This window comes from Methylosinus sp. PW1 (assembly GCF_000745215.1).
Classification (GTDB): Bacteria; Pseudomonadota; Alphaproteobacteria; order Rhizobiales; family Beijerinckiaceae; genus Methylosinus.
In genome coordinates this window covers 225,374-340,716 of record NZ_JQNK01000002.1, presented here as the reverse complement: position 1 = coordinate 340,716, position 115,343 = coordinate 225,374, and the positions used below count along the sequence as shown (strand labels likewise).

98 protein-coding genes, 3 tRNA genes and 2 pseudogenes (2 of these 103 running past the window's edge) are annotated in these 115,343 nt (G+C 64.1%); 59 read left to right on the top strand and 44 right to left on the bottom strand.

Annotated features, from left to right (window positions below; translation table 11 throughout):
- Positions 1-22, top strand: partial view of a YdcH family protein gene (locus K369_RS02060; protein WP_051948764.1) — the end only. The gene continues 197 nt to the left of window position 1, outside the view; the window shows 22 of its 219 coding nt (coding positions 198-219); the start codon falls outside the window, past its left edge; the stop codon is at positions 20-22.
- A 440-nt stretch (positions 23-462) separates the two neighbouring features.
- Complete coding sequence (locus tag K369_RS02055; protein WP_036286892.1) at positions 463-1,608, top strand: PepSY domain-containing protein; 1,146 nt, start codon at positions 463-465, stop codon at positions 1,606-1,608.
- A 1-nt stretch (position 1,609) separates the two neighbouring features.
- Here the strand turns inward: K369_RS02055 and K369_RS02050 are convergent, their stop codons facing one another.
- Together K369_RS02050 and K369_RS02045 are read right to left on the bottom strand one after the other, a co-directional pair.
- Positions 1,610-2,179, bottom strand: a complete 570-nt coding sequence (locus tag K369_RS02050; RefSeq protein ID WP_036286890.1) for a hypothetical protein — start codon at positions 2,177-2,179, stop codon at positions 1,610-1,612.
- 30 nt (positions 2,180-2,209) lie between these two features.
- Entirely contained in the window at positions 2,210-2,707 is a 498-nt protein-coding gene (locus K369_RS02045) for a copper resistance CopC family protein (protein WP_036286888.1), read from the bottom strand.
- Positions 2,708-2,931: 224 nt separating this feature from the next.
- Between K369_RS02045 and K369_RS02040 the strand changes: the two genes are divergently transcribed.
- The 3 genes from K369_RS02040 (at position 2,932) to K369_RS25955 (ending at position 6,331) form a co-directional block, all read left to right on the top strand.
- Positions 2,932-4,071 carry a HupE/UreJ family protein gene (locus K369_RS02040; RefSeq protein WP_245278057.1) on the top strand — a complete coding sequence of 380 codons (1,140 nt, stop codon included), beginning with the start codon at positions 2,932-2,934 and terminating at the stop codon, positions 4,069-4,071.
- A 165-nt stretch (positions 4,072-4,236) separates the two neighbouring features.
- Positions 4,237-5,541, top strand: coding sequence for a glycosyltransferase family 2 protein (locus K369_RS02035; protein WP_051948762.1), 1,305 nt, complete (start codon positions 4,237-4,239; stop codon positions 5,539-5,541).
- Positions 5,542-5,971: 430 nt separating this feature from the next.
- Positions 5,972-6,331, top strand: a complete 360-nt coding sequence (locus K369_RS25955) for a hypothetical protein (protein ID WP_156967638.1) — start codon at positions 5,972-5,974, stop codon at positions 6,329-6,331.
- A 46-nt stretch (positions 6,332-6,377) separates the two neighbouring features.
- Here K369_RS25955 and K369_RS02025 read toward each other — a convergent pair whose 3' ends face one another.
- On the bottom strand, positions 6,378-6,659 hold the full coding sequence (locus K369_RS02025; RefSeq protein WP_036286884.1) for a hypothetical protein: 282 nt from the start codon (positions 6,657-6,659) through the stop codon (positions 6,378-6,380).
- A 305-nt stretch (positions 6,660-6,964) separates the two neighbouring features.
- Entirely contained in the window at positions 6,965-7,927 is a 963-nt protein-coding gene (locus tag K369_RS02020) for an IS5 family transposase (protein ID WP_051948759.1), read from the bottom strand.
- Positions 7,928-8,628: 701 nt separating this feature from the next.
- Between K369_RS02020 and K369_RS02015 the strand changes: the two genes are divergently transcribed.
- From K369_RS02015 to K369_RS01985, 6 genes are all read left to right on the top strand, one after another.
- Positions 8,629-8,886, top strand: coding sequence for a hypothetical protein (locus K369_RS02015; protein ID WP_036286883.1), 258 nt, complete (start codon positions 8,629-8,631; stop codon positions 8,884-8,886).
- Positions 8,887-9,072: 186 nt separating this feature from the next.
- Positions 9,073-12,360, top strand: a complete 3,288-nt coding sequence (locus K369_RS02010) for a CheR family methyltransferase (RefSeq protein WP_051948757.1) — start codon at positions 9,073-9,075, stop codon at positions 12,358-12,360.
- A gap of 75 nt (positions 12,361-12,435) precedes the next feature.
- Positions 12,436-13,062 (top strand): TMEM175 family protein, encoded by a 627-nt coding sequence (locus K369_RS02005; RefSeq protein WP_198032997.1) that lies wholly within the window; start codon positions 12,436-12,438, stop codon positions 13,060-13,062.
- A 1,489-nt stretch (positions 13,063-14,551) separates the two neighbouring features.
- Complete coding sequence (locus tag K369_RS01995) at positions 14,552-16,438, top strand: DUF3363 domain-containing protein (RefSeq protein WP_245278055.1); 1,887 nt, start codon at positions 14,552-14,554, stop codon at positions 16,436-16,438.
- A 114-nt stretch (positions 16,439-16,552) separates the two neighbouring features.
- Positions 16,553-16,792 carry an antitoxin MazE family protein gene (locus K369_RS01990; RefSeq protein ID WP_036287616.1) on the top strand — a complete coding sequence of 80 codons (240 nt, stop codon included), beginning with the start codon at positions 16,553-16,555 and terminating at the stop codon, positions 16,790-16,792.
- Entirely contained in the window at positions 16,789-17,148 is a 360-nt protein-coding gene (locus tag K369_RS01985) for a type II toxin-antitoxin system PemK/MazF family toxin (RefSeq protein ID WP_036286879.1), read from the top strand. Before K369_RS01990 ends, K369_RS01985 begins: the two co-directional genes overlap by 4 nt.
- A gap of 398 nt (positions 17,149-17,546) precedes the next feature.
- Here the strand turns inward: K369_RS01985 and K369_RS01975 are convergent, their stop codons facing one another.
- Positions 17,547-17,786: a transcriptional regulator gene (locus tag K369_RS01975; RefSeq protein WP_036287614.1), complete on the bottom strand. Its 240-nt coding sequence runs from the start codon at positions 17,784-17,786 to the stop codon at positions 17,547-17,549.
- A gap of 192 nt (positions 17,787-17,978) precedes the next feature.
- Here K369_RS01975 and K369_RS01970 point away from each other — a divergent pair, with 192 nt between their 5' ends.
- Positions 17,979-18,557, top strand: a complete 579-nt coding sequence (locus K369_RS01970; RefSeq protein WP_198032996.1) for a hypothetical protein — start codon at positions 17,979-17,981, stop codon at positions 18,555-18,557.
- Between the two features lie 185 nt (positions 18,558-18,742).
- Positions 18,743-19,801 (top strand): annotated as a pseudogene (locus tag K369_RS28100) (recombinase family protein); the annotation flags it as partial.
- Between the two features lie 69 nt (positions 19,802-19,870).
- Here K369_RS28100 and K369_RS28095 read toward each other — a convergent pair.
- Together K369_RS28095 and K369_RS01955 are read right to left on the bottom strand one after the other, a co-directional pair.
- Entirely contained in the window at positions 19,871-20,371 is a 501-nt protein-coding gene (locus K369_RS28095; protein WP_371033281.1) for a hypothetical protein, read from the bottom strand.
- Positions 20,360-20,435, bottom strand: a tRNA-Glu gene (locus K369_RS01955). Before K369_RS01955 ends, K369_RS28095 begins: the two co-directional genes overlap by 12 nt.
- Before the next feature lie 156 nt (positions 20,436-20,591).
- On the opposite strand from K369_RS01955, the gene K369_RS01950 reads away from it, so the two are divergent.
- A complete protein-coding gene (locus K369_RS01950) occupies positions 20,592-22,442 on the top strand; it encodes an ABC-F family ATP-binding cassette domain-containing protein (RefSeq protein ID WP_036286871.1) in 1,851 nt (616 codons plus the stop codon).
- Between the two features lie 4 nt (positions 22,443-22,446).
- Here K369_RS01950 and K369_RS01945 read toward each other — a convergent pair whose 3' ends face one another.
- On the bottom strand, positions 22,447-22,773 hold the full coding sequence (locus K369_RS01945) for a GNAT family N-acetyltransferase (protein WP_051948752.1): 327 nt from the start codon (positions 22,771-22,773) through the stop codon (positions 22,447-22,449).
- Positions 22,774-23,010: 237 nt separating this feature from the next.
- Here K369_RS01945 and K369_RS01940 point away from each other — a divergent pair, with 237 nt between their 5' ends.
- Entirely contained in the window at positions 23,011-24,312 is a 1,302-nt protein-coding gene (locus K369_RS01940) for a lipoprotein-releasing ABC transporter permease subunit (RefSeq protein ID WP_051948749.1), read from the top strand.
- A gap of 5 nt (positions 24,313-24,317) precedes the next feature.
- Positions 24,318-24,995: an ABC transporter ATP-binding protein gene (locus K369_RS01935; RefSeq protein ID WP_036286870.1), complete on the top strand. Its 678-nt coding sequence runs from the start codon at positions 24,318-24,320 to the stop codon at positions 24,993-24,995.
- Between the two features lie 50 nt (positions 24,996-25,045).
- Here the strand turns inward: K369_RS01935 and K369_RS01930 are convergent, their stop codons facing one another.
- Positions 25,046-25,615: a hypothetical protein gene (locus tag K369_RS01930; RefSeq protein ID WP_036286868.1), complete on the bottom strand. Its 570-nt coding sequence runs from the start codon at positions 25,613-25,615 to the stop codon at positions 25,046-25,048.
- Positions 25,616-26,072: 457 nt separating this feature from the next.
- On the opposite strand from K369_RS01930, the gene K369_RS01925 reads away from it, so the two are divergent.
- Positions 26,073-26,825 (top strand): enoyl-CoA hydratase, encoded by a 753-nt coding sequence (locus tag K369_RS01925; protein ID WP_036286866.1) that lies wholly within the window; start codon positions 26,073-26,075, stop codon positions 26,823-26,825.
- 69 nt (positions 26,826-26,894) lie between these two features.
- Here the strand turns inward: K369_RS01925 and K369_RS01920 are convergent, their stop codons facing one another.
- The 3 genes from K369_RS01920 to K369_RS01910 all read right to left on the bottom strand — a co-directional run bounded on the left by K369_RS01920 (position 26,895) and on the right by K369_RS01910 (position 31,676).
- Positions 26,895-29,195 (bottom strand): bifunctional diguanylate cyclase/phosphodiesterase, encoded by a 2,301-nt coding sequence (locus tag K369_RS01920; RefSeq protein ID WP_036287604.1) that lies wholly within the window; start codon positions 29,193-29,195, stop codon positions 26,895-26,897.
- 43 nt (positions 29,196-29,238) lie between these two features.
- Positions 29,239-30,150: a crotonase/enoyl-CoA hydratase family protein gene (locus K369_RS01915; protein WP_051948746.1), complete on the bottom strand. Its 912-nt coding sequence runs from the start codon at positions 30,148-30,150 to the stop codon at positions 29,239-29,241.
- 170 nt (positions 30,151-30,320) lie between these two features.
- Positions 30,321-31,676, bottom strand: coding sequence for a multicopper oxidase family protein (locus tag K369_RS01910; RefSeq protein ID WP_036287598.1), 1,356 nt, complete (start codon positions 31,674-31,676; stop codon positions 30,321-30,323).
- 293 nt (positions 31,677-31,969) lie between these two features.
- Here K369_RS01910 and K369_RS01905 point away from each other — a divergent pair.
- From K369_RS01905 to K369_RS01880, 6 genes are all read left to right on the top strand, one after another.
- Positions 31,970-32,054 (top strand) — tRNA-Leu (locus tag K369_RS01905).
- 76 nt (positions 32,055-32,130) lie between these two features.
- A complete protein-coding gene (gene tig, locus K369_RS01900; RefSeq protein ID WP_036287595.1) occupies positions 32,131-33,495 on the top strand; it encodes a trigger factor in 1,365 nt (454 codons plus the stop codon).
- Between the two features lie 245 nt (positions 33,496-33,740).
- On the top strand, positions 33,741-34,376 hold the full coding sequence (locus K369_RS01895; RefSeq protein WP_036286864.1) for an ATP-dependent Clp protease proteolytic subunit: 636 nt from the start codon (positions 33,741-33,743) through the stop codon (positions 34,374-34,376).
- An 81-nt stretch (positions 34,377-34,457) separates the two neighbouring features.
- A complete protein-coding gene (locus K369_RS01890) occupies positions 34,458-36,470 on the top strand; it encodes an acetyl/propionyl/methylcrotonyl-CoA carboxylase subunit alpha (protein WP_036286861.1) in 2,013 nt (670 codons plus the stop codon).
- Between the two features lie 464 nt (positions 36,471-36,934).
- Entirely contained in the window at positions 36,935-39,424 is a 2,490-nt protein-coding gene (locus K369_RS01885; RefSeq protein ID WP_036286858.1) for a TonB-dependent receptor, read from the top strand.
- A gap of 202 nt (positions 39,425-39,626) precedes the next feature.
- Entirely contained in the window at positions 39,627-40,274 is a 648-nt protein-coding gene (locus K369_RS01880) for an arylesterase (RefSeq protein WP_245278054.1), read from the top strand.
- A 12-nt stretch (positions 40,275-40,286) separates the two neighbouring features.
- Here K369_RS01880 and K369_RS01875 read toward each other — a convergent pair whose 3' ends face one another.
- Together K369_RS01875 and purE are read right to left on the bottom strand one after the other, a co-directional pair.
- Entirely contained in the window at positions 40,287-41,375 is a 1,089-nt protein-coding gene (locus tag K369_RS01875; protein WP_036286854.1) for a 5-(carboxyamino)imidazole ribonucleotide synthase, read from the bottom strand.
- Positions 41,372-41,845, bottom strand: coding sequence for a 5-(carboxyamino)imidazole ribonucleotide mutase (purE, locus tag K369_RS01870; RefSeq protein WP_036287589.1), 474 nt, complete (start codon positions 41,843-41,845; stop codon positions 41,372-41,374). Before purE ends, K369_RS01875 begins: the two co-directional genes overlap by 4 nt.
- Before the next feature lie 205 nt (positions 41,846-42,050).
- Here purE and K369_RS27460 point away from each other — a divergent pair, with 205 nt between their 5' ends.
- Positions 42,051-42,500, top strand: a complete 450-nt coding sequence (locus tag K369_RS27460) for a transposase family protein (RefSeq protein ID WP_051948740.1) — start codon at positions 42,051-42,053, stop codon at positions 42,498-42,500.
- A gap of 218 nt (positions 42,501-42,718) precedes the next feature.
- Here K369_RS27460 and K369_RS01860 read toward each other — a convergent pair whose 3' ends face one another.
- The gene (locus K369_RS01860) at positions 42,719-45,196 is read right to left on the bottom strand and encodes a TonB-dependent receptor (protein WP_084570416.1); all 2,478 of its coding nucleotides are present in this window, start codon (positions 45,194-45,196) and stop codon (positions 42,719-42,721) included.
- Positions 45,197-45,705: 509 nt separating this feature from the next.
- On the opposite strand from K369_RS01860, the gene K369_RS01855 reads away from it, so the two are divergent.
- Entirely contained in the window at positions 45,706-48,189 is a 2,484-nt protein-coding gene (locus tag K369_RS01855) for a TonB-dependent receptor (RefSeq protein WP_036286851.1), read from the top strand.
- Between the two features lie 79 nt (positions 48,190-48,268).
- Here the strand turns inward: K369_RS01855 and K369_RS01850 are convergent, their stop codons facing one another.
- Positions 48,269-48,850: a hypothetical protein gene (locus K369_RS01850; protein ID WP_198032995.1), complete on the bottom strand. Its 582-nt coding sequence runs from the start codon at positions 48,848-48,850 to the stop codon at positions 48,269-48,271.
- A gap of 307 nt (positions 48,851-49,157) precedes the next feature.
- On the opposite strand from K369_RS01850, the gene K369_RS24360 reads away from it, so the two are divergent.
- From K369_RS24360 to K369_RS01830, 3 genes are all read left to right on the top strand, one after another.
- Positions 49,158-50,252 (top strand): acyl-CoA desaturase, encoded by a 1,095-nt coding sequence (locus tag K369_RS24360; RefSeq protein WP_245278053.1) that lies wholly within the window; start codon positions 49,158-49,160, stop codon positions 50,250-50,252.
- A 180-nt stretch (positions 50,253-50,432) separates the two neighbouring features.
- Positions 50,433-50,897 (top strand): hypothetical protein, encoded by a 465-nt coding sequence (locus K369_RS01835; RefSeq protein ID WP_198032994.1) that lies wholly within the window; start codon positions 50,433-50,435, stop codon positions 50,895-50,897.
- A 136-nt stretch (positions 50,898-51,033) separates the two neighbouring features.
- Complete coding sequence (locus K369_RS01830; protein WP_036286838.1) at positions 51,034-51,339, top strand: hypothetical protein; 306 nt, start codon at positions 51,034-51,036, stop codon at positions 51,337-51,339.
- Between the two features lie 45 nt (positions 51,340-51,384).
- On the opposite strand, the gene K369_RS01825 is transcribed toward K369_RS01830, so the two are convergent.
- From K369_RS01825 to K369_RS26930, 4 genes are all read right to left on the bottom strand, one after another.
- Positions 51,385-54,537, bottom strand: a complete 3,153-nt coding sequence (locus K369_RS01825) for an efflux RND transporter permease subunit (RefSeq protein WP_036286836.1) — start codon at positions 54,535-54,537, stop codon at positions 51,385-51,387.
- Positions 54,534-56,132, bottom strand: coding sequence for an efflux RND transporter periplasmic adaptor subunit (locus tag K369_RS01820; RefSeq protein ID WP_245278052.1), 1,599 nt, complete (start codon positions 56,130-56,132; stop codon positions 54,534-54,536). The genes K369_RS01825 and K369_RS01820 overlap by 4 nt, the downstream gene beginning before the upstream one ends.
- A gap of 42 nt (positions 56,133-56,174) precedes the next feature.
- Positions 56,175-56,504: a hypothetical protein gene (locus tag K369_RS01815; RefSeq protein ID WP_036286834.1), complete on the bottom strand. Its 330-nt coding sequence runs from the start codon at positions 56,502-56,504 to the stop codon at positions 56,175-56,177.
- Between the two features lie 196 nt (positions 56,505-56,700).
- Entirely contained in the window at positions 56,701-56,949 is a 249-nt protein-coding gene (locus K369_RS26930; protein WP_198032993.1) for a hypothetical protein, read from the bottom strand.
- 333 nt (positions 56,950-57,282) lie between these two features.
- On the opposite strand from K369_RS26930, the gene K369_RS01805 reads away from it, so the two are divergent.
- The 9 genes from K369_RS01805 to K369_RS01760 all read left to right on the top strand — a co-directional run bounded on the left by K369_RS01805 (position 57,283) and on the right by K369_RS01760 (position 66,477).
- Positions 57,283-57,690 (top strand): biopolymer transporter ExbD, encoded by a 408-nt coding sequence (locus tag K369_RS01805; protein WP_036286830.1) that lies wholly within the window; start codon positions 57,283-57,285, stop codon positions 57,688-57,690.
- Between the two features lie 17 nt (positions 57,691-57,707).
- A complete protein-coding gene (locus K369_RS01800) occupies positions 57,708-58,388 on the top strand; it encodes a hypothetical protein (RefSeq protein ID WP_036286828.1) in 681 nt (226 codons plus the stop codon).
- Positions 58,389-58,407: 19 nt separating this feature from the next.
- Complete coding sequence (locus tag K369_RS01795) at positions 58,408-60,885, top strand: TonB-dependent receptor (RefSeq protein ID WP_051948732.1); 2,478 nt, start codon at positions 58,408-58,410, stop codon at positions 60,883-60,885.
- Positions 60,886-60,887: 2 nt separating this feature from the next.
- Entirely contained in the window at positions 60,888-61,499 is a 612-nt protein-coding gene (locus K369_RS01790) for a MotA/TolQ/ExbB proton channel family protein (RefSeq protein ID WP_036286824.1), read from the top strand.
- A gap of 29 nt (positions 61,500-61,528) precedes the next feature.
- Positions 61,529-63,433 (top strand): bifunctional 2',3'-cyclic-nucleotide 2'-phosphodiesterase/3'-nucleotidase, encoded by a 1,905-nt coding sequence (locus tag K369_RS01785; protein WP_036286821.1) that lies wholly within the window; start codon positions 61,529-61,531, stop codon positions 63,431-63,433.
- Positions 63,434-64,024: 591 nt separating this feature from the next.
- Positions 64,025-64,309 (top strand): DUF2282 domain-containing protein, encoded by a 285-nt coding sequence (locus K369_RS01775; protein ID WP_036286815.1) that lies wholly within the window; start codon positions 64,025-64,027, stop codon positions 64,307-64,309.
- A 40-nt stretch (positions 64,310-64,349) separates the two neighbouring features.
- A complete protein-coding gene (locus K369_RS01770; protein ID WP_036286811.1) occupies positions 64,350-65,219 on the top strand; it encodes a DUF692 domain-containing protein in 870 nt (289 codons plus the stop codon).
- A 14-nt stretch (positions 65,220-65,233) separates the two neighbouring features.
- A complete protein-coding gene (locus K369_RS01765) occupies positions 65,234-65,995 on the top strand; it encodes a DNA-binding domain-containing protein (RefSeq protein ID WP_036287566.1) in 762 nt (253 codons plus the stop codon).
- Complete coding sequence (locus K369_RS01760) at positions 65,992-66,477, top strand: DoxX family protein (RefSeq protein ID WP_036286808.1); 486 nt, start codon at positions 65,992-65,994, stop codon at positions 66,475-66,477. Before K369_RS01765 ends, K369_RS01760 begins: the two co-directional genes overlap by 4 nt.
- An 11-nt stretch (positions 66,478-66,488) precedes the next feature.
- On the opposite strand, the pseudogene K369_RS01755 reads toward K369_RS01760, so the two are convergent.
- Together K369_RS01755 and K369_RS01750 are read right to left on the bottom strand one after the other, a co-directional pair.
- Positions 66,489-67,172: pseudogene (locus tag K369_RS01755) on the bottom strand (putative DNA-binding domain-containing protein); the annotation flags it as partial.
- A gap of 711 nt (positions 67,173-67,883) precedes the next feature.
- Positions 67,884-70,448, bottom strand: coding sequence for a TonB-dependent receptor (locus tag K369_RS01750; RefSeq protein ID WP_036286805.1), 2,565 nt, complete (start codon positions 70,446-70,448; stop codon positions 67,884-67,886).
- A gap of 340 nt (positions 70,449-70,788) precedes the next feature.
- Between K369_RS01750 and K369_RS01745 the strand changes: the two genes are divergently transcribed.
- From K369_RS01745 to istB, 6 genes are all read left to right on the top strand, one after another.
- Positions 70,789-73,131 (top strand): DUF1549 and DUF1553 domain-containing protein, encoded by a 2,343-nt coding sequence (locus K369_RS01745; protein WP_036286802.1) that lies wholly within the window; start codon positions 70,789-70,791, stop codon positions 73,129-73,131.
- Positions 73,132-73,163: 32 nt separating this feature from the next.
- Positions 73,164-74,612, top strand: a complete 1,449-nt coding sequence (locus tag K369_RS01740; RefSeq protein WP_036287561.1) for a DUF1501 domain-containing protein — start codon at positions 73,164-73,166, stop codon at positions 74,610-74,612.
- Positions 74,613-74,915: 303 nt separating this feature from the next.
- Positions 74,916-77,393 (top strand): TonB-dependent receptor, encoded by a 2,478-nt coding sequence (locus K369_RS01735; protein ID WP_084570385.1) that lies wholly within the window; start codon positions 74,916-74,918, stop codon positions 77,391-77,393.
- A gap of 252 nt (positions 77,394-77,645) precedes the next feature.
- Complete coding sequence (locus tag K369_RS01730; RefSeq protein WP_051948723.1) at positions 77,646-78,548, top strand: MFS transporter; 903 nt, start codon at positions 77,646-77,648, stop codon at positions 78,546-78,548.
- Positions 78,549-78,645: 97 nt separating this feature from the next.
- Positions 78,646-80,175 carry an IS21 family transposase gene (gene istA, locus K369_RS01725; protein ID WP_084570383.1) on the top strand — a complete coding sequence of 510 codons (1,530 nt, stop codon included), beginning with the start codon at positions 78,646-78,648 and terminating at the stop codon, positions 80,173-80,175.
- Complete coding sequence (istB, locus tag K369_RS01720) at positions 80,165-80,935, top strand: IS21-like element helper ATPase IstB (protein ID WP_036286799.1); 771 nt, start codon at positions 80,165-80,167, stop codon at positions 80,933-80,935. Before istA ends, istB begins: the two co-directional genes overlap by 11 nt.
- A 362-nt stretch (positions 80,936-81,297) precedes the next feature.
- On the opposite strand, the gene K369_RS28090 is transcribed toward istB, so the two are convergent.
- Complete coding sequence (locus K369_RS28090; protein ID WP_371033280.1) at positions 81,298-81,870, bottom strand: FAD-dependent oxidoreductase; 573 nt, start codon at positions 81,868-81,870, stop codon at positions 81,298-81,300.
- A gap of 110 nt (positions 81,871-81,980) precedes the next feature.
- On the opposite strand from K369_RS28090, the gene ilvD reads away from it, so the two are divergent.
- A complete protein-coding gene (gene ilvD, locus K369_RS01710) occupies positions 81,981-83,825 on the top strand; it encodes a dihydroxy-acid dehydratase (protein ID WP_036286797.1) in 1,845 nt (614 codons plus the stop codon).
- A gap of 25 nt (positions 83,826-83,850) precedes the next feature.
- Here the strand turns inward: ilvD and K369_RS01705 are convergent, their stop codons facing one another.
- The 3 genes from K369_RS01705 to K369_RS01695 form a co-directional block, all read right to left on the bottom strand.
- Positions 83,851-85,299, bottom strand: a complete 1,449-nt coding sequence (locus K369_RS01705) for a TadE/TadG family type IV pilus assembly protein (RefSeq protein ID WP_036286794.1) — start codon at positions 85,297-85,299, stop codon at positions 83,851-83,853.
- Between the two features lie 252 nt (positions 85,300-85,551).
- Positions 85,552-86,403: a 23S rRNA (adenine(2030)-N(6))-methyltransferase RlmJ gene (locus tag K369_RS01700; RefSeq protein ID WP_036286793.1), complete on the bottom strand. Its 852-nt coding sequence runs from the start codon at positions 86,401-86,403 to the stop codon at positions 85,552-85,554.
- Positions 86,404-86,406: 3 nt separating this feature from the next.
- Entirely contained in the window at positions 86,407-87,072 is a 666-nt protein-coding gene (locus K369_RS01695; RefSeq protein WP_084570415.1) for a ribonuclease T2, read from the bottom strand.
- Between the two features lie 148 nt (positions 87,073-87,220).
- Between K369_RS01695 and K369_RS01690 the strand changes: the two genes are divergently transcribed.
- The 4 genes from K369_RS01690 to K369_RS01675 all read left to right on the top strand — a co-directional run bounded on the left by K369_RS01690 (position 87,221) and on the right by K369_RS01675 (position 90,434).
- Complete coding sequence (locus tag K369_RS01690) at positions 87,221-87,754, top strand: hypothetical protein (protein WP_036286790.1); 534 nt, start codon at positions 87,221-87,223, stop codon at positions 87,752-87,754.
- A 34-nt stretch (positions 87,755-87,788) separates the two neighbouring features.
- A complete protein-coding gene (locus K369_RS01685; RefSeq protein ID WP_036287550.1) occupies positions 87,789-88,214 on the top strand; it encodes a hypothetical protein in 426 nt (141 codons plus the stop codon).
- A gap of 81 nt (positions 88,215-88,295) precedes the next feature.
- A complete protein-coding gene (locus K369_RS01680; protein ID WP_084570413.1) occupies positions 88,296-89,660 on the top strand; it encodes an SGNH family hydrolase in 1,365 nt (454 codons plus the stop codon).
- Between the two features lie 159 nt (positions 89,661-89,819).
- A complete protein-coding gene (locus tag K369_RS01675; protein WP_036286787.1) occupies positions 89,820-90,434 on the top strand; it encodes a L,D-transpeptidase in 615 nt (204 codons plus the stop codon).
- 60 nt (positions 90,435-90,494) lie between these two features.
- Here K369_RS01675 and K369_RS01670 read toward each other — a convergent pair whose 3' ends face one another.
- From K369_RS01670 to K369_RS01660, 3 genes are all read right to left on the bottom strand, one after another.
- Entirely contained in the window at positions 90,495-90,686 is a 192-nt protein-coding gene (locus K369_RS01670; protein ID WP_036286784.1) for a hypothetical protein, read from the bottom strand.
- Positions 90,687-90,693: 7 nt separating this feature from the next.
- A complete protein-coding gene (locus K369_RS01665; protein ID WP_036286781.1) occupies positions 90,694-92,112 on the bottom strand; it encodes a glutamate synthase subunit beta in 1,419 nt (472 codons plus the stop codon).
- A gap of 141 nt (positions 92,113-92,253) precedes the next feature.
- Complete coding sequence (locus K369_RS01660) at positions 92,254-93,141, bottom strand: branched-chain amino acid aminotransferase (RefSeq protein ID WP_036286778.1); 888 nt, start codon at positions 93,139-93,141, stop codon at positions 92,254-92,256.
- Between the two features lie 255 nt (positions 93,142-93,396).
- Between K369_RS01660 and K369_RS01655 the strand changes: the two genes are divergently transcribed.
- Genes K369_RS01655 through K369_RS01645 form a run of 3 tightly spaced genes read left to right on the top strand, consistent with a single transcriptional unit; the run spans position 93,397 to position 96,103 of the window.
- Positions 93,397-93,963, top strand: a complete 567-nt coding sequence (locus K369_RS01655; RefSeq protein WP_036286775.1) for a MarR family transcriptional regulator — start codon at positions 93,397-93,399, stop codon at positions 93,961-93,963.
- Entirely contained in the window at positions 93,960-94,739 is a 780-nt protein-coding gene (locus K369_RS01650) for a response regulator (RefSeq protein WP_036286772.1), read from the top strand. The genes K369_RS01655 and K369_RS01650 overlap by 4 nt, the downstream gene beginning before the upstream one ends.
- A complete protein-coding gene (locus K369_RS01645; RefSeq protein WP_036286769.1) occupies positions 94,736-96,103 on the top strand; it encodes an ATP-binding protein in 1,368 nt (455 codons plus the stop codon). The genes K369_RS01650 and K369_RS01645 overlap by 4 nt, the downstream gene beginning before the upstream one ends.
- Before the next feature lie 3 nt (positions 96,104-96,106).
- On the opposite strand, the gene K369_RS01640 is transcribed toward K369_RS01645, so the two are convergent.
- The gene (locus tag K369_RS01640) at positions 96,107-96,319 is read right to left on the bottom strand and encodes a hypothetical protein (RefSeq protein WP_018265794.1); all 213 of its coding nucleotides are present in this window, start codon (positions 96,317-96,319) and stop codon (positions 96,107-96,109) included.
- A 57-nt stretch (positions 96,320-96,376) separates the two neighbouring features.
- Positions 96,377-97,072 (bottom strand): alpha/beta hydrolase, encoded by a 696-nt coding sequence (locus tag K369_RS01635; protein ID WP_036286766.1) that lies wholly within the window; start codon positions 97,070-97,072, stop codon positions 96,377-96,379.
- Between the two features lie 167 nt (positions 97,073-97,239).
- On the opposite strand from K369_RS01635, the gene K369_RS01630 reads away from it, so the two are divergent.
- The 3 genes from K369_RS01630 (at position 97,240) to K369_RS25125 (ending at position 100,485) form a co-directional block, all read left to right on the top strand.
- Complete coding sequence (locus tag K369_RS01630; protein ID WP_026191360.1) at positions 97,240-97,431, top strand: hypothetical protein; 192 nt, start codon at positions 97,240-97,242, stop codon at positions 97,429-97,431.
- Positions 97,432-97,543: 112 nt separating this feature from the next.
- Positions 97,544-97,858 (top strand): hypothetical protein, encoded by a 315-nt coding sequence (locus tag K369_RS01625; protein ID WP_036286763.1) that lies wholly within the window; start codon positions 97,544-97,546, stop codon positions 97,856-97,858.
- Between the two features lie 131 nt (positions 97,859-97,989).
- Positions 97,990-100,485: an esterase-like activity of phytase family protein gene (locus K369_RS25125; RefSeq protein WP_198032992.1), complete on the top strand. Its 2,496-nt coding sequence runs from the start codon at positions 97,990-97,992 to the stop codon at positions 100,483-100,485.
- 22 nt (positions 100,486-100,507) lie between these two features.
- On the opposite strand, the gene K369_RS01615 is transcribed toward K369_RS25125, so the two are convergent.
- The 4 genes from K369_RS01615 to K369_RS01600 all read right to left on the bottom strand — a co-directional run bounded on the left by K369_RS01615 (position 100,508) and on the right by K369_RS01600 (position 103,746).
- Positions 100,508-101,329, bottom strand: a complete 822-nt coding sequence (locus K369_RS01615) for a TetR/AcrR family transcriptional regulator (RefSeq protein WP_036286760.1) — start codon at positions 101,327-101,329, stop codon at positions 100,508-100,510.
- 98 nt (positions 101,330-101,427) lie between these two features.
- On the bottom strand, positions 101,428-102,252 hold the full coding sequence (proC, locus tag K369_RS01610) for a pyrroline-5-carboxylate reductase (protein ID WP_036286757.1): 825 nt from the start codon (positions 102,250-102,252) through the stop codon (positions 101,428-101,430).
- A 5-nt stretch (positions 102,253-102,257) separates the two neighbouring features.
- Entirely contained in the window at positions 102,258-102,761 is a 504-nt protein-coding gene (locus K369_RS01605) for a YbjN domain-containing protein (protein ID WP_018265800.1), read from the bottom strand.
- A 451-nt stretch (positions 102,762-103,212) separates the two neighbouring features.
- Positions 103,213-103,746 (bottom strand): L,D-transpeptidase, encoded by a 534-nt coding sequence (locus K369_RS01600; protein ID WP_051948714.1) that lies wholly within the window; start codon positions 103,744-103,746, stop codon positions 103,213-103,215.
- A gap of 221 nt (positions 103,747-103,967) precedes the next feature.
- On the opposite strand from K369_RS01600, the gene K369_RS01595 reads away from it, so the two are divergent.
- Positions 103,968-104,837, top strand: coding sequence for a methyltransferase domain-containing protein (locus tag K369_RS01595; RefSeq protein WP_036286751.1), 870 nt, complete (start codon positions 103,968-103,970; stop codon positions 104,835-104,837).
- A 5-nt stretch (positions 104,838-104,842) separates the two neighbouring features.
- Here the strand turns inward: K369_RS01595 and K369_RS01590 are convergent, their stop codons facing one another.
- Both K369_RS01590 and K369_RS01585 read right to left on the bottom strand, forming a co-directional pair.
- A complete protein-coding gene (locus tag K369_RS01590; RefSeq protein WP_051948711.1) occupies positions 104,843-105,214 on the bottom strand; it encodes a protease inhibitor I42 family protein in 372 nt (123 codons plus the stop codon).
- Between the two features lie 2 nt (positions 105,215-105,216).
- Complete coding sequence (locus K369_RS01585) at positions 105,217-106,533, bottom strand: glycosyltransferase (protein ID WP_051948709.1); 1,317 nt, start codon at positions 106,531-106,533, stop codon at positions 105,217-105,219.
- On the opposite strand from K369_RS01585, the gene rlmN reads away from it, so the two are divergent.
- Entirely contained in the window at positions 106,508-107,782 is a 1,275-nt protein-coding gene (gene rlmN / locus K369_RS01580) for a 23S rRNA (adenine(2503)-C(2))-methyltransferase RlmN (protein ID WP_371033279.1), read from the top strand. The genes K369_RS01585 and rlmN overlap by 26 nt on opposite strands.
- Before the next feature lie 43 nt (positions 107,783-107,825).
- Positions 107,826-108,260 (top strand): hypothetical protein, encoded by a 435-nt coding sequence (locus tag K369_RS01575; RefSeq protein ID WP_036286746.1) that lies wholly within the window; start codon positions 107,826-107,828, stop codon positions 108,258-108,260.
- 26 nt (positions 108,261-108,286) lie between these two features.
- Here K369_RS01575 and K369_RS01570 read toward each other — a convergent pair whose 3' ends face one another.
- From K369_RS01570 to K369_RS01560, 3 genes are all read right to left on the bottom strand, one after another.
- The gene (locus K369_RS01570) at positions 108,287-108,541 is read right to left on the bottom strand and encodes a hypothetical protein (protein ID WP_036286744.1); all 255 of its coding nucleotides are present in this window, start codon (positions 108,539-108,541) and stop codon (positions 108,287-108,289) included.
- 112 nt (positions 108,542-108,653) lie between these two features.
- A complete protein-coding gene (locus K369_RS01565) occupies positions 108,654-109,151 on the bottom strand; it encodes a disulfide bond formation protein B (protein WP_036286742.1) in 498 nt (165 codons plus the stop codon).
- Positions 109,148-109,729, bottom strand: coding sequence for a YqaA family protein (locus K369_RS01560; RefSeq protein WP_198032991.1), 582 nt, complete (start codon positions 109,727-109,729; stop codon positions 109,148-109,150). The genes K369_RS01565 and K369_RS01560 overlap by 4 nt, the downstream gene beginning before the upstream one ends.
- Positions 109,730-109,890: 161 nt before the next feature.
- Between K369_RS01560 and K369_RS01555 the strand changes: the two genes are divergently transcribed.
- A tRNA-Leu gene (locus K369_RS01555) sits at positions 109,891-109,975 on the top strand.
- A gap of 37 nt (positions 109,976-110,012) precedes the next feature.
- Here the strand turns inward: K369_RS01555 and K369_RS01550 are convergent.
- The 4 genes from K369_RS01550 to K369_RS01535 form a co-directional block, all read right to left on the bottom strand.
- Entirely contained in the window at positions 110,013-110,225 is a 213-nt protein-coding gene (locus K369_RS01550; RefSeq protein ID WP_036286739.1) for a SlyX family protein, read from the bottom strand.
- A 95-nt stretch (positions 110,226-110,320) separates the two neighbouring features.
- Positions 110,321-111,241, bottom strand: coding sequence for a DNA-binding response regulator (locus K369_RS01545; protein ID WP_036286737.1), 921 nt, complete (start codon positions 111,239-111,241; stop codon positions 110,321-110,323).
- Positions 111,231-114,602: an ATP-binding protein gene (locus tag K369_RS01540; protein WP_036286735.1), complete on the bottom strand. Its 3,372-nt coding sequence runs from the start codon at positions 114,600-114,602 to the stop codon at positions 111,231-111,233. The genes K369_RS01545 and K369_RS01540 overlap by 11 nt, the downstream gene beginning before the upstream one ends.
- A gap of 29 nt (positions 114,603-114,631) precedes the next feature.
- Positions 114,632-114,970 carry a hypothetical protein gene (locus K369_RS01535; protein WP_036286733.1) on the bottom strand — a complete coding sequence of 113 codons (339 nt, stop codon included), beginning with the start codon at positions 114,968-114,970 and terminating at the stop codon, positions 114,632-114,634.
- A gap of 176 nt (positions 114,971-115,146) precedes the next feature.
- Between K369_RS01535 and K369_RS01530 the strand changes: the two genes are divergently transcribed.
- Positions 115,147-115,343: the start of a hypothetical protein gene (locus K369_RS01530; RefSeq protein WP_051948706.1), read on the top strand. 997 nt of this gene lie beyond the right edge of the window; only the first 197 of its 1,194 coding nucleotides appear in the window; the start codon lies at positions 115,147-115,149; its stop codon lies beyond the right edge, outside the window.

Here is a 115,343-nt window from a genome sequence, read left to right as displayed (position 1 = left end):
CACGCCAGACATCATCGCCTGATCCGGGCGAAAGCGGCGCGCTATTTCCACATTCTGAGGCCGACCACAACGGCGAGCGAGACAATGGCGACGATCGCGAGGACCGCCACGAGCCTCACGGTTTCCTTGCTATCCTGGGCGCTCCCCATACGGTCCTCCGCCGTTCTTTTTTCAATTTTGGCGAGCCTATGCCTGTCCAAGAGAGATACAATAAGCCGAGATGCGACGGAACAGCGCAGCAGGTTCCCCACTCGGACCGCATTTCCGCGGCCCGGGGCCTCAATCATCCATATTACACGTTTAGCGCCCGACGGCCAAAACATCCCGGCGCCTGCACATGAATTTTCTCCTCGGGATCGCCCGCCGCTCCACCGCCGTTGACATGAGCTGCGGAAGACGCTCCCCTCGCTCGCAGCGGCGAAGCCGAGCACGAGCAACATCTGGCGATCGGAGGCGCGCATCATGTGGCGGAGAGAGCGGGGCCGCAAAATATTTCTGGCGGCCCATCGCTACATCGGTCTTTTCGCCGGCGCGGTTTTCGTCCTCATCGGGCTCAGCGGCAGCCTGCTCGCCTTTCGCGAAGACATAGACGAATTGCTGAACGCCCCGCTCATGCGCGTCGAGCCGCCGACGCCGGCCGTCATGCGTCCGCTCGATCAGATTCTCGCTGCGGCGACCGCGGCCATGCCGGCGGAGGGCCGACCCGAGCGCATCACTCTGCCGCGTCATGCGAAAGCGGCGGCGATCATCGGCTATATGGTCGAGACCGACGATCTCGACAGCTCTTTCCATCAGATCTTCGTCGATCCCTATCGGGCCGAAGTGACCGGCGACCGCTTGGTCGCGCATGGCGACGACGTGCTCGCGCAGCCCTTCGTCCAGATCGTCATGGCGTTCCATTGGACGCTGCTGCTCGGCGTGAACAACGCCTATCTCATCGGCGCTCTGGGCATTGTCCTCTTCGTGTCGATCATCGCCGGACTCTATCTCTGGCGTCCGCGCAATGGCGATTGGCGGATGGGCCTGACGATCAAATGGGGCGCGAGCCACGAGCGCATCGTCTATGACGCGCATCGCAGCGTCGGCGTCTATTTCGCCGCGCTGCTGCTGGCGACGCTCGCCACCGGAATCGCGATGATCTTCAAGCCGGCGACGCATTCGCTGGCGACGCTGATCTCTCCCGTGCGTCCCGAGCCGGACTTTGGACGATCGACGCCGATCGCCGGCCGCGCGCCCATCGGTCTCGACGCGGCCGTCGCCAGCGCGGAAAAGGTTTTCCCCGAAGGACGGCTGCATTGGGTTCTGCTGCCGAGCGGCGACGATGGCGTCTATGTCGTCGGCAAGCAGTCGGAAAGCGAGCCCAACCGCACCAAGACATTCCGCAATGTCGGCGTCGATCGCTACAGCGGCCGCGTGCTGCAGACGCAGGACCGCGATGATTTCACCGCCGGCGAGAAGCTGCTGGAATGGCTGTTCCCGCTGCATTGCGGGGAGGCCTTCGGCGTTCCCGGCCGCGCGCTGGTCGCGCTGATGGGGCTCGCGCCGCTCATCCTCTATGTGAGCGGGTTCCTGCGATGGCGGCAGAAGCGCCGCGCTCGGCGCAGGTGAATTATTGGCCGACGGAGATCGGCATGGCGATCTTGTCCTCCTCGCTCTTGCCTTCGCCGAAAGCGAGCTCGAGGAGATATTTTCCCTTGTGATCGACCGAGGATTCCAAAGTCACGAAGCCGGCCGGATGCGGCTTGGACGGGACGGAGGTCAAAAGCTCGAGGCCGCCTTTGGCGTCACTCTTGTAGAAGGCGAGCGCGACCGATTGGCTCCGCACGTCCTTCTCCATCAGCGTGACGGAGAAGATCACCTTGCCGGTGCCCGGCACACGATCGCAATATTCGTCATATTTGCTGAGATCGGTGGTCGGACCGCCGGCGCTGCTGTCCGAATCCCCGAGGAAATAGGTCGTCAGCCGCGCCGAATAGAAATCGCTGACCTTGAGGCAATTCGCAATTGTGCGATCGCCCGCCTTGACCGCCGGCCGATAGAGATGCGCATCCAGAAAATCATTCCAATAGAGGCTGAAGGACGGCCCCCAGAGAGAATAGCTGAAGGCGCCGACATTGCCGGCGGCGATCACCACGACGGCGAGGAACAACATCAGATTCATCCGGCCGTTGGGGCTCATCTCGGCGGCTTCCTTTCCCTTGCTGCAGCGCTATTGAGGCCGCACCTCGAACTCCCAGGCGCCGCTGACGAGATGGCCGTCGGCCGAAAGCGCGCGGTAGCGGACCGTATATTTGCCGGGGCCGAGCGGATTGACGCCGACAGAGACATGGGCCGGATCGCCGCGATCGATCGCGGCGTCACGCTTGTCGACCCGCTCGCCGGAGGCGGCGATCACCGCCAGCGCCGCGAAAGCGTCCCTTATGCCGGCGTCATACCAGACATCGACCTTGCCGATGTTTCCGGGCGCGACGCCATCCTGCGCCGGCGAGGTCCGCACGACGATGGCGTGAGCGCGGACCACCGGCGGCCCCACACGCGGCGGCGGCGATTGTGACGGCGCGAGAAAAGCGAGCGTCTGCGAGCCCTGCGCCCATGCGTGCGGCGAGACGAGGCAGATCGCAAGGCCGAGCAGCAGAAGCGCGGCGCAGCGTGGCGTGACGGCGGTTCGACGAGGATTGCGATCGGGAGCGGCGGCGGGAAGGATCATGGTTTCCGTTTTGTCGTGCTTGCGTCGATGCTAAGCGCCCTCTCGGGCCTGAGCAAGGCGCTCGCGCCGCCGGCAATTGTGCGGCGCAACGAGCGCGCCGGCCTGCCTCGGCCCTATCCGCTTCGGCCTTGTCATGGCCGGTCTGATATGCACTATCTTTAGTTCCTGCATACGTTGCCGTATCGCGAAGCGTCAAGAGAGAGTTGGCGAAGGAAATGACGAGAATGACGCCTTCGCCCTTCGCCCTGCTCTTCGCCATTCTCGTCCTTCTCGGCGGCGGGACGGCGGCGAAGGCGCATACGGCGGATATTTCCAGCAGCCGCATCGTGCCGGAAGGAGGCGGCCGCTATCGCCTCGACGTCGGCTTTCTCGGCGCCGACATCGAGCGCATGTTCGCCGAGAGCAAGCCGAGTTCCGCCGATGTCGATCTCACCGAGCCCGGCGTGATCGAGGCGATGATCGGCAAATTCATCCAGAGCCGCGTCGCCCTGCGGAACGAGGCCGGCGAATCCTGCCCGAGCGAGATCGTCTCTGTGGGCGCGGACCCCGCCAATCCGCGCGATTCCAAGGTCGTGCTGCGCCTCGATTGCAGCGCTGTCGCGGGACAGATCTTCTACGATCCCTTTCGGCTGCTGGAGGCGCAGGGACGTCGCGCGAAGCATCTCGTCGGCATAGGCGAGCGCGACGCCGACGAGCGCCTCACCGAGGCGCAACGTCTCGGCGCGGAGCCGGCGCCCGGCGAGGCGATGGTCTTCCCCGGCGACGCGCCGATCGATCTCTCCAAGCCGCTGCTCACCCCCTGGCGGCTGGCGCCGAAATTCTTCGCCGCCGGGATCGAGCACATAATGACCGGCTACGATCATTTGTGCTTCCTGATAGCGGTGATGCTGTGGGCGACGCGCGTCTGGCCGGTCGTGAAGCTGGTGACAGCCTTCACCGTCTCGCATTCGGTGACGCTGTCGCTGGCGGCGCTCGGCCTCGTCGATCTGCCGAGCCGCTGGGTGGAGATCGCGATCGCTCTGTCGATCATTTATGTCGCCGTCGAGAATTTCTTCACCTGCAAGGTGGAAGGCCGCTGGCGCGACACTTTCGTCTTCGGCTTCATCCACGGATTCGGCTTTGCGAGCGGGCTCATCGAGATCGGTGTGCCGCAGCGCGCCCTCGTGCCGGCGCTGGCGAGCTTCAATCTCGGCGTCGAGGCGGGACAGATCGGCGTGGTGCTGGTCGCGCTGCCGCTGCTTTTGGCGATCGACCGATTTTTCACCCATGGGCTGCGCGATCCGCGCCTCGTGCGCGCCGTCTCCGCCGTCATCGCCTGCTTCGGCGCCTATTGGCTGGCCGAGCGCATTTTCGGCGTCGGCTGAGGGTCCGCGACCAATGCGCGCATGAATTGCGACACGCACCCTTTTCAATAGGGACATCTACGTATATAGCGTTACGTAACGGCTTGTCGTGACAGCGCTTGCCGCGATGGAATTCATTCCGCGCGAGCGCGGGCGGTGAAGCGTTTTTGGACAGTAGAGCCGATTATGCTAGAAAATTTCACCCGACTTCGAGAGATCGACGATAAGGACGTAGATTTCGTCGAGCCGAATCCTGGCCGCGCTTTCGGCGGCCGGCTCGCCTATGAGCTCCCGCTCGTGAGCGTCGTCATCACCAATTACAATTACGGCCGCTTCCTGCTCGAGGCGCTCAATTCGGCGCTCACGCAAACCTATCCGCGCATCGAATGCATCATCGTCGACGACGCCTCGACAGACGAGAGCGATCTCGTCCTTCGCGCCATTCGCGCCCGCCATCCGCAGGTCGCGATCGTCGCGCATGCCGAAAACCTCGGACAGACGGCCGCCTTCCATACCGGCTTCGCCGCCAGCTCCGGCGCTTATGTGGTGTTTCTCGACGCCGACGACATGCTCCTCCCGAATTTCGTGGAGACGCATATCTTCGTGCATTTCTCGCTGCGGACGGCGGTCGGCTTCACCTCCGCAGATATGTTGCAATCCACCAATAACGGCGTCGTCCGAACCTCATGGAGCGCTTTCGGCGATTTCATCGCCTCGGGACGCGGCGTCCGCAAGGAGCGCCTGCGTCCCATCCATCTTTGCGGCGATCTCTGGCCTTTCGCGCGCGCGCCGCTGGACGATGCGGGCTCCCGCGTGCATTTCATCGACGCGCATGAGTGGGGAGACTGGGTCTATGCGCCGACCTCGGGCAATTGCTTCCGGCGCGACGCGCTGAGCCTGCTGCTCGGCGGAAGCTGCTCGATGCAGCTGCGGCTCCACGGCGACACTTATCTCAACAAAGGCGTGCGCCTGCTCAGCGGCGTTGCGCTCATCGACGTCCCGCTGACCATCTATCGCATTCACGGCACAAATGGATTCGCCGGCCACGCCGAGCTCTGCGGCGTTCACAACGCCGATCCGACAAAGGCGTTCAAGGCGGAATATTTTGCCTGGCGCGCGGTCGTCGATCGGCTGATCGACGATGTCGGCGAGCTGGCCGGTCGCCTCGGCGTGGACCGCTATGTCAACGCGCTGATCTGCCTACAGAAATCCCATATCGTTCACCCGGACTTTCGGGAAAACGAGAGCCTCTCGCGCTATATCGAGACGAGATTGACAGCGCAGGCCGACACAATTGGCGCCAGCCTCGGCGCGGACGCATTCGCCGAGCTGTCGAGAAGCGTGACGCGCGCCCGCAAGCGCCACACCGGCGCGAAGAGACGCGCCCCGCGCGCCTGGGTGCGGCCCATGGCGGAGCTTTGTCTGACCTTCGGACGCTTGCTCGATCTTCCGGGGCTGAGAAAAATCGGCGATCAGCTCTGGCATTTCTGACGAGCGCATCGCCGAGAGCGGCGACGCGCGAGACTCGGCGCCCACGCTTGCATCACAGAACCTGACCGCCTATTCTGTGAGCAAGCCGAAGGTTTCCCGGAACCAGACGCAACAGCGAGACGCCCCGACGCCGGATGTAAGCGCGGGGCGTTTTTCATTTCTCGCGGGCGAGGAATAATCGTCGAGCCGCATCGAGCGCAGCAATTGTCTTGTCGATAAGCGCTCACTGGCGCGCCGGTCGGGATAAAGATACGAACACCTATATCATTGAAGCTAACTTATGATCTTGGCAAGAGACGAGGCGTCAACTGCCACGAATTTTTGGATGGTATCAAAATACCGCCTACCGCCATAGTCCTGAAGTCGGTTTTGCCGTCCGCGCCCCCGTCTCCGTGAATCGCTACGAGCCGCCCAGAGCGCGAATTGCGGCGTGCGCAGGCTGCTCACGAAAACGCCGCCGAACGCCTCTCCGATGCGAAAAGGCGAGATGCCGAGACCGCCCGAAAAAGATGCTCGTTCCGAGCGTGCCCATGACGAAGCGGTGATCGCGTTGCGGCAATATGAACCTTTGGCTCTCGAGATGCTCAAGCTGTTCAGTCTCCTTTCGGTCCACGCTGACCTCGCGTTGGCGGACGTCGAGGCGGCCGACAAGGACAGGATCAATCCGCATACCGCAAGCGCGGTCCGCCATCGCGAGAGCGCGCTGGCGGAGCATAAGCAGAGTCACGTCGAAGGAGTGGCGAAACATATTGCCGAGGCGTTGCACGAACTCGAGTTGGCGTCGGGGTGAAAAAGCGAGTTGCGTTCGACTGACGATCGAGGGCTCGTCGCGGAAATCATGTCTTTGGACGCAAATTGATACTAGAAAGCTGCTGTATGTCTTCCACACTCAGTGTCCACTTCGCGGTCTGTGTCGTCAATTCGTCAAATGTTCGATGTAGCTCATTCCTCGCTACCTTAACCATCTCTGTATCGTCGAACTCTTTCATCTCGAGAAGAATCGGGATTTGGAAAACCAAGGGATCGCGTTCGACTTGGAACGTTATCCGAACACGGTCGCCTTTCGAATTCGGCGTCGCCGCCTCGATGCGCGCTACCTTGATCTTGAACTCGTCCATATCGCTACCCTGATATCCGCTTCACATTCATTCGCTCTCACCGTGATTATGTCGACGCTATGAGCGTCTCATCTCGCTATCGATAAAACTTGATCGTGATTTCAGGGGGAACCTTTTCGACAGCTTGTCTGATTTCCTCGATGAGCGCTTCGCAGAATAGCCGAGGTCTCGGCGTTTACGGTTTTTCGGCCGCAATCGACGGGCTTTGATGCGCCCGCGCGCCATCTGGCGCAATGCTCTGCGCCGTCAGCCGGTCATTTTTCGCATCCCTATCCGGTTCGAGACACACCTCTCCCCTCGCGGCGTCATGCCGCCGCTTCGAGAACCCGCGCCCGCTTCATGTTCATCGCCATGACGACGAACTGAAGATGACAATTGTTGCGCGCGAGGCTGCGGTAGCGTACTCGCGCCATCCCATACCAGTTCTTCATCGTCGCGTTGGCGCGCTCGACGCCGACGCGAACGCTCGACGCCGTCTTGTTGAACCATCTCTGCCAGTCCGGCTGTCGCGCTCCGCGCTTCGCCTTATAGGCGATCTTGTCGTCGATCTTCTTGTCGTTCAACGCCTTGCGTAGCGCTGCGCTATCATATGCCTTGTCGCCGTAATAGGCCTCTTCATCGCCCTGGATCATCGCCTCGCCGCGCTGGCTGTCGTGCAGATCGGCGCTCGTCATCTCCGCTTGGCGCACGATGCCGCTTTCTTCGTCGACCGCCAGATGCGCCTTGTAGCCGAAGTAGGTCTCGCCGTTCTTCTTGGTGAAGCTCGCGTCCGGGTCGCGCGGATTGACCTGCCCCTCGTCGTGGGGCGGCGGCTTCACGGCGGCCGCGATGATAGTGGCGTCGACCAGCGTGCCGCGCTTCACGATCAGCCCGCGCGCGTCGAGTTGTCGATTGACCTCGGCAAGTAGTTTCTCGTCGAGGCCGAGCTTGGCGAGCCGCTGACGAAACCGCCAGATCGATGAATGGTCCGGCGTCTCCTCGTCCAGCGGAACCCCGCAAAAGCGCCGAAACGACAGGCGATCGCGCACAGCCTCCTCGGCGGCGGGGTCGGACAGCCCATACCACTGCTGCAACAGCACGATCTTGAACATGGTCAGTGGCGGATAGGCCGGCGCGCCGTCGCTCGAAGAATGCAGCGGACGCAAAATAACGTCGAACGCGCTCCACTCGAACGTCTTGGCGATATCTTCCAGAAACCCACCAGGACGAGAATAGGCTTTCACGAATGCGTCGGCGAGCGAAGGTTGGCTGAAGTTGCGGCGTGACATCGGTGACTCACATCCCTCGGACGCCCCAGAGAATCACGGGTTCGCCGGTTTTGCAAAGCGCTCCTCGATGACATTCGACAGCCGGGTCGCGTCGATGTTTATTCCGATTCCACATCCTGGACAGATTATCCGCGCTTGTAACTTCAATTTTCCAATCGTCTGTTCGAGCTCGTGCCCGCATTGCGGACACCGAAATTCGATACGACATGCTTTGACATCGACCATGACGACGTCTCCGATGTCGACCGGTCAGCGGTTCACGCAAGACGCGCCCACCGTACGTAGGGCGATCGGATTAGGTCGGCGACGGGTCAGTGTTAGCCGTGGCGCCGCTCGTTTCTTTCGAATCGCAGACAGCTCTTACCATGTCCGACTCCACCATTGCTGGACAGCTCTCGAAAAAGCCACTGCCCGAACGCCACTTGAACCTCGGGCGACGACGCGCCATATGATTCAGGTCGGACGACCTTGCCGTTGGGCCGATCCTTAGGCGCGCGAAGCGCATCACCTCCTCTGCAAACATCGATCCGATACGGCGTCGCACGGCCTCACATTCGCGGGCGGCGAACAGCCGGCTTTTTCAACTCTCGAACACTCTTTCCAAAATCGCATCCTACGTCGAGAAACGGGCCGGATATTCCTGCCGATGTAGAGAAACGAACGCTGCCGCCCGCAGGCGCGTCGAACCAATGGGATAGACAATGAGCGCGTTTGATTATCGAGTGGAGGCGGGATTGTTCTCTTACAAGGGCACGAAATCTCGTCCGAATAGCCTCGGCTATAAGAGGTTCGCACGGGCGGCCGACGCGATCCGCTTCGCAATGGAAAACGTCTCCTCCGACATGTTGCGCAGCTGCTCTCTCGAGGTGGACGACACGCGCTATGTCGGCGTCGAGATCCGCAATCTGTACGAAAACGCCGATTATCCGCTTTTACGACGCGCCAATTCCGCGGAATGAACACGATGGTTTCAGCGGTTCCGTGACGCGTTTCGACAAGCAATACCTCGACTAATTGTTCCGCGCCTCAGCCCGCGGTCAGGATGACGCGAGTTCGCCATTGCTGCGTTACAGATCAGCGTGACATCGAACGCATTGGAGCGCATCATACATAGGCGAGTATAGGCGAGGCTAAGGGCGCTGCCGATGAAGGCGGACAAATCGTTTCCAATCGTGGGCGTAGGCGCTTCCGCGGGCGGCATCCAAGCGCTGGAGAGCCTGTTCCGGGCCATGCCTGCGAATCCGGGCATGAGCTTCGTCATCATCATGCACCTGGCTCCCGATCGGAAAAGCCTCCTCACGGATATTTTGGCGCGCCACGCCAAAATGAGCGTCGAGGTCGCTCGTGACGGCCAGGGGCTCGAAAAGGACAAGATCTATGTCATCCCGCCGGCCGCAGTCCTGACGATCGCCTCGGGGCGGCTTCGGCTGATCGCGACGGACCCCGCCCATCACGAGCGTTCGCCGATCGACGTTTTCTTCAGCGCGCTCGCTCGCGATCGTGGCGAATCGGCTATCGGGGTCGTCCTGTCCGGGAGCGGCAGCGACGGCGTTCTCGGCATCAAGGCGATCAAGGAGCACGGCGGCGTCACCATGGCGCAGGCGAGCGACGGGTCGGGGCCCGGATTTGGGGGGATGCCCGGCAGCGCCATCGCCAGCGGACTGGTCGATTTCGCGATTCCGGTCGACGCGATGGCGGAAAAACTCGTCGAGATCATACGCGATCTCGAAGAGCCGGACGATCTCGCATCGGACCGGCCGATGAACGACGACGACAGCGTCGTTCTAGAGGCGCGCCAAGCCATCTATTCGATCCTGCGTGACGCCGCGGGGCATGACTTCAGCGGCTACAAGACCAAGACATTCATGCGCCGGGTCCGTCGCCGTATGCATATCCAGCAATGCGAGAAGATCACCGACTATGTGGAGCGCTTGCGCGAGGCTCCCGAAGAGGCGACGGCGTTGTTTCGCGACCTCTTGATAAACGTCACGAGCTTTTTTCGCGATGCGGATGCGTTCAACGCGCTCCGCGAAAGCGCCATCCCGCGGCTGTTCGAGGGAAAAGGCGCGGCCGACACGGTGCGGGTCTGGGTTCCGGGTTGCTCCACCGGCGAAGAAGTCTATTCGATCGCGATTATTCTGCGCGAGCATATCGACGGATTGAGAGTCGCCCCGCGCGTGACCATTTTCGCGACGGACATCGACGAGGCGGCGCTGACGATCGCGCGCGCCGCCCGCTATCCCCCCGCGCTGATGGACGCCGTTTCGGATCAGAGACGCAGACGTTTCTTTACCGCCGAGTCCGGCAGCTATGTCGTGGCAAAGGCCGTCCGCGATCTCTGCGTCTTCTCTCCGCACAGCATCCTGCGCGATCCGCCTTTCTCGCATATGGACCTCGTCTCCTGCCGCAATCTGCTGATCTATCTCGGCGCCGATGTGCAGAGGGAGGTGCTCCCGATCTTTCACTATTCCCTCCGCGCCGGCGGGATTCTCTTTCTCGGTATGTCAGAGAGCATAGGCCAATTCTCTGATCTCTTTACGCCGCTCGACAAGAAGCATTGCCTGTTCGAGGCGCGCGATCCCGGGCGGCGCGTGCGCATGCCGCATTTCATGGCGGGCCTGCACGCTCTCTCCTTCCCCGCGCCCGCATCCGGCAAGACCAGCGCCGGATCCGCGTCACAATTGCGGCGCGCCGTGGAGGCGCGCATCGCCGAGGGATTCGCGCCTCCGCATGTCGTCGTGAACGAGGACGGCGACATCATTCATTTTTCCACCCGAACTGGCAAATATCTCGAAGCGGCGCCCGGCGCGCCGGATCGTCAGATCTTCGCGATGGCGCGCAAAGGGCTGCGCCTCGATCTGCGCAGCGTGCTGCGCGAGGCGATCGAGACGCGCCGATCCGCGACGCGTCAGAATGTGAAAGTCGAAATCGACAACGGCCACACGGAGCTCGTCTCGCTGACCGCCGAGCCTCTGCAGGACCGGGAGGGCGGCAAAGCGCTTTTCCTGATCTTGTTTCAACCGAGAGAACCATCGACGGCGGACGAGACGCCGCTCTCTCCGGGCGAGCGCGAGCCGGCGGGCGACGCGGCGCGGCTGGAAAGGGAACTGTTCGAGACGCGCGAACGGCTTCAGGCGACGATCGAGGAATATGAAACGGCTCTTGAAGAATTGAAATCGGCGAATGAAGAGCTGATCTCGATGAATGAGGAGACGCAGTCGACCAATGAGGAGCTCGAATCCTCCAAGGAAGAGCTGCAGTCGCTCAATGAGGAGATGAGAACCGTCAATCATGAGCTGGAGAGCAAGATCGACGAGCTGGACCGGGCCAACAGCGATTTGAGGAACGTGTTCGCGAGCACCCGCATCGCGACGATTTTCATGGATCGCAATCTCGTTATCCGGAGTTTCACGCCCGCGGCGTCGCAAATCTTCAATATCATCCCTTCGGACGCCGGGCGACCGCTCACAGACCTCGCGACAAAGCTCGATTACCCCGAATTGACGGCCGACCTTCTCGAGGTGCTGGAAAGCGGGACCTCGATCGAGCGGCGCGTGCACAAGAACGACGTCGATGCTCCCTATTATCTCGCCCGCCTGACCCCTTATCGCGGCGCCTCCCAGCAAATCGACGGAGTCGTGGCGACGTTCATCGACGTGACCAGCACGACGCGCTCGGAAGAAAAGGTGCAGAAGTTGCAAGCCGACCGTCTGAACTCGATGAAGGAAATGGGCACCGGCCTCGCCCACGAGATCAACCAGCCGCTATCGGCGGCCGCGACATATCTCCATGCGGCACAACGTTCGTTGAAAATGCCGTCGGAGCGGCGCCCCGCCAGCATCGAAAGCATTTTGGGGAGCGCTGTCGAGCAGGTGATGTGGGCCGCACAGGTCGTCGATCATTTGCGAGAATTCGTCTCCCGCGACGAGCCGAAGAAAACCTTCTCGAACGTGAACAAGCTGATCGAGGAGGCTTATGAGCTCACCCTCCCGACCGCGAAGCAGTCCGGGGTCCGAGGAACATTTCATTTGAATGCAAAGGACGATCGCGCGCTCGTGGACGAGGTCCAGATCAAGCAGGTCCTGATCAATCTGATGCGGAACGCGATCGATGCGATGAGCGCTTCGGGCAAGCGCGAGTTGACGATATCGACGTCCTTGGTCGAAGGAGACATGATTCGCATCGATGTCGCCGACACCGGTCCCGGAGTGCCGGAGAAGGTCAAGGCAAAGCTTTTCGAGCCTTTCGTCACCACGAAGACGCGAGGGATAGGCGTAGGATTGTCGATTTCACGCAACATCGTCGAAGCGCATTACGGAAAGATATGGGCCGAAGCCAATCCGGATGGGGGAGCGATCTTCAGCTTCACTCTGCCTCTGGCAAACACGGCTGCGGGCTCGGTCGACGAAGCTCGAGGCCCATCGCCGGCATGAGAGGCCGAAAAAGTCGATCGGCGCGTCAAAGCGTCGGCAATGCGCCGCCGCTTCAGAGATCGAGAACGGATGCGAATGCAGGACGACAAAGAAACCACCCGGATTGAGACATTCAGCGACGGCGTCTTTGCGATCGTAATCACGCTACTCGTGCTCGAAATCAAGCTCCCGAGTCACGAGGCAGTCGCGGAGAGAGGTCTGGCGCGCTCGCTTGGCGCGGCTTGGCCCAGTTATCTGGGTTTCTTGATCAGCTTCGTAACCATCCTCGCCATTTGGGCGCATCACCATTGGATATTCACCACCATTCGGCGAGCCGATCATCCGCTTGTCTATTGGAATGGCTTGCTCTTGATGGTTGTCACGCTGGTTCCATTCTCGACAGGATTACTGGCGGAATATCTGCTGCATCCCGAGGCCCAAGTCGCCGCTAACGCATACACCGGAAACTTTTTTGCTATTTCATTGGCATTTCACGGATTGTGGCGGCATATCTCGACGAGCGGGAGGCTACGGGCGCCACAGGCGATCGCTCCGACAGAGGACGCGGCGGCGCGCCTCACTAAGCATTACCGGCTCGGCCCCATGCTCTATCTCGGAGCGTTCATGGCCTCGTTCGTTTCGGAGGCTGCGAGCGTTTCCGCTTGCTTGCTGTTGGCATTCTTTTTTGCTCTCGGGGGCTGGCCAACGGATAGCCGAAATTGAAACGGCGGCGGGCGGGCGCCGGAACGATCTCCTCGACGCGCCCCTCGAGCTTGCGCTGCTATGGCGATGCTCGAGATCGCGAGAAATATGTTCCTCGAGGGGCGGAATAACGCAGGCTCCATCACCCGGGGAGGCGCAGACGCCGCGAATCCCCAGGGCACGATGTGCCCGTTCATTTGGGTATCCGGCCTGACGCCGGCGCTAGCCCAAAGCACATATGCGTGGATTTCCCTCATGCGCAGCAGCTTGCATCGGGAGACGCATCGCGATGTCGCCCGATCCGTGCCGTGACAGCGCGATTCCAAGCGACGGTTCAGCGTCGGCGCTGACGGCATGCAACGGTCGAGGATATCACGCGCGGCGCCAAATCCCGGGCCATCGGCATAGCTGCTGGACTGACGTCGCGCCGTGTTCAGAATGGCGAGATATCGACGACCCCATCTCCAATTGCGGTGACAGCGCAAGCTCTTCGGCGCCATGCTTCGGATGTGAACCGATGGCGGCGTGTTCCGTTTCTCGGCGCGGGAAGAGTCCTCGGGCGCGCCGAAAAGAGGAGCGAAGAGGACGCTAGCGATCACGTCGTGAGCGCGCCGCCGGAGTCGACGAAAGCGCTCAGGAGCGACATTAAGACGACGAATTGACGGCGCGACGCCGACACGAGTTCCGCCATTCGGCGGGAGAGAAACTGGTGGATCGAAGTGGATGCGGAGAGCGTGATATCTTGCCGGCGACGACGCCTCCTCGGAGGCCGACAGCGCGCCCGACTGCTTGTGTGGGCCCGCGATCCCGACGCAAAAATGTGCGCCCTCCCGGCACGCGGGACCGAGCACGAAAGACTGCATGGATCCCCTGGCGTTTCTCATCGCATACTGGCGTAGGCTGTCGCATCGAAGAAAAGAAGCGGATACGATCGGATACGATCCTAGCATGGAGACACACATGGCGAAGAAGACAACACGACGACGCCCGAATAGGAGGGCAAGATAAAGCGAACTGACGTTCGCGCCGCGCCGCGCTCGGAACTGGTTGTCTGCACATTGGTTTTTGCAGCCTACAAATGCGCAGGCATGGTACTACGCGATGTGCGGCTGGTTCCGCCGGAATCGAATTCGTTCGTGTTTGCAGGGTGATAGACGCGGGCGTTCGAGAGGCGCCGCGTGGCATGTCCCGCCGGCTCTACGCTACAGCCGGTATTTTCACGCCCGACTGCGATCGGCGTTCGAGGGCGGTTGCGCAGGCGGATTTCGACGCCGATCGTCTCGCCATGGCCAGCGACGACAGAGACGATTTCCACATTCGACCCGGCCGGTCCCGAGCTGGCGGAAGGAGCGTCAGTCCACGCTCGCTGCCCTTCGTCCGGCAGGTCGAGATCGCTGTTCGCAAGGCCGGCGGCAATCCGAGCCGGATCGGCCGAGGCTCCGCGGACGCAGTCGGCCGGAAAGGAGGAGAAGGAGGCGGCCGGTTCAACGCGCGGGGACGAGGCGCGAAGGTGGCGGCGGCGCTTCCGAGAAACGGCGGCGGCTGGCGGCGCGACTCCGTCGGACTGTTCCGATCGCGACGTGTCGTCGTGAAGGCGCGGGTCGTGAAGCTCAACCCGCAACGCGGAACGCGCGGTCCAAAAATGCGCGGCGTGATGAGCAAGGCCTTCGACGCCCATCTCCGCTATCTCGAACGCGATGGCGTCACTCGCGACGGCGAGAAGGGCCACGCCTATTCGGCGATCGAGAATGAGGCAGACGGCCGCGCCTTCATCGAGCGCGGACGCGACGATCGTCATCAGTTCCGTTTCATCGTCGCGCCGGAGGACGCCGGCGACATGGCAGACCTGCGAGGCTTCACCCGCGACCTCATGCGGCAGGTGGAGAAGGATCTCGACACGGGTCTCGACTGGATTGCCGTCGATCATCACAACACCGGCCATCCTCACACCCACATCATCGTCCGGGGCGTGCTCGACGACGGCCGCATCCTCAATATCGCCGGCGACTATATCGCTCACGGCGTTCGTCACCGGGCAAGCGAACTCGTCACGCTGGAGCTCGGCCATCAGAGCGAGATCGAGCTTCAGACGAAGCTCGCGAACGAAGTTGCGGCGGAGCGGCTGACGCGGCTCGACAAGATGTTGCTCGCCGAGCAGCGCGAACAAGGCGTCATTGATCTCAGGCTCGGGGAAGGCGCCTCCTATCTTGTCCGAGAGAACCGGGCGCTGCTACTCGGCCGCGTGCGGCGTTTAGAGCGCTACGGGCTTGCTGCCGAACTCGAGACGGGGGGGTGGACCATTTCCGACCGCGCCGAGCCGATGCTGAAAGAATTGGGAGCGCGCAACGAAGCGATCGAGACCATCCGTCGGGCGCTGGCCGGTCACGGTCTAGCGGACGAGCGCGGCGTCGCGCAATATGTTTGCCACGGGGAGACTGGAAAGGAGCCGATCGTCGGCCGGGTGCTGGCCAAAGGGCTGGCCGGCGACGAGATGAGTGAGCGCGTCTACCTCGTCGTCGACGGCCTCGACGGACGAGTCCATCACATGGAGTTCGTCGATCCGAGCCGCATCGAGGAGGTCGGTCGAGGCATGATCGTCGAAGCCGCGCCCGCCGTTTCCGGTCCGAGGCCCGCCGACCGCAACATCGCCATTGTCGCGGAGGACGACGGCGTCTACCGGCCGAGCGCTCATCTCGAACGCATCCGCGAGAGCTTCGAGCGGCAGGGCAAAGACCCGGACGCATTCGTCCGCTTCCATGTCCGCCGGCTGGAGGCGCTGCGCCGGGCCGGGCACGTCGAACGCGTCGACGCGGACCATTGGCGCGTGCCGATGGATATCGTCGAGCGCGGCCGAGCTTATGACCTCGCTCAGGGCGGCGATGGACTCCGAGTGCGCACGCTCTCGACCTTCGATCTCGAACGGCAGATCGCGAGCGACGGAGCGACGTGGCTCGACCGTGAACTCGTCGCCGACAAGCAGACTTCGTTAGCAGAGGCAGGCTTCGGTCGCGACGTGAAGAACGCGCTCCACCGGCGCGGAGAGCGGTTGGTGGAAATGGGTCTCGCCACGGACAATGGAAAATCCATCTCCATCCCGCGCAGCGCTATCGCCACGCTGGAGCGGCGGGAGGTGGAGCGGGTCGGCCGGCAGATGGCGGCCGAGCGCGGGCTGTCGTATTCGCCGAGCAGGCAGGGGGAATATGTGTCGGGGCGGCTGGCCGGCGTCGCCAATCTCGCCAGCGGGCGCTTCGCGATGATCGAGGACGGCCTCGGGTTCCAGCTCGTGCCTTGGCAGCCCGTTCTCGAAAAGCGCATCGGCCAATATCTCAGCGGCGTTCACCGTGACGGCGGCGGCATCGATTGGGACCTCGGCCGGAAGCGCGGGCTGGAGCTGTAACAAATGCTTTGAGCTTTGTAGAGCTGCGGCCGCGACCTGCCCCGATGCAAACGATCGGTCTTGTCGAAACGCGACGGCTCGTGATAGGTTACATGTAACCGACAGGAGATGATCATGGCCTCGGTCGCGAAGCCCAAGCCCTCCCGCGTCAAGGTGCGGGATCACCGGGAGCGCCTGCGCGCCCAAGGGCTGCGCCCAATACAGATTTGGGTGCCGGACGTGCGCGCCGCTTCCTTCCGGGCGGAGGCGCATCGCCAGTCGCTCGCCGTCGCTATGAGCCCCCATTCTCACGATGACCAATCGTTCATCGATGCGGTGTCGGTCATCGACGTCGATGACAACGGTAACGAATGAGACGCGGCGACATCTGGACCGTTGCCGGCGGCAAGGACTACGCAGGCAAGCCGCGCCCTGTGGTCATCCTACAGGATGACAGTTTCGACGCGACGGACTCCATTACTATTTGCGCTTTCACGACAGACGAGACGGATGCGCCTCTGTTCCGTCTGCCCGTGGAGCCGAACGAGCGCAACGGATTGCGCGTGCCCTGCCGCTTGATGGCGGACAAGGTCACCACCGTTCCGAAATCGAAGATCGGCGCACATATCGGGCGCTTGGACGAAGAGGATATCCTGCGCCTCAACCAAGCGGTGCTCGTCTTCCTCGGACTCGCCGTGTCGCCGAGACCTCGGCGAGCGCGGCGATCATGAACCGGCCGTTATCCGTTCACCCTCTCTCCGATGGCGATGCGTAGGAAAGCGCATCGCGGCGCAAAATTAGGCCATTCTTGTTCGAGATCGAGAGCGCAATCCTGCCGGGATGTCCCGAGCGCGTGCAAATCCTCTCGATCCTCGCTGCGTCGGCGCCGATCGCCGGGTCGCGTCGACGCGGAATGACGCTCGGTCGAACATCGATCGAGAGGCGCAACGAGACCTCGAAACCTGGACTGTCACCGATGATTGGCCCGAAGAGGTCCCGGTCACGCGCGCCGAGGTCGATGTAATCGAGGCGTGGCTCGGCGACTTGTCCGGCCAAGGAATCGGACCACGTCGATGAAGGGGCAAGGAAATGAAGATCGCCCACTTGTTGCCGGTCGACGGCGACCCCTCTACTTCTTCAGCCGCACGCCGGCGCCGCCGCCATTCTCGGGAATGAATTCCACGCCTGCATTCTCCAAGGCGATGCGAATAGCGTTCAGGTTTGCCGCGGTGGTCGACGGCTGCCCGTCTTCGCCCTCGGCGCGTCGCACGGTGGCGATGCCGATTTTTGCGGTAGACGCTAAGTCTTCGGCGGTCCAACGAATGAGGGCGCGCGCCGCCCGTATTTGCGCTCCTGTGATCACATACAGCTCATATGATATATTGTTGATCTCCGCGGCGGACGTGATATGATTCCACTCGCATGGCGCTCTCGCTATCACATCGCCCGAGCAACTGGAAACAGCCTCGAGCCGTGTGCGCCACGCGCCTGTGCGGCCGGACGACGTGCGTCAACACCTCGCCCGGCCTGACCACAACCCGGCTTATGAGGAGCTCGGATCATGGCTAACCCCGAGACTATCACGAGTGCGTCTGCTTTCACCCGAAGGACTTTGTTGGTTGCGAGCGTCGGCGCCGTCACGCCGGCGCCTTTCAAGGGAATCGCGAGCGTCGACTCGTCTCATACGATGGTCGTCGATCCGGCAACGTCCCTGTGGACGCAATGGAAGACCGCCCAGGACCTCACCGATGTTCTCTGCCAGAAGCAGCAGAGCTTGGAAACCCGATTGATGCAGATGATCCGCGCGTCAGACGGCGTCGACGATGTCGAAGGCGCCGAGGCGGGCTGCGCCATCGAGGAAGAAATCTATCGTACGCGTTGGGCTGCCGCAGATTTGGCCGTCGGCTACTCCGAAGCGAAAAAAGACGAAGAGCGAGCCGCGGATATAGCGAGAGATCTCGCCGATGCGCTGGCGGCCACGCCGGCGTCGACCGTCGAAGGCGTCGCGGCCAAGCTCCACGCTGTGCTCCGCGAGGGCGAATGGTGCGAGAACTGCCCCGAATTTCCCTGGCCGCAGGTCCGCTCGGCGCTGACCGACTTGGTCCGTATCGGTCGCCTCGATTCGTTTCCGACGTTTTGAAGCGGGTCGTGTGACGGCGAGATTGTCGATCTCACAATTTTCGAGCCGCGGTCTCCGCGGCTCGTTTTGCTTCTCATTGCGGGACGATCCGGGGCGATTGTCGCTGGCGCAGCCGAAATGCCGGTGACGCCTGCGAATCTCGGGAATAGACTCCGCCGATTGATCGGACTCGCGCCACGAAATTGATGACGATGGGAGTTTCCCCCATGCCCGATTGCACCCGCGCTGCGCTTTATCTCCGGGTTTCCACAACGCGGCAGGCGGAGGTCGACCTCTCTATCCCCGACCAGCAGGCGCAGACGAGCGCCTATTGCGCACGCCACAGCTGGCGCATCGTCGCCGAATATGTCGAGCCCGGCGCTTCCGCCATGGACGACCATCGTCCCGAATTTCAGCGCATGATCGAACGCGCCTGCGACGATGATCATCCGATCGATGTCATCGTCGTCCATTCCTTCTCCCGATTCTTCCGCGACGCCTTCGGCCTGGAAATGTATGTGCGCAGGCTCGCCAAGCACAATGTGCGGCTCGTCTCCATCACCCAGGAGCTCGGCGACGATCCGGCGCAGGTGATGATGCGCCAGGTCATCGCGCTGTTCGACGAATATCAGAGCCGCGAGAACGGCAAGCATGTCTTGCGCGCGATGAAGGAGAACGCCCGCCAGGGATTCTACAACGGCTCACGCCTGCCGCTCGGCTATTCACTCGCCGAAGTGGAGAAGCGCGGACACAGGACCAAGAAAAAGCTCGTCGTCGATCCTGTCGAGGCCGAGACCGTGCGGATGATCTACCGCTTGTATCTCGAAGGCGAGGCCGGCAAGGGCCCGATAGGCGTCAAGGAGGTGACGAAGACGCTCAACGGGCGCGGACTGAGAACGCGACTCGGCGCGCGCTTCGGCGTCGCGTCGGTCCACAAGGTCTTGACCAATCCGGTCTATGCGGGCCGGTGGCGCTTCAACAAGCGCGAGGCCAAAACCGGGAGAGCCAAGGCCGAAAGTGAAGTCATAGAGATCGCCGTTCCGCCGATCATCGAAGCGGCCGTGTTCGACAAGGCCCAGGCGAGCCTGAAAGCCCGTGACCCGCGCGTCCTGCCGCCCCGAGTCGTCACCGGCCCCATTCTCCTTACCGGCCTCGCCGTCTGCGCCACTTGCGGCGGCGCGATGACGCTGCGCACCGGGACCTCGAAGAGCGGCAAAGTGCATCGCTATTACAGCTGCTCCACCGCCGCCCGCGTCGGCAAAACCGGCTGCAAGGGGCGCTCGATCCCGATGGACCGGCTCGATGGTCTGGTCACGACCCATCTCGCCGACCGACTATTCGGCCCGAATCGGCTGGCCGGCATATTGACGTCCCTGGCCCAGAAGCGCGCCGCCGGCGACGAAGAGGTCCGCAATCGAGCGGAAACCCTCCAATCGGAAATCGCCCGGGCCGAGGACAGGCTGAAGCGTCTCTATAAAATGGTCGAGGATGGCGTCACCGACATGGACGATCTTCTCCGAGATCGTCTCGCCGCGCTCAAATCCGAACGGGAGCGGGCGAAAGCCGCGCTGGAGCGGATCAAAGCCCAGGCCGCGCCGCAAATCACGCTCGAACCGGAACAGCTCGAAAGATTCGGGGCCTTCATGCGCGAGAAGATCACAGTCGGCGAAACGTCGTTCCGCAGAGCCTACTTGCGGGCGGTCGTCGAGGCCGTCGAGGTCGACGACCACGTCATCCGCATTCACGGCTCCAAGACCAGCCTCGAACAGGCCGTCGTCGCCGGAGAACAAATCGGCAAGGGTGTTCGCGGTTTTATACGCAAATGGCGCGCCCAACGGGAATCGAACCCGTGTTTTCGCCGTGAAAGGGCGACGTCCTAGGCCTCTAGACGATGGGCGCGGGCTGCGCCGACCGGAGGGCGGCGCGAAGCGGGCGCAGATATAGAGGGCTGCGCTCGGGCTGACAAGCGCCAAGACGGCCTTCTCACAAGCCGCGCGCGAGGCTTCGGCGGCGCCGACGTTGCACATCGCCGGCAAAGGCCCTAGAGGCGAGGCCATGCTCTCCATAGACGATCTCACTTACAGGCTCGGCGAGAGGCTGCTCTTCGACAAGGCCTCGGTCTTCGTGCCGCCGCGGACGCGCGCGGGCTTCGTCGGCCGCAATGGCGCGGGCAAGACGACGCTCTTCCGAATCATCTGCGGCGAGATCGCCGGCGAGAGCGGAACCATCTCCCTCCCCGCAAGGCTGAAGATCGGCCGCGTCGAGCAGGAGGCTCCCGGCGGGCCGACAGCGCTCGTCGATTTCGTGCTCGCCGCCGACATCGAGCGCGCGACCCTGCTGGAACGCGCCGAGACCGAGACCGACCCGCATGAGATCGCCGAAATCCAGACCCGCCTCGTCGATATAGACGCCCATGCTGCGCCGGCGCGGGCGGCGGCGATTCTCTCCGGCCTCGGCTTCGACGCGGAGGCGCAGCGGCGCCCGCTCTCGGAGTTTTCGGGCGGCTGGCGCATGCGCGTCGCCCTCGCCGCCGTGCTGTTCTCACAGCCGGAGCTGCTGCTGCTCGACGAGCCGACCAATTATCTCGATCTCGAAGGCACGCTCTGGCTCGTCGATTATCTCGCGCATTATCCGGCCAATGTCGTCGTCATCAGCCATGACCGCGATCTGCTGGATGCGGTTGCGACGCATATTCTGCATCTCGAGCGCGGCAAGCTGACGATCTACAAGGGCAATTACAGCTCCTTCGAGGCGCAGCGGCTGGAGGCGCGCGCGCTCGCCGCCAAGGCTGGCAAGAAGCAGGAAGAGCGCCGCCGCGAGCTGCAGGCCTTCGTCGATCGCTTCCGCGCCAAGGCGACCAAGGCGCGTCAGGCGCAGTCGCGCCTCAAAATGCTGGCGAAGCTGGGGCCGGCCACGGCGGTCGTCGACGACGAGGTGCTGCCGATCTATCTGCCCTCGCCGGAAAAGCCGCTGTCGCCGCCGATCATCGCTTTCGAGAATGTGAGCGTCGGCTATGGCGAGCGCACCGTGCTGTCGCGCCTGTCGCTCAGCCTCTCCAATGACGATCGCATCGGATTGCTGGGCTCCAACGGAAACGGCAAATCGACCTTCGCCAAGCTGTTGGCGGGGCGGCTCGAGCCCAAGAGCGGCAATATGGTGCGCGCCGCCAAGCTGGAGGCGGGATTTTTCGCTCAGCATCAGGTCGATGATCTCAACGAGAAGGACTCGCCCTACTCCGTCTTCGCCGCGCTGATGCCCGGCGCGCCCGAGGCGCGCATTCGCACGCGGGCCGCGCAGACGGGCTTTTCCGGCGCGCGGGCGGACACGAAGGTGGAGCGCCTCTCCGGGGGCGAGAAGGCGCGGCTGCTGCTCGGCGTCGCTTCCTTTTATGGGCCGCATCTGCTCATTCTCGACGAGCCGACCAACCATCTCGACATCGACAGCCGCGCCGCGCTGGTCGAGGCGATCAACGCCCATGAGGGCGCGATCGTGCTCGTCTCGCATGATCGCTATTTGCTGGAGGCCTGCGCCGATCGCCTATGGCTGGTCGAAGGCGGCACGGTGAAGGCCTTCGACGGCGATGTCGACGAATATGCGCGCTATGTTCTGGCTCGCGCCAATGGCGACGCCCGCGAGCAGCGCAAGGAGGAGGAGCCGCGCGAGGCCCCTCGCCCGGTCAAAGGCAAGCGCGACGCCGGCCAGTCGCGCCGCAAGCTGGCGGCGGCGGAAGAGCGCATGAAAAAGCTCGCCGAGCTAATGGCGCGCGTCGACGCCGCGCTCGCCGATCCGAGCGCGTTTTCGCGCAATCCGCAGGAGGCCAATCGCCTCGCCCAGCAGCGCGCCGATCTCGCCTCGGCGCTCGCCGAGGCGGAAGATCAATGGCTCTCGCTCTCGGACGAGGGGTAGAGAGTCAGGCCGATTTGCGCAGGACCAGATCGGCGAATTCCTGGTGGCGCGCGATATAATCGGCCACGAAGGAGCATTCGGGAACGACCTTCAGCCCACGCGCCCGCGCCCATTGCAGCGCGCCGCGGATCAGCTCCGTGGCGGCGCCTTTGCCGCGCAGCGCCGCCGGCGTCTCCGTATGGGTGAAGACGATGGCGCCGGGCGCCATGCGGTAATAGGCGACGGCCGTTCCGTCTTCGAGATCGAGCTCGAAACGATCGAGCTCGACATTGTCATGGACAGCGCCATGCGCCTTGCGCGGCGCGCTCTTCAGCTGGGCGATCGAACCCATTTCTCGTCTCCTCGATTGCCCACCGCCGATGTCGAGGTGGTGAATGCAGTGCAGCAAATTAAGGGCCAGACGTTAATTTTTCTGGCCTCGGCAGGCTCGGCTCTCGCCCCGATGTCTGTTTTCCGCCACGCCGCGGCGACGGCCCACGCCCTCGCCTTCGATTCGCCTCTCTCACATGGGAAACGCCCATTTCTGTGGCGCGCTTGAAAGGCTCGAGCGGATGGGCACAATGCCGAAATGAGCGAATCTACTTTGTCTACCGTGGTCGAGACCGAGCCGCCGCCGCGCTTGCGCGCCTTCGCGCCCTTCGAATGGATGGTCGCCTTCCGCTATGTGCGGACGCGGCGCGCCAATGGCTTCGTCTCTGTGATCGCCGGCTTCTCCTTTCTCGGCATCATGCTGGGCGTGGCGACGCTCATCGTCGTGATGTCGGTGATGAACGGCTTTCACCGCGAGCTGATGGACAAGATCGTCGGCATTGACGGCCACGCCTTCGTCCAGGCGGCCGAGCGGCCGCTGACCGATTGGGCCGAGGTCACGGCGCGGCTGCAGCGCCTGCCGGGCGTCAAGCTCGTCGCGCCAATGGTGGAGGGCGCGGCCGGCGTCTCCTCCCCCTATGGGCAGTCGGGCGCGCTGGTGCGCGGCATACGCGAGCAGGACATTCTGCGTCTGCCGGGCCTCGCCGGCAATGTGAAGGACGGGACCTTCCAGGGCTTCGACAGCGCCGGCGGCGTCGCCATCGGCCAGCGCCTCGCCGAGTCGCTCGGCGTGCGCGTCGGCGACAATATCAGCATTCTCATCGCCAAAGGCGCATCGACGCCCTTCGGCGTGGCGCCGCGCATAAAAGCCTATCCGGTGACGGCGATCTTCCAGATCGGCATGTCGGAATATGACCGCGTGTTCGTCTACATGCCCTTCGCCGAGTCGCAACTTTTCTTCAATCACGAGAATGAGGCGACGGTGATCGAGGTCTTTCTCGACGCGCCCGACGCCGTGGACAAGTTCCGCGCCGACATAGACGCCAATATCGATCGGCCGATGATGCTCACCGACTGGCGGCAGCGCAACAAGACCTTCTTCGACACGCTGCAGGTCGAGAGCAATGTGATGTTCATCATATTGACGCTGATCGTGCTGGTGGCGGCGCTCAACATCATCTCCGGCCTCACCATGCTGGTGAAGGACAAATCCTCCGACATCGCCATTCTGCGCACCATGGGCGCGACGCGCGGCGCGGTGCTGCGCATCTTCCTCATCATCGGCGCGTCCATTGGCGTCGTCGGCGACATCGCCGGCTTTCTGCTGGGCCTGACGCTCGCCAAAAATCTCGACGCGATCCGGCTGCTGCTCAACAAGCTGATGCACGCCAATCTGTTTCCGGCGGAGCTCTATTTTCTGTCGCGCCTACCCTCCATCGTCGAGCCGCGCGAGGTGGCGCTCGTCGTCGTCATGACGCTCGTGCTCGCCATTCTCGCCTCCATCTATCCAGCCTGGAAAGCGGCGAGCCTCGATCCGATCGACGCCCTGCGCCACGAGTGAGGCCCATGACAGTTCTCGAGCTTTCCGGCGTCGCCCGCCATTATCGCGAAGGCGATGGGCGGCTGGATATATTGATGGGAGCCGATCTCGCGCTTTCTCCCGGCGAGACGGTGGCGCTGATCGCGCCTTCGGGCGCCGGCAAATCCACTCTGCTGCATATCGCCGGCCTGCTGGAGCGCGCCGACGACGGCGAGGTGCTCATCGCCGGGCTGGCGACCTCCGACATGAGCGACAATGAGCGCACCAGCCTGCGGCGCTCGACGATTGGCTTCGTCTATCAGTTCCACCATCTGCTGCCGGAATTCACCGCGCTCGAGAATGTCGCGCTGCCGCAGGCGATCAACGGGCTGGATCGTCGCGAGGCGGAGCGGCGCGCGGCGGAGTTGCTCGATTATCTGCGGCTCGGAGCCCGGGCGGGGCATTTGCCCTCGCAGCTGTCGGGCGGCGAGCAGCAGCGCGTCGCCATCGCCCGCGCGGTCGCTAATGCGCCGCATGTTCTGCTCGCCGACGAGCCGACCGGCAATCTCGATCCGCGCACCGCGGAGCATGTCTTCGCGACCCTGATGACGCTGGCGCGCAACACCGGCCTCGCCGCGCTGGTGGCGACGCATAATCTCGATCTCGCCGCGCAGATGGATCGCCGCGTCACGCTCAGCGACGGCCGTCTCGTCGAGCTCGCCTGAAGCGTTCCGGCCGGACACTCGCCCGGCCGGAGCATTCATGACCAAAAAGATCAGGCCGCCTTCTTTTTCTTGTCGATGAAGCTGTTCTTATACCAGAGGCCGAAGCCGACGAGGCCGAGCGCGGCGAAGAACACGGCGATGATGGTGTTCTTGTCCTCTGTGGTGCCGACCGCGAAGGGGAAGCGCGAGACATATTCGCGTCCATCGTCGGCCTTCGCCTTCACGAGACCGATGAAGTTGCCCTTCTTGGTGAAATTATATTCGAAGTTGAGCGTGCCGGTGCGGTATTTTTTCGGCGGCAGATAAACCTCGGTGTTCTGCTCGAGATTCTCATTGTCGTCGCTCTGGCCGACATTGCGGAGAATGCGGATCTCCAGCGCCATGTCGCGCAGCTCGTCCTGCACCGCGTCCAGCACGATGATCGTCGGGCCGACATCTGGAATGTCGTCGCAGAAAATCTCGCGCGACTTCAGCGGCTGATAGCCGGTGAAGTTCATCGTGTCGGGGCCGATCTTCATGATGCACTGGCCGGTGTCGGAGCTCACGCCGCCATGCGCATGGGCCTCGCCGACCAGTCCGGCCGTCGCCATGGCAAGAGCGACCAGAAGTCGAAGATTCATCTTTTCTCTCCCTATCCATGTTCTCGCCGCTTCTCATGAGCGGCTGCAGCACTCTCGCCGACCGTGGCGTCGATGACCGCGATGCGACTCGGCCTCCCCCGGCCGATCGTCGCTCCCGGCTTTTAGCACACACTGCCATCGACATAGGGACGAAGTTTTCGCTCGGAAACGAGCCGGCGCGGAAATGCCGCGGCCCCGCCGCCGACGGCGCCGACGCCCGAGCCTCTCCAGCGCGTGCTTTGCCGCAGTCCTCCGCACTTTCGGGCAGTGCTTCCATAATTCTAAAATCCGCCAGCGGCAAAAAGTCGCAACCTGCCCAGTCGGCGAGAATCGGGAAACTACGTACGTAAATTTTGCTCGGGGCTATTAACCATGAGCGAAGACGCGGCCGAAATTTCTTTAAAAATTTAAGTAACTCGGTAAGAATTGCGAAACCATTCGAGATAGGAGACGAAACATGAATGCGGTAGTTTCGAAGAACGACATCACCTCCGCTGTCGCCGCCGAGACTTATGTTTCCCCTTCCGACTTTTCGGATCCGCTGGATTTCATCCGTCAGCGCTCGTCGCTGGAGATCCATCGCATGGACGAGCTGGATACGATCCTGGTGAGCAAGCTCGCCTGCGGTTTCGACCGCGACAGCATCGACGGCCTGACCTTGTTGCTGCGCAAAATTTCGGAAGGCCATCTGCCCGGTCTCAAATATCTGGTTTTCGACTTCGCGCACTGTGACGATTCCACGGCCGTCGCCGCGGAAGGCTTCGACGAGCTGGCGTCGGCGACCGCGCGGCTCATCCTCGATGCGCCGGTAATATCGATCGCATGGGCCAGGACCTATCTGAACGGAGCGGATCTGGACTTCGCCCTCGCCTGCTCGATGATGGTAGCCGACCGTTACGCGCGCTTCTCCTTCGAGGCCGACCTCGCCTCGGCCGTCGGCGTCTATGGGGCGTTGGCGCAGAAGCTCGGCTTCGTGAAGGCGGAGCGGCTGATGGAGAATGGCGAGATTCTCACCGCCGAGCAGATGCAGGAGCTCTGCCTCGTCAAGCATATCGTCGAGAATGGCGAAGGCCTGCTGGGCGCGGAGAGTTATGTGCGGCAATGCGGGCGCCGCTACAACGCCTCCTACAGCATGTTCCGCGCGCAGCGCATCAGCGCCCCGCCGGTGCGCCGGGTGGAGACGACGACCGCCGCGAGCCGGCGGGGCTGACCGCAGGATTTGCGGCGAGACGCGATTTCGGCCCGGCGCCCGCAGATAGGTGGGCGCCGGGCGCTTTTCTCAGGCGACGACCTTCAGCTTGCCGCCGCGCGCGACGCCGGAAAAGATCTGCGTCAACTCCGCCTGCGGCTTGGCCATGCTGAACAGAAAGCCCTGCATCAGATGCACATTCTTGGCGAGCAGCAGCGCGCGCTGCTCATGCGTCTCGACGCCTTCCGCGACGAGATCTATGCCGAGTTCGGCGGTCAGCAGTGAGACCGCGCCGACGATCGCCTGCGTCTTGCTGGAGACGCTGAGCTCCGACACGAAGCTGCGATCGAGCTTCACCTTGTCGACCGGAAAACGATTTAGATAGCCGAGGCTGCTGAAGCCGGTTCCGAAATCGTCGAGCGACAGGCGGACGCCGATCGCGCGCAGCCCCGCGATCTTGGCCGCGGCGTCCTCCGTGTCCTGCATGAGCGTGGATTCGGTGATCTCGATCTCGAGCCGGCTCGGCGCCAGCCCGGCGGCGTCGAGCGCGCTGCGGACGCGCTCGATCATGTCCGGCTGCTGAAACTGGCGCGAGGAGAAATTGACCGCGACCCGCGCCGCCGACGGCCACAGATGCGCGTCGCGACAGGCGCGGCGCAGCACCCATTCGCCCAGCTCGACGATCATCCCCGTCTCTTCGGCGATCGGGATGAAAGAGGACGGCGGCACATAGCCCAATTGCGGATGGCGCCAGCGCGTCAGCGCCTCGCAGGTCGAGATGGTTTGGTCGCGCGCGTCGTAGATGGGCTGGTAATGAACCTCGAGCGCCTCGGTCCTGAGCGCCTCGCGCAGCTCGCGCTCGATGCGCCGCTTGCTGACCAGCGCGTCCTCCATAGACGTCTCGAACCATATGGCCTGCCGTCGTCCGGCGGCCTTGGAATGATACATTGCGAGATCGCCGCATTTCAGCAGCCCCTCGACGGAGATCGCGTCCCGCGGCGCGATGCAGAGGCCGACGCTGGCGCCGATGACGATCGTGTGTCCCTCGACGACATAGGGGCGGCCGATCGCCTCTATGACGCGGCGCGCCAGCGCGTCGGCCGGCGGCGTCTCGATCGTTGGATGCATGAGGATGCAGAATTCATCGCCGCCGAAGCGCGCCACCATGTCGACCGAGCGCACGCATTCGCGCAGGCGCTCGGCGACCGCGCAGAGAAGCCGGTCGCCGATCGTATGTCCGAGCGTGTCATTGACCTCCTTGAACTGATCGAGGTCGATGCACAAAAGCGCGAGACTGAGCCCGCGCTTGCGAATGTGCCGCAGATCGCGCTCCAGCCGCTGCTGGAACTGGAACCGATTGGCGAGGCTGGTCAAAGTGTCGAAATGCGCGATCCGCTCGATCTCGCGCGCCGCGCGTCTCTGCTCGGTCACATCCTCGACGACGGTGACGAAGGCGCCATTGTCGGCCGGCTCGCAGCGAAAATCGAAGATGCGATTGCCGATCTCGCGGGAGAAGACGTCCGTGCGCGGAAGCGAGGCGCGCGATGTCCACTGCTCGAGGAAAACCTGCGTGTCCTCGCGCGAGATGTTCGCGCTCTCGCCGATCATGCGCGTCAACGTGGCGAGATCTCTCGGCATCGTCTCCGAATCGAGGCCGAAAAACTCATACATTCGACGATTGACGACAGTGAGCGACTTGTCGGCCCGACCCATGCACAGGCCATGGGTCATGCTGTTCAAGGCGGATTTGAAACGCCGACGCTGCGTGTCCGCGTCGCGGCCGTTGCGCAGCGCCGACTCCAGCACCGAGTTCAGAAATTTCGTCGTGGACTCGACGGAAACGATGCCGAGCACGATGATGCCGGTCAGCCCCCAGTACCAGATCGAGAAATTGAAGAGGCAGGTGATGGCCAAAGGCGCGCAGACGCCGATGACCTGCCCCAGGACGATGTGCGGCCGGCCCGCGTTGCGCCCCGCCAGCGCGCCGGCGCATCCCGTCATCAGCACAACGCCGTAATAGGCCACCATCTCGCTGTGATGAGCGTTGAACAGCACGGCGGCGGTCACGCCGACGACCGTCATGAAGCTCACGCCGCCGATCGCGTAGCGCAGCTCCCATTGCCGGGCGTCGCGCCGGCGCTGCTCGACAGGCGTGCGCGTGTGAGCGACCAGGACATGAATGCGATAGGCGCTGATCAGAAGCAGAGCCAGCACGAAGCCGAAATAGACGAGATCGCCCGTGGTGAGCCATGCGATGACGGCGACGAGCAATCCTGCGCCTATGCCCGCGACGAAGGAGCCCGGCGTGCCGAACAGAGTCTCGACGAGATCGGCATAGATCTCGTACTTCTGATCCTCCGCCGCGACATCCTCGATCTGTCGTTTCGTCATCGCTATGACTTTCATGTCGCAAAAGATCGCCGACGAGCCGGCGCTAACGGGAACGGCCGTCGTCCGCCGTTCCGCTCGAGGTCGCCATTCGCTTCTGGGCGGCGGCGAGCCGCTCCATATGCCGCAAATCCTGGTCGCTCAGCGCTGTCGAGCAATCCGCCCAGAGATCGGTGATTTCTATCAGCTCGTCCCTGGTTACGGGAAAGCAGCTTCGCCGCGCCTCGGCCAGCGCGCAACGGCGCTGCCAGCGCTCGTCGCCGCCTTCGAGCATCCAGGCGTCGGCCGCCTGCCGCAGAGTGCCGTCGGGGGTCATCAGATCGATGGCGCCGAGCTCGAGCATCTCGCTCGCCGAATAGATCGCCCCGGAGCCGATAATTCGCTCCGCCTGAGCGACGCCGAGCCGCCGCGTGAGCAGCGACACCGCCCCCATTCCCGGAAAAGCGTTGAAGCTCGCCTCCGGCACGCCCAGCTTGGCGCTCTCCTCCGCCAGGATGAAATCCGAGGCGAGCGCGGCCTCGAAGCCGCCGCCGAGACATTGGCCGTGCACGGCGGAGAGCGAGATGATCGGGAGCCAGAGGCCGCAGACCAGCGAATAGATGAGATCGATGCAGGCATGCGCGTAGGCGATCAATCGGTCCCGCCGGCCGCCACGGATGGAGGAGGTGAAGGTCACGAGGTCACCGCCGAGGCTGAACACCGATTTCTTGTTCGAGCTCATCACGAAGTAGCGGACTGGAAACCGCGCAAAGCCGTCGAGCGCATGCATATGCCGAAGCGATTCGCGAACGCTCGCCATGTCCGAGAGCGTCTGCATCGCATAGAAGGGAGGCGACGACGCTTTGTAATTCATCCATACGGCGCGCGTCACGGAGTCATATTCGAGATCGATATGATCGAACTCCCAATGTGGAAAATCTTCCGGCTTCTTGATGTCGAACTCGAAAGCTTCGGTCATCGGGGCGCTCTGATTCAACGGGCGAGTGTGACGCAACCGAATTCTAAGCCCGCTCGCGGCGTGACACTGCGGCCTCGCGGCGCCAGTCTAACGCTCGGGACGTTATCGTATCCTTATTTCAGAATATTATATTTATTCGTAAATCCCAAATTGCCCGGCGCGGCTCGCGCTCACTTCACCTCGAACCATGCGGCGAGCCCTGCCGCCTCGTGCTCGAGAATATCGTCATGCACGGCCCATTTGCCGGGGCTGTCGGCGACGAAGGCGACATGCTTGGTCTTGCCCGGCGGCACGACGACGCCATTGCGCCAATAGGGCTCCCAGCCATCGTCGAGGTCGTGCAGAAGCCGCACGCAATGTCCGTGGACATGCATCACGGCGGCGACATCGGAACGATTGACGAAGCCGAGCGTCACCGGCGCGCCGCGCTTCACCTGGAACAGAGGCGGCCCGCCATAGGCCTTGCTCGGCGCGCCATTGATGCGCCAAGGCGCGCCGGGAGCGGCGGGCGGCTCCAAGGTGAGATCGACCTTCTTGGCCGCCTGCAGCTTTATCTCTATGGGCAAGAGAGGATTTTGCGGCAGCGCCGCTATGGGCGGGCGCGACGCCGCCTTTGCGCCGCGTGTCGTGAAGATCGCCAGCTCGCGGTCGGGCTCGTCCATGCCGCGCAGAATCAGCTTGGCGGCGGCGTTCTCGGCCTGCGGCAGATCGAACAGCAATTCGAATCGCGCGCCGGGCGCGGCGGGGATGGTGCGGCGCACGGGCTCGAAGGCGTCGCAGGGCTGGCTGTCCACAGCCACGACGAAGGGCTGAATATTGTCGAAGCCGACGAACATGATTCGCGCATTGGCGAGATTGGCGAAGCGCAGGCGAATGCGCGCGCCCGGCGCGAAATCGCGCCGCGCCGGCGCCGGGGCGCCGTCCACCGCCACCAGCATTCCGATGCGCCCTGCCCCGGCGGCTGCGGCGGGAGAGGCGAAATCGCCCTCGATCGCGCCATTCTTGTCCAGCCGCCAATCGTCGAGCACGAGCAGAAGATCGGCGTCGGCCTCCAGCGGCTTGGGCTCGTCGACGACGACGAGGCCCTTCAGCCCGCGGCCGCAGAGTTCCGGCGTCGCCCCGAAAACCGACGGCCGATAGCAGAAGAGACCGGCGTCGACCAATTTGCGGCGATAGTCGAATCGCCCGCCGGGCGCGACCTCCGCCTGGGTCAGCGGCGCGACGCCATCCATGGCGTTGTCGCCGCGCATGCCGTGCCAATGAATGGAGAGCGGCTTCTCGAGGCCATTGGCGAGGCCGACCGCCAGCTCGTCGCCCAAGGCGTAGCGCAGCAGCGGCCCCGGAGCCTTCCCCTCGAATCCCCAAATCTCGGTCGCATGCCCCGGCTCCGGCAGCAGATGCGCCGTCCCCTTGCGCGCCATCAGCGTTTTGGGGCCGGCGGCCGGCGGCTCGGCGCGGGCGTCCAGAGAGACGAGGGTCGCGGCGGCTCCGCGCACGAAAGCGCGGCGTGAGCAGTCGAAAGGCATGATGGCTCCGGTTTCTCCTCGCCGCCGCATATGGCCCGAGCGGAGCGCGGCTTTCAACAGGGCGCGAACCTACATCCCCACAGGTGACATTTTCTTTAGCGCCGGCGGCGCGTCGTGCTATAGAGCCCCCCGCCCGAGCCGGCGCGTGGCCGCGTCCGCGCGTCGACGCCGGTATTTCGAAGCCGGCGTTTCGATTGTCGCCGCGACGTTTCGACGCCGGTTGGCTCGTGGCTTCGGTCCTTTGGCGTTTCGCCCGCGAGCCGGCGGCTCGTCGGGCGTTTGCGCGTCGGGGCGCGGGCGTGGCGGAACTGGTAGACGCGCCGGATTTAGGTTCCGGTGACGCAAGTCGTGGGGGTTCGACTCCCTCCGCCCGCACCATCCGACGCGCGCCGGCGGCAGAGATATTTTCCCGGCGCACGCCGGACTGGTCGAGATTCGAGAAGGCGAAAACGACATGCAGGTGACGCAGACCCTGTCGCAGGGCTTGAAACACGAGTTCAAAGTGGTGCTTCCGGCCGGCGACCTCGCCGCCAAGCTCGAGTCGCAGCTCGTCGAGCTGCGCGGCAAGGCGCAGATCAAGGGCTTCCGCCCCGGCAAGGCGCCCCTCTCCTATCTCAAGAAAATCTATGGCAAAGGCATAATGGGCGAGGTCCTGCAGGAGGCCGTCAACGAGGCCAATCGCAAGATCGTCGAGGACAATAGCCTGCGCGTCGCCATGGAGCCGCGGCTCGACTTCCCGACCGATCAGGCCGAGGTCGAGAAGGCGCTGGAAGCCGAGGGCGACTTCTCCTATTCCGTCGCCTTCGAGGTGCTGCCGGCGATCGAGCTCGGCGGCTTCGATGACATCGCCATCGAGCGTCCTATCGCCGAGGTCTCGGAGGAGGAGGTCCAGAAGGCGATCTCCGATCTCGCCGACCGCATCCGCGAGTTCGAGGCGAAAGAAGGCGCCGCCGCCAAGGGCGACCGCGTCACCATAGACTTCACCGGCAAGCTCGACGGCGAGCCCTTCGAGGGCGGCACGGGCGGCGACGTCGATCTGGTGCTCGGCTCGGGCTCCTTCATCCCCGGCTTCGAGGAGCAGCTCGAGGGCGCGGCCAAGGACGAGCAGCGCGTCGTCAAGGTTAAGTTCCCCGAGGATTACGGCGTGCCGACGCTCGCCGGCCGCGACGCCGAGTTCGACGTGACCGTCAAGGCCGTCGCCGGCCCGGCGGAGCTGCCGATCGACGACGCTTTCGCCACCAAATACGGCTTCGAATCGCTGGCCGAGCTGACCTTCGCCGTGCGCGGCAATCTCGAGGCCGATTACGCCAAGGCCTCGCGCGCCAAGCTGAAGCGCTCGCTTCTGGACGCTCTCGACAAGAAATACAGCTTCGAGCTGCCCGAGGGCCTCGTCGCCCAGGAGTTCGACACGATCTGGTCGCAGCTCGAGTCCGAGCGCAAGCGCTCCGGCAAGAGCTTCGAGGACGAGAACACGACGGAAGAGGCGGCGCGCGAGGAATATCGCAAGATCGCCGAGCGCCGCGTGCGTCTCGGCCTAGTGCTGGCCGAGATCGGCCAGGGCGCGGGCGTGACCGTCGAGGACAAGGACGTGACCGACGCGCTGGTCGAGCGCGTGCGCGCCTTCCCGGGCCGCGAGAAGCAGGTTTGGGACTATTACCGCAACAATCCCCAGGCGCTCGCCCAGATTCGCGCCCCCCTCTATGAGGAGCGGGTCGTCGACCATCTGGTCGCCAAGATCAGCGTCACCGACAAGACCGTGACTAAGGAAGAGCTGCTCGCCGCCGAGGAAGACGACGATCTGGCCCAGCCCGCCGCCTGATCCGGCGCGCCGACCCGGGGCCGATTAAGGGCGGCCCCGGGGTTTCCGCTCGCCCCTTTTGCGGTTTCTGTCTGGACGGCTTGCCGCAATATGCTACCAACGAGCCAAAAGCTGGCTCGTGGCTTTCACTCCATGCGAGGGAAAGACGGCGGGTCGAAGAGGCCGCCGCGAAGCCGGGAGCGCAGAGCCCCGCTGCGCGGAGCCTCGGTCGCAGGCCAGTCAAATCTAAAAAAGGCGCAAAACAGATGCGTGATCCGATCGACGTCTACAACCAATATCTGATCCCCCAGGTGATCGAGAACACGAGCCGCGGCGAGCGCGGCTTCGATATCTATTCGCGCCTGTTGCGCGAGCGAATCATCTTTCTGACCGGTCAGGTCGAGGACCATATGGCCTCGGTCATCATCGCCCAGCTCCTGTTTCTCGAGGCCGAGAATCCGAAGCGCGAGATTTTTCTCTACATCAACTCGCCGGGCGGCGTCGTGACCTCCGGTCTCGCCATCTACGACACGATGCAATACATCAAGCCCAAGGTGGCGACGCTCTGCATCGGCCAGGCGGCGTCCATGGGCTCGCTGCTGCTCTGCGCCGGCGAGGCCGGCAACCGCATCGCTCTGCCCAACGCCCGCGTCATGGTCCATCAGCCTTCGGGCGGCTTCCAGGGCCAAGCCTCGGATATCCTCCGCCATGCGGAGGATATTATGAAGATCAAGCGGCGTCTCAACGAAATCTACGTCAAGCACACCGGCCGGGACTATGACACGATCGACAAGACGCTCGATCGCGATCACTTCATGTCCGCGGAGGAGGCCAAGGAATTCGGCATCGTCGACCGAGTGGAGGTCAGCCATGCCGACGATCCGACCGAGGCCAAGGCCTGACGCAGATCAAATCCCGGCGCGCCCGCTTTTCTCGCTGGTCGAGAATGGCAGGCGCGCCGTTCCGCATGTATCGGGGCGCGCATGTTTCGTAAAATCCTGATCGCCAATCGTGGCGAGATCGCTTGCCGCATCATCAAGACCGCTCGCCGCATGGGCATAAAGACGGTCGCAGTCTATTCCGACGCCGACGCAGACGCGCTTCATGTCGAAATGGCCGACGAGGCCATTCATCTCGGCCCGCCCCCTGCTGCGCAATCCTATTTGCTGATCGACAAGATCGTCGCGGCCTGCAAGGAGACCGGCGCCGAGGCCGTGCATCCCGGCTATGGCTTTCTCTCCGAGCGCGCCGCCTTCGCCAAGGCGCTGGCCGAGGCCGGAATCGTCTTCATCGGCCCCAATCCTCGCGCGATCGAGGCGATGGGCGACAAGGTCGAGTCGAAGAAATTCGCCTCCGCCGCCAAGGTGAATGTCGTTCCCGGCTATCTCGGCGTCATTCAGGACGGCGAGGAAGCGGTCCGCATCGCCAATGAGATCGGCTATCCGGTCATGCTCAAAGCCTCCGCCGGCGGCGGCGGCAAGGGCATGCGCGTCGCCTTCAAGGCCGAGGAAGTGGTCGAGGGCTTCAATCGCGCCCGTTCCGAGGCCGCCTCCTCCTTCGGCGACGACCGCGTCTTCATCGAGAAATTCATCGTCAACCCGCGCCATATCGAGATTCAGGTGCTGGGCGACAAGCATGGCAATGTCATTCACCTCAACGAGCGCGAGTGCTCGATCCAGCGCCGCAATCAGAAGGTGATAGAGGAAGCCCCCTCGCCGCTTCTCGACGAGGAGACTCGCGCCGCCATGGGCGCGCAGGCCGTCGCCCTCGCCAAGGCGGTGGATTACGATTCCGCCGGCACGGTGGAGTTCGTCGCCGGCCAGGACAAGAGCTTCTACTTCCTCGAGATGAACACCCGCCTGCAGGTGGAGCATCCGGTCACAGAGCTCATCACCGGCATCGATCTCGTCGAGCAGATGATCCGCGTCGCCGCCGGCGAGCCGCTGTCGCTGCGCCAGGAGAAGGTGACGATCAATGGCTGGGCGGTGGAGAGCCGCATCTACGCCGAGGATCCGACCCGCAACTTCCTGCCCTCCATCGGCCGTCTGGTGAAATATCGCCCGCCGGAGGAGAAGCGCGAGGGCGCGATCACCGTGCGCAACGACACGGGCGTCGCGGAAGGCCGCGAGATTTCCATCCATTACGATCCGATGATCGCCAAGCTCGTCACCCATGGCCCCGACCGCCTCGCGGCGATCGACGCCCAGGGCAGCGCGCTGGATCGCTTCGTGATCGACGGCATTCGCCACAACATCCCCTTCCTCGCCTCGCTGATGCAGCATGAGCGCTGGCGTTCCGGCCAGCTCTCCACCGGCTTCATCGCGGAGGAATATGCGGGCGGCTTCGCCGCGCCGCAGCCGGATGGCGAGGTCGCCCATGTGCTGGCGACGGTGGCGGCGCTGGTCGATCACATCGGCAATGAGCGCAAGCGATTGATCAGCGGACAGCTCGGCCACGGCCGGCCGTTCGAGTTCGAGCGCGAGCGCGTCTGCGCGCTCGGCGAGCAGTCGTTCCATGTCTCGCTGGACACGCAGGGCGAGGCGCTGATCGTCCATTTCGAGGAGGAGGACGGCCGCACGCGCCGCATCTCCTCGCATTGGCGGCCGGGCGATCCCGTCTTCGAGGGGACCATAGACGGGGCCTCCATCTATGTGCAGATTCGGCCGATCCTCAACGGCTTCCAGCTCTCGCACCAGGGCGTGGCGGTGGACGCGCGCGTCTTCACCAAGCGCGAGGCCGAGCTCAACGCGCTGATGCCGAAGAAGAAGAATGTCGGCGTCTCCAAGCATCTGCTCTGCCCCATGCCCGGCCTCGTCAAGACGGTCGACGTCGTCGAGGGCCAGGAGGTGAAGGCCGGCGAGCCGCTGTGCATGGTGGAAGCCATGAAGATGGAGAATGTGCTGCGCGCCGAGCGCGACGTGACGATCAAGAAGATCGCCGCCAAGCCGGGCGACAGCCTCGCCGTCGATGCGGTGATCATGGAGTTCGCCGAATAGCGTCCTCACGCCGCGAGAGCGCCCACGGGCGCGGCTCGGGGCTCTGCCAATGAAAGTCGGGACTCGCGGAGCGATGTTCCTATGATAACTGGGTCGGCTTCGCTCTGCAGAACAGCGCGGAGACGATGCCGGCTAGAGCCACCGCGTCGTATTCCGGTTCGTGGAAACGATTTGTCACGGGAAGCGCTCCACCCACCCCAGCCAAGTCTTCAAAGCGATCCGACGCATCTTGCGCCGGCAATGCCGACGATGATGCTCGACGCGGAAGCGCCGGAGCCTCTCGTTCGGATGCGCGTGTCGACGTGCAAATGAACGCCCGCCGGCCGCCCTTCGACTCGAGCTCGGCTTGACAAGCGTATCGGAATAATACTCTATTAATTTGATAGGATTAGTTTACAAAAAAGGAGGTTCAGTCCATGTTCCGCTCAGAGCCTCGAGGCGCGTCGGAGCCACGAATTTATTTTATGTCCAGCGCTTCGTACGTCGCCTATTTGGCCGCGGCGGCGATCACATTCTCTACTCAATTACAGGAGTCTTTCGCTCAGGACGCGCCTGCCGCAGGTTCCGTCAATGTCCAGGTCGGCGATGTCGTCGTCCCCGGCGAGGAGGATAATGGGGGCGAAACCTCGCGTCCTGTTCTAGAGGCGCAGAAAAAGGCCCGCTCCGTCATCGTCGTCGAAGAGAAGACCATCGAGCGCGAAAACATCAACCGCGCCGACGAATTGCAGCAGAAGATCCCGAATTATCGCGCCAATAACGGCGGCACGCAGCAGTCGTCGCGTCAAACCATGCGATGGGTCGGCATCGGCGCCGGCACGGGCGTCGGCACAGAATCGCCGACAGGCTATGTCGTCGACAATGTGTTCTGGAGATACTGGGGCTTCCAGTGGATGGACCTGTTCGATCTCAAATCCTTCGAGATCGCCTATGGACCTCAGGGCACCGCAAGTGGAAAGAACGCCTCGGTCGGCAGCCTGATCATCAACACGAGATTGCCGTCATTCACGCAAGGGGCGACGGTCGAGACCAATTTCGCGAATTACAGCCGCGTCATCGAGAAAGTCTCGGTCACTGGTCCCATCATCGACGACGCGCTCGCCTATCGCGTTAGCTTCTTCATGGACAAGGGCGACGGCTGGATTCGCGATCAGGTGAGCGGCGCCGGCTATAAGAACACCGACCGTTGGGGCGTCCGCGGGCAGCTTCTCTATGTCGGCGACGAGATCACCGACCGGCTCATTTTCAATTACAGCGCCTCTCACGAATATAATGGCTACAACAGCGCGCCTTACGCCGATTCTTACCTCGTCTACGCCAATGGCACGCGGCCGAGTTCGACCTGGGTCCAGAACGTCTGGAAGCGGCTCGGCAAGCCGATCCTGTCAATGGACCCCTATAAGCCGTCCATCTCGCGCATGGGCGTCGACCCGGTGAGAACCATCACCGCCACCAACGAGCTCAATATTGGGATCGGAGACAATATCTTCACGTCGATCTCGGCATATGGGTTCAACCGAAACGAGCAGCGCTATTTCGAAGAGACGCAATTGCTGGCGCTCTGGCGCGATGGCATGGACACTTATGTCGGTCAGGCGTCGCAAGAGTTCCGTCTGACATCGCCGAAGGATCAAGAACTGGCGTGGACGACCGGCCTCTATTTCCTCAACGACGATTCCGCGAACCAGATGCACCATGTCGAATTCGGCTCCGACGCCGCGAAATGGCTGAACATGCCCGGCGCGCTGCCCGGCGTGCAGGATTGGTGGTACACCAAGGCGCGCGACATTCAGTTCGCCGCCTATGGGCAGGCGACCTGGCATTATGACGAGCAGCTGGCGCTCACCCTCGGCGTTCGCAACAGCTACGAAATTCGCCAGGGCTCGGTGAGCCATCTCAACCGATATTATCCGACCGTCTCGATCGTCGATCAGGATCAGGCGATCATCGCGGCGAGCGGCTTCGGCCTTTCGGACCGCGGCGGCGCGACCACGCGCTCCAACCATGTGACGGCGATCTTCAATCCGCAATATCGATGGGACGAGAACATTCTCTTCTATGGAATCGTCGGCCGCGCCGAGAAGGCGGCCGCCGTCAACACGAGCGGCAATCCGACCTATTCGACCGATGCGGCCAAGCAGAAAGTCTTCAGCGCCTGGACTCCGCTCTTCACCAAGCCCGAGGTCTCCTGGGATTATGAGCTCGGAGTCAAGACGAACTGGCTCGACAACAAGCTCCAGCTCAACGCCAATTTCTATTGGAACGACTTCTACAATTTTCAGACCACGACCGTCGACTCCTCGCGCGTCGACGCGCTCGGCGCGCCGATCTCGGTATCCTCGCTCGGCAACGCCGACCATGCGCGTCTGCGAGGAATAGAGCTGGATGGCCGCTGGAGCCCGATCGACAGGCTGTGGATCAGCGTCAACGCGGCCTTCTCCGACGCGCGATGGGTGTCCTATCCGGACGCCGCCCCGCCGACCGATTGGCAATGGACGTCGGGAACCCAGGCGGCGCCGAAATATTTGTCGCTCTCCAACACGCGCTGGCAGGGCGTGCCGATGTGGACATTCAACATCGGCGCGAATTACGAGCAGCCGCTCGGCGCCGTTTTCGCCGATCTCGGCGGTTTCGGAAAGTTCGCAGGCCTCGACGACTGGACCTCGAAGCCCCTCACGGCGTTCGGCTATTTCAACGTCAACTGGCAGGACAAGACGCAGCTGACCAATCCTTGGTCCATTCTGCAATATTGGCAGGGAAGCTACGCGATCATGAATGTCGGCGTCGGCATCCGCACGGACGACGATAAATACAGCCTCAGCTTCTGGGCCAAGAACATCGGCGACGAGAGGCCGTACACCGCCTGGGACACCGGCTCGGCCTCCAACCCGGCGAGAGTCACTCTCGCGCGCTGGCCAGCGACCTTCGGCGGGGCGTTTCGCGTCAAGCTCAACTGAGGCGTGGAGCTGGTCCGTTTTCCGGAACATCGCGCAAAGGCCGCGGATTCGGCGACGCGCCGAATCCGACGCTATTTCTTCACGTCGAATATACGCGCCGCCCCTATCGTGCCCTCGACATTTCACCCGGCTATTTTCGAGGTGCGTCTTGAGACCTTCTTTTTTCGACGCGACGGGTCGGCGGCAGCGTCGCGACCTTCTGTTGGCCCTGGCTCTGTTCACGCTCGCCTTCACACAAGCGGCAGCGGCGCAGCCTACTCCTGCGCTCAAGCTGCTCATTCTCGGGGACAGCCTCAGCACGAGCCTCGGCGTGCCGGAAGGCTATGGCTTCGGCCCGACGCTGGCCCGCCGGCTGCGCGCCGACGGCTATCGCAATGTCGAGGTGGTCAATGGCTCCATGGCCGGCGACACCACCGCCGACGCCGCCACCCGCCTCGCCTCGACGCCGCAGGATTATGACGCCGACGTCGTCATCGTCGAGCTCGGCGGCAATGACATGCTGACGCAGACCGATCCGGCCGTCGTCGCGCGCAATCTCGATTGGATTCTCGACGGCTATAAGAAGCGCGGAACCCGCGTCGTCATCGGCGGGATGCTGTCCAAGCCCGAGCTCGGCTTCGTCTATAATGTGACCTTCGATCAAATCTATCCGAAGCTCGCCGCGCGCTGGGGCGCCTCGCTCTATCCCTTCTTTCTCGCGGGCGTCTTCGGCCACCCGGCGCTGATGCAGGACGACCACATCCATCCCAATGCGGCGGGCGTCGCCCGCATCGTGGCGGGAATTGCGCCGCTGGTGGAGCGCAATCTCGACGCGGCGGCGGGCCGGCGCAGAGTGGCGGAGGCGCGGTGAGCCGCTGGCGCGCTAATCGCGACCTTCGAACACCCGCGTCACATGCCCCATCTTGCGGCCGGGGCGCGTCTCCTTCTTGCCGTAGAGATGGAGCGAGGCGCCCTCCTCCGCGAGCAGCTCGGGCCATTTGTCGACCTCGTCGCCGATCAGATTGCGCATCTCCACGCGCGCGCCATGGCGGCGCGTCGAACCGAGCGGCCAGCCGGCGACGGCGCGCATATGCTGCTCGAATTGCGAGGTCACGGCGCCGTCCAGCGTCCAATGACCGGAATTATGCACGCGCGGCGCGATCTCATTGACGACGAGAAGCTCGCCGCCCGCCGTCTCGACCACGAACATCTCCACCGCGATCACGCCGACATAATCAGACGCCTCGGCGATCTTGCGCGCCATTTCGACGGCGGCGGTCGCCGTCTGAGGCGAAATCCGCGCCGGCGCGACGGTCAGCGCGAGAATATGATGCTCATGGACGTTCTCGCAGACGTCATAGGCGCGAAAGGCGCCGTCCGCGCCGCGCGTCGCCACCACAGAGACCTCGCGCGCGAAGGGCACGAAGCCCTCGAGGACGCAAGGCGCGCGGCCGAGCTGCTCGAAAGCGGCGGAAAGATCGGCGCCCTCGCGCAGCATGATCTGGCCCTTGCCGTCATAGCCGAAGCGCCGCGTCTTCAATATGGCGGGCTGGCCGAGACGCGATGCGGCGGCGGCCAGCATGTCGACGCTCTCGACATTCTCGAAAGGCGCCGTCTCTATGCCGAGGCCGCGGACGAAAGTCTTCTCGGTGAGCCGGTCCTGCGTCAACGCCAGCACGCGCGGATTGGGCCGCACCAGCGAATGCGCCTCGAGAAAAGCCGCTGTCTGCGACGGCACATTCTCGAATTCATAAGTGACGACATCGACGGCCGCGGCGAAGCCGGCGAGCGCCGTCGCATCCTCGAAAGCGGCGATGGTGCGCGCGGCGCAGACCTCGAAGGCCGGATCGTCCGCCACGGGCGAATAGACATGGGCGCGCAAGCCGAGCCGGGCGCCGGCCTTGGCCAGCATGCGGGCGAGCTGGCCGCCGCCCAATATTCCAATGGTGGAGCCGGGGCGCAGGCTGGTCATTTGGCTCCCGCATCGTCGCTCGGCGTCTCGGCGACCTGCTCGGTCTGGCGGCGACGCCAATCCTTCAGCCGCGCGTCGAGTTCGGCGTCGCCGCGGGCGAGAATCGACGCAGCGAGCAGAGCGGCGTTGATCGCGCCGGCCTTGCCGATGGCCAGAGTGCCAACGGGCACGCCCCCCGGCATCTGCACGATGGAGAGCAGCGAATCCATGCCGGAGAGCGCAGCGCTCTCGATCGGCACGCCGAGCACGGGAAGCGTCGTATGCGCCGCCGTCATGCCGGGCAAATGCGCCGCGCCGCCGGCCCCGGCGACGATGACCACAAAGCCCTCCGCCTCGGCGCCTTTGGCGAAGGCGCTGAGCCGATCCGGCGTGCGATGGGCGGATATGATGCGCGCCTCATAGCCGACGCCGAGCGCATCGAGCGTCTCGGCGCCATGCCGCATGGTGGCCCAATCGGATTGGGACCCCATGATGATCGCGACAGGCTTCTTGGACTGCGCCACGGCTCTTCCGGCGGGCTGGAGTGCATGAAGCACAGCCCCTTAGCCGAACCGGCGGCGGGGCGCAAGCGCATGTGCGCCTCCGCCCAGGGCGATCGCCTGAAGAAGTAGGCGTCAGATCGCTCTCGTGCTGAATCAGTCGACCTCCTGTGATGCGGGTCAGGAGGTCAGGTCGATGGACGAGAACGGGTCGGATTGCGCGGCTTTGGCCGAGACGACGGTGTTCCTACAATATTTCAACGACATGCCGGACGAACGGCAGCCCGGCAAAGTCATGTATCCGCTCGACGAGATCTTGCTCTTGTCGCTGCTCGCCGTGTTGGCCGGGGCGGAGGCCTTCACCGACATCGCGCGCTTCGGCGAGAGGAAGCTCGACCTTTTGCGTCGCTTCCGCCCCTTCCCCAACGGCACGCCGGCGCATGATCACCTCGGCGACATCTTCGCCACGCTCGACGGCTTGCCGGCCGCGGCGCTGCGCGCCTTTATCGTCTCGAGCAGCGACGCCAGAGCCGGACCGTTCGGCTCGACCATATATTTCGTGTGCTTGCGCGAGCCCGGGACTTGGACCGCGACAACCCATTTCTTCGAGCTCAGCTCCAATGCTCCGATCAGCGTGCTGTCGTAATCCAGAGCGGCGACCACAGGCGCTTGATCCACAATCGGGCGCATCTTCGGGGTTCCTTTCGGTTCGTACGACAAACCGAAGCCTACCCTCTCTCGGCCGTCGCTCGCCCCCATAGGGTCTGGCGGTAATCCCGACCGTGGGGCAATCCACGTCTTCCGCGACCGTCTCGGCCGACCAGATCGACTGAATTCCTGAAAGGAGCGTGGTGGGCGGCGCGCTTACAGAAGCTTCACGCGAAAGGAGCCGCCGAAGGTCGCCGGCCAACGCGCCGCGCCGACTGTCGCGGGGGTGCTCGCGGTTCCCGGATCCCATGAGGAAAAGGGCCGCTCGTCCCCGATGTTCTTGGCCCAGAAGGTGAGGCTGTATCGATTGTCGTCGGTGCGGATGCCGACGCCCGCGTTCACGATCGCATAGCTTCCTTGCCAATATTGCAGAATGGACCAGGGATTGGTCAGCTGCGTCTTGTCGCGCCAGTTGATGTTGAAATAGCCGAAGGCGGTGAACGGCTTCGAGGCCCATTCGCCGAAAATTCCGAGGCTGGACGAGTCGCCGAGATCGGCGAAAATCGCGCCGAGAGGTTGCTCGTAGTTCGCCCCGATGTTGAAAGTCCAGAGTGGAACGCTCTGCCAGCGCGTGTTGGAGAGCGACAGCGCTTTGGGCGCGGCGACGTCGCCGCCGGACCAGTTCCAATCCGCCGGCGGCGGCGCGTCCGGGAAGGACACCCAACGGGCGTCGGTAAAGGCGGCGTTGAAATTGAGCCACAGCCGCTCGACCGGGCTCCAGCGTCCGTCAAATTCGACGCCGCGCACGCGGGCGTGTTTAGCGTTGCCGAGCACGGACACGGACACGGGCGCTCCGAGCGCGTCGACACCCGAAGAATCGACAATGTTCGTCTGGAAATTGTAGAAGTCGTTCCAATAGAGGTTAGCGTTGAAGAACAGCCGATTGTCGAGCCAGCTCGACTTGAAGCCGAACTCATAGTCCCATGAGACCTCGGGCTTGGCGAAGCGCGGCGGAAAGCGCAAGAATTCTCGCAGCCCATTTTTCGGATTGGTCGTGTAGAGCGCATTCGCGGAGCTGGCGGCGGCGCCCTTCTCGGCGCGACCCAGGAGCCCATAAAGAAGGAGATTCTCGTTCAATTGATATTGCGGATTGAGTATCGCCGTAACATGGTTGAGATATTTCGATTGGTAGCCGCTGTCTTGAACGCCTCCATAGTTGCTCGCCACGATGACCGCCTGATCCTGATCAGCGAGCGACACGTTGGGATAATAGCGGTTGAGATGCCATACTGCGCCGCCGGTAATCTCGTAGCTGTCACGCAAGCCGAGAGTGACCGCCAATTGCTCGTCGACATGCCAAGTCGCCTGTCCAAAAGCGGCGAATTGAAAGTCCCGGATCGTCGTGTACCACCAGTCCTGGACTCCAGGCAGCGCGGCTGGCCGCTTCAGCCATTTCGCGGCGTCGACGCCGAATTGCGTATGGTGCATCTGGTTGTGCAGATCGTCATAGAAAAAATAGAGGCCGGTCGTCCATTCGAGCGGCTGATCCTTGGGCGAGGCCAGCCTGAATTCCTGCGACCCTTGGCCGACATAGGTGTCCATGCCGGCGCGCCACAATTCCAGCAGCTGACCATCTTGAAAAAACGGCTGCAGGTCGCGGTTGAAGCCATAGGCGGAAATCGAGGTCAGGATGTTCTCGCCGACGGCCATGTTGAACTCGTTCGAGATGCTGATGGTTCTCACAGGTTCGACGCCCTGGCGCGCGATCGCGGGATGGTACGGGTCCAGCGACACGATCGGCTTGCCGATCCTCCAGACGTTCTGCACGAAGGTCGAGCTCGGCCGCGTTCCATTGGCGTAGACCATGAACGAGTCCGATTTCGCCACGGCCGGGTAATTGCTGTACTCGTGAGATGTGCCATAATTGAAGATGAGCCGGTCGGAAAAATTGTCGCCGACATAGAACAACTGCCCACGCACGCCCCAACGGTCGGTATTCTTGTAGCCGGCGCCGCTCACCGGATCGCGATTCCAGCCATCGCCCTTGTCCATGAAGAAGCTGACGCGATAGGCGAGCGTGTCGTCGATGACCGGGCCGGTGACGGTGGCCTTCTCGATGACGCGGTCGTAATTGGCGAAATTGGTCTCGACAATCGCCTGCCTCGTGAAGGACGGCAAATTGTTGCGGATGATGACGTTGCCGACCGACGTGTTCTTGCCGCCGGCCGTGCCTTGTGGGCCGTAGGCGACTTCGAAGGACGCCACGTCGAACAGGTCGAGCCATTGGAATCCTTGATATCGCCAAAACACATTGTCGACGACATAGCCTGTCGGAGCCTCTCCCGAGGCCTGGACGCCGACCGATCGTATCGATGAGCGGCCGTCGATCACCCGGCCGTTCGAGACCGTGTTGTAGCTCGGGACGAGCTGCTGCAATTCGTCGAGGCGATTGATGTTCTGGCGCTCGATCGTCTTGGGGTCGACGACGACGATCGACTTCGGCTTTTTCTGCGCATCCATGACGGGACGCGAGGTCTCGCCCCCGTCGTCGTCCTCGCCGGGGACGACGACATCGCCCACTTGGACGTTCACCGCAGCCGGAGCCGGAGCGTCCTCAGCGCGAGACCCGCCGAGTTGCATCGACAAAGCCACAGCGGCCGTCGCCATATAGGCGAGGCTGGACGCGCTGGACATGATACGAAATCGCATTTTCGTCGCGACGCCGGACACTGAACGGACCATCGGGAATCCTTTAGTATATTAATCATATCATATTAGTATGATGTATAGCTGTGATACAGCTGTCAAGCCGAGTTCGGCGAGGGCGGCCCGCTCGGATGAGTTTGGGCAGACCGAATGGCGTCATCTAATTTTGCGACATACGAACTTCGAAGAGAGCGTTTCTGTCACAGTCGTGGGCGTGGCGCGCATTCGCCGCGCGGCGATCATGCCGTCCGCTGCAACATCTCTAGATACGATGTGAAAGCATCGGCTTGGCGAAACGCCCCGAACGATAGGGATGCGCACGCTCGATCGAGATCCGGTCTGGGGCTGTTGCAGATTAGCCACAGTGTTCAATAATTATTCGCTTATGCCACGCTTCCGCCGACAAGCGCGCCGCTTCGGCTTGCCACTACCTAGGTAAGTCGTTATTTCCGCTAGACCAACTTGGTTTATGGCACGCGGATAGGGGCGTCAGGTCAATGACATTCAGGCGGTGGTTGTTCTCTTGTGCGTCGTTGGCTCCCTATACGCTGCTCGGCGGCTCGTTGTTGGTGGGCTCGAACGCGCCGGCGCTCGCTCAGGACGCGCAGGTCGGGGACGTGTTCGTGCAGGGCGACGAAGCAGGGGCGCGGCGCGAAGCGCAGGCGCAGAAAGCGCCGCGGGCGATCAAGGTCGTCACGTCGGACACAATCGAGGAGCAGCAGCTCCAGACCCTCGACGACTTCGCCTTGAAAATCTCCAATTACAGGCCGAACACCAGCACTGCGCAATGGTCTTTTGCGTCGATCCGTGGCGTCGGCGCCGGATCGAACACCGGGGTCGGCGCGCATTCAGCGACCGGATTCGTGCTCGACAACGTGTTCTGGCAAGCGCCGGGCTTCCAGTGGATGAACTTCTCCGGCATATCGTCTTTCGAGGTCGCCTATGGCCCCCAGGGCACGGCCGGTGGCAAGAACACGACGATGGGCAGCGTCGTCATCCACTCTCAGGCGCCGTCCTTCACACGCCGGGCGACACTCGAGACATCGTACGGAAGCTATGGACGCACGACCGAAAAGGTGAACGTCACCGGCCCGATCATCGAGGACGCGCTCGCCTATCGCGTGACCGCGTATTTCGACCGGGACAACGGGTTCATTCACGACCAAGTCACGGGCGCGGGCTACGGTAACTTCGATCGTTGGGGCGTGCGCGGCCAATTGCTCTTCGTCGGGGACGAGATAAGCGACCGCCTCATCTTCAGCTACGCCAGCTCGAACGAATACCGGAACTATTTTCGCAGCGCCATTCCGATCGGCAATTCGAGCCTCATTTATGCGAATGGCACGGCTCCGGCGACAAGCTACGCTCAGAACTTCTCGAGCAGGCTCGGTCGGCCCGTTCTCACCTTCGATCCATACAAGCCTTACATGGCGCGCGAAGGGACGGATCCCCAACGCAATTACACCGTCTCCAACGAGCTGAACGTCGGCATCGGCGACTATCTGCTGACGTCGATATCGGCTTATGGTTTCGAGCGAGGCCTCGAGCGAGGCTTTTCCGATGGCAACCAATTGGCCGCCATTCGCAGCGGCTCCATGGATACATATGCCGGCCAGGGTTCGCAGGAGCTGCGCCTCTCCTCGCCGAAGGGGCAGCCATTCGAGTGGCAAGTCGGGCTCTACGGTTTTGCGGAAGACGTGCTGAGCCAGATGCATCATACCGATTTCGGCGCCGACGCGACGAAATGGTACAGCCTCCCGGCGGCTCTCCCCGGCGTCACGGATTGGTGGCACGTCAAAGCGACCTCCCACCAGGCAGCCGGATACGCCAACGCCACCTATCATATAGACGAGCAGGCGGCGATCACATTCGGCATAAGGGATTCCTGGGAGCGGAGGAGCGGGTCCGCGCGCCACCGGCCCTCGCTCTATTACGGCGCCCAATATTCGCCTTTCCAGCAGGAGCAGGCGATCATCGCGGCGGGTGGCTGGGGGTGGACCGACACCGGAGTTCAGGCGAAAAACCGCAACATGCTCACCGCGCTCGTCAACCCGGAATACAAATACAACGACAATATCACTCTGTTCGGTCTCGTCGGCCGCGGAGAGAAAGCCTCGGCGGTCAACATAACGGGCACAGGTCCGATCTATGTGAAACGCGACGGCGTCTACTACCTCGTGGATCATGCTCCGCTTCTCGGCAATAAACCCGAGGTGTCGTGGGACTATGAGCTGGGCGTGAAGACGAACTGGCTGGACGAGCGCCTGTTTCTCAACCTGACCGCCTATTGGACCGATCTGTATAATTTTCAGGTCGTGCAAAGCAAGACGAGCTACGACACCAATGGCGCGCCGATTTCCGTCAGCAATGTCGGCAACGCCGAACAGGCTAGGATGCGCGGCTTCGAATTCGATGGGCGATGGAGCCCCATCGAGAAACTATGGATCACCTTCTCCGGCTCGCTCTCGGACGCGCGCTGGGTCAAATATACACAAGCGCCCGCGCCGAGCGACTGGGCTTGGTCGACGCCTGCGAATGCGCCCGCCAGCTTCATCAAAGCGCCGCAGTATATGTCGCTGTCCAACACGCGCTGGACGAATCTTCCGAGATGGGCGTTCAGGGCCGGAGCCAATTACGAGCAACCTCTCGGAGCGGTGTTCAGCGGCTCGGGATTGGGGCCGTGGGCCGAACAACCGATCAGCGCGTTCGGCTATTTCAACGTCGCCTACACGGATAAGATTCAGCTGACCAATCCGTGGTCGGTAGTGCAATATTGGAACCGGCCCTATGTCGATCTCAGCGTCGGCGCCGGCTTGAAGACCAGCGACAACCGCTACAGGCTGACATTCTGGGGTAAGAACCTCTTCAATGTGGTGCCTTTCATGTCCTGGTCGCCCGGCAGCGGAAGCACGCCGACCTCCGTGACCCTCGGCATGCCGCCGGTAACCTATGGCGGCACGTTGAGCGTGGTGCTCGACTGATCGCCGTTTCGCGGCGAGCGGGGACATTTTGGTGCGGTAAAACATGGGATGGAGCCGAGAAAGGGCAGCGCGCGGATCGTCACGCTCGGTTTCGCCTCCCCGCTGATCGAACCGGACCGGCGGAGTTGCCGTTACAGTAGCCGGCATATTGGCTGCCTTGGCCGGTGAAGAGCCATGCGGTCTTCGGCGGATCGGCCGAGACGCCCATGTGGACGCCGGGCGACCGACGCTCCTCGGCGAGCGCCGTGAGCAGCCGCGCCGCGCTCGCCGGATCCTCCGCGACGATCGCCGCGCGATGCTCGAGATGCGAGCGGCCGACGCCGGCCGTGTAGCAGACATTCGCGAAGGCGCCGACCGAAGGCAGCGCCTCGACGCGCTCGGCATAGGCCTGCGCCAGCGCCATCAGCGCCGGAGCGCTGCGCGCCGAAAGCGGCAGCAGGCGCCAGGGGCGCTCTCGAATGCGCGCACTCTCCTGCTGCGCGGCGGCGGGCGCGGGCGCCTCCTCGAGGATCACATGGGCGTTGGCGCGCGACGAGGTCGAGCTTGTCGCCGCCGGGCTTTCCTTGAGCGTGACTATAGAGCGATCGGGCGTCCGAGAAAATCCAAAGGTCGTCGCGCCTCGGCGAGCGTGGCTCGAGGCCGACGCCCGGGACCGACGCATGAGAACAAGCCGCTGAATTGTCACGGACGTCCAACGCCGCCGGCGAGCGCGTCCAGAAGCAGGGACTTGGCCGCTCTCGGCCATCGGACCGGCGCAAGCTGCGCGATGCCGGCGTCCCAGCGACAAAAATTCTCGACACAGCGGTTTTTCTTGGGTCAACCGCGCCTGGAGGCCTCGATTTTCGAGCCGGATCGATGCCGATCGGCCCCTTCTTCCGTGAAAGAAATTTGACAAAAGCCCCGTCTTCGCCCGATAGGCAGAGGCTGCGGCCTCAGACAGTAGCCGAGCGTGCTACCCGGGTATTCCATTGAACCAACAACATGCAAGTTCGGCCACCTTCGATGCTCCAGACGGCGCCCCGGACGCAAAAGGCCTGGCCCAGCGTATCGCTGCGTTGAGGAGCTGGGCGCATGAGCAGGGCTACTACAGCGTGCCCTTTTGGGAACAAGCGCTTCGCTGCCTGGAGCTGGTGGCGGCCCCTGCCCTCGCTTTCACGCTGCTCGCACAGGGCGGCGTCGCTGCGGCGGTCGGACTGCTCGTTCTCGGCATGCATTATCCGCGGACTGCCTATCTCGGGCACGACGTCGCGCATAGCCAGTGGGGTCCCCGCGGCGAGACGAAGGCGCGTCTGAAGCTGCGGCTGATCGCGCTCGCCCAGGGCTTCGGCTCGACATGGTGGGTCGAGAAGCACGAGCTTCACCATGCTTTTCCGAACGCTTGCCGCGTCGAGGAGGATGGCAGCCTCACCCCGATCGACGGCGATATCGACTCCCCCCCATGGCTGGTCTGGGACAAGTCGCTCGCGCCATACAATGACAAGGCGCGCCGCGCCGGGCTGGGACGCGCGCTGTCCTTCTTTCTGCCCCGCTTTCAGGTTCCGCTGTTCTTCCCGATCCTCTCGGTCGCGCGCTTCAACTGGAGCTGGCAGAGCATAGAGGTCGCGGCGAAGAACAAGCAATGGTGGGAAGCGTCGCTCTGCGTCGCACATTGGGTGTCGGGCTTCGCGCTCGCTGGCCTGCTGACGCCCGGCCCGGCCTGGACCGGCTGGCTCTGGTTCCTCGGCGCCCAGCTCGTCGGCGGCTTCATCCTCGCTTTCGTCTTCGTGCTCAACCACACGGGCATGGAAGTCTATGACGCCAAAGAGTCCAAGGGGTTCTACGACCGGCAGGCGCGCGCGACGCGCAACACGCCGAGTTCGCCCTTTCTCGATTGGCTGACCGGCGGACTCAACAGCCAGATCGAGCATCATATGTTCCCGAGCCTGTCGCGTCGCCGCTTGGCGAAAATGCGCGAGGCGACGAGAGCCGCGATGGAGGAGTGTGGCTACGCCTATGTCACGCTCAGCAATCGCGAGGCGATGCGCGCCGTTTTGTCCACGCTGGGCGAGGCGGCTTGGGCGTGAGGGGCTAGGCTTTCTGGCTTCGGGTGAGAAAAATGAGGCGCTATCCGACCAGACGGCTCGGATAGCGCCTTTTTCGTCTGTTCTGAAAGCGGCGTCTCGGCATTTGGCGCGCAAAATGCGTGGCGCGGCGGGGACCTCGAATTTGTCGGGTCCGACGTCGAAAACCACAAGGAGCCGACCTTGCCCGTATTGCAAGAAACCCGCACAGTCGTGACGCTGGCGCCCGCCAAGCCCACAGGATTGGCCGATCTGGGCGTCCCGCTGGGCGACTCCAGTCAGGTCAAGAAGGGGCGCGCGCATGAGTTTCCGCAACTTCTGACGGATGGGGCGATCGGCCGCCGCTTCCAGGATCTCCGCGTCATCGGCATCAAGACCACCGAGGGCGGCGTCACTTCCGCCAAATTCGTGGTCCAGTTCGAGGCCTTCGGCGACAATACGGCCGCGCCGACCAATGGCGCCGGCGTGGAGGTGGTTCTCTTCGCGGGGGCGGAGCCTCTGGCCAGCCTGTCCTTCGGCAATCTGTTCCTGCCCTACGCCAATTTTTGGTATCCGAACCGCTTCCTGATCGAGGCGGCGGCGGCGGATTTCGACCGCGCCGATCGTCTGGAATTCATCGCGAAGCCGGAGGAGGTTCGCGCCGTCTAGGCGAGACGACGGCCGAGAGCCCGAATGGCGCAGGCATTGCTTTATAAATGACGGCCATCGCCGCGTCTCTTCGAGGAGATGTCGGTGGTGGCTCCTCACCCGCCCCACCGAAAAAGCTTTACCCGAGCAGAGACGCATGAGCTATCCCCTCGTCGAGCGCGTGCAGAACCGGCTGTTCGGCGACATGCTGCGGATGATGCTGAGCGAGCGGATTTATTTCGACCTGACTCTCGAGGAAGGCCGAACATTGTCGCGCAATTTCACGGCTCTGGCCTATGACTGGCGCCGGGCCGACGTCATCTATCTGAGCCCAGTCGGCGGCGACGTCGAATTCTCGGCGACAGTCGGGCAGGATGGCGTTCTCGTGGAAACGGTCGAGGGACGCCATCTTTTGACCTGGGACGATGTGTCCGAGCTGGCCGAGCGGCTGGCGGTAGAGTGAGGCCGCGCGCATTGCTCGCGTCGTGAGCTCGGCTTTGGCGCGCTCTCAGGACGCCTCCGTTGCGCTGCGCGCATGAACGTCATCGGCGCGCGGCAGCCGAGCGCCGATGATGAGCGCATAGATCGCGGGAATGACGATGAGCGTCAGCGCGGTCGATGAGACCATGCCGCCGATCATCGGCGCCGCTATGCGCTGCATGACCTCCGAGCCAGCGCCGGAGCTCCAGAGGATCGGCAGCAGGCCGGCGATGATGGCCGTCACGGTCATCATCTTCGGACGCACGCGCTCGACGGCGCCGAGCATGATCGCCTCGTGAAGATCCGCGCGCGTCAGAACTCGGCCCTGTGCGGCGCGCGCGGCGCCGATCTCTTGCAACGCCTGATCGAGATAGATCAGCATGACGACGCCCGTCTCGGCGGCGACTCCGGCGAGCGCGATGAAGCCGACCGCGGCGGCGACCGACATGTCGAAGCTCATGAGCCACATTGCCCATACGCCGCCGACCAGCGCGAAAGGCAGCGACGCCATCACGATCAATGTGTCGGTCAAGCGACGGAAGTTGAGATAGAGCAGCAGAAAGATGATGGCGAGCGTCAGCGGCACGACGATCCGCATCCGCGCCTCTGCGCGCTGCATATATTCGAACTGCCCGCTCCAGGTGAGATAGGAGCCGGCGGGCAGCGCAATCGATTGCGCGACGGTCTTCTGCGCCTCGGCGACATAGGAGGCGAGATCGCGATCGCGCACATCGACGAAGACATAGACGGCGAGCTGGCCGTTCTCTGTGCGGATCGACGTCGGTCCGCGCGTCAGCTCGATCGTCGCCACCTCCCCCAGTGGCGCGCCGCCGCCGCGCGGCAGCGGCACGAGCACTTCCCTGCCGATCGTCTGCGGATCGGAGCGGAACTCGCGCGGATAGCGAATATTGACGCCATAGCGTTCGCGCCCTTCGACTGTCGTCGTCACCGTCTCGCCGCCGAGCGCGGTGGCGATCACCTCCTGCACATCGCCGATCATCAGATTATAGCGCGCGAGCGCCGGATGATCGGGTACGATATCGAGAAAATAGCCGCCATTGACGCGCTCGGCATAGGCGCTCGCCGTGCCGGGCACGCGCTTCAGCGCCGCCTCCACCTGACGCGCGAGACCTTCCATCTGCGCGAGATCGCGGCCGAAGATCTTCACGCCTATCGGCGTGCGTATGCCCGTCGCCAGCATGTCGACGCGCGCCTTGATCGGCATGGTCCAGGCGTTGGAGACGCCGGGAAATTGCAGCGCCGCGTCGAGCTCGGCGATGAGCTTGCGCGTCGTCAGTCCCGCGCGCCATTGTTCTTTCGGCTTCAGCGCGATGATGGTTTCGAACATTTCGAGCGGCGCCGGATCGGTCGCCGTCGCCGCCCGGCCCGCCTTGCCATAGACGGATGCGACCTCGGGAAAGCTCTTGATGATGCGATCCTGCGTCTGCAGCAATTCGGCGGCCTTGGTGACCGAGAGGCCGGGCAGCGTCGTCGGCATGTAGAGCAAGGCGCCCTCGTCCAGCGTCGGCATGAACTCGCCGCCGAGCCGGCCCGCCGGGACGATTGTCACGAGCATAGCGACGATGGCGAGAAGGATCGTCGCCGTCTTCGCTCTCAGGACGCGCGCGATGATCGGGCGATAGAGAAAGATCAGCGCGCGATTGATCGGATTCTTCGCTTCCGGCGTGATCTTCCCGCGCACGAAGACGACCATCAGCGCTGGAACCAGCGTCACCGAGAGCAGCGCCGCCGCCGCCATGGCGAAGGTCTTGGTATAGGCGAGCGGCGCGAACAGTCGGCCCTCTTGCGCCTCCAGCGTGAAGATCGGCAGGAAGGAGACGGTGATGACGAGCAGGCTGACGAATAGCGCCGGCCCCACCTCGCTCGCCGCCTCGATCAATATGTCGAGGCGCGGCTTTTGCGGCGGCGCGCGCTCCAAATGCTTATGCGCATTCTCGATCATGACGATCGCCGCATCGACCATGGCGCCTATGGCGATGGCGACGCCGCCGAGGCTCATGATGTTGGAGCCGACGCCGATCGCCTTCATCGCCGCAAAGGCGATGAGCACGCCGATCGGCAGCATGAGGATCGCGACGATCGCGCTGCGCATATGCATCAGAAAGACGGCGCAGACGATCGCGACGATGAGGCTCTCCTCGACGAGCGCCTTGCGCAATGTCTCGATCGCCGCGTGAATGAGCGGCGAGCGATCATAGACGGTCGCGATCTCGACGCCTTTCGGCAGGCCGGGCATGAGCCGCGCGAGCGCCGCCTTCACATTCTCGACCACGCTCAGCGCATTGACGCCGTAACGCTGCAGCGCGATTCCGCTGGCGACCTCGCCTTCTCCGTCGAGCTCGGCGACGCCGCGGCGCTCGTCCGGCCCCAGCTCGACGCGCGCGACATCACGCAGCAGCAGAGGCGTGCCATTCTCCGCGCGCAGGCCGATATGCTCTATATCGGCGGCGCTCTTCAAATAGCCGCGTCCGCGCACGATGAACTCGAATTCGGAGAGCTCGACCGTGCGTCCGCCGACATCCGTGTTGCTGGCGCGGATCGCCTCGCGCAACTGCTTCAGCGAGACGCCCAACGCGCGCAGCCGGTTGGGATCGACGACGACATTATATTGCTTGACGAAGCCGCCGACGCTGGCGATCTCGGCGACGCCCTCCGCCTTGGAGAGGCCGTAGCGCAGCGTCCAATCCTGCAGCGAGCGCAGCTCGGCGAGCGTCATCTCCTTGGCAATGAGCGCATATTGATAGACCCAGCCGACGCCGGTGGCGTCCGGCCCGAGCGTCGGCGTCACGCCTTGCGGCAGCTTCTTGCCGGCGGCGCTCAAATATTCCAGCACGCGCGAGCGCGCCCAATAGAGATCGACGCCATCCTCGAAGATCACATAGACGAAGGAGACGCCGAAGAAGGAGAAGCCGCGCACCACTTTCGAGCGCGGCACGGTCAGCATGGCGCTGGTCAGCGGATAGGTGACCTGATCCTCCACCACTTGCGGCGCCTGGCCCGGATATTCCGTGTAGACGATCGCCTGCACGTCGGAGAGATCGGGAAGCGCGTCGAGCGGCAATGTGCGCAGCGCATAGAGTCCCGCCGCCGCGGCGAAGGCGGCGCCGATGAAAACGAGAACGAGATTGCGCGCCGACCAGGCGATCAGCCGGCCGATCATCGCGATGTCTCCGCGCCGGCGAGCGTCTGCAGCGCCGCGCGCAGATTGCTCTCCGAATCGATGAGAAAATTGGCCGCCGTCACCACGCGGTCGGTCTCGGCGAGCCCGCTCCTCACCTCGACATAGCCATCGCCGCGGCGGCCGAGCGTCACCGCGCGCGGCTCGAAGCGGCCATCGCCCTTGTCGATCAGGACGAGCGCGCGCTTGCCGGTCTCGATCACCGCGCTTTCCGGTGCGGCGACGACGGCGTCATGATCGCCGGAGGCGATCTGCGCCTCGACATACATGTCGGGCCGCAAGGTCAGATCGGGATTGGGCAGCTCTATGCGCACGCGCGCCGTGCGTGTCTCGCGATTGATCTGCGGATAAATGGCCGTGACATGGCCGGTGAAGATGCGATCGGGAAGGCCGCGCGCTCTTATCTCGACCGGCTGGCCGAGGCGCAGCCGCGCATAATCATGCTCGGAGACGTCCACCAGCGCCCAGACGACCGAGAGATCGGCGATGCGGAACAGCACCAGGCCGGCCTCGGCCTTCATACCTTCGACGGCGTTGCGCTCGAGAATGAGTCCGTCGCGCGGCGCGGGCCAGGAGACGCTCGCCGGCACGCGCCGGCTCCTGGCGATCTCGGCGATGAATTCCGCCGGCGCGTTCAGCGTCTCGAGCTTGCGGCGCACGCCCTCGAGCAGGCTGGGATCGCCGCTGTTGCGCGCGCCGGAGAAGGCGAGATAATCGGCCGCCGCCGCCGCAATGGCCGGCGAATAGAGCCGCGCCAATGGCTGGCCCTTGGCGACGCGCGCACCGGTCGTCGCCTCGAAGACCTTCTCGATGAAGGCTTCCGAGCGTGTCGCCACGACGGCGACACGGCGCTCGTCGACCTGCACGGCGCCGGGCGCGCGAATCTCGGCGGCGATCGGCTGACGGCGCACCAGCTCCGAGCGCACGCCCGCGCGCTGGATTTTCCCCGGCGCGATGCGCATCGCGCCATCGGCCTCGACATCGTCGCCCTCATAGACGGGCGTGTAATCCATGCCCATCGAGTCCTTTTTCGGAACCGCCGACACATCCGGCAGTCCCATCGGATTGCGGTAGTAGAGGATGCGTTTCGCGGGCGGCGCGGCGACGAGCTTCGAGAGGATGGCGCGCAGATCGGCGGGGCGGACCGGCAGAAAGTCCATTCCCATTCCGTCCTTGCGCGGCGCGGCGGAAATCGCGTCGCCGCCCATGGGATCGCGGTAGAAGAGCGGCTCCTCGCTAGCGGCGGCTGGCGGATCGGGGAGCTTGGCGACGAAGGGCGCGAGCTGCGAGCGGCGCACGGGCAGGAAATCCATTCCCATCTCATCCTTGCGTGGCTGGCGCGAGATCTCCGTCCCGCTCATCGGATCGCGATAGAACAAAATGGGATCATCGAGCGCGACGGCGCGCGCCGAATGCTCGGACCCCGCGGCGTTGCTTTGGGCGGCGTCGGAATGGGAGGCGTGAAGCACGGATGCGGTCACGCTCGCGGCGAGCGCGAGCGCGCCGAAAATGGGCGCATAAGGAGGCATGTTCTCGATCTCCGGCCGCTGCTGCGGCGGATGGCGTTGAAGCGACACGGCCGTTCCGTCGCGCGAGCGGCGGAGCCGGCGATTGCGGCTTCAGGCGATCGGAGGTCGAAGCTCTGGAGAGCCGGTCAGCGAGGCGGGGTCCGCGTCGCTCGCCGCGAGCGCCCTGGCCTTCGCCGCGACGGCGGGGATGACGAAGAAGGATTCGTTCGGCGCGGCGACGGGCGAAATCTGGGCGCAGGACACGGCCGCGCAATCATCCGCGGCGACCGAGCCGCGATTCCCCGCCGCCTTGTGGCAGTCCGTCATGGCCGCGGCGCTCATGCCCTCGCAGCCATGACCAGCGCGCGCCAGCGGCGCGGCTCCGAGGAGCAGCGAAGCCAATGCGAGCATGGGGATGAGCGCGCGAAGCAAACGGAGCATATGTTTTTCTATCATCGACCGACCATGCGGTAAACCCGGCCCCTCGCGCGCATCGCCGTCGATCGGTCGTCGAAACCTTCGTCGGTCTCGGCTGCGTCGTCCGAGACCGACGAGCACGGCGTCGAGCGTCAGCTCGCTGTCTTTGCGCGAAGGCCTGCGGCCCCACCGAGCAGGAGAAGAAGAAGCACACGGACATTCATTCGAGGATCGCCCTTATTATTGGGCCTTTGGCGCGGGAGTCGAGTTCCTGCGGCCATTGCCGAGATCGAAATGCTGGCCGTCGACTTCGATGCTGCGAATGCGCCCAATTGTCGGTGAGCGCCTTCTGGCTCAGGCCGGTCGTCTGCGAATATTGCGAGGCCGTCGCGCCATTGGAGGTGATGATACGGCCCTCGGGGAGCGCCCGGTCGATGATGGGGCGCGCTGTGTCTCTAATAGCCGACAAAGCGCCCTCCGAAAGCGAACAGTATCTCCAGGTCTCGGCGACTGCCGATCGCCGATAGCAGCGGTCCTCCATCGCCTGCCCGATCCGCCGCCGCGGGTGATGGCGCGTCCAGCAGCGCGACAAGCGCGCGCAGATTTGATTTCCCGGCGCCTGTGGCAGAAGCGCAACAATAGCGCTGGTGTGCGCCAACCTCAGCAAATGCCGAGCCGATGGGCCAATTAAAGCAAGCAGACGTCTGAATTTTGAATTTTAGACGACTTTTCTTGTCATGAATCTGAATCGAACGCCCCTTCATGAGTAACCGAATTCGGTTTCTACGTAGGGAGTTCGCCGATGCGGAATTGGCCGGAGCGCCGCGAACGACACGCGCGCATCGAAATTATTCCGATGATCGACGTGATGATGTTCCTGCTGGTCTTCTTCGTATTGATCAGCATCAATGTGCTTCCGGCGCTCGGGCTCAAAGTCACGCCGCCCAGCTCTGCGCATCCAGACAAGGTCGTCGAGCGCACACGCGTGACGATCGGCATCGATCGGGCCGGCGAAACCTATCTCGACGGCAAGGCCGTCCCGCTCGCCGAGCTCGCCGAGCGCTTGCGCGGCCTCGCCACCGAGGAGAAGCCGCTCGCCGTGGTGATCAGCGGCGATGAAGGCGCGGGCCTTCAGAGTCTCGTCTCCGTCCTGGATGCGCTGAAAGCGGCGAAGGTCGCGAGCGCCTCCATTGTCACGAGGCCGAAATAGTGCGGCCGAGGCAAGCGATGGACAGGCTCGATGTCGCGAGCAACGGCGCCGGCCTCGCCGGCGTGCTGACGCTGCTCGCGCTGGCGCTGACGATGGGGCCGCAGACGACTTTCGTCTCGCCCGCCGATCCGGGCGGGCAGACGGAGATCGCGCTCGATCTCCCTGTCGAGGCGGAAGCGTCCGAGCCCCCTCCGCCCGAGCCGCCGCAAGAGACGCCGATCGAGGCGCCGCAGCCGCAAATCCTAGAGGAGACGCCGCCGCCGAGCGACGCGCCCGCGCCCATCGCCGCGCGACCAAAACCGCAGAAGCCCGAAAAGCCGAAGCCGAAAGTGGATGAACATCCGCGCAGGGAGCGCAGCGACGATTCCAAGGCCGATGCGAAGAAGGAAGCGCGCGAGAAGCCCGCGGCCGTGCGGCGGGGCGAGGCCGGCGCGGCCGAGCGGACGTCCCACGCTTCGGGCAACGTCTCCGCCTTCCGCGCTTGCCTCGCCGGCGCGCCCTACCCGAGCTCCAAGGACGCGCGGCTGCAGAAGCCTTCGGGCGCCGTCGGCATAGCGGTCTCAGGCGGCTCGGCTTCCGTCACCAGCAGCTCAGGCTCCGCCATCCTCGACGCCGCGGCGCGATCGCGCGCAATCGCCTGCGCTTCCGCCGCGGGCGGCGGCGCGCTCAGCGGCGTCGTCGTCTTCCACCCGAGATAGTCGCAACCGAGGTCCTCCGATGAAGTTCCATGTCCTCACGCTCGCCCTGCTCGCCGGCGCCTCGACGCCGACGCTCGCTCTCGCGCAATCGGCGCAACAGCCGCAGAAGCCGGCGCATGACAGCCGCTCGCAGAGCGGTCTCACCGCGGCGCCGACTGATTTCGGCCGCGTCGATATTTACGGCAATGGCGCGGCCGAACCCGCGCCGGACGGCGTCACGCGCAATGATCTCGGCGGCGGCTTCATGATCGAGGAGGAGGCGGTCAAATCGCGCTCCACCGTGACGCGCGACGCCATCGCGAAAATGTCGCCGACCTCCAACCCCTATCAGCTCATCAACATGCTGCCGGGCGTCAATGTGTCGAGCCCGGACAATTCCGGCCTCAACGGCGGCAACATCACTATCCGTGGCTTCAACAGCGACCAGATCGGCCTCACCATCGAGGGCATGCCGGTCAATGATTCGGGTAATTATGCTCTGTTCCCGCAGGAATATGTCGACAGCGAGAACATCGAGCAGATATCCATCGCGCAAGGCTCGCCCGACCTCGACAGCCCGCATATCGGCGCCTCGGGCGGCGTCATCAACATCTATATGCGCGATCCCTCGAAGCGCCGCGGCGGCTTCGTCGATTTCTCCTATGGCATGCATAATCTCGGCAGGGAGTTCGCCCGTGTCGAAACAGGTCAGATCGGCGATTTCCGCTCCTATCTGTCCTACTCGCATTACAGCGAGAATCACTGGGTCGGACCCGGCGCGAACAACCGGCACAACGTCGAGTTCAAAGGCGTTTGGGAGCCGGGCCAAGGCAATCGCGTCAGCCTGTCGGTCATCTACAATGACGCGGTGAATAATTTCTACCAGAACCCGACGATGGGCTCCTACAATCTGCTCGGCGCGAAATCGGCGGGCTTCAATTCCGCGCTGCCTCTCAGCTTTTTTGCGCCCTCTGCCGCGTCGCCCCCGGCGAGCTGGGACCGCACGGCCAATCAGGCGGGCCTCTACTACAAGCTGCGCATCAATCCGTTCAAGAATCTCATCGTCAGCGCGCCTTCGACCTTCGCGATCGACAGCAACATCACCTATGACGCCATTCCCTATTTCTGGTACGGCTATGGCAACGGCGGCGGCACGGCGAGCGCGACGGAGAACAATTTCTTCTACGGGCGCTTCAATGTCGGCGCGGCGGACTACAATGGCAATGGCGCGGTGATCGCCAATGATCGTGGCCTTCTCTATAATCCCTCCGTCACCGAGACGCTGCGGCCGGGCCTCGTCAACAAGCTCACCTTCCAATTCGAGAACCATAAGCTGCAGCTCGGTTACTGGTTCGAATATGCGAACCACCGCCAGACCGCGCCCTATGCTTTCCTCAATGCGAGCGGCGGCGTCGTCGATCCTTATGTCGACTCCGGCGCGATCTCGCTTCCCGGCGTCGGAACTCTGGAGCGCCGCGACCAGCTCACGCAGACCGTCACCAATATGGGCTTCGTCGGCGACAACTGGTCCCTGCTCGAAGACAAGCTCTCGATCGAATCCGGCGTGAAGGTCGCCTCGATCCATCGCTCCGTCTACAACTTCCTGCCGGGCGTCACGCCGCTCGTCACCCAGAGCGATCTCGTCGCGCTTCCGCAGGCCGGGTTCCGCTACCGCTTCTGGGACGACCACCAGATCTACGCCTCGGTCGGCACATCATTCAAAGCGACGCCCAATTTCGCGCTCGCGGATTCGGCCTCCAACTCGAATGGCCGCATCACGCCTTTCAACCGGCTCGCGCCGGAGCAGAGCGTCACGGTCGAGGTCGGCCATCGCTATCAGGGCAAGGATTTCGCCACTGCGCTCGCGCTCTATGGCGCGCACTATGTCAATCGCCAGGTCTCGACATTCGCGATCTTCCCGGGCTCCACGGCGTCGCAGTCGACGACGATCAACGCCGGCGCGGTCGATCTGTGGGGCGTCTCCTTCGAGGCCGGCACGCGACGCATCTATAATTTCCGTCCCTATGTGTCGGCAAATTATCTGCAGACCCGCCTGCTCGACGACCTCTCCACGACGGCCGCGGCTCCGGTCGGCGCGGGCGTCCCCTCGGTCGCGGACATGCTGCCGACGAAGGGCAAGCACCTGCCGCGCGCTCCGCAATGGACGGGCGCTTTGGGCCTCGACTATGACGACGATCATCTTTTCGGCAATCTCGGCTTCAAGGTCATCAGCCGGCAATATTCGACGCTCACAAATGACGAGTCGATCCCGGCCTATGGCCGTCTCGACGCGGCGATCGGCTATCGCTTCGACGACATCGCCTTCGGCAAGCGGCCGGAGCTGCGCGTGAATTTCTACAATATCACCAGCACTCACTCGCTTTCCGGCATCAACGGCGTCCAGAGCAATGCGCTGCCGAAGATCGGACGCTATGGCAATGTCATACCGGCCAGCGTCCCGACCTATTACGTCGGCCAGGGCTTCTCGGCGACGGCGACATTCTCGATGGGCTTTTGACCATGCAGATCGATCACGCCTTCTTCCACGAGATCTGCATCGACATTCTCTACGGATCTCTCGTGCTGCTCGCTTTCGTGCTCATAGAACGGCTCGTCTATTACGGGCTGCTGGCGTTGCGCTCGCGCAGGATCAGAGCCGCGATCGAAGCGCATGCGCTCGGAAGCTCGACGACGCCGAAATCTTTCGGTCCCGACGAGCTGAGCCGCAGCTTCGCCGAATATGTCGCCGCGCAGAATGAGCCCGGCTGCACGCGCGCCCGCGTCGAGGATCTCTCCTCGGCGCTGTTCATCCGCGTCGACGCCAAGGTCAGCGCGCGCCTATGGATGCTCGACACCATCGTCACCGCGGCGCCGCTGCTCGGCCTGCTCGGCACAATTCTCGGCATCATGGACACGTTCAACGCTCTGTCGTCGGGCGGGGTCTCCGATCCCGCGGCCGTGAGCCGAGGCATCGCCGCCGCGCTCGTCGCCACGGCGGTCGGCATCGGCACGGCGCTCGTCGGGCTCATCGCCCATAATCTGCTGCATCGCCAGGCCGACGTCATCATCGACGGCTTCAAGAGCGCGCTGCTCGCGGCGACGCGCGACCGGCTGCCGGCGGCGGCCGAATAGCAAGGCGCGAGCCGAAGAGGGAAGCGTCCATGCCAATCACGCGACGTGAGCTTCTCGCCGGGAGTGCGGCGCTCGCCGTGGGCTTTCCCACCATCGCCCGCGCCGCGCCGCGCGTGGAGCTGCGTCTGCTCGAGACCTCGGACCTGCACATGTTCGTGCTGGACTGGGATTATTATCACGCGCGGCCGGACCCGACCGTCGGCCTGAGCAAGATCGCGCGCCTCGTGACAAAGGCGCGCGCGCAAACGCAAAACGCGCTGCTGTTCGACAATGGCGATCTTCTCCAGGGAAGCCCCCTCGGCGACTACGTCGCGCGGCAGGGGATGGCCTCTGGCGCGCATCCCGTCTTCCGCGCGATGAATCACATGCGCTATGACGCGGCGACGCCGGGCAATCACGAATTCAACTTCGGATTGGACTTTCTCGAGCGGTCGCTCGCCGGCGCCGGCTTCCCCTATGTGAGCGCCAATATCGAGCGCGCCGATGGCGCGGCCTTTCTGCCGCCGTTCCGAATTCTCACGCGGCGGCTCATGGATGACGGCGGCGTCGCGCAGGAGCTGCGGATCGGGGTCATCGGATTCGCTCCACCGCAGATCATGGTCTGGGACAGAGCCCATCTCGAAGGCCGCCTGCGTTGCGGCGACATGGTCGCCGCCGCGCGTCGCCATGTGCCCATTGTGCGCGCGCAATGCGACATTCTGGTCGCGCTCTGCCATTCCGGGATCGACGCTCGCGCCGCGGTGGACGCCGAGAACGCCTGCCTGCAGATCGCCGCCATCCCCGGCGTCGACGCGATCATGATGGGGCACGCGCATCGTGTCTTTCCGGGACCCGATTACGCCGGCGTCGCGGGCGTCGACGCCGAGCGCGGGACGCTCGTCGGCGTTCCGGCGGTGATGCCGGGCTTCTGGGGCAGCCATCTCGGCGTCATCGATCTGACGCTCGCGCACGATGGCGACCGCTGGGTCGTCGAGCGGTTTCGGACGGAAGCGCGGCCGATCTTCGCGCGCGAGGCCGGAAAAGGCGTGGCGCTCACGGACGCTGATCCCGCGATCGCCACGATCGTCGCGCCCGAGCACGAGGCGACGCGACTCTGGGTCGACGAGCCGATCGGCGAGATCGCGACGCCGCTCGTCTCTTATTTCGTCTGGATCGGGATCGATCCCGTCGGCGCGCTCGTCAATGCGGCGCAGATCGCCTATGCGCGGCCGCTGCTCGAGGGAACGCCTCACGAGCAGCTTCCTCTGCTCTCCGCCGTCGCGCCGTTTCGGGTGGGCTACACGCCCGATTCCTATATCGATCTCGACCCCGGCCTCGTGGCGCTGCGCCATGTCGCGGACATCTACCCCTATCCCAACACACTGGTCGCCGTGCGCGTGACCGGCGCGCAGCTGCGCGAATGGCTCGAATGCGCGGCGCGCGTGTTCCGGCGCATCGATCGCGACGCGTCGGAGCCGCAGCTTCTCGTCGATCGGCGCACGCCCTCCTATAATTTCGACGTGATCGTGGGCGTCGACTATCGCATCGACGTCTCGGCGCCGGCGCGCTACGATGCGAGCGGCAATCTCCGCCGCGACGCCGCGCGCATCGTCGATCTGCGCTACAACGGGCGCTCGGTCGATCCCGAGCAGGAATTCGTCGTCGTCACGAACAACTACCGCGCCGACGGCGGCGGCAAATTCCCCGGACTCGACGGACGAAACGTCGTGCTGCGCGCGCCGGACTCCAATCGCGACGCGGTCGAGCGCTTCCTGCGCCGGGGCGAGCCCATCCCCAATGCGCGGCCATGGTCTTTCGCGCCGCTAGGCCGCCGCGTCACTGTCGCCTTCGACTCCGCGCCCACGGCCGCCCAGCGTCTCGCCGAGGCGCCCGGACTGCGCGCCACGATGCGAGAGGAAGCGGGGTATTCGCGTTACGAATACGACCTCGCATGAACGCATGACGCGCCTTCGAAGGCCAAAGACGCGCGCATGACTGTAAATCGGATCCCGTTCTCGACCCCTTTTCAGGAATCTGGTGTTTGCAAAATCAATCGCTAATGCGATTGACCTCACGCCGATCGACGTCGTGTCCCCGCGCCGACTTACATGCCTCGTGCGGCGCGTTTGGCGGCGCATCTTGGTCGTAACCGCCGCACCCGTCGGGTCAACCTCATGTCCGACAAGTTGCGCCTATGAAGCCAACGAAAACGCTCCTCTATTCGAACCGCGCCATTGCCGACCTCGATCGCGCGATCTCGCTCGCCCCGCGCGAATCCGTCGCGCATCTCCTTTCGTTCCTCGCCCCCGAGGGCCGCACCGCCGCGCCGCCGTCCGAAGCGCAGGACACGCCCTTTATCCTTCGCGGAAGGCCGACTTCCTACGTGATCGATCCCCGAGGGCGCGTTTTGGGCTACAGGCGACCGCGGGTCCGCCGGTGTCTGCGACCTCCGCCCCTTGCGCGGGGAATCGAGAGTCCGTAACAATTTTCCCAGTTGCGCGAATTTAGCTTGCACGCCGGCTTCGGCTCATAAGAGGAGGCATTGGATGGATCGTCGTTCTTTCAATCTCGCGCTGGTGGGATCGCTCACCACGGCTCTCACCCTCTTGGCTTCCGCCGCTCCGGCGGAGGAAGAGGGCAAGGAAAAATGCTTCGGCGTCGCCCTCAAGGGTCAAAATGATTGCGCCGCCGGCCCTGGAACGACCTGCGCCGGATCGTCCAAGATCGATTATCAAGGCAACGCCTGGAAATATGTTCCGCGCGGGACCTGCGTCTCGATCGAGACGCCCTTCGGCAATGGCTCGCTGGAGGCGCTCAAGCGGCGCACCTGATCTTCGCGACATTCCGTCACAAAGGCGCGCGGGGAGCGGCATGGGCGAAACCGTTTCGACCTTTTCGTCCCGTCTTCCTGCTCTCGCCGGGGTCGGCTTCAAGCCGGCGCATTTCGATGCGATCTTCTCCGGCGCGCCTTCCGTGGGGTTTTTCGAGATTCACGCGGAAAATTACATGGGCGATGGCGGTCCGCCGCATCGCCAGCTCTCGCGTCTTCGCCAGGAATATCCGCTTTCGATTCACTGCGTCGGGCTTTCGATCGGCTCCAGCGAGCCGATCGATCGTCGACATTTGGAGCGATTGCGCGCTCTCTGCGACCGCTATCGGCCGGAGAGCATTTCCGAGCATCTGGCCTGGTCGACGCATGGCGGCGTCTTCTTCAACGATCTCCTGCCGCTGCCCTACACGCGCGAAACGCTGGAGCGGGCGATCGAGAAGGTCGACGAGATCCAGAGCTGTCTCGGGCGGCAGATTTTGCTGGAAAATCCAGCGACCTATCTCTCTTTCGTGGAAACGGAGATTTCCGAGCCCGAGTTTCTCGCCGAGATCGCCGATCGCAGCGGCTGCGGATTGCTTCTCGACGTCGAGAACATCTATGTGACGGCGACGAACAAGGGCTTCGTCGCGGCGGCCTATTTGTCCAGATTCGCTTTCGCTCATGTGCGCGAAATCCATCTCGCCGGCCATTTCGAGACGCGCGGCGCGCGTGGCGAGGCTTTTGCGCTCGACGCCCATTGCGCCCCTGTGGGCGAGGCCGTATGGGCGCTTTTCGGTCAGGCGCTCGCGCAGACAGGTCCTGTCGCGACCCTCGTCGAATGGGACAATGAAACGCCCGAATGGGCGGCGCTCGCGCAGGAGGCGCAGCGCGCGCAATCCGTTCTCGACGGCGCAGCGCGGCGGGCCGCATGAGAGAGACCGCGCGAATGTGGGAGAGAGCGCAGGCGCAATTCGCCGCCGCCCTGCGCGAGGCGCGTCTCGCGGCGCCTGCTTCTCTGGTTTCCGAGAGGGGCGCGGCCGCCGATCGTTTCGAGGTCTATCGCAATAGCGTCATCGGCGGGCTCATCCGGGCGCTGGCCACACGCTTTCCCGCGGTGGAGCGTCTCGTGGGCGAAGAATTTTTCGCCGCAATGGCGCGCGAGTTCGTGCTCCTGCGGCCGCCGACCTCCGCTGTGCTGCTCGAATATGGCGAGGATTTCGCCGATTTCGTCGCGGGCTTCGCGCCCGCTTCTGAGCTGCCCTATCTCGCCGATGTCGCGCGGCTCGAGGATGCGCGCGTACGCGCCTATCACGCCGTCGACAGAGAGCCGCTGTCGCCGCTATCGCTGGCCTCGGTCGCTCCCGATCGTCTGGCGGAGCTCACTTTCGAAATTCACCCATCGGCCTTCGTCCTGCGGTCCGATCATCCGATGGTGACGATATGGGCGATGAACGCGGGCGAAGCCGAGGCGGCGCCGCTCGAGCATTGGGACGCCGAGGACGCTCTCGTGACCCGTCCGCGAATGCGCGTCGAGACACATCGCCTCGCGCCGGGCGGAGCGGCCTTCCTTCAGCGCCTCGCCGCGGGCGCCGAATTCGGCGACGCCGTTCGCGCCGCGATCGCCGAGGAGCCGACATTCGATTTGTCCATGGCGCTCGTCGAGGCGCTCACGGCAGGATTTTTCACTGCATTCAGAGGTGACACATGAATGATTCCGCTCATGAAGCGACGCGGCCCGCATCGGGAGCGTCGCTCTGCGTCCTCACGCAGCGCGTGATCGGGGCGCTCGAACGCATTCCCTATTCCCTCATCGCGCTCGGCGCCCGCATTTTCCCGGCCGCCGTCTTCTGGCAGTCCGGACAGACGAAGCTCGAGGGTTGGCGCGTCTCGGAAAACGCCGTCTATCTCTTCAAGGAAGATTATAAGCTGCCGCTGCTCGATCCCGTCGTCGCGGCGCATGCCGCCACGATCATGGAGCATGTTTTTCCGGTTCTGCTCCTGTTCGGTCTCGCGAGCCGGCTCGCCGCAGCGGCGCTGCTCGCCATGACGCTGGTGATCGAAATCTTCGTCTATCCCGACGCATGGCCGACGCATGGCGTCTGGGCGACCTGCCTGCTGCTCGTCGTCGCGCGCGGACCGGGCGTCGTTTCGATCGATCGCCTGCTGCCGCGCCGGTGCGCGCATATGTGAGAGCGGGCGCGTCACGCGGACAGCGAAATTCTCGTCACCAGACCGTCTGTGAACCATTGCGCGAGGAACCCGGCGGCGCGCTGCAACAGAGTCTCGTCATTGTTCTGAAACTCGAGCAGCGTGCAAATATCGCCGAAGCTCTTGCCGTCTCGCGCCTCGATGAGCGCGAGACGCTCGTCCTCGCCGATCTCGCGATAGACGGGCTCGTCGTCTCTGCGCCAGATGAGAATCGTTTCGACGCTTTCTTGATCGGGGCGCTCGGCCTCCTCCCCATCGACGAGCGCGCCGTAGAGGCGCGCGACCCCTTTGGCGAGGTCGAGCGTCGCGACGCTCGGATGAAATTCGAAGACCAGTCGCGGCCAGTCTTCAGCCTCTGTGGCGGCCAGCGCGTCTATGGCGAGCGTCGGACCATCCGCAGCATCGAACGCATCCGCCAAGCCTCTCTCGAACAGCGCGAGATCACAGGCCGCTCGGTCGCTTCTCCACTGCGGGCTCTCGCGCATGAACTCGGGCAAACGCCACGCATACCATCGCGCATTGCGATGGCGCGACGGCGCCGCGGCGATATACGCCTCGACCAGAGCGCCGAAGGCGTCATCGCGCATAAATTCACGCAGAGTCGGAAAATCATTGGAGATGAATTCGGCGAGACGCAAACGATAGGCGTCGACATAGACTCCGAACAGCGTCTTGCGATCGGCGCGCGGCGAATCCCGATATGTCCGCCGAGGCGGCTTTCATTCAGGAGCGAACATTCTGTCGAGACGGAAGCCCAGCGCCGATAGGATGTGTATTGCTCGGCTTTCGTCCCGGATACCGGAATGTCTGTTGTCGATGCAATCGGACGTTCGCCCCCGCGGGCGGAGGCGCCCGCAATGGGTCAAACTTTCACATTCGCTGTCCCGAGGCGTGCTGTGCACGCTGCTCCGGCCGGCGAAACTGCGCCGTCGGCGAACGCCGATCTCCTCATCACCGACAATCTCGCCGGCTTCGAAGCCAAGGGTTGCGTCTCTATCGAGACTTCGCGAGCTCGACGCGCCGACGGGTCCAAACGCCAGCTTTCTCGTCATTCCATCGCTCACCGACCGCTCGCAAGTTGGTCGTCGCACGTCCATTCGATGTCGTCGCTCGTAAGCCCGAGGGTGAGCAGCGACTGCGATGACCCGAGTGACGTCGTCGGATCGATCATCGCACGTCGAGATTGCTTTCCAAAGATTTGAGCGCCATGAGGTCGTGAAAGTCGAGCGTGTAATCGCAGGCACCGGCGATTGCTGTCGGAATGGCGCTTTTGAAAGGATTATCTGAGCTCCGCATAGCCCATTGCCCCAGCGTTCGGGCGCGCACGCGAGGACCATTTTCGGCTCACGTCGTTCGCGCAAGAGCCTAGCCGCCGACAGCGCTCGATATTAGTCGAGCGTGACCTTCAACGTACCGCCGAAAGTGCGCGGCAGATCTTGCAAGCCGACGGTCGCCGGCGAAGTTGTCGTCCCCGCCGTCCACGAGGTGAAATAGCGCTTGTCGAAGAGGTTCTTGCTCCAGACCGACAAGCTGTAGCGCTTGTCTTCCGTGCGCAGGCCAAAGCCGAAATCGACGAGAGAATAGGCCGCCTGCCAATATTGAAACACCGAATGCGGATCAGTGAGCTGTGTTCTATCTTTCCAGGCCACGTTCACATAGGCGAAGCCATTGACGGGAGCGGCCCAGCTCGGCCCGAAATCGCTGAACAGAGGACCCAGAGGATGTTCATAGTCGGCGCCTATGTTGAACGCCCATTTCGGCAGATTCTCCCAGCGGGTGTTGGAGCGCGAAAGGGTCAGAGGCGCTTTGATGAACCCCGCCGGGACGGGATTGGGCGTTGGCCATATCCAGTCGGAGGGAGGAGCCGCATTGGCAAAGTCGATGTAGCGGACCTCGGTGTAGGCGCCAGAAAGGTTCAGTTGCAGGCGTTCGATCGGACTCCAGCGCCCATCGAACTCGACGCCGCGCAGGCGTATGTGAGGTATGTTGCCGAGATAGGTCAGGCGCAGAGGCTGGCCAGTGCTGTCGAGATAGCTCGTATCGGTCAACTGGTCCTGAAGATTGAAAATGTCGGACCAATAGAGATTCATATTGGCGACCAAGCGCCCGTCGAGCCAGCTCGTCTTGGCGCCGATCTCGTAATCCCACGAGGTCTCCGGCTTCGTGACCACCGATTGAAAGCCTTTGAACGTAAGGCCATCCATGATCGGCAGCGCGGAAATATTGATCGCCCCGGCCTTCTCGCCACGCCCGACAAGGCCGTAGAGTGTGATATTGTCGTCGACCTTGTATTTCGGGTTGAATATCCCCGTGAACATATTGCGCTTCTTCGTCTGGCCGCCGGTGTCGAAAATGCCGGCGCCTGTCGCCCCGCGAACCGCCGTATAGACCTGCTGCACCGAATAGCTCGTGCTCCAGGCGTTGATCCAGGCGAAATTGGAGCCCTCCTTCACCTCATAGCTGTCGCGCAGGCCGAGGGTCAGAGTCCATTTCTCATCGAGATGGTATGACGCCTGGCCGAAAGCGGCGAGCTGAAAAGTGTTCGACTTTCCGGTCTGGCGCTGTTGGAAACCGCGCTGCAATGCGGAGTTATTGTACCACTTCGCCGCGTCTGTTCCAAAATTATTTCCTGAAAAATCCCAGAGCTTTTCATAGAGCGAATAGATTCCCGTCTGCCATTCCAATTGCCGATCCTTGGGCGAAGCGAGCCGGATCTCCTGCGAATATTGATCGACCCAGATATTGCCGTATCCATTGTTCGTTTCGGTCCCTTGCGCGCCCCCGGCCGGCGTCTCGGGAGAATTTGGATGGGTGTAATATTGCCCCCATGCCGAGATCGACGTGAGCGTATTCTCGCCGATTTGGCGATCGATCTGATTCGACACGCTCAATGTCTGGGCCTCGTGCGTTCCGAAGCCGACGACATAGGGCCTGTAGGGATCGAAGGTGAGGACCGGCCGGCCGAGTCGGTTCCACAATGTCTGCGAAAACTTCGTCCCGAAGGTTCCGTTCGCATAGAGCACGGCCGAATCCGAGAAGGGGCCGCGTCCCGATTTCCCGTAATTGTTATATTCGTAGGAGCTCGCGCGATTGAAGATCAGGCGGTCGGTGAATTCGTCGCCGACATAGAGCAATTGCCCGCGCACGCCCCAGCGATGATTGTTCAGATAGCCGGCCCCGGTCGCCTGATCGCGAATCCAGCCGTCGCCCTGATCGAGATAAAAGGCGACGCGATAGGCGAGCTTCTCATCGATGACCGGCCCGGTGACGTTCAGCTTCTCGATGATCCGGCTGTAATTGGCGTAGGAGGTCTCGAATGTCGCCTTGCGGTCGAACGAGGGCAATTGCGTGCGCACGCCGATCGTGCCCACGGTCGTGTTCTTGCCACCCGCCGTTCCCTGAGGGCCGAGCCCTATCTCGAAGGAATCGAGATCGACATAGTCGCCCCACTGAAAGCCGACATACTTCCAGAAGACATTGTCCTGCACGAAGCCGGTGTCGGACTCGCCGCCGATTTGCAATACGCGTCCCGATCCCATGCCGCGGATCGCTGGAAGCGATGTTTCTGGATTGCCGGTGTTGGGCCTATAGTTCGGAACGCGTAGCGCGAAGTCGTCGAGGCGATCCAGACGCTGCTCCTCTGCCTTTTCGCCATTGATGATCGCGGCGGACCGGGGCGTCTCCAGCAGCACCTTCTGCTCTTGCTTCGTCAATTCCCCCCGTTGAGCGCCCACGGTCACGTCGGCGATGGTCGCCTCCTGACCTTGCGCTCGGCGGATCGCGCTCGCGTTCGCTATGCCGAAAGCGCAAGAGGCCAAGCAGACGGACGATAAGATCCGATTACGGAGACGATCGGAGTCGAAACGGCTGCGCCAGGACGCATGCCGGCGCTTCCGCGCGTCAAATGGCTCGCATGACGGCCCGCGAGGAAGAAATCGATCGGCAACGGGCATGACGCCTCCGATAATACATATTGCAGATCGATAATACTGTATTATAAGGCGTCTCCTTCGTCGAGCCCGTCCGCGAAGAAAATGCGCGGCGAGGTGCGAGCACTACAGCTGCGCGATGCCGGCGGATGCATTGTTCCCCACGTTCTCTGATATATTGGCGCCATTAGATGTATTATGCGTCGTCCCTGCGCGGATGCGGAGCCGGCCGGCGCACGATGGGATTCCCCCTTGAATGGGATTGACAGAATCCGCATATTATATACTCTTTAGATAGGATTTAGCCGCGACCGGGACATCCCACTTTCAAGCGGCGACAAAGCGGTTATGTCGAGGGATCCCCATGATGCGCATGACGAAAAAGACATTTTTTATGTCCCTGGCGGCGGCCTCCGCGATCTCGGTCGCTCTGGCCGCAGACGACGGAAGGTCGGCCTCCGGCGGTAATCGGACGCATTGGGCGTATCAGCCGTTGCGGGCTCCGGCGACGCCGACAGTAGCGCGCGCAGAGTGGCAGCGGACGCCGATCGACGCATTCATCCTCGCAAAGCTGGAGCAGGCCAATCTCGCCCCCTCGCCGGACGCCGATCGCGCCGCTTTCATTCGCCGCGCGACCTTGGATGTCTGGGGAGTCATTCCGACGCCCGAGGACGTCGCGCGCTTCGTGAATGACGACGCCCCGGACGCCTACGAAAAGCTGGTGGATCGTCTTCTGGCCTCGCCGCATTATGGCGAGCGGCAGGCGCGGCGGTGGCTCGATCTGGCGCGTTATGCCGATAGCGCGGGTTTCCAAGGCGACGAGACGCGTGGCAATTTCTATCGCTATCGCGACTATGTCATCAACGCGTTCAACAGCGACAAGCCGTATTCGCGCTTCATCCGAGAACAGATCGCGGGCGACGAGTTGGCGCCGGGCGACCAGGAAGCGCTGACTGCGACGGGATTTCTCGCCGCCTTTCCCGAAAACGTCAACGCTCGGGATCTGGTGCTGAGAAAATATCAGGTCGCGACAGAGATAACCGACACTGTCGGGTCGGTCGTGCTCGGCACGACGGTCGGCTGTGCGCGATGCCATAATCACAAGTCGGACAAATTCACCCAAAAGGACTATTTCTCCTTGCAGGCGTTCTTCGCCAACACGAGCGTCGATGAGAGGACGCCGGTGGCCGCGCCGGGAGAAGCCGAAAACGAATTCAAAGCGGCGCAGGCGAAATATGACGAGGCGATTCGCGCGAATAAGAATCGTCGAAAAGAGATCGTCGAGCAATTTCGCGACGTGTTGTCGGCTTTCAACAAAGAGCGTTACGAGGCGAGCAGCCAAGCGCATATTCTCAAGCCGAAAGAGGAATGGGACGCCTTCGACCGATGGCTCAACCATCGTGTCGCGATCAACTCGACCGATGATCGCCTCGGACTGTTTCTGCGCAATCTTCCTGTGGACGTCTATGCGCGCTTCTCGGAGGGAGGCGAAGCCGCCGGTGGACCCCGCATCACCGTCTCACGCGACGAGTTCCTCAAGCTGGCTGCCGAGTACAAGTCTCTCCTCGAGGATTTGAAGAAGTTCGACGCGCTCCGACCCAAAAAGGGATCGAACACGATAACGGCGGTGACGGAACTCGGACATTCCGACGCGCCGCCTACTTATATATTGTTCGGTGGCAATCACGAGCGGCCGCTCGACGAAGCGCAGCCTGCTTTTCCAGAAGCTCTTACGAGCGATAAGCCCGTCATCACGCCGACAGCCACATCTTCGGGACGAAGGCTGGCGCTGGCGAATTGGCTCGTCGACTCCAGCAATCAGCTGACGCCGCGCGTCTATGTGAATCGTGTGTGGAACGAATATTTCGGCAAGGGAATCGTCGGAACGGTCAGTGACTTCGGCAAGGCAGGCGACAAGCCGACGCATCCGGAGCTATTGGATCGTCTCGCCTCCGACTTCGTGAAGGGCGGATGGAGCGTCAAGACGTTGCATCGGCAGATTCTGCTGTCGCGCGTCTATCGCCAGTCGTCGGATTATCGGGAAGAGGTAGCGGCGATCGATCCGGAGAACAAGCTGCTCGCCGTGTTCCCGCGCAAGCGGCTAGACGCCGAGCAAATTCGCGACTCGCTGCTCGCCGCCTCCGGCCGGCTGGATCAACGCATCGGAGGGTCGAGCGTGTTTCCGCCTGTTCCGAGCAATTTGAATGCGGGCTCCGCTTGGGAGGTTTCGAAGGACCCGAAAGATCACAACCGCCGCAGCCTCTATATCTTCGCGCGGCGCAGCGTGCCTTATCCTCTACTCGAACCCTTCGACCCGGCTAACACCCAGCAAGTTCACAGCAAGCGCGATGTGACGACGACGCCGCTGCAAGCGCTCGCGCTCGTCAACAGCGACATCGTGTTCGAATGGTCGCAGGCGCTGGCGGGGCGGCTTCTTGCGGAGGTCGGAGGCGACGAATCAGCGCAATTCGAACGTCTCTACGAAATACTCTTCGCGAGAAAGCCGGACGCATCGGAGAAAGCGGTGCTCGCGGCATTCCTCGAAAAGCAGAGGCAGCTGATCGCCAGCAAAGGCAATGACGGAAAATTGTCGATTGCTTTGCCGACCGGCGACGTTGCGCCGACACTGGATCCGCTGCGCGCCTCCGCCCTCGTCGATCTCGTTCACACTGTCGCGAACTCCAATGAGTTCATCTATCGATTTTGACGTATCCTCAAGACTTCGCGAAGGAACATATCATGAGCGGACATTCGAGACGTGACTGGTTGGTTGGCTCGGCCTATGGGCTCGGCGGCTTCGCGCTGAACGCTTCTATGCCCGGCGGCGGGATGCTTTCGGTTCCTTTCGCGGCAGCCGCGCCGAGGCTCGATCCATTGGCTCGACGTGAGCCGCATTTCGCGCCCAAGGCGAAGTCGATCATCTGGCTGCACATGGACGGCGCGCCGAGCACGCTCGATCTTTTCGACTATAAGCCGACTTTGGAGCGACTCGCCGGCCAGGACACGCCGGAATCGTTCTTGACGGGCATTCGCACGGCCGGCCAAGGCAAGACGGGAAAACTGTTCGCCTCGAACCGCAGCTGGAAGCAATATGGCGAGAGTGGCGCATGGTTTTCCGATTTTCTGCCGGAACTCGCGCAACATGCGGACGAGATTGCTTTCGTGAAGTCGAGCGTCACCGTCGGCGCCACGCATGATATCTCGATCTTGAAGCTGAACACCGGCGATCTCGTTCCAGGTCGTCCGTCGCTCGGATCCTGGATTTCCTACGCACTCGGCTCGGCCAATCCGGATTTGCCCCCCTTCGTCGTGCTCTATGCGGGGGACAAGGAGCCACGTGGCGGATCCATCAATTGGAGCTCGGGCTTCCTTCCGGCCGTCCATCAAGGCACGGCGTTTCGATCGGGGCCGTCGCCCATACTTCATCTCGAGCGGCCCGAATTGATTTCTTCGAGCGAGCAGAGATCCAATCTCGATCTCCTGTTGCATCTCAATGAGAAGGACGCCGCGCGCCATCCCAATGACAGCGAGCTGGCGGCGCGCGCACGCTCATATGAGCTCGCCTACCGAATGGAGGCTTCGGCGCCGGAAGCGGTCGATATCACGCATGAGACGGCGGCGACCAGAGAACTCTATGGGCTGAATTCAGAGGCGACGCGCGAATATGGAACGATTCTGTTGAGAGCGCGGCGGCTCGTCGAACGCGGCGTGCGCTTCATTCAAGTCGTGTCCTGGCCTTTCGACAATGCGGGCGTCGATTTCAGCAATTGGGACGCGCACAGCAAGCTCGAGGAAAATCACGGCGCGCGTTCCCGCGCCGTCGACAAGCCCATCGCTGGTCTATTGGCGGATTTGAAGTCGCGCGGACTGCTGGACGAAACTCTGGTGGTCTGGACATCCGAATTCGGGCGCACATCCTACGGCCAGAGCGGAGACGGGCGCGATCATAATCCGTGGGGCTACACGCAGTGGCTCGCCGGCGGAGGGGCGAAAGCCGGATATACGCATGGCGCAACGGATGAAATCGGTCTGAAGGCCGTCGAAAATCCCGTCGACACCTATGATCTGCACGCGACCGTTCTGCAGCTTGTCGGCCTCGATCACCTCAAGACCACATTCTCGAGAGGCGGTCGCGCAGAGCGCCCGACGGTTGTCTATGGCAAGGTCGTGAAAGAGCTGCTCGCCTGAGCGTAAAGGGCCGATGACCCCGGAGTGGCGTGCGGCGTCGTTCCGGGGCGTAAGGCCCGAGAAGTCGCAGACTCGCGAGGCCGAAGGTCGCGAACGTGGCGCACCACTGCCGGCTGAGATTTACGAAATTGAACGATCCGCGAAGCTGATCATTTGAATGCTGGCGTCGGCACAATAGATTTTTTGTGCGCTTGCCCGCGAGCCAAGGAAAAAGGCGCGCTCATGCGCGTCAAAAACCATCTCTTACGTCTCGCGCGGTGCGCGACCTTATATAGTATTGTTCTGTAAGGAGGCGTGCGTCCTATGGGTCGTGCTGTCGACGAGCTCACACGCGCGTTTTTATCCGTCGTCGCGCCGCTCGCCCTAGCGGCAGGCGCCGGTTTTTCATCGCAGCTCGCTTTCGCAGAGGACGCCGAGATCGCCGACGTGGTCGTCGGCGCGCGGACGCCGGGGCTGACGCGGCAGGAGGAAAAGGTCCTGCTGAGCACGCCACGTTCGGCGGCGATCGTCGATGGGCAAAGGGCCGAAGAGGAGCATCTGGAGCGCCTCTCCGACCTCTCGCAGCTGGTTCCCAATTACCGACCCAACATCGCGACCGCTCGTACGTCGACGCCGGCGATCCGCGGCGTCGGCCGCGGCGCCGGCAATGGCGACTCGTCCGAATTGGACACGGGCTTCATCGTCGACAATGTCTTCTGGAAACATGTCGGCTTCCAATGGGGCGACTTCATCGATCTCGACTCCTTCGAGGTCGGACTCGGACCGCAGGGGACGGCGCTCGGCAAGAACACGACAGTCGGCAATATCGTCCTTCGCACGCAACTGCCGTCTTTCGAGCGCAAGGCGACGCTCGAGACCTCCTTCGCCAATTACAGCCATATCGTCGAGAAGCTGAACGTCACCGGTCCCGTCATCGACGACAGGCTCGCCTATCGCTTGGCTCTCTATCTCGACAAGGGCTCGGGCTGGATTCACGATCAGGTCACCGGAGCGGGCTATCTGAACAATGATCGCTGGGGCGCGCGCGGGCAGCTGCTCTATGTCGGCGACAGCGTGACCGACCGACTGATCTTCTACCGCACGAGCTCGCAGGAATATATCGCATCCAACAATCACACGGGACAGGTCGGCGATTCGGTTCCCATCTTCGCCAATGGAACAATCGGCGCGACCTATGCGCAAACCTTGCTCAGTCGGCTGGGACGCCGCGTGCTGGCCTTCGACGCCTACAAACCCTTCAACACGCGCAACGGCCCCTGGAACACGCGCACGACCACGCTCTCCAACGAATTGAATTGGCAGCTCGGCGACTACACGCTCACCTCGATCTCCGCATGGGGCGAGTTCACGCTGCATTCACACAATGCTCTCGGCATTCAAGAGACGGAGATCACGAATGTCGGCGGCGACGCCGACGTCTATGTCGATCAATTTTCGCAAGAGCTGCGGCTCGCTTCTCCCCGCGACCAGAGGCTCGAATGGCAAGCTGGGCTCTATTCGCTCTATGAGAAGACACGGTCGTATTCGCATACCGATTTCGGCAGCAACGCCGCACAATGGTTCGGAACGCCGACCACCGATCCCGCCCTCCTCAACGGTTTTCAACAGCGCACCGACGGCAAATCCCGCACCTTCCACATAGGCGGATTCGGACAGGGCGCCTTTCGCCTCGACGATCGATGGACGCTGACCCTCGGCCTGCGCGACAGCTACGAGATCAAGGAAGGATCGGTGTTCGGTTGGGAGAAGGCGTGGAGCCAGCGTTTCTCGCCGATCCAGGTCTATAATGCGATTCGCGGCGGCGGCGGCATCGGCGATTACGACACCGGCAGCGCCACAAAAACGCGCAACATGTTCACCGGCATTTTCAATCCTTCCTACAAATTCAGCGAGAACATTCTGTTCCATGGCCTCGTCGGGCGCGGCGAGAAAGCGGCGGCCGTCAACGACCGCGCCCAGCCGATCTGGTCGGGAACGACCTTCAAGGGATTCCAGCCCCTTTTCACTCGGGCCGAGACGAGCTGGGACTATGAGCTCGGAGCCAAGACCAATTGGCTCGACGGAAAGCTCATCGCCAACGTCAGTCTCTATTGGGCGGATATTTTCGACTTCCAGGCCAATATGGTCGACACGAGCTATACGGACGCCACCGGCCAGCCGCTACGCCAGACCTATCTCGGATCGGTTCCGCATGTGCGGCTGCGCGGCGTCGAGTTCACCGGGCGCTTCTCGCCGATTGAGCGTCTCTGGATTTCGTTCAACGGCGCTTATACAGAGGCGCGCTACATCGATTACGCCAATGCCGCGCCGCCGGCTGATTGGATCTGGTCCACGCCTTCGCCTACGCCGGTCGGCTTCATCAGAGCGCCGCTCACCCTCTCGCGTTCCAATTCACGGTGGGAGAATCTGCCCAAATGGGCCGTGAATATCGGCGCGACTTACGACCATCCGCTCGGCCCGGCGTTGCGCGATCTCGGTCCATTCTGGGACCGCCCGGTCACGGCGTTCGGCTACGCCAACCTCGCATGGCAAGACAGGACGCAGCTCACGAGCCCCTGGTCGGTTCGTCAATATTGGCAGCCTGCCTATTCCATCGTGAACGCGGGTCTCGGCCTACGCACGGACGACGAGCGCTACAGCCTTTCGATCTGGGCCAAGAATGTCTTCGACCAGCGTTACATCACCGCTTGGTCGCCCGGAAGCTCGACGACAGCGACGACAATCCAGTTGCAGGATTTTCCACGCTCGGTGGGAGGAACGCTGCTCGTCAAGCTCTATTGATGTGCAAGGCGCCAATTCGGGCTCTGACGAATCGTCTAATCGCGGCGTCGATGTGCAGTATTGCGTAGCTTCGGCCAAACACTGGCCGAAATGCGCGATCGTGAAACGCTGCGGCTCGAATTCGATTATTGACCAGCGCCGGCCTCGAGCGTCGTAGTTGTGACTTGAGCGCAGGCGACCGATGTTTCACGGCGCGCAGTCGATTGCCGCGCGATGGATGAGAATGCGCCTCTTCGAAAACGAGAGCAGAAAATGGATCGGACGGTCTCCATCGAGCAATCGATCGACAATGCCGCCATCGGCGGCCGCCAGCTGATCGTCGTCGGGCTTTGCGGGCTGCTCGCAATGGTCGATGGCTTCGATGCGCAGGCCATGGCCTACGCCGCTCCCGCCCTCGCTGCCGAGCTGCATATCCAGACCTCCGATTTCGGACTGGTCTTCGGCGCGGGTTCCTTCGGATCGCTGACGGGCGTCCTGGCGCAAGGGCCGCTCGGCGACAAATTCGGCCGCAAGACGGTCATGCTGGCGGCGTTCCTTCTCGTCGGCGCCGCGTCGCTGCTGAACGTCCAGGCGGCGAGGCTCGACGAGCTGATCGCTCTGCGCTTCCTCGCCGGATTGGGACTCGGCGGGGCTCTTCCAAATCTCTTCGCGATCACCGCCGAATATACACCCCGTCGGCGTCGCTCGACTTTCGTCACGGCGATGTTCTGCGGCGTTCCTCTCGGCTCGATGTTGGGCGGCTTGATCGCTGCAAATATTCTGCAGTCCCACGACTGGCGCCTGATATTTTATCTCGGCGGCGTCGCTCCCCTCCTCTTCGCCGCTCCAGCATGGTTCGTCGTGCCCGAGTCTGCGGCCTATCTAGCGACCCGGCCGAACTCTCGCGAGCGTCTGCGCGACATTCTCCGCCGCCTGAACGTCGAACCGACGCCGCAGCTCGAGGCCACCGCCACGCTCGCGGGCGCAGAAGAGCGGTCGACGGTCCTGCATCTCTTCGGACCAGCCTACATCCGCGGCACGGCGCTGCTGGCCGTCATCGGCTTTTTGAGCCTGCTCGTGTCTATCTCGCTCACCAATTGGCTGCCGCTCATTTTGAGCCGCGCCGGCCTCACCATCGGCATGGCAGTGATCGGCGGCGCTGTTGATTTCCACTGAGAGCTGACCCAGGCAGCACGGATTTTTCCACCGAGAATTGACCCATGTTCGAACCTTTCCCCCTCCGCATCGCGAGGGGGACTTTGGAGTGATCGACATGGAGTTATTGAGCGTCATCCGACGCTGGCGATATCGGCAGGAGTTCTCGATCCGAGAGATTGCGCGCCGCACGGGGCTATCGCGCAATACGGTGCGCAAATACCTGCGCTCGGACAACGTCGAGCCGCGGTTCGCCGCGCCCGATCGACCGAGCCGGCTCGACGCCTTCGCCGACAAGCTGGCGCATATGCTGCGTCAGGAGGCGGCAAAATCGCGCAAGCAGAAGCGGACGGTCAAGCAGTTGCACGCGGATCTGGCCGCCCTCGGCTACGACGGCTCCTACAATCGCGTGGCGGCGTTCGCACGCGAGTGGAAGGCGGCGCGGCATCGGGAGCAACAGACCTGTGGGCGCGGCGCGTTCGTGCCGCTGACGTTTCTGCCCGGCGAGGCGTTCCAGTTCGACTGGTCGGAGGATTGGGCGATCATCGCGGGCGAGCGGACCAAGTTGCAGGTCGCCCAGTTCAAGCTCTCCTACAGCCGCGCATTCTTCCTCCGGACCTACCCGCAACAGACGCATGAGATGCTCTTCGACGCCCACAACCACGCCTTTCGCGTGCTGGGCGGCGTGCCGCAGCGGGGCATCTATGACAATATGAGCACGGCGATCGACAAGGTCGGGCGCGGCAAAGAACGCCAGGTCAACGCCCGCTTCACCGCCATGGTCAGTCATTTCCTGTTCGAGGCCACGTTCTGCAATCCGGCCTCCGGCTGGGAAAAGGGGCAAATCGAGAAGAACGTTCAGGATTCTCGCCATCGGCTTTGGCAGCCGATGCCGGATTTTCCTTCCCGGGCGGCGCTGAACGACTGGCTAGAGGCGCGATGCGTCGAACTGTGGACCGAGATCCCGCACAGCGCGCAGCCGGGGACGATCGCGGAGGCTTGGCGCGAGGAGGTTCCGCAGCTGATGCAGCCTCCGCGGCCATTTGACGGCTTCGTCGAACACTCCAAGCGGGTCTCGCCGACATGCCTGATCCATTTGGAACGTAACCGCTACAGCGTGCCGGCTTCGTTCGCCAATTGCCCCGTCAGCGTCCGGGTCTACCCTGAGCGCGTCGTCGTCGCCGCCGAAGGGCAGATCGTGTGCGAGCACGCCCGCGTCATCGCCCGTTCGCATGACCACAAGGGTGTGACGGTCTACGACTGGCGGCATTATCTCTCCGTTATCCAGCGCAAGCCGGGCGCGCTGCGCAACGGCGCGCCCTTCGCCGAACTGCCGTCCGCCTTTCGGACACTGCAACAGTACATGCTCAAGAAGCCGGGCGGCGACCGTGAGATGGTCGAAATATTGGCTCTGGTCCTACAGCACGACGAGCAGGCTGTGCTGACCGCCGTCGAACTGGCGTTGGCGGCCGGCGCGCCGACCAAGATGCACATCTTGAATCTGTTGCACCGCCTGGTCGACGGCAAGCCGGTCGACGCGCCGCCCGTGAAGCCGCCCAACGCGTTGACGCTCACCACCGAGCCGCAGGCGAATGTCGAGCGCTACGACGCGCTGCGCAAAGGTCAGGAGGCGCGCCATGCGTCATAATCCCGCCGCCGGCGCCATCGTCATCATGCTGCGCAGTCTCAAAATGCACGGCATGGCGCAAGCCGTCAGCGAGCTGACCGAGCAAGGCTCTCCAGCCTTCGAGGCCGCGCTGCCGATCCTGTCGCAACTCTTGAAGGCGGAAATCGCTGATCGGGAGGTGAGATCGATCGCCTACCAGCTCAAGTCTGCGCGGTTCCCGAACTATCGTGATCTCGCCGGCTTCGACTTCGCCAGCGGTGAGGTCAACGAGGCTCTCGTACGGCAGCTTCATCGCTGCGAGTTCCTCGAGGATGCGCATAACGCCGTCCTGGTCGGGGGACCTGGCACGGGCAAGACGCATCTGGCGACAGCGATCGGCGTCCAGGCGATCGAGCATCACAGAAAGCGTGTGCGGTTCTTTTCCACCGTCGAGCTCGTCAACGCGCTCGAAGCGGAAAAGCACCAGGGCAAGTCCGGGCAGATCGCAGCACGGCTCGTTCATTCCGATCTCGTCATCCTGGACGAGCTCGGCTACCTGCCGTTCAGCGGCTCCGGCGGGGCGCTGCTGTTCCACCTGCTGAGCAAGCTCTACGAGCGAACCAGCGTCATCATCACGACGAACCTCGGTTTCGGCGAATGGGCCGCCGTCTTTGGGGACGCCAAGATGACGACGGCTCTGCTCGATCGCCTCACTCACCGCTGCCACATCCTCGAAACCGGAAACGACAGCTTCCGGTTCAAGGACAGCTCGGCGAAGGCGGACAAACCATCAAAGGAGTAGATCAACTTGACGACCGACTGACCCGCAAGCCATCTTCAACCCGGGTCACTTCTCAATGGAAATCCTGGGTCAAATCTCGACGGAAATCTACACTCTGTGGGCTCGAGCTATAAGTGAGCGGCCTCGTGGCGGCGCCTTCGACGAGCTTCGCGCGATGAGTTCTGGCGTAGGCTCTGATGCGATGGGAGAGGGGCATGCTCGCTGGGTACGGCGAACGCGATGCCGGCGACCCATCCGGCCAGATATTCGCCTTGCCGCGCGTCGTCGCGGGCGGCGCACCCGACAAAAACTCGTTCTCCAGCACGCGGTCGGCATTGTCGACGGCGTAGCTCGCCGAAATATGCGAGACGATGTGATTTGCCTTACGGATCGGAGGAATAGCTCTCGATCTGCTGCCGCGGAGCCACCAAATTCGCGCGAGTCAGGTGCGACAGTGGTCCCTCCCAACTAATTATTATTCCGGCATAATCGGGAACGAGCCTCTCGGCCGGCAGCTGCGGCCAATAGCGACGAATGCGCGACGCGAAATCGGCGCGGCGCGCGGGGCAGACGCGATAATCCTCGGCGCCGATCCATTCCACATCTGGCCCGAAGCGCATGCGGCCGGCGAGATCCAATGTGACATGGACGCCGAGCCCGCCATCGACCGGAGCCGGATAGATCAGCCGCGTGAAGGGCGGCGGCCGGAAAAGGCGAAATAGCCGCCCTTGGCGAGGATGAGCGGCGGGACCGCCGCCGGCTCGAGCCCCGCTATGCCCGCCGCGACCGCCTGAGCGCGCAGCCCCGCGGCCACGACGAGAAGCTCGGCCTCCGCTGCGCCCGCGTCGTCGCCGCCGAAGCGAATGCGCCAGCCATCGCCAATCCGCTCGGCTCCCAGCACAGGCGTCGCCAGAGCGATGGCGCCGACGATCGATGCGCCATGAGCTTCCTCTCAAAGAACGGCGAGGCCGACGCTCACTTTCCGCCTCCTCGGCCGGTTGCGGGGCCTGGCTCCTTGGGATAGTGCATCTGCGACACGCCTTTTGAAAGAAGAAGAGAGCCGCCCATGCCGCCGTTCCGCTCCCGCACCACCACCCATGGACGCAATATGGCGGGCGCGCGCGGCCTGTGGCGGGCCACAGGCATGAAGGACGACGACTTCGGCAAGCCGATCATCGCCGTCGCCAATTCCTTCACGCAATTCGTGCCGGGCCATGTGCATCTGAAAGATCTCGGCCAGCTCGTCGCGCGCGAGATCGAGAAGGCCGGCGGCGTCGCCAAGGAGTTCGACACGATCGCGGTCGATGACGGCATCGCCATGGGCCATGACGGAATGCTCTATTCCCTGCCCTCGCGCGAGATCATCGCCGACAGCGTCGAATATATGTGCAACGCCCATTGCGCCGACGCTCTCGTCTGCATCTCCAATTGCGATAAGATCACCCCCGGCATGCTGATGGCCGCGCTGCGGCTGAACATCCCCACCATCTTCGTCTCCGGCGGGCCGATGGAGGCCGGCAAGGTCACGCTGCATGGCGAGGCCCACGCCCTCGATCTCGTCGACGCCATGGTGGCCGCCGGCGACGACAAGGTGAGCGACGCCGATGTCGCGATCATCGAGCGTTCCGCCTGCCCGACCTGCGGCTCCTGCTCCGGCATGTTCACCGCCAATTCGATGAACTGCCTCGCCGAGGCGCTCGGCCTCGCTTTGCCCGGCAATGGCACTGTGCTGGCGACCCATTCCGATCGCGAGCGCCTCTTCGTCGAGGCCGGCCATCTCATCGTCGATCTCGCCCGCCGCTGGTACGAGCAGGACGATTCCAGCGTGCTGCCGCGCTCCATCGCGAAGTTCGAAGCCTTCGAGAACGCCATGACGCTCGACATCGCCATGGGCGGCTCCACCAACACCGTGCTGCATATTCTCGCCGCCGCCTATGAGGCTGAAGTCCCCTTCACAATGGCGGATATCGACCGCCTGTCGCGGCGCGTGCCGGTCCTGTGCAAGGTCGCGCCCAGCGTGCCGGACATTCACCTCGAGGACGTGCATCGCGCCGGCGGCATCTACGCCATTCTCGGCGAGCTGGCGCGCGCCGGTCTGCTGCATACCGATCTGCCGACGGTGCATGCGACGACGCTCGGCGAGGCGCTCGCGCGTTGGGACGTGCGCGTCTCCAATAGCGAGAGCGTCGCGAATTTCTATCGCGCCGCGCCGGGCGGCGTGCCGACGCAAGTGGCCTTCAGCCAGAGCCGCCGCTTCGACGCGCTCGATCTCGACCGCGAGAAAGGCGCCGTGCGCGACGCGGCCCACGCCTTCTCCAAGGATGGCGGTCTCGCGGTTCTCACCGGCAATCTCGCGCAGGACGGCTGCATTGTGAAGACGGCGGGCGTCGACGATTCCATTCTGAAATTCGCCGGCCCGGCGCGCGTCTTCGAGAGCCAGGACGCCGCGGTCGATGCGATCTTGACCGGCAAGATCGTCGCCGGCGATGTGGTGGTGATCCGCTATGAAGGTCCGCGCGGCGGTCCCGGCATGCAGGAAATGCTCTATCCGACGAGCTATCTGAAGTCGAAGGGCCTCGGCAAAGCCTGCGCGCTCATCACCGATGGGCGCTTTTCGGGCGGCACTTCGGGCCTCTCCATCGGCCATGTCTCGCCGGAGGCGGCCGAGGGCGGCCTCATCGGCCTGGTGAAGGAAGGCGACAAGATCGAGATCGACATTCCGGCGCGCTCCATCCGCCTCGCCGTTTCCGAGGACGAGCTGGCGAAGCGCCGCGCGGCGGAAGAGGCGCGCGGCAAGGACGCTTGGAAGCCGGCCAAACGCGCGCGCAAGGTCTCGAAGGCGCTGCGCGCCTATGCGGCCATGACAACCAGCGCCGCGCGCGGCGCCGTGCGGGAAGTGCCGGAAAGCTGAAAGCCGAGGGAGGACGGCGCGCCGCTCATTTTGTGAGATGCGCCGCCGTCGTCACCGCCTTTTGGAACATGATCGTCATCGCATTGCTGATGTCGCCGCCGCCATCCACCTCGAAATACAAATCCGTCGAGGCGCAGCTCTTCAGCGCGTCGCCGACCTGCGACAGGAACGGCTTGACGGCGGCGTCGAAGAATCCGCCATTGTCCGGCGTCGGATAATAGACGGTGTTGAGCACCGCGATGCGAACGCCGCGGTTCTTGATCGTCGTGCAATAAGAGGGATCGAGCGGCCCGAGGCAGCGGTAGAAGGCGCCGAAGCTGTTCGAATAGCTCCTCTGATAATTGTTGCAGGCGGCGTTGGAGACGAAGTTTCCGTCGACGAGGCCATCCGTCACCAGCAGCAGAACCTTCTGCGGCGAGTCTCCGCTGGCGCTCGTGCCATTGCCAGGATTGGCGATGAGGCTATTGGCCTGCGTCAGCGCCATGCCGATGTCGGTCATCGCATTGCGCGTGTTGAGCGGACTGGCGCCGATCGTCGCCGACGTCCATGTCGATGCGCTGGTCGGATAGGTGTAGCTCGCGCCCGCCGGCAGATAATTCTCCTTTTCCATCAAAGGCGGCGTCATCGCGTTGATCCCCGCCGCTATGACGCTCACATTGGCGCTCGTCGCCGCCGTCAGGGCCACCAGCTGCGTGAAGCCCATATTGAAGGCATAGGCGGCGAAGCGATAATTCGCGCCATTCGCCACCATCATCGCCTGAGCCGTGCTCGCCAGGCTCTTCGCCGACTCTCGCACATTGTCGATGCGCAGGACGATGCCCTGATTCTTCGCAAAGGTGTAGCTGTCGATCGTTCCATAGCCGGGATATTGCACCGTATATCCCGCCTCCGAGAAGTTGTTCTCATGGCAGGCGAAGGCGCATCCGGTGGCGGTCGTCATTGCCGTTATGCCGGCCGTCGTCGCGGGAAGCTCCATCGACGGCGAATTGTCCAGAACGAGATAAAAATCGATATTGCGCGCTGTCGATGCGGTGGTCGCCGCCTTCACCGTGAAGGTCGTCGTCGTATTGCGATAGAATGAGCCGAAGGCGTTGGCGATCTGCGCCGTATAAGAGACATTGACGGTTCTGATCTTCGAGAAGGTCGAGGTCGCGTCATTGACCGCCACCGTCAATTTCGTCGCATCATAGGTCAGCGTCTTGATCCGCTGCGCCTGCGCGGCGAACATATTCGTCGCCGCCGTTTGACCGCTGGTCGCCGATTGCAGCATCATCGCGGGCGTCGTCGCCGCCAGCGCCGCGGAATCGGCGATGGCGCCGAGCTGCGTCTGCACTCTGCCGGTCGTCGCATAATCGATCGCGCCGCCAGCGGCTATGAGAAGCGGCACAGCGGCCAAGGCGAAAATAAAAACGACGCTGCCCTTGCGGTCGCCAGCGAAGCCGCCGAGAGCGGCCAGTATTCGAGTGCCGAACATTTACGCATACGCCTCTTCTGGAGAAGGAAGAGTCGTCGCTCGACATCGAACGTCCGAAGTCGGAGCGCTCCAGCGCCCCTGTCGGCGGAGCCGCAGAAGGCCGCGCCCTCGGCGTCATGCTCCATCTCTTGGTACTCTCGCTCTCAGCTTATGAGAGAAGTTCCGAGGAAACTCTTTCCGTCCCGCCCGAGGCCACGTCCCAATCGGGAACAAAATACCCAAAAATCGGGATCGAGCCCGGGATGGAGCGGCTCACTCTCCGCTCACCCATTCGATCTCGCATCCGGCGCCCGGCCCCTGCGCCAAGCGTTCCGCGAGAAAGGCCGAAATCGCCCGCGCCTCCTCCTCGAAAGTGAAGGGCGGATTGACGACGAGGAGGCCAGTGCTGCGCAGCTTGGTATCCGCCTCGGCCCCTCCGACGCAGAGATCGAGACGCAGAATTTTCTTCACCCCGCTGGCGCGCAAGGCGCCGATCAGCCAGCGCGATTCCCCCGCATCCTTGATCGGACGCCAGAGCGCATAAATCCCCGTCGGCCATTTGCGATGCGCGTCGAGAAAACTCTTCAGCATGCGCTCGGTCTCGTCGCGCTGCTCGAAGGGCGGATCGATCAGCACGAGCCCGCGCCGCTCCTTGGGCGGCACGAAGGCGGAGAGGCCGATATAGCCATCGAGATGAATGGCCTTCACGCGCTTGTCGCGCGCAAAGCGTCTCTGCAGCGCCTCGAAAGCGTCGGGCCGCAATTCGCAGAAGACCGCGCGATCCTGCGCGCGCATGAAACGCGTCGCGATCAGCGGCGAGCCGGGATAAAGCGCGGGCCGCCCCTCCGCGCCGAGCGGGCCGACGATATCGAGATAGGGCGCGAGCAGATCGCGCAGCCGCGCATCGGCGCCGGAGAGATCGGCGACCCGGCCTATGCCGCCGCGCCACTCGCCCGTGCGCTCGGCGGCGTCGGCGGAAAGGTCATAGGCGCCCTCCCCCGCATGCGTGTCGATGACGCGAAACGGCGTCTCCTTGCGCGTGAGATAGAGGAGAAGCCGCACCAGCAGCGCATGCTTGAGCACATCGGCGAAATTGCCGGCGTGAAAGCCATGGCGATAATTCATCGGCTACAGCGGCGCCGGCACGGAGATTTCGCCGGCGCGGCAGGCGCCGCGCGCGATCTCGGGACAGGGGCGGAACTCGCGCAGATCGCGTGAGAAGCAGATGCGCACATCCTGCAGCGCTCCCTTGCGGCAGGTGACGGCGAGCATCCCCGGCCGCAGCCGCGGATTGGCGGCGATGAAGGCGCGCTGAATGTCGAGCGGCGCGAAGCTCTGCGCCTGCCGCGGCCGCTCGAGCAGGGCCGGAATGGTCACGCTCTCCGTCGCGCGGCGCACATCGACGAAATAATCGGTCGGGCTCTTGCCCGAGCAGCGGCCATGCTTGCGCCATTCGTGCCGCGCCAGCCCTTCGTCGGGATAGACGCCGGCGACATGCTCGAGCGCCATGCGCGAGGGCGTCGCGGCGCCGTCGCATTCGCTCGGAAAGCCATGCTCATATTGCGGCCACAGGCCATGGGTGACGAAGCCCTTGCCGAGGCCGGGCTCGCATTGCGCGCGATATTCGCGACCGCCGCCGCTCTCGCAAAAGGCAGGCGACCAGGAGAGCGTCAGCACATAGAAGTCGAAGCCGCCGCCGCTGCGCGCCTCCGGCGCCGATTGCGCCATGGCGCTCGAGGTGAAGAACGAGACCAGCGCCGCGAGGACGCAGACACGAGACCATTGCACGAACATGCGCCGCTCCAAAAACCCGTTGCGCGAGTGATGCCGGAGCACGAGGCTTCGCGTCAAGCCGCAGCGAAAGAGGCCTGAAAGAGGCCGACGGCGTTGACACACCCTACTTATTCACTAGGATATTGCCGAAATCACGGGGAAGGTTCGCATGAGGAGCGCAACTCGCATCTTCCGCGCGGCCGCGGCGCTGCTCGGACTCGCCGGATCGGCGGCTGCGAAACCGGCTTGCGTCTTTCAGGACGCCGCGCTTCGCGGCGACGCGGGAAGCGCCGAGCATCTCATCGGCGTCATACCGGCCCTTTCGCCCATCGTGCTCGTGCGCCAGGGACCAAAATGGAGCATCGTCTCCTTCGACGGCGAGACGGGCTATGTCCAGACCCGGCATCTCACGCCCTTCGGCGGCCCGGCCGATCCGCCGAGCTGGCGGCAATCGCCATCCCCCAATCAGACATTGCGGCGCGAGATCGACCCGCTCTTCGGCGAGGCGTCCTGGCGCTTCGGCCTCGCGCCGCGTTCGACTCTCGGCCTCTATAACTATTTCAGCGGCTTTCGGCGCGCGGCCTGGACCGATCGCACCGGCGCCCGCGTCGCCGAGGCGCGAGCTTCGGCAAATCCATGCCTCGCCGCCTTGCGGCAGGCCGAGCGCAATGTCGCGGCGAAACCGTCGCGCCGCGCCAATTGAGCCCGATGCGGCGGACCTTCCGAGGAGCATGACGATGAGCGAAGAGTGGGAATATCAGATTCGGCTAAACATCAGCGACGACTTTGCCGAGATCGCCCGCACCGATCCGCAGAATGCGGCGATCGCTCCGATCGCCGCGATTTTGGCCAAGCACCATGCGGCGCTGAGCAATCAGTTCGACGCTTTCGTCAATTATGTCACCGAGGCGGAGAAGCAGGGCGTCGAGCACTTCCCGCTCTATAAGTGGACCAAGGCGACGATCGAGGACCCGGCCAAAAAGGCCAAGCACGTCAAGTCCTTCTCCATTTATGTGGAAGGCGAGGAGGTCTATCCGAAGGCTGCCGCGGACGCGCTCGAGGCCGATCTCGCGCCTCTTGTCGGCGGCGGCGTGGTGGAGAAGCTCTCCAAGCACGACACCAACCCGGCGAATAATCCGCAGGCGCCCGCGCATTTGCGCTGATCTCTCGGACTCCCGGCGGCGGCGCGCGTCTCAGCGCGGCGCCGGATCGCTTTGCCGCCGGGGCCGCGCTATATTGTCGATATGCGCAGCCTCTCCCGCACCCTCGGCCTTTTCGCGATTCTCCTCCTCGCGCTGCTCTTTAGCGGCGTGGACAGCGCGCGGGCGCAGGATGCGGTCGGGGATTTCTTCCAAGGGCTGTTCGGCGGCCGCCCCCGCGCCCATTCGGAGGCCCGCCCGGCTGCGCGCGAGACCGGCCGCATGCGTCGGCTGGTGCCCCATCGCGAATATAGCGCACCCGCCTATTGGCACGGCAAGAGCAAGGCGGCCAAGAAGGACAAGACGCAAAAGCCCGAGGACCCCAACGCCCCGCCGCCCTTCCAGGTGGCGGTGATCGGCGACAGCCTGGGCCAAATGCTGGCGGACGGCTTGGACGAAGCCTATTCGGACCGCGCCGATATCCGCATATTGCACAGGGCCAAGGACAGCACCGGCCTCGTGCGCGAGGATTATTTCGATTGGCCGAAGGCCGCGCGCGAGCTGCTCGCCGGCGGCGACAAGATCGACATGGCCGTCATCATGATCGGCTCCAATGATCGTCAGGCCATTCACGAGGGCGCGGAGACGATCGAGACATTGTCGCCGCGGTGGCGCGAGCGCTACGCCCAACGGGTGGAGACTGTGCGCGCGGCGTTTCGCGAGAAGAAGATTCCGCTCGTCTGGGTCTCTCTGCCCGTCACCAAGAGCGAGCATTTCGCCGCCGATATGGCGAAGCTCAACGACATCTACCGACAGGCGGCGGCGCAGGACAGCGCGGCTTTCATCGATATTTGGGAGGCCTTCGCCGATGAGCGCAACCAATATCAGGCCTTCGGCCCCGATATAAACGGGCGCATCGTCAAGCTGCGGTCGGCGGACGGCGTCCATTTCACCGATGTCGGCGCGCGCAAGCTCGCCCATTTCGTCGAGGGTGAGATCAAGCGGCTCTTCGACGCGCGCCATCCGGCGCCCGACGCCGCGCCTGCGGAAGCCGCCCTGCCCCCGGCCGAGGGAACGCCGCCCGCGGAAGCCGCCGTCGTCGCGCCGCCGGTTCAGATCATCGCGCCCAGCGGCCCAACTCCGGCGGTCGCGCCCACCCTGCCGGCGGACCGCCCGGCGATCGGCCAGACGCAACCGCTGACCGGAGCCGCCCTCGCGGCCGACGGCGAGCTGGCGCGGCGCGTGAAATCCCCCTCCACGACGGAGGCGACGCAAGCCGCCGCGGCGCGCGCGCTCGTCGATCATATTTTCGGCGAGGGCGGCGAGCAGCCGAGCCAGCCCGGCCGCGCCGATGATTTCTCCTGGCCGCGCGGCGGCGCCAAGGTCACGCCCGTTTCCACGCCGGCTCCTGCGCAGGCCTCGACCCCGGCGCCCGCCGTCGCCACCCCCTCGGCCGCCGAGACGCGCTGAGCGGGACCGTTCGCTCAAAACGCGCGGAAACCGTCAATTCCGCATTCAATTCGTCTCGAATGAAGCGCGCCGGCGCCGGCGGCTCGAGGGAACGGCCGCCCCGGCGCTGCATTTTTCTCCCGCTCGAAAGGCCCGAGGGCCTCGAAGGGAGTATCCATCATGTATTTTCGTCGTTCGTCTCTTTCTGTCGCGCTCGCGCTGGGCTTCGGCTGCGCCGCGCCCGCCGCGCAGGCTTTCGAAAATCCGTTCGCCTTTCTGTTCAGCGGACGCTCGGCGGCGGCGAGCGCCCCGTCCTCCTCGGACGGCCAGCTCTCCGGCGAATATTCGTCGACGCGTTCCGTGGTCGCCGATCCGACTCGCCAGCGGCCGGGAACGATCACCGTCGACACGCAAAATCGCGTTCTCTATCTGTCGATGAATGACGGTCAGGCGATGCGCTATGGCGTCGGCGTCGGCCGTCCGGGCTTCACTTGGCGCGGCCATACGCATATCGGCCGCAAGGAGGCCTGGCCGGCCTGGACGCCGCCTTCCGCCATGCTGCACCGCCGCCCCGATCTGCCGCGCCATATGACGGGCGGAGCCAATAATCCGCTCGGCGCGCGCGCCATGTATCTCTATTCGGGCGGCCGCGACACGATGTTCCGCATCCATGGCTCCAACGAGCCCTGGACGATCGGCCATGGCGTCTCCTCCGGCTGCATCCGCATGCTGAACGGCGACGTCAGCGATCTCTACAGCCGCGTGAAGGTCGGCACGCAGGTCCACGTTCTCTGAACGAGAAACGCCGGCGGCGCGTCTCGCGACGAGCGCCGGCCTATTTTTGGTTCCGCGGCGTCAGCCGACGCAATTGGCGTTGGTCAGGCCGGAGATGATGACCTGCGCGACGACCCAGACGCCGATCAGCGCCCAGGCGATGCGCGTCTTCTTCTGCCCATAGAGATAGGCTCCGCCGATGGGCATGGCGAGCAGCAGATAGGGAAGCGCGGAATTTCCGATATTCTCACAGTACCACAGGGCCGTGGGCATTTTTTCCTCACCTTGGTAGATTTGTTTCGCCCATCAGGAAGGCGTCCACCGAGGCGGCGCATTGCCGGCCCTCGCGGATCGCCCATACGACGAGCGATTGCCCGCGCCGCATGTCTCCGCACGCGAAGACTTTTTCGCGTGACGATCGATAGGATTTGACGTCGGCGGCCACATTGCCGCGCGGGTCCAGCGCGACCGCGAGCTTTTCCAGCAGGCCCTCGCGGACCGGCGAGACGAAGCCCATGGCCAGTAGCACGAGATCGGCCTTCAGCGTGAACTCGCTGCCGGGAATGGCGGCCAGCTTGCCGTCGACGCGCTCGCAGCGCAGGCCCGTGACGGCGCCGTCGGCGCCGATGAACTCGCGCGTCATCACCGCGAACTCGCGCGTCGAGCCCTCGTCATGGGAAGAGGAGGTGCGCAGCTTCAGCGGCCAGTCCGGCCAGGTGACGAGCTTGGCTTCCTTCTCCGGCGGGCGCGGCATGATCTCGAGCTGCGTCACCGAAAGCGCGCCCTGGCGCACCGAGGTGCCGATGCAGTCCGAGCCCGTGTCGCCGCCGCCGATGACGACGACATGCTTGCCGGAGGCGAGGATCGGCTCATTGGTGACGAGCGGCTCGCCGGACACGCGGCGGTTCTGCTGCGGCAGGAAATCCATGGCGAAATGCACGCCGCGCAGATCTCGCCCCGGAATCGAAAGATCGCGCGGCTGCTCGGAGCCGCCGGCGAGCACGATGGCGTCATGCTCGGCGACGAGCTTCTCCGTCTCGAGATCGACCCCGACATGCACATTATAGTGGAAGGCCACCCCTTCCGCCTCGAGCTGCGCCACGCGGCGGTCGATGAGATGCTTCTCCATCTTGAAGTCGGGAATGCCGTAACGCAGCAGGCCGCCGGCCTTGGCGAACTTCTCATAGACATGCACGTCATGGCCGACGCGCGCCAGCTGCTGGGCGGCGGCGAGACCCGCGGGGCCGGCGCCGACGACGGCGATGCGCTTGCCGGTCTTGGTCTTCGGCGGCTCGGGCGCGATCCAGCCCGCCTCGAAGCCGCGATCGACGATCGAACATTCGATCGTCTTGATCGTGACCGGCTGGTCGACGAGATTCAGCGTGCAGGAGGCCTCGCAGGGCGCGGGGCAGACGCGGCCGGTGAATTCCGGGAAATTATTGGTGGAATGGAGATTGGCCAGCGCGCGGCGCCAGTCGCCGTTGTAGACGAGATCGTTCCAATCCGGGATCTGATTATTGACCGGGCAGCCATTGTGGCAGAACGGAATGCCGCAATCCATGCAGCGCGCCGCCTGATTGCGCGTCGCCTCCTCGGAGAGGGGAATGACGAATTCGTCGTAATGGCGGATGCGGTCGGCGGCCGGCTTGTATTTGCGGTCCTGCCGGTCGACTTCCAGAAACCCAGTGACCTTTCCCATGCCTCGCCAACCCCTCGGCCCGTCGCGTCAATGGCGCCTTCGAGGGATTTTTTACCACGAAGACGCGTAGGACACGAAGCAAATCGTCTCGGATATCGCTTTCTCGACCCGTCGCCGGCGCGCGGCGTTACGCGGCGAAGCTCAGGCGGCGGCCGCTTTCGGATCGACCTCGCGCGTGTAGTCCTCGATCAGCGTGCGCGAGATGGCGCCCGGCGTGAAGCGATAGGGGCCGGCCTCCGCGACCGGCGTGACCTCGGCGCCCGTGCCGCAGATGAAGCACTCGCTGAACTCGGGCAGCTCCTCCGGCAGGATGCGGCGCTCGACCACCTCTATCCAGCGGCGACGGGCGAGATCGATGACCGTGCGGCGCGTGATGCCGTCGAGGAAGCAATCGGCGATAGGGGTGTGCAGCACGCCGTCCTTCACGAAGAAGATATTGGCGCCGGTGCATTCGGCGACGCGGCCCTGCCAGTCGAGCATCAGAGCGTCGGCGTAGCCGCGGCGCTCGGCGCGATGCTTGGAGATGGTGCAGATCATATAGAGGCCCGCCGCCTTGGCCAGCGAGGGCGCGGTCTGCGGATCGGGCCGGCGATAATCGGCGACGTCGAGACGAATGCCCTTCATCTTGGTGGCGACGTCGAACATGCTCGGCCAGTCCCACGTCGCGATGGCGACATTGATCGTCGAATTCTGCGCGGCGACGGCCATCATCTCGCTGCCGCGCCAGGCCACCGGCCGCACATAGCAGCTGTCGAAGCCATTGGCCTTCACCACCGTGGCCTTGGCCGCGTCGAGCTCGGCGACGCTATAGGGAATCTCGAAATCGAGGATTTGCGCGGAACGCTTGAAGCGCTCGGAATGCTCGGTCGATTTGAAGATCACGCCGCCATAGGCGCGCTCGCCCTCGAACACGCTGGAGCCGTAATGCAGCCCGTGCGAGAGCACATGGAGCTTGGCGTCGCGCCAGGGGATGAGCGCGCCATTGAACCAGATGTAGCCGTCGCGCTGGTCGAAGGGCAAAACCGACATCCGACACTCCGATGAGGTCAAGGGCGAAAAAAGAGGGAGCCGTCCCATGCGGCGGCCGGTCTCGAGCCGGCCTTCTCCAAACCACTAGCCATCGGTCAGAAATATGTCAATATAGCTGACGTATAAGTTCAGGACGTTCGAGCGGCGTCGGAGGGGGCGTTTCACCCTCCCATTCAGAGGACGGGCTTCCGAGCGCCCTGTCCGGGGCATGGTTCACGGCTTTTTCGCTTCCACCGACATATAGCGGTTCCCGACGTGAAAACATCCATCGAACGCAAGCCATCGCGCCCGGCCTCGACGCAGGCGCTGGTCGGACGCGAGCCGGCGCCCGAGAGCGAGCCCATGTTCGATCTCATCGAGCTGTTCTTCTTCGCCTATCGCGATTTCGTCGGCGACGCCGACCGGCTGCTCGAGAATTACCAATTTGGCCGCGCCCATCACCGCGTGCTGCATTTCGTCTATCGCCGCCCCGGCCTCGCCATCGCCGCCCTGCTCGATATTCTGAAGATCACCAAGCAGAGCCTCAACCGCGTGCTCAAGCAATTGCTCGACGCCGGATTCGTCGAGGCGCGCGAGGGCGCGACCGACCGTCGCCAGCGCCTCCTCTATCCGACGGCCAAGGGCGCGCGTCTCGCCCAGGAGCTGGCGACGCTGCAATCGGAACGCTTCCGCCGCGTCTTCGGCGAGCTGCCGCCGGAGACGCGCGAGATGACCGTCGATTTTCTGCTGGCCATGGTCAACGCCCCGGATCGTGAGAAAGTGCGCGCGCATCTGCCGCCGCGCCGGCGCCGGCGGCCGCTCGCCGAAGACGACGCCGCATGAGCGCGCCGGCGCCGCAGACCGCGGCCGAGCCCGGCCCGCATATTCTCGTCGTCGACGACGACAGGCGCATACGCGCGCTGCTGTCGCGCTATCTCGTCGCGCAGGGCTATCTGGTCAGCGCGGCCGCCGACGCCGCCCAGGCGCGCGCGCGGCTCGCCGACATGACCTTCGACCTCATCGTCCTCGACGTGATGATGCCGGGCGAGAGCGGACCGGAATTCGCGCGCAAATTGCGCAGCGAGGCGGAGCCCCTGCGCTCCTCCCCCATCCTCATGCTGACCGCGCGCGGCGAGACGGCCGATCGCGTGGCCGGACTCGAGGCCGGCGTCGACGATTATCTCGCCAAGCCCTTCGAGCCGCGCGAATTGTCGCTGCGCATCGCCAGCATTCTGCGCCGCGCCGGCCGCGCCGCCCGCCCTGCCCCGGCGGCCGCGAGCGTGCGCTTCGGCGCCTTCGGCTTCGATCTCGAAAAGGGCCGATTGCGCGAGCATGATCGAATCGTCCATTTGACGACTCGCGAAGAGGAGATTCTGCGCGTGCTGGCGACGAATGCGGGCGAGATCGTGTCACGGCAGAGGTTGGCGCAGCGCCTCGTCAATGGCAAAGTCGAGAGCGCGGGCGAACGAAGCGTCGATGTCGAGGTGGCGCGGCTGCGCCGCAAGCTCGAGAGCGACGCGCAAGGCCCGCGCCATTTGCAGACGATCCGCGGCCGCGGCTACAGGCTGTGGGCGGAGGCCGTCATCGGACCGGACGAGGAATACGGAAAAGCGCAATGACATCAGCCCTCCCCGCCGCGCTCGACGCCCCGCGCCAGCTCTGGCGGCGCTTCGCCGGCTGGCTGCACGAGCGCATGCCCAAAGGCCTCTACGCCCGCTCGCTGCTGATCGTGATTCTACCGATCGTGCTGCTGCAATCGGCGGTCGCCTATTTTTTCATGGAGCGGCATTGGCAGGCGGTGACGTCGCGCCTCTCCGCCGCCGTGGCGCGCGACGTCGCCGCGCTGATCGATTTCTACGACGCCTTTCCCAAGGGCGAGCATCGCGACATCATCCAGCGCATCGCCGGCGAGGATTTGAGCATAGACGTTCATTTCCTGCCCAAGGAGCCGCTGCCGCCGCCCGCCGCCAAGCCCTTCTTCTCACTGCTCGACCATACTTTGTCGCGGGAGTTGTCGCTGCGCCTGCAGCGCCCCTTCTGGATCGACACGGTAGGGCGCTCCAACATCGTGGAAATAAGAGTCGCGCTCGACGATTCGGTGATGCGGCTGCTCGCCCATCGCACCCAGGCCTATGCGTCGAACTCGGAAATCTTCTTCATCTGGACCGTGATCGCGTCTCTGGTCATCATCGCTATCGCCACCTCCTTCCTGCGCAATCAGATCCGCCCGATTCTGCGCCTCGCCCGCGCGGCGGAGGAGTTCGGCAAGGGCCGCGAGGTCGCCTTCAGCCCGCGCGGCGCGCGCGAGGTGCGGCAGGCCGGCGCCGCCTTTTTGGAGATGAAGCGCCGAGTCGAGCGCGCCATGGAGCAGCGCACGACCATGCTCAATGGCGTGTCGCATGATCTGCGCACCATCATCACGCGCTTCAAGCTGTCGCTCGCCCTCATCGGCGAGACCGCGGAGACCAATGAGCTGAAGAAAGACGTCGACGAGATGGAGCGCATGGTGGAGGCCTATCTCGCCTTCGCGCGCGGCGACGGCGGCGAGGCGACGGCGGAGACCGATGTGACCGCCATTCTGGACGAGCTGAAGACCGACACGGAGCGGCGCGGCCTTCGGGCCGAGACGAGCTTTTCCGGCCGCAGGCAGGTCGCCGTGCGCCCGGCCGCCTTCCGCCGCTGCCTCGCCAATCTCGTCGGCAACGCCCAGCGCTATGCGAAAAACATATCGCTCACGGCCGTCAACGACGGCCATATGCTGACCATCCACATAGACGACGACGGCCCGGGCATTCCGGTCGAGCGGCGAGAAGACGCTTTCCGCCCCTTCTACCGGCTGGACGAGTCGCGCAATCAGGACGAGAGCCATTCGGGTCTCGGCCTCGCCATAGCGCGCGACATCATGCGCTCGCATGGCGGCGAGGTGACGCTCGAGGGCTCGCCGCTCGGCGGCTTGCGCGCGACCGTCACCTTGCCGGTGTGACGCTCAGCCCTCCGCCGGACAGGGGATTTCCTTCGTCACGCCTTCCAGAAAGGCCTTCATGCCGCAATTGGCGCGCAGGGGGCTCGGCTTCTGATTGCCTTCCCAAGTGAGGAAGGTAACGATCCCGCGCGGATTGATGGCGATCACCTTGTATCGCTCCGGTCCGCGGGTCGCATAGCATTTGCCTTCTTTTATGTCCTCGGCGGTCAGGGCCATGTTCTGATCTCCTTTCGCAATGTGCCTGACCTCGTCCCGCAAGAGCCGTGCCGAGCCTCAATGCGCGTGATCGTGATCGTCGTGATCGTGGTCATGATCGTGATCGTCCTCATGCGCCGCGCTCTTCTTGTGCACGACATGCTCGGTGAGGAAATCGCCGGCCGCGATCACCCCGTCATCGTCCATCGCATGATCGAGGCCCTTGCGCGTCATCGACAAGACCTTGGCTCCCTGCCCCGTCAGCGCGGCCTTTGTCTCACGCACGGCGGCGAGCGGCGAGATCGCGTCGGCGTCGCCATGGATCAGCAGCACGGGCGGCGCGCCATCGGGGCCGATAGAAGGCGCCGCGCCATAAGGACCGCCGGCGAAGGCCACCACCGCCGCCGCCGGCCCCGGCCGCGCGACACCGGCGAGCAGCGCAAGAGTCGCCCCCTGTGAGAAGCCGACCAGCGCCAGATGCGAGGCCGGCAGCCGGCGCTTCGCCAGCGCCGCCTCGAGAAAGCGCTCCAGCGCCGCCAGTCCTTTGGCGAGCCCATCCGGGTCAGTGGCGTCGAACCAACGCTTCACACCATCGACGCTGGCGGGCGCCTCGGCGGAGAGGAACTCGGCCTTGGGCATGGTCGGCGCCCAATTGAGCGCGTGATCGACCATGGTCTGCCCGTCGGCGCCCTCCCCATGCAGCATCACGACGAGAAAAGCGGGCTTGCCGCAGGAGAGAGCGGCCAGCGCCGGCCCTTCCACAATATCGGTCATGGGGTGCGTCCTCCGTGCGCCGGCGCCCCGCCGGCCCTAGAGCGCGGTTCAATAAGCATGCCGCCGAAAGTCTCGTCATATGGCGCCCAATCTGCTTCTCCACGCTCGCGCCGGAGACGGACCGGCGCACCGTGAGAACAAATGCAGCAAAGCAACAGGAGGACCGCGTGGCGGACTACAAAGTAACGGTCGAGGAGCAGGCCGACGGAAAATGGGCCTGCTTCCTGCACGTTCCGGGCGAGGAGCCGTATAATCTCGGCAAATCCTTCAAGAACGAGGACCGCGCCGAGGCGTGGCTCACCGTCGGCGAAGCGACGACCGCGATCGACATGGCGGTGGCCAAGCTCACCAAGAAGTGAGCCTGCGGGGAGGGCCGCGATGTGCGCCTGTCGGCTATCCGACAGGCGATCCCGGCCCTTCGTCCATTTTGTCCCGCGCCGCCGAAGCCGCGCGCAGCAAGGAGCGAAAAAAATGGCCGTTGATTTGAAGGGCGATTGGACTGACGCCGACATTGCGAAGCTCATCGGCTCGGTCGTCGACGACCGCGACTGGCGCCTCGAGGTCAGCACGGACGGAATCGCCTCGCTCGCCGACAAGACGGCGCATCCGACCGACGACGCCTATGACAACACGCTCCACTGCTTCCTCGAGACATGGATGCAGGGAACGGATTTCGTCGGTCCCTCGGCCGCCGGCGACAAGGATCTCGTCGGCAAGATCGCCAAGGCGCTGCGCGAGAACTACCCGACGCTCAAGGGCCTGAAATTCGTCTACGTCTCCTTGTGACGCTCGCGCATCGTGGCGCAAAGGCCACAGCGTGAAAAAGTTTCCGTCCTGTTAGCGATCGTGGCCAGACTGTCACGGAATCGTTAACAGGCGGCCATAGACCTCCGGCCAAGCTAAAGCCGGGGGATAAAATGCCTTTTCGTAACTGGTTGCTAGCGTCCATCTCGACGCTCGCGCTTCACGGCGCCGCAATGGCGCAGACCTATCGCACGCCCAATGTCGTCGCCAATGACGGCCCCTCCTCCATCAGCCTCGGCGGCGTGACCTTCACCAATCAAGGCCTCGCCGGAACCGGACGTCTTCCGGCGGGGACGATCGACTTCCTCGGCGACACGCTCGGCTCCTTCTCGAGCCTCGCCATCGACCCTTATTCCTGGCGGCGCAGCGGCTCGACTTTCGTCGCGACCATGCTCGCCCTGCCCGACCGCGGATTGAACGATCCGGCCAATGGCGTCTTCTCCGACTATGCGGGTCGGCTGCTGCGCTTCAATATCGCCTTCTCGCCCTATTCGGGCGCGAATCTCCCCGCCTCGACCAGCTCGCAGAATCAGGTGCAGATAACGCCCGACGGCGGCGTTCTGCTGCGCGACAATCAGGGCAAGACATTCACCGGCGCCGATTCTGGGACGGGAGCCGTCAATCTCTTCGGTCGCCTCACGCCGAGCCCTTCCGCCGGCTCGATCGGCGCCGGCAAGCTATCGCTCGACGCCGAGGGGCTGGCCTTCAAGACCGACCGCAGCTTCTACGTCAGCGACGAATACGGCCCATCGATCTTTTATTTCGACGCCAAGGGCAATCTCGTCGGCTCGGTCGGAGTTCCGTCGGCGCTGCTGCCGCGGACCAATGGCGCGATCGACTTCAACTCGCTCAATGCGCCGCAGACGGGACGCCGCAACAATCAAGGCCTCGAGGCGGTCTCGGTCAGCCCGGACGGCAACCGGCTTTTCGCGATCCTGCAGAGCGCGACGATGCAGGATCAGGCCTCCGGACAGCAGACGCGCAACAATACGCGCATCCTCGTCTATGACATCTCGCTCAATCCGACGCCGTCGGCGCCGGTCGAATCCTATGTGCTCCAGCTGCCGACCTACAGGCTGAACGGCGATGGCGGCGCGGCGAACCGCACTGCGGCGCAGAGCGAGATGGTGGCGCTCAACGACAAGCAGTTCCTGGTGCTGGCGCGCGACGGAATCGGCCAAGGCTCGGCGGGCGGCAATCCGATCATGGTCAAATCCATCTATCTCGTCGATATCGGCAATGCGACCAATGTCGCCGGCACGACCGCCGATACGGCGGCCGGCGGCCAGGTCGCGCCCAATGGCGTGCTGAATCCGGCGATCACGCCGGCGCAATCTGTCGAGCTCGTGAACATGCTCAACACGACGCAGCTCGCCCGCTTCGGCCTCAATCTGAACAATGGCGCGCCCGGCCAGTCGGCGCAATCGCAGCTCACTCTGTCAGAGAAATGGGAGGGCATGGCGCTCGTCCCGACGCTCGTCGAGGGCCGGCCGAACGACTTCTACCTCTTCGTCTCCAACGACAATGATTTCACCACGACCAATGGCGTGATGCAGGGACAGAGCTATAACTCCGGCCAGAACAACGACAATATGGTCCTGGTCTATCGGCTCACTCTGCCGACCGCCGTCGATCCGCTGTTCCTCAAATCCATGCGCGACACGGCGCCTCAGGTGCTCGGCCGCATCGACGCGGGCGCGCTCGGACTCGCCTCCAGCGCCGCCGCGCCGGTCATCGCGCAGCTGCAATCGATTCGACGCGCGCAGAGCGGCGTCTTCGCGGCGCAGGGCCTCTCGACCTGGCTCGGCGGCAATGTCGATTTCGGTCCCACTGTGTCGCAGCCGGGGCTCGACGGCGACCGCACGCTCTATGGCGGCTCCTTCGGCGTCGATTATGGCTGGAAGGAAATTCGCGTGGGCGTCGCGGCGACGGTGCGCGCAGGCCAATATGGCGGTGGCGCGCTCGGCTATTACGACATTGCGCCGACCGTCTCGCCGAGCGTCTACGCCGGCTATTTCGGCGATCTCTTCTATCTGCACGGAACGGCGACCTTCTCGCCGGATGTCGGCTTCTCCGACATTCGGCGCCTGGGCGCCTATGGCCTCACCGGCGTCGGCCGCACCAGCGTCGACTCCTTTGCGTTCGGCGGCGAGATCGGCGCGAAGCTGAAGCTCGACGCCTTCCAATTCACGCCCTTCTTCGGCGTGACGCAGACCCATGCGACCATTCGCGGCTATACGGAGAGCGGCGCGGCCGGCGGCAATGTCGTCTATCCGGAGCACTCGACCTATGCGACGACGCTGCGCTTTGGCGGCGAGGTCTCGGCCTCTTTCCTCGGCGTCAATCCTTGGGTGCGGGTCGCCTATAATGAGATGCTCGACCGCGATCCCAGGCGCGTGAACGTCAGTCTCGCCGGCGTGCTCAGCCAAATGGCGACGCAGACGATCCTCATTCCGACCTATGATCGCAACTCCGTCACGGTCGGCGTCGGCGCGCAGGGCGATCTCGCGCCGAATATCGGCTGGCGCGTCGGCTATGACGCCGATGTCGCGACTCGCAACGGGGCCGTCGCCCATTCGGTGACGACGGCCGTGCGCATAGGCTTTTGATGAAAGCGGGACGACGCCGCCGTCAAGCGGTGGCGTCGTCCGGATGCCGGCGGCCTTCGCCTTGGTGATGGCCCTCGGCGTGAGGATGGTCTTCGGCGTGGTGATGCCGGCGACGCGCCTCCTCATAATCTTCCTCGAACTCGTCGTCGCGGTCGCGCGCATGATGGCGGTGACGACGGCGGCCGGTCATTCCGCGGAACACCGCCCGCGCCAGACCGCGCAGCGGCGAGGTCAAGCGGCTCACATCCTCGATCCGCTCGATCACCGCCTCGCTGCGCGAGAGCTCACGGTCGAGCGCGGCCTTGGTGCGGCACAGCTCGACGTCGCGATCGTCGAACCAGGTCCCGAGCACGCGCCACCAGGCGATGGCGAGGCCCTGCAGCTTCAACGCGCCGAGCGCGCCTTCGCTGTCTATGTCGGCGGCCTCCAGCATGAAGCGCATGGAATTGACCGTCTCGCGATTGAGCGCGGCCGCCGCCAGCGGATCGGTCGAGGCCCATTGCGACACCGATTCCAGCGCATTGCGATAGGGCTCCAGCGCCTCGAGACGGCGCAGCAGCACCTCATAGAGCCGCTCCTTGGCGGGCTCCGAGGCGTAGCGGCCGGAAAAATCCTCCAGCACCTGCCGGTCGATCTTGCGCGAGAAAGCCGCGAGCACGGCGCCTTTGGAGGGAAAGCTGTCGCGGAAATCCGCGAGCGAGACATCGGCGTCCTGGGCGATGTCGGAAATCGCTATATCCTCGAAGGCGCGGCGCGCCGCCAGCCGCATCAAGGATTCGACGATACGGTCGCGGACCGAGCCGCTCCCATTGCCTGTTTCGTTGGTCTTGCCGCCCGTCGCCATCGCCGCCTCCTCACATCGCTCGAAGCCAGCCGCTTCCAAGTTAATTTATGCAAGCTAATTTAGGGTGATTTCGCCAAATCGGAAGCGCCTCGCGCCGCTCAGCCGGACAATTCCCCGGCCCGCCGCTTCGCCGCGGCGACAGCGCGCTCCAGCAGCGGCGCGAGGCCGTCGTCCGCCATCAGAACCTCGAGCGCGGCGGCCGTCGTGCCGCCGGGCGAGGTGACGTTCTGCCGGAGCGTCGCCGGCGTCGTATCCGCGCTCCGTCGCAATAATTCACCGGCTCCCGAAACGGTCGCGCGCGCCAGCCGCGCCGCCGTCTCCTCCGGCAGGCCGGCCTCGATCCCCGCTCGGGTGAGGCATTCGACGAAATAGAAGACATAGGCCGGACCGGAGCCGGACACGGCGGTCACTGCGTCGACCAGCGGCTCGTTCTCCACCCAGACCACCTCGCCGACGGCGGCGAGCAGCGTCTCCGCCAGCGCGAGATTCTCCGCATCGACGGCGGACGCGGCGAAGGCGCCGGTGATTCCGCGGCCGATTGCGGCCGGCGTGTTGGGCATTGCGCGCACGAAAAGCCGCGCCTGCGGCAGCCGCGCGGAGAGATCGGCGACGCGCTTGCCGGCGAGAATGGAGACGATGAGCGTATCGGCGCCGGCCTCTGCCGCGATCGTCGGCGCGACCTGATCCAGCGCCTGCGGCTTCACGGCGAGCAGAAGAGCGCGCGGGGCCTCGCGATTTTCTGGATTGAGGCGAAAGCCCCGCTCCTGCGCGAGCGCGACGAGCGCCTGCGAAGGCTGCGGCTCGACAATGGAGACGCCCGCGCCCGAAAGCCCGCGAGCCGCCCAGCCCTGCAGCAGGGCGAAACCCATTTTTCCGGCCCCGACCAGGGTGATGGAGCGAGGCAGCTCGGCCGCTTCGGCCATTTGGATCACGCTTCTCCCTTGGTCTCGAAGGTCGCGGTCTCGAGCGCTTCCTTGGCGCCCTTGCCGGCCCAGAGCACGAATTGGAACGCCTGATAATAGCGCTCGCAGGTCTCCAGCGCATGGTCCAGCAGAGCGGCGCATTGCGGGCCGGAGGGCTGGGCGCCGCCGGTCAGCAGCAGGCCCTGGCGGTGCATGACCACCCCTTCGCTCGGCCAAAGGTCGAAATGGCCGACCCAGAGCTGCTCGTTGATGGTGCGGATCAGCGCCTGCGCCTCGGTGCGGCGGCGCTCCGGCACGCGCAGATCGAAGGCGCAGCTCACATGGAGCGTCTCGAGCTCCGCCAGCCAGGTGAAGGCCACATGATAGTCCGTCCAGCCGCCGGCGACCGAGATGGAAATCTCGTCTTCGGCGTCACGATCGAAGCTCCAGTCGTTGGTGGCCGCCAATTGCTCGACGATGTCGACAGGATGCAGGGGACGGTCGAAGTCTTTGTCAGGTGCGATCAGCATGAGCGAAACCTAATGTGAGGGTCGGCCAGACGAGGGCGACGGACGCTTCTCTCTTCAGAGACGCATACGCTGACTGCGAGCCTCGCGTTCCCATTGCTCGGAAACCGCCGACGATAACGAATCGTCCTGCTCGTTCACTATACTCGAAACGATTGAAATGCCGCCGACTCAACTCTTCGTGGGCGCGAACCTCAAGTGCGTTCGTCGATTTGTCGCACAGTGGTGGATTCGTTCCGGCCGGTCTACAGTCGGCGAGCCGACGTCCACAAGCTGAAGCATTCGCGGAACGAAAAACCATGGGACAAGTCTCCCCCGCGCGCCTTGCGCGAAGCTGCGCGACAGCCTTGGACCTGTTCCGCTTTCGTCTTCGGCGAGCGCCGCCCGCTACGATCGGATCGGACAGCGCTCTCTATTCTCTATGCGGGTCTCTAATTCGGGTTCGAAATTCCGATCAGGGCGTCATCACCACCGGGGTGCCGACGCCGACGCGCTCATAGAGATCGACGACATCCTCGTTCAGCATGCGGATGCAGCCGTAGGAAGCGGCCGTGCCGACCGAGGCGCGCATCTTATTGGTGGTGCCGTGGATCGCCACCTGGTTGCGGTCCAGCGTCAGGGCGCGGACGCCCATCGGATTATGCGGCGAGCCGCCATGGATGAAATTGGGCAGCTCGGGATGGTCCTGCTTGACCACAGCCGGCGGAACCCAGTCGGGATTCACATATTTCCCGTCGATATGGGCGTAGCCGGACCATTCCTTGCCGGCCTTTGGCACGGCGACGGGATAGCGAATGGCGGTGCCGTCCCCGTTCACCAGAAACAGGCTGCGCTGGCGGGCGCTGATGACCACCGTGCCCGCCTGAACCGGGGCGCTATACGAGACGACGTTATGCGCCGCGCTCGCCGCCCCCGGCAGAGCGAGGCCGCCGGCGAGCGCCGCCGCGGCCGTGAAGCTCGAAATACGCTGACGAAACGAAATGCACATGACTCACCTTCTCCGAATGGCCGGCGTCGCATTCGAACATGTCGCGCATTCTAGCTTCGGCCACATTCCGCGATAGCCATCCCATAGTTGCGGTTACGGTTTAACACTAAGATTTCCTTACCTGTCTCGCTAAAGCGCGACAAATGCCGAGAAATCCCCGCCTAATTTCCGGCGCGGCGAGCGGCGGTTGCGCGAGGCGCGCGTTCGGGGCATGACGGGGCATGGAGAGAGGACAGTCCGCGCCGGCGATCTTCGATCGCGCTCTGCTGCGTCGCCGGCTGGCGCGGGCCGCGGTGCGCGGCGCGCCGGACTTTCTATTGGCGCGGGCGGCCGACGATCTCGCCGACCGGCTGGCCGGCATAAAGCGCCCCTTCCCCCGCTCGCTCGATCTCTGCACGCCAGCGGCGCATTTCGCGCAGACCGTCGTCGCCGGCGGGCGGCCGGCGCCGCTGCGGGCCGGGCGTTTCTACGAGGCGGGCGTCGATGTCGTCGCCGAGGAGGAGGCGCTGCCCTTCGCGGCCGAGGCTTTCGATCTCATCGTCTCCGGCTTTGCGCTGCAATGGGTGGACGATCTCCCCGGCGCGCTCGCCCAGGCGCGGCGCATGCTCGCGCCGGACGGGCTGTTTCTGGCCTGCTTTCCCGGCGGCGCGAGTCTTATCGAGCTGCGCGCCGCGCTCGCCCAGGCGGAGGACGAGATTTCCGGCGGCGCCAGCCCGCGCGTCTCGCCTTTCGTCGATTTGCGCGATCTCGGTGGGCTATTGCAGCGGGCCGGCTTCGCCCTGCCGGTGACCGACGTCGATTCCTTCACGCTGCGCTATGATTCCATGTTCGCGCTCTGCGCCGAGCTGCGCGCCATGGGCGCCGCCAATGTGCTGACGCAGCGCTCCCGCAAGCCGCTGCGCCGCGCCATTCTGCTGCGCGCGGCGGAAATCTACGCGACGCGCTTCTCCGACGCCGACGGCCGCGTGCGGGCGACGATGGAGCTGGTCTGGCTCTCCGGCTGGGCGCCGCATGAGAGCCAGCAGAAGCCGCTGCAGCCGGGCTCCGCGCAGATGCGGCTCGCCGATGCGCTGAAGCCGAAGGACGGTTAGACCCGCTAGCGCGCCTGAATATCGATCGTCCGCCGCTGAACGGCGCGCTTCTCCCAAGGCCGCTCCTCGACAAAGACGAGGCGCGCGCTCCCAGCTGCGACGGCCTCTATGCGGAAGGAGCGCCGACCCGGCGCGCCCACCAGCGGCCGATCTGGCGCGCCGCCCGCGGGCGTGAAGCCGCCGTCGCCGACCCGCACGATCGCCGGATTTTCGCTCGCCTCGCGATCGAAGCGCCAGACATAGCCAGTGGACGGATTCTCGACGAATTCGATCGTCCGCGTCTCGCCCTTGGCCAGCGACAGGCGCCCCTCCCCGGCCTGGGCCGCGGATAATTCGAGCAAAATCATCGCGATCGCGACAAGAATCGGCTTTGTCATCCTTAAGCCTCGACCGCAATTGCCGCGCATCCGATCAGCTCGGCGATCTTCGCCGCGGCGGCGGCGGCGCCATCCTCGCGGCCGATGCGCTCGGCCGCCTCGCGAGCTTTCTCTCCATGACGCGCGTCGGCGAGCAACGCGCCCAGCTCTGTCGTCAGACGCTCGGCGGCGCAGCGCTCATAGGGCAGCAGCCGCCCGACGCCGAGACGTGCAACGCGCGCGGCATTGTCGTGCTGATCGCCGAAAACGGGGACGACGAGCTGCGGCTTTCCCGCGCGTAGCGCCTGTCCGCAGGTTCCCGCGCCGCCGTGATGCACGATCGCCGCGGCGCGCGGGAAAATCAGCGAATGACGGACATGGCCGGCGACGAAAAGCTGCGGCGGCAGCCCCTCGGCCAGCGCCTCGCGCTCCTCATCGGCGACCAGCAGCACCGCTCGGCGCCCGAGGCTCGACGCCGCGCGGCCGGCGGCGCGGTAGAAGTCCGAGCGGGCGCGGACGACGAAACTGCCCAGCGTCACGACGATCGGCGGTTCGCCCGCGGCGAGAAACTCCGCCAGCCCCGCCGGCAAATCCTCCGCCGCATCGGTGAAGCGATCGTGGAATGTTTGGCCGGCGAGAAAGAGATCGGCCGGATGATCGGGTTGCGGCGGCGCCAGCAGCGGGCTGAGCAGGCCGAGCGTCGCCCGCGCATAGGGACCGCCGGTCAAGAGCGCGCGTCCACGCCGATGCGGCAGGCCGAGCGCGCGCCGCAGCCGTGCGATGGGCCGGCCTTGCCAGGCCAGAAAATGCATCAAGGCGAAGCCGAGCGCCTCATTACAGGCGAGCGCCAGACGCGAGCGCGGCTGCGCCAGAAAGCGCGAGCGCGGGCCGAGCGGCGGATCATAGGCGGAGAGCAGAAAGAGCGGCGAGACCACGCCGTCGAAGAGCGGAACGCCGAGCCGCTCGGCTGCGAGCTTGGCTGAAAAGCAGATGCTATGGGCGACGATCGCCGCCGCGCCCTCGCTGGCCGCGGCGACATCCTCATAGCTCTCGCGCAGATAAGGAAAGATCAGCTCGCGGAACATGAAGCCGTCCTCGCGCGCGACGCGCTCGGCGAGCCCGGCCATGTCCATGCCCAGCCTCTGGGCGAGCTCGTCGACGTCGGGCCGCACGGCGGCGAAGCCGAGCCCCTCGCTCTCGATCCACTCACGATAGAAGAGGCTGGCGGCGATCACCGGGCGAAAGCCGAGGCGCTTCAGCGCGTGCGCGAGCGCCACATAGGGATTGAGGTCGCCGAGCGAGCCGAAGGTCGCTATGACGATTTTCCGCCCGTCTCCCATATCCGCTTCGTTCCCCTCTCCGCCCCATGGAGTCGGCCGGCGCGCATGTTATACTGATTTCTTCCCGAGAAAGAGGACCGAGATGACCGCCGCTTCCGCTTCCGATCCCAGGCCATCGCTCGCCGGCGCCACGCGCGCCGAGCTGGCCGATGCGCTGCGCGCCATAGAGATACCGGAGCGCGAGATCAGAATGCGGGTCTCGCAGCTCTGGCATTGGATCTATTTCCGCGGCGCGCGCGAGTTTTCCGAGATGCTCAATATCTCGAAAGTCGTGCGCGGCAAGCTCGCCGAGCGCTTCACGCTCGCGCTGCCGGAGATCGCCGCCGAGCAGGTCTCCACAGACGGCACGCGCAAATGGCTGCTGCGGCTGGACCCAGTCGACGCGAACGACAAGGGCGCAGAGATCGAATGCGTCTATATTCCCGAGAGCGACCGCGGCACCTTATGCGTCTCCAGCCAGGTGGGCTGCACGCTCAATTGCAGCTTTTGCCACACCGGCACGCAAAAGCTGGTGCGCAATCTGACGACGCGCGAGATTGTTGCGCAGCTTCTCGTCGCGCGCTCGCGGCTCGGCGATTTTCCGGGCCTCGAGCCGCCGACCGACGGGCTCGTGCCCTCGGGGCCGGATGTGCGCGCTGTCTCCAACATCGTCTTCATGGGCATGGGCGAGCCGCTCTATAATCTCGAGCAGGTCGAGAATGCGATCGAGATCATGTCCGACGGCGACGGACTGTCGCTGTCGAAGCGGCGCATCACCGTCTCGACATCCGGCGTCGTGCCGCAGATCGAGAAGCTCGGCGCCGAATGCGGGCCTATGCTGGCGATCTCGCTGCACGCCGTGCGCGATCCGTTGCGCAATGAGCTGGTGCCGCTCAACAAGAAATATCCGATCCGAGAATTGCTCGACGCCTGCCGCGACTATCCCGGCGCCTCCAATGCGCGCCGCATCACCTTCGAATATGTGATGCTGAAGGGCGTCAACGACAGCCCGGCGGAAGCGCGCGAATTGGTGCGGCTGCTGAAGGGTATTCCGGCCAAGATCAATCTGATCCCCTTCAACCCCTGGCCGGGCGCGCCCTATGAATGCTCCGATTGGGAGACGATCGAGCGCTTCTCCGACATTGTGTTCAACGCCGGCTATGCGAGCCCCGTGCGCACGCCGCGCGGCCGCGACATTCTCGCGGCCTGCGGTCAGCTGAAGAGCGAGACCGAGAAGCTGCGAGCGAGGGCGCGGCTCGCGGTGGAATAGAGCGCGCTCGCTCCCGAAGAACGACATCGCCGGAAAGATATCTATGCGAGACATCGTCCCGATCGTCGAAGGACTGGCGAAGGCTCTCGACCGCGATGATTTCGATGCGGCGAGTTGTTTTCTGAGTGAGGATTGCGTCTACGACACCGGCGGCGACGTCGTGACGGGACGCATCGCGATCATCGACTCCTATCGCGCCGCCTCGGCTTGGGCGCATGCGACATTCGATGAAGTCGTCTACGAATCGGAGATCGATCGAGCCGACGTCTCCGACACGTCCGTCGCGGTTATCTATACGGATCGCATACGCAAAGGCGAGCGCTGGCACACGCACAAATGCCGACAAACGGTCGACGTGGACCGCCGATCCGGCGAAGTCGTCGCCATCGCCCATGGCGATTTCGAAGGCGAAGCGGAGCGTCTGAACGCTTTCTTCGCCGCCTGCGGAGTCGTTAGGCGCACACGCGCCGAAAGCTAGCTGCGGCCCGATGTTCGCGGCGCCTGTCAGCCCAAGAGCCGGCGCAGCGCCTCCGCGCTGGTGACGTGGCCATTTGTCGGCGCGCCCTTATTGGCGAGCTTGTCGAGCGTGATGAGAATCTTCGTCAGCTTGTCCTGCATCAGATTGACGTCATTCGCCAATTCATTGAAGCGATTCTCCAGCAGGATGAGATGCCGGCCGAGCGCCCGCGTGTTGGGCGAGCCGTCCGGGCTGGTCTGAACGCCTTGCGTCTGCATGTCGTATTGCTGGAAGACTCGCATGGAATTCTCCGATTTCTCGCGAGCGGGTCGCGCCGCCGATTGAGAATGGACACATCTCTATCGGGCAGAGGATGGCGCGAGCCGGCCCTGCGACAAGGCCGCTCGGAGAATTTCAGCGGTCGCCGCGCGCGGCGCGAAAGGCGATGGCGGCGAGAGCGGCGGAGATCAGCACATTCCAATTGCTGAGCGTGAGCGTGAATATGCGCAGCGCCGGACGATCGCAGCTCACCACTTTCATCTTGTCGAGCGAGGAGCGAAAATCGTCGAAGGAGCCGGCCTTGCTCAGCGCGCCCGTGCATTCGGAGGGGCCGGGAAAGAGCTTCAGCTCGACGCCGGAATGATAGAGCGCCAGCGCCGTTCCCGCCGCGAACAAAAGCCCGAGCAGCGCCAGAGCGACGCGCGCGGCGCCCTCCCCGCCCCGCTGCAGCGCTATGGCCGCAAAGGCGGCGAGCGGAATGCCGGCGTAATAGGGAATGCGCTGCTTCAGGCACAGCTCGCAAGGGGCGAAGCCCATCGCCTCGATGATCCAGGCGCCGCCGATGGTGGCGACGGCGACGCCGAGAATGGCCAGCGCCGCGCGCTGGCGGGTCGAGAGCAGCGCCGCGATCACAGGAATTTCGCCGCGACGATGAAGCCGACGACGACGATCGCCGCCATCACGCCGATGAATAGGCCGAAATGCGCCTCGAGCTTGTCGCGCAGAAAATCGCCGAAATGATTGATCGCCGCCGCGAGGATGAAGAAGCGCGCGCCGCGCGTCACCAGCGAAAGCGCGAGAAACAGGCCGAAATTATAATCCATCAGCCCGGACACGATGGTGACGAGCTTGAAGGGAATCGGCGTCAGCCCCTTCACCAGAATGAAGAGCGCGCCCCAATGGGCGTAGAACGCCCGCAGCGCCTCCATTTTGGCGGCATAGCCATAGAGATCGATGAGCCAGAGGCCGATCGTGTCGTAGAACAGCGCGCCTATGGCGTAGCCGAGCGCGCCGCCAGCCACAGAGGCCACGGTGCAGATGGCGGCATAGAGCCAGGAGCGCTTGGGCTCGGCCAGCGACATGGGCAGGAGAATCACATCCGGCGGGATGGGGAAAAAGGAGCTTTCCGCAAAAGCTATGGCGCCGAGCGCGAAAGGCGCATGCCGGCTGCCGGCGAGCGACATGGTCCAGTCGTAGAGCTTTTTGATCATTTTCCAACCGGTTCTAAGGGCGAAGCGCCCCTCGCTTACCACCTCGCGGCGCCGGAGGCGAGGCTGGCGGCGCATCGGCCGTGCGAAACGCGGAAGCGCGCCTTGACGGAGGCTTCGGCCCGGCTAATATCCGCGCCGCGACGCCGGCCCCGCCGGCCCGCGCCCCTGTGGCGGAATTGGTAGACGCGCTCGACTCAAAATCGAGTTCCGCAAGGAGTGCTGGTTCGACTCCGGCCAGGGGCACCAAAAATACAATAAATTCAATTAGATAAACACCGACGCCTCAATAATGCGGCGGCGGTCGCTCCGGCGCGTCGCGGTGGCCGAGCGTCTGGAACTCCTCGCGCAGGCGAGCGATCTGCCGCTCCAGCGTGTCGATCCGTCGCCATTGCGAGGCGATGACGTCGTTCAGCTCGGCGACGGTCTTGTCCTGATGCGCGAGCGCCGTCTCCAGGGCGACGAGACGAGAGGACAAATCCGAAAGCTCACCGCTCATGAGGGCTCCATTACGCCGCGCATTCCATCGGCCGGCGCGCGCATCCAAGCTTCGATCGCGCGGAAAGACAAGAGCTTCCGCTCCGGCTCCGCCCCTCAATCCACCGCCAGCGCCTTCAGCGTCTGCAGCGCCACGGACGTCGCGGAGGAGCGGCTGTCGACGCCGAGCTTCACGAAAATGCGCTCCAAATGCTTATGCACCGTGCGGGGCGAGATGCAGAGAATCTCGGCTATGTCGTGATTCGACTTGCCGCGCGCGAGCCAGCTCAGCACCTCCGCCTCGCGCAATGTCAGCGCGAATTTTTGCGCCAGAAGCGCCTCGTCGCTGACGCTCTGCGGCTCGGTCAGGCGAAACAGCAGCTCGTCGCCGCCGATCTCGCAGAGAAAGGAGACGGTGACCGCCTCCCCGGCAACGGCGGGCGCGTCATGTTCGCGACGCGCCGCCGCCTCCCGCAGCAGAGCCGAAAACGCCTCCGGCGGCTGCGAGCGCAAAATCTCGAAGGGGCCGAGACGCGCGGCGAGAAGATCAGCCGCCTGGGGCGTGCACCAGAGCAGCCGGCCGTCGCGGTCCGTCGCCAGCAGATGGCGGCCCGTTGCGTCCAGCGCCACGCGCGCGCCGAAGGCGGCCTTGGCGTTGGAGACGTGAATGCGAATGCGGGCGACGAGCTCCTCGATGATGACAGGCTTCACCACATAATCGACGCCGCCGGCCTCGAGCCCCATGAGCACATGGCTCGTGTCCTTGAGCCCGGTGAGGAAGATCACCGGCAGATGCGCGAAGCGCGGATTCTGCTTTATGCGCCGGCAGGCGGCGAAGCCGTCGAGGCCGGACATCACCGCGTCCAGCACGACGACATTGGGAGTCACGCGCTCCAGCAGAGCCAGCGCCGCCTCGCCATTGGTGGCGGCGAGAGCGGTGAAATCGGCGCGCTCCAGCGCCTCGACGAGGAGGCTCAGCTCGTCGCGATTGTCATCGACGACAAGGGCCGTATCGCGCTGGCGCAGATCAGCCGACATGCTCGGCCTCCTGCGTCAATGCGGCCTCCAGCGTCTGCGCCAGCTCCTCGAATTCGAAATTCTGCGCCATGGCGCGCAATTGCGCGATCGCCGCGGCGCGCTCCGGCGCAGCGGCCTCGATCTCGCCCAGAGCGGTCTCTATGCCGCGGCTATGGCCGACGCGGCAGAGACGCAGCAGCTTCTCGACGCTCTCGCGCGGCAAAGCGAGCGCGGCGGGCGCGAAAGGCTCCTCGCGGGCGATCGAGCGCGCCGTCACATAGAACCAGTCGAGCCCGAGCAGATTGCCGATGCGGTCCAGCATTTCGGAGAATTCGATGGGCTTCACCAGAAAATCATCATGTGGCGAATCGGGGCCGCGCCGCTCCATCAGCTCATGGGCGTTGGCGGAGACCATCATGATCGGCGTCTCCGGCCCGAGCGCGTCTCGCAATCGCCGCGCCGCCTCCCAGCCGTCCATGCCGGGCATTGCGATATCGAGCATGACGAGATCTGGATTGCGCGCGAGGGCGAGCGCGACACATTCTGCGCCGTCGGACGCCGTCAGCACCTCGAAGCCGAGCCCGCCGAGCGATTGGCGCATCACATCAATATGCGTCGCCGTGTCGTCGGCGACGAGTATGGTCTTGCGCGCCCCGGCATAGCCGCGAATCTGTGGCGGCTGCTGCCCCTCCTCCGGCGACGTCGCGGCGGTGAGATAAAGACGCACGACAAAGCGGCTGCCGCGCCCGACTTCGCTCTCGACGCGCATCTCGCCGCCGATGATCTGCGTCAGCAGCTTGGTGATGGTGAGGCCGAGGCCCGTGCCGGGAATGGCCGAGACCGCCGCCATGCGGCCGCGCTCGAAAGGCGCGAAAATGCGCTGCATATCCTCCGGCATTATGCCGATGCCCGTGTCCTCGACGATGAATTCCGCAATGTCGTTGCGATAGGAGACCTTCAGCCCCGCATGGCCGCGCTCGGTGAATTTCACCGCATTGGAGACGAGATTGATGAGGATCTGCCGCAGGCGCTTCCTGTCGGTGCGCACATAGCGCGGCAGATCGGGGCTGCGCTCAAAGCGAAAGGCGACGCCCTTGGCCGCCGCCTGCAGGCGAAACATGTCGACGAGCTGATCCAGCGTCTCGTCGATGCGGAAGATGTCGCGCGCCACATCGAGCGAGCCGGTCTCGATCTTGGCGACGTCGAGCAATCCGTCGATGAGATTGGTGATGTGCTCCGTGCTGCGGCGGATGACGCGCACCGCGTCCTGCGGGCGATCGGCGGCGTCGCGCTCCAGCAATTGCGCATAGCCGTTGATGGCGTTGAGCGGCGTGCGTATCTCGTGATTGAGCCCCGCTATGAAGCGCGTCTTGGCGATATTGGCGGCCTCCGCCGCCTCCTTGGCGCGCTGCAGCTCGGCGTCTGTGCGCTCGTGCGCGGCGATTTCGTCCTGCAAAATCTCCGTCTGGCGGCGCGTCTCCTCTTCCGCCACGCGGCGGCTCTCCTGCGCGAGCACCAATGTCCAGGCGGCGACGCCCATGACGAGCAAGAGGCCGACGAAGACGATCTCCAGCGTCGTGCGAATGATCGGTCGCGCCGCTGGGCCGACAACGGCCGCATATTGGAAATAGATCGCGCCGAGGATCGCCGCGCTCGTCACTGCGAGCAGACCGAGCACAACGAGAAATCGGCCGGCGCGCGTCGAGAAGAAGGGCTGCGAGAATCTCGGCAAAAGAGCGGAGAAGAGCGCGCGCGCCTGCGAGGCGAGCCGCGCCTGCGGCTTGCAAGCGTCCTTGCAGCGCATGTCCAGCGAGCAGCACAGCGAGCAGATCGCCGCGCCATAGGCCGGGCAGGACGCCATGTCATGCGGCTCGAACTCATTCTCGCAGATCATGCAGCGCATGGGCTCGCGGAAGACGCTCTGCGGGCGCGCGATATAATAGCGCCCGCCGGTGGCGTAGGCGATGAGCGGCGCGAGCGAGAAGGCGACGACGAAGCCGATGAGCGCCGACAGCGGTTGCAGCGTCTCACCGAGCAGGCCATAGAGCGCCGCCGTCGAGACGATGAGCGAGCCCAGCATGGCGCCGCAGCCGACCGGATTGACGTCATAGAGATAGGCGCGGCGAAACTCGATCTGCGGCGGGCTCAGCCCCAGCGGCTTGTCGACGACGAGATCGGCGGTCAGCGCGCCGATCCAGGCGACGGCGAAATTGGAATAGAAGGCCAGAATGCTGTCGATGACATGGCTGACGCCGAACTCCATCAGCAGCAGCGCCAGAGTGACGTTGAACACCAGCCAGACCACGCGGCCCGGATGATTGTGGGTGATGCGGGAGAAGAAATTGGACCAGGCGATGGAGCCGGCATAGGCGTTGGTGACATTTATCTTCGTCTGGCAGATGACGACGAAAATCCCGGTGAGCGCCAATGCGAGGCCTGGCGGATGAACGAGGCTCGAGAAGGCGAGATAATAGATCTCGCTCGGCTGCGCCGCCCGCTCGGCCGGAACGCCGAGCGACAAGGCCTGATAGGCGAGAAACGAGCCCGCGGCGAGCTTGGCGACGCCGAGCAATATCCAGCCCGGCCCGGCCGCGAAGAGCGCGAAACGCCAGCTACGGTGGCCGATGCGCGCCGTCGTCGGCAAAAAGCGCAGATAATCGACCTGCTCGCCGATCTGCGGCAGCAGCGACAGCAGGATCGAGGCGGAAAGCCCGAAGAGCTTCAAATCGAAGGAGCCGTCCAGCGCGCCGGAGGCGCCGGGAAAGGCCATCCAGGACGAGACGGCCGGCCCGCCGACGGCGATGAAATAGACGAGCGGCGCGGTCTGCAGCACGAGCCATATCGGCTGCGTCCATAGCTGATAGCGGCTGATGAAGCGAATGCCCAGCGCTGCAATGGGCAATATCGCGAGCGAGGAAATAGCGTAAGCGAGACCGAGCGGAACGCCGAGGCACATTTGCAGCGCGTCGGCCATGATCGTCGCCTCTATGGCGAAGAGAATGAAGGTGAAGCAGGCGTAGATCAGCGAGGTGACGGTGGAGCCGATATAGCCGAAGCCGGCGCCGCGCGTCAGCAGATCCATGTCGACGCCATATTTGGCCGCGTAATGGCCGATCGGCAGGCTGGCGAGAAAGATCAGCGCGCCGACGGCGAGGATCGCCGCCATTGCGTTGGTGAAGCCGAACATCAGCGTCACGCCGCCGCCCAGCGCCTCGCAGGCGAGAAAGGAGATCGCTCCGAGCGCTGTGTTGGCGACGCGCCAAGGCGTGAAGCGGCGCGCCGCTTCCGCCGTGTAGCGCAGCGAATAATCCTCGAGCGTCTGGTCCGCGACGAACTTGTTATAGGTCCGGCGGACCGGGAAAATTCGCTGCTGCTCGCGCATGCTCTCTTTACGTTGGGGCGTCGCCCGCGTCAGACAGGCCGAGGCTCGCCCGCCGGCCGCCAGCCCTCCGCCTCGAGACAGTCTAGCATGGGCTTGGTCAGGATCGTCGTCGAAGGCGGCGGCGACACCAGCGTGGGCCGCTCGGCCTCGCCGAGCTTCTTCACGCAGGCGTCTGTGGCTTTCTTCAGGCCGCCCATATCGCCGCCGATGTTCCACCACATGTCGACGGCGTAGCGCGGCGCGGCGACCGACGCGGCCGGCGGCGCCTTATGGCGCTGCGACGAAGCGTTCGCCTGTCCGACCGCGACGACGAGCGCGAGCGCTCCCGCGGTCAATCCGAAAATATCCAATGCCGTCGTCTTGCGCATTCGCCTCACTCCCCCGCGCCGGCGAATCCTCTGCCGGCTCTCATGCCCTATTCGACGAAAAGGCGCGAACGGAGCAATACGCATTTCAGCGTATTCCTACCTAGGGGCTCGCACGACTAGTCCTTGACGTGACGAAACCGGCGCGAATCGCCGGGGGGACGACACGAGGGGGACAGATGAACCAAACCCACGAAGCACTTGCGGCGCGAAGGACAGCGCGCCGTCGGTCCAAGCTCGCGGCCAAGGCCGCGCCGGCGCTCGCCTTGGCGGTCTGCTGCCTGATTGGGGATCAGGCGGCGCAGGCCCGTGTGGTGGTTCCGTTCGGCGACGATCAATGGGTCAGCGTCGGCTTTGGTCTTCGCCCCTTCTTCAG

Coding starts and splice junctions, on each gene's coding strand:
- K369_RS01875 (WP_036286854.1), bottom strand. CDS start 41,375: ATGACCAGCCTGCGCCCCGGCTCCACCATTGGAATATTGGGCGGCGGC.
- K369_RS01660 (WP_036286778.1), bottom strand. CDS start 93,141: ATGTCGGTTTTGCCCTTCGACCAGCGCGACGGCTACATCTGGTTCAAT.
- K369_RS02015 (WP_036286883.1), top strand. CDS start 8,629: ATGAGCGCGTTTGATTATCGAGTGGAGGCGGGATTGTTCTCTTACAAG.
- K369_RS01920 (WP_036287604.1), bottom strand. CDS start 29,195: ATGACGAAACGACAGATCGAGGATGTCGCGGCGGAGGATCAGAAGTAC.
- K369_RS02050 (WP_036286890.1), bottom strand. CDS start 2,179: ATGAGCCCCAACGGCCGGATGAATCTGATGTTGTTCCTCGCCGTCGTG.
- istB (WP_036286799.1), top strand. CDS start 80,165: ATGCGTCATAATCCCGCCGCCGGCGCCATCGTCATCATGCTGCGCAGT.
- K369_RS02005 (WP_198032997.1), top strand. CDS start 12,436: ATGCAGGACGACAAAGAAACCACCCGGATTGAGACATTCAGCGACGGC.
- K369_RS01705 (WP_036286794.1), bottom strand. CDS start 85,299: ATGTTCGGCACTCGAATACTGGCCGCTCTCGGCGGCTTCGCTGGCGAC.
- K369_RS02040 (WP_245278057.1), top strand. CDS start 2,932: ATGACGCCTTCGCCCTTCGCCCTGCTCTTCGCCATTCTCGTCCTTCTC.
- K369_RS01815 (WP_036286834.1), bottom strand. CDS start 56,504: ATGCTCCGTTTGCTTCGCGCGCTCATCCCCATGCTCGCATTGGCTTCG.
- K369_RS01645 (WP_036286769.1), top strand. CDS start 94,736: ATGACATCAGCCCTCCCCGCCGCGCTCGACGCCCCGCGCCAGCTCTGG.
- tig (WP_036287595.1), top strand. CDS start 32,131: ATGCAGGTGACGCAGACCCTGTCGCAGGGCTTGAAACACGAGTTCAAA.
- K369_RS02045 (WP_036286888.1), bottom strand. CDS start 2,707: ATGATCCTTCCCGCCGCCGCTCCCGATCGCAATCCTCGTCGAACCGCC.
- K369_RS01775 (WP_036286815.1), top strand. CDS start 64,025: ATGGATCGTCGTTCTTTCAATCTCGCGCTGGTGGGATCGCTCACCACG.
- K369_RS02055 (WP_036286892.1), top strand. CDS start 463: ATGTGGCGGAGAGAGCGGGGCCGCAAAATATTTCTGGCGGCCCATCGC.
- K369_RS01665 (WP_036286781.1), bottom strand. CDS start 92,112: ATGGGAAAGGTCACTGGGTTTCTGGAAGTCGACCGGCAGGACCGCAAA.
- K369_RS01765 (WP_036287566.1), top strand. CDS start 65,234: ATGTGGGAGAGAGCGCAGGCGCAATTCGCCGCCGCCCTGCGCGAGGCG.
- K369_RS01625 (WP_036286763.1), top strand. CDS start 97,544: ATGGCCGTTGATTTGAAGGGCGATTGGACTGACGCCGACATTGCGAAG.
- K369_RS01990 (WP_036287616.1), top strand. CDS start 16,553: ATGGCCTCGGTCGCGAAGCCCAAGCCCTCCCGCGTCAAGGTGCGGGAT.
- K369_RS01910 (WP_036287598.1), bottom strand. CDS start 31,676: ATGCCTTTCGACTGCTCACGCCGCGCTTTCGTGCGCGGAGCCGCCGCG.
- K369_RS01535 (WP_036286733.1), bottom strand. CDS start 114,970: ATGCGCAAGACGACGGCATTGGATATTTTCGGATTGACCGCGGGAGCG.
- K369_RS01615 (WP_036286760.1), bottom strand. CDS start 101,329: ATGGCGACGGGCGGCAAGACCAACGAAACAGGCAATGGGAGCGGCTCG.
- proC (WP_036286757.1), bottom strand. CDS start 102,252: ATGGCCGAAGCGGCCGAGCTGCCTCGCTCCATCACCCTGGTCGGGGCC.
- K369_RS01750 (WP_036286805.1), bottom strand. CDS start 70,448: ATGCCCGTTGCCGATCGATTTCTTCCTCGCGGGCCGTCATGCGAGCCA.
- K369_RS01860 (WP_084570416.1), bottom strand. CDS start 45,196: ATGTCCAGCGCGTCCAGCCTCGCCTATATGGCGACGGCCGCTGTGGCT.
- K369_RS01590 (WP_051948711.1), bottom strand. CDS start 105,214: ATGACAAAGCCGATTCTTGTCGCGATCGCGATGATTTTGCTCGAATTA.
- K369_RS01650 (WP_036286772.1), top strand. CDS start 93,960: ATGAGCGCGCCGGCGCCGCAGACCGCGGCCGAGCCCGGCCCGCATATT.
- K369_RS01850 (WP_198032995.1), bottom strand. CDS start 48,850: ATGCGTCGGTCCCGGGCGTCGGCCTCGAGCCACGCTCGCCGAGGCGCG.
- K369_RS01925 (WP_036286866.1), top strand. CDS start 26,073: ATGAATGCGGTAGTTTCGAAGAACGACATCACCTCCGCTGTCGCCGCC.
- K369_RS01585 (WP_051948709.1), bottom strand. CDS start 106,533: ATGGGAGACGGGCGGAAAATCGTCATAGCGACCTTCGGCTCGCTCGGC.
- K369_RS01540 (WP_036286735.1), bottom strand. CDS start 114,602: ATGCGCGAGCAGCAGCGAATTTTCCCGGTCCGCCGGACCTATAACAAG.
- K369_RS02020 (WP_051948759.1), bottom strand. CDS start 7,927: ATGTCACGCCGCAACTTCAGCCAACCTTCGCTCGCCGACGCATTCGTG.
- K369_RS01700 (WP_036286793.1), bottom strand. CDS start 86,403: ATGAATTATCGCCATGGCTTTCACGCCGGCAATTTCGCCGATGTGCTC.
- K369_RS01790 (WP_036286824.1), top strand. CDS start 60,888: ATGCAGATCGATCACGCCTTCTTCCACGAGATCTGCATCGACATTCTC.
- K369_RS01685 (WP_036287550.1), top strand. CDS start 87,789: ATGAGCGAAGAGTGGGAATATCAGATTCGGCTAAACATCAGCGACGAC.
- K369_RS01825 (WP_036286836.1), bottom strand. CDS start 54,537: ATGATCGGCCGGCTGATCGCCTGGTCGGCGCGCAATCTCGTTCTCGTT.
- K369_RS01680 (WP_084570413.1), top strand. CDS start 88,296: ATGCGCAGCCTCTCCCGCACCCTCGGCCTTTTCGCGATTCTCCTCCTC.
- istA (WP_084570383.1), top strand. CDS start 78,646: ATGGAGTTATTGAGCGTCATCCGACGCTGGCGATATCGGCAGGAGTTC.
- K369_RS01745 (WP_036286802.1), top strand. CDS start 70,789: ATGATGCGCATGACGAAAAAGACATTTTTTATGTCCCTGGCGGCGGCC.
- K369_RS01890 (WP_036286861.1), top strand. CDS start 34,458: ATGTTTCGTAAAATCCTGATCGCCAATCGTGGCGAGATCGCTTGCCGC.
- K369_RS01785 (WP_036286821.1), top strand. CDS start 61,529: ATGCCAATCACGCGACGTGAGCTTCTCGCCGGGAGTGCGGCGCTCGCC.
- K369_RS01675 (WP_036286787.1), top strand. CDS start 89,820: ATGTATTTTCGTCGTTCGTCTCTTTCTGTCGCGCTCGCGCTGGGCTTC.
- K369_RS02035 (WP_051948762.1), top strand. CDS start 4,237: ATGCTAGAAAATTTCACCCGACTTCGAGAGATCGACGATAAGGACGTA.
- K369_RS01935 (WP_036286870.1), top strand. CDS start 24,318: ATGACAGTTCTCGAGCTTTCCGGCGTCGCCCGCCATTATCGCGAAGGC.
- K369_RS01740 (WP_036287561.1), top strand. CDS start 73,164: ATGAGCGGACATTCGAGACGTGACTGGTTGGTTGGCTCGGCCTATGGG.
- K369_RS01560 (WP_198032991.1), bottom strand. CDS start 109,729: ATGATCAAAAAGCTCTACGACTGGACCATGTCGCTCGCCGGCAGCCGG.
- K369_RS01670 (WP_036286784.1), bottom strand. CDS start 90,686: ATGCCCACGGCCCTGTGGTACTGTGAGAATATCGGAAATTCCGCGCTT.
- K369_RS01770 (WP_036286811.1), top strand. CDS start 64,350: ATGGGCGAAACCGTTTCGACCTTTTCGTCCCGTCTTCCTGCTCTCGCC.
- K369_RS01735 (WP_084570385.1), top strand. CDS start 74,916: ATGGGTCGTGCTGTCGACGAGCTCACACGCGCGTTTTTATCCGTCGTC.
- K369_RS01550 (WP_036286739.1), bottom strand. CDS start 110,225: ATGAGCGGTGAGCTTTCGGATTTGTCCTCTCGTCTCGTCGCCCTGGAG.
- K369_RS01695 (WP_084570415.1), bottom strand. CDS start 87,072: ATGTTCGTGCAATGGTCTCGTGTCTGCGTCCTCGCGGCGCTGGTCTCG.
- K369_RS25125 (WP_198032992.1), top strand. CDS start 97,990: ATGCCTTTTCGTAACTGGTTGCTAGCGTCCATCTCGACGCTCGCGCTT.
- K369_RS01760 (WP_036286808.1), top strand. CDS start 65,992: ATGAATGATTCCGCTCATGAAGCGACGCGGCCCGCATCGGGAGCGTCG.
- K369_RS01895 (WP_036286864.1), top strand. CDS start 33,741: ATGCGTGATCCGATCGACGTCTACAACCAATATCTGATCCCCCAGGTG.
- K369_RS01885 (WP_036286858.1), top strand. CDS start 36,935: ATGTCCAGCGCTTCGTACGTCGCCTATTTGGCCGCGGCGGCGATCACA.
- K369_RS01635 (WP_036286766.1), bottom strand. CDS start 97,072: ATGACCGATATTGTGGAAGGGCCGGCGCTGGCCGCTCTCTCCTGCGGC.
- purE (WP_036287589.1), bottom strand. CDS start 41,845: ATGGGGTCCCAATCCGATTGGGCCACCATGCGGCATGGCGCCGAGACG.
- K369_RS01795 (WP_051948732.1), top strand. CDS start 58,408: ATGAAGTTCCATGTCCTCACGCTCGCCCTGCTCGCCGGCGCCTCGACG.
- ilvD (WP_036286797.1), top strand. CDS start 81,981: ATGCCGCCGTTCCGCTCCCGCACCACCACCCATGGACGCAATATGGCG.
- K369_RS01570 (WP_036286744.1), bottom strand. CDS start 108,541: ATGCGAGTCTTCCAGCAATACGACATGCAGACGCAAGGCGTTCAGACC.
- K369_RS01575 (WP_036286746.1), top strand. CDS start 107,826: ATGCGAGACATCGTCCCGATCGTCGAAGGACTGGCGAAGGCTCTCGAC.
- K369_RS01970 (WP_198032996.1), top strand. CDS start 17,979: ATGGCTAACCCCGAGACTATCACGAGTGCGTCTGCTTTCACCCGAAGG.
- K369_RS02010 (WP_051948757.1), top strand. CDS start 9,073: ATGAAGGCGGACAAATCGTTTCCAATCGTGGGCGTAGGCGCTTCCGCG.
- K369_RS01915 (WP_051948746.1), bottom strand. CDS start 30,150: ATGACCGAAGCTTTCGAGTTCGACATCAAGAAGCCGGAAGATTTTCCA.
- K369_RS01600 (WP_051948714.1), bottom strand. CDS start 103,746: ATGTGCATTTCGTTTCGTCAGCGTATTTCGAGCTTCACGGCCGCGGCG.
- K369_RS01800 (WP_036286828.1), top strand. CDS start 57,708: ATGGACAGGCTCGATGTCGCGAGCAACGGCGCCGGCCTCGCCGGCGTG.
- K369_RS01830 (WP_036286838.1), top strand. CDS start 51,034: ATGAGCTATCCCCTCGTCGAGCGCGTGCAGAACCGGCTGTTCGGCGAC.
- K369_RS01730 (WP_051948723.1), top strand. CDS start 77,646: ATGGATCGGACGGTCTCCATCGAGCAATCGATCGACAATGCCGCCATC.
- K369_RS01605 (WP_018265800.1), bottom strand. CDS start 102,761: ATGCTGATCGCACCTGACAAAGACTTCGACCGTCCCCTGCATCCTGTC.
- K369_RS01940 (WP_051948749.1), top strand. CDS start 23,011: ATGAGCGAATCTACTTTGTCTACCGTGGTCGAGACCGAGCCGCCGCCG.
- K369_RS02025 (WP_036286884.1), bottom strand. CDS start 6,659: ATGGACGAGTTCAAGATCAAGGTAGCGCGCATCGAGGCGGCGACGCCG.
- K369_RS01805 (WP_036286830.1), top strand. CDS start 57,283: ATGCGGAATTGGCCGGAGCGCCGCGAACGACACGCGCGCATCGAAATT.
- K369_RS01690 (WP_036286790.1), top strand. CDS start 87,221: ATGAGGAGCGCAACTCGCATCTTCCGCGCGGCCGCGGCGCTGCTCGGA.
- K369_RS01945 (WP_051948752.1), bottom strand. CDS start 22,773: ATGGGTTCGATCGCCCAGCTGAAGAGCGCGCCGCGCAAGGCGCATGGC.
- K369_RS01595 (WP_036286751.1), top strand. CDS start 103,968: ATGGAGAGAGGACAGTCCGCGCCGGCGATCTTCGATCGCGCTCTGCTG.
- K369_RS27460 (WP_051948740.1), top strand. CDS start 42,051: ATGGACGAGAACGGGTCGGATTGCGCGGCTTTGGCCGAGACGACGGTG.
- K369_RS01950 (WP_036286871.1), top strand. CDS start 20,592: ATGCTCTCCATAGACGATCTCACTTACAGGCTCGGCGAGAGGCTGCTC.
- K369_RS01545 (WP_036286737.1), bottom strand. CDS start 111,241: ATGTCGGCTGATCTGCGCCAGCGCGATACGGCCCTTGTCGTCGATGAC.
- K369_RS01855 (WP_036286851.1), top strand. CDS start 45,706: ATGACATTCAGGCGGTGGTTGTTCTCTTGTGCGTCGTTGGCTCCCTAT.
- K369_RS01930 (WP_036286868.1), bottom strand. CDS start 25,615: ATGAATCTTCGACTTCTGGTCGCTCTTGCCATGGCGACGGCCGGACTG.
- rlmN (WP_371033279.1), top strand. CDS start 106,508: ATGACGATTTTCCGCCCGTCTCCCATATCCGCTTCGTTCCCCTCTCCG.
- K369_RS01985 (WP_036286879.1), top strand. CDS start 16,789: ATGAGACGCGGCGACATCTGGACCGTTGCCGGCGGCAAGGACTACGCA.
- K369_RS01640 (WP_018265794.1), bottom strand. CDS start 96,319: ATGGCCCTGACCGCCGAGGACATAAAAGAAGGCAAATGCTATGCGACC.